The sequence below is a fragment of the Sphingomonas sp. PP-CE-1G-424 genome (assembly GCF_004341085.1).
Classification (GTDB): domain Bacteria; phylum Pseudomonadota; class Alphaproteobacteria; order Sphingomonadales; family Sphingomonadaceae; genus Sphingomonas.
The window spans coordinates 969,139-1,081,813 of record NZ_SLXW01000002.1 but is presented as its reverse complement, the minus strand read 5'-3'; the positions used below and the strand labels follow the sequence as shown (position 1 = coordinate 1,081,813).

Annotated in this window: 114 protein-coding genes and 1 tRNA gene (1 of these 115 cut by a window edge); 72 read left to right on the top strand and 43 right to left on the bottom strand. The window is 64.6% G+C overall.

Going from position 1 to position 112,675, the window contains the following annotated elements:
* Positions 1 to 25: 25 nt before the first annotated feature.
* The 6 genes from C8J43_RS10160 to C8J43_RS10135 form a co-directional block, all read right to left on the bottom strand.
* The gene (locus C8J43_RS10160) at positions 26 to 1,510 is read right to left on the bottom strand and encodes an NAD(P)/FAD-dependent oxidoreductase (protein WP_133030735.1); all 1,485 of its coding nucleotides are present in this window, start codon (positions 1,508 to 1,510) and stop codon (positions 26 to 28) included.
* A 69-nt stretch (positions 1,511 to 1,579) separates the two neighbouring features.
* Positions 1,580 to 5,821, bottom strand: coding sequence for a translocation/assembly module TamB domain-containing protein (locus C8J43_RS10155; RefSeq protein ID WP_133030734.1), 4,242 nt, complete (start codon positions 5,819 to 5,821; stop codon positions 1,580 to 1,582).
* Entirely contained in the window at positions 5,821 to 8,055 is a 2,235-nt protein-coding gene (locus C8J43_RS10150) for a BamA/TamA family outer membrane protein (protein ID WP_133030733.1), read from the bottom strand. Before C8J43_RS10150 ends, C8J43_RS10155 begins: the two co-directional genes overlap by 1 nt.
* Before the next feature lie 94 nt (positions 8,056 to 8,149).
* Positions 8,150 to 8,596 carry a hypothetical protein gene (locus tag C8J43_RS10145; RefSeq protein ID WP_133030732.1) on the bottom strand — a complete coding sequence of 149 codons (447 nt, stop codon included), beginning with the start codon at positions 8,594 to 8,596 and terminating at the stop codon, positions 8,150 to 8,152.
* Positions 8,593 to 9,348 (bottom strand): A24 family peptidase, encoded by a 756-nt coding sequence (locus C8J43_RS10140; RefSeq protein WP_133030731.1) that lies wholly within the window; start codon positions 9,346 to 9,348, stop codon positions 8,593 to 8,595. The genes C8J43_RS10145 and C8J43_RS10140 overlap by 4 nt, the downstream gene beginning before the upstream one ends.
* Positions 9,341 to 9,592 (bottom strand): hypothetical protein, encoded by a 252-nt coding sequence (locus C8J43_RS10135; RefSeq protein ID WP_056050651.1) that lies wholly within the window; start codon positions 9,590 to 9,592, stop codon positions 9,341 to 9,343. The genes C8J43_RS10140 and C8J43_RS10135 overlap by 8 nt, the downstream gene beginning before the upstream one ends.
* Before the next feature lie 75 nt (positions 9,593 to 9,667).
* Between C8J43_RS10135 and C8J43_RS10130 the strand changes: the two genes are divergently transcribed.
* Entirely contained in the window at positions 9,668 to 10,873 is a 1,206-nt protein-coding gene (locus tag C8J43_RS10130) for an acetyl-CoA C-acyltransferase (RefSeq protein WP_133030730.1), read from the top strand.
* An 80-nt stretch (positions 10,874 to 10,953) separates the two neighbouring features.
* Complete coding sequence (locus tag C8J43_RS10125; RefSeq protein ID WP_133030729.1) at positions 10,954 to 11,337, top strand: DUF559 domain-containing protein; 384 nt, start codon at positions 10,954 to 10,956, stop codon at positions 11,335 to 11,337.
* 112 nt (positions 11,338 to 11,449) lie between these two features.
* On the opposite strand, the gene C8J43_RS10120 is transcribed toward C8J43_RS10125, so the two are convergent.
* Complete coding sequence (locus tag C8J43_RS10120) at positions 11,450 to 11,950, bottom strand: SH3 domain-containing protein (RefSeq protein WP_133030728.1); 501 nt, start codon at positions 11,948 to 11,950, stop codon at positions 11,450 to 11,452.
* Positions 11,951 to 12,076: 126 nt separating this feature from the next.
* Here C8J43_RS10120 and C8J43_RS10115 point away from each other — a divergent pair, with 126 nt between their 5' ends.
* Complete coding sequence (locus C8J43_RS10115) at positions 12,077 to 13,075, top strand: D-glycerate dehydrogenase (RefSeq protein WP_133030727.1); 999 nt, start codon at positions 12,077 to 12,079, stop codon at positions 13,073 to 13,075.
* A 139-nt stretch (positions 13,076 to 13,214) separates the two neighbouring features.
* Here C8J43_RS10115 and C8J43_RS10110 read toward each other — a convergent pair whose 3' ends face one another.
* From C8J43_RS10110 to C8J43_RS10095, 4 genes are all read right to left on the bottom strand, one after another.
* Entirely contained in the window at positions 13,215 to 13,460 is a 246-nt protein-coding gene (locus C8J43_RS10110; protein WP_243645494.1) for a hypothetical protein, read from the bottom strand.
* 167 nt (positions 13,461 to 13,627) lie between these two features.
* Complete coding sequence (locus C8J43_RS10105) at positions 13,628 to 14,266, bottom strand: LysE family translocator (protein WP_133030726.1); 639 nt, start codon at positions 14,264 to 14,266, stop codon at positions 13,628 to 13,630.
* 246 nt (positions 14,267 to 14,512) lie between these two features.
* Positions 14,513 to 15,916, bottom strand: a complete 1,404-nt coding sequence (locus C8J43_RS10100) for a nitronate monooxygenase (protein ID WP_056050660.1) — start codon at positions 15,914 to 15,916, stop codon at positions 14,513 to 14,515.
* 69 nt (positions 15,917 to 15,985) lie between these two features.
* Positions 15,986 to 17,134, bottom strand: a complete 1,149-nt coding sequence (locus C8J43_RS10095) for a glycosyltransferase (RefSeq protein WP_133030725.1) — start codon at positions 17,132 to 17,134, stop codon at positions 15,986 to 15,988.
* A gap of 337 nt (positions 17,135 to 17,471) precedes the next feature.
* Between C8J43_RS10095 and mqo the strand changes: the two genes are divergently transcribed.
* Positions 17,472 to 19,181, top strand: coding sequence for a malate dehydrogenase (quinone) (gene mqo, locus C8J43_RS10090; RefSeq protein WP_133030840.1), 1,710 nt, complete (start codon positions 17,472 to 17,474; stop codon positions 19,179 to 19,181).
* A gap of 175 nt (positions 19,182 to 19,356) precedes the next feature.
* Here mqo and C8J43_RS10085 read toward each other — a convergent pair whose 3' ends face one another.
* The 3 genes from C8J43_RS10085 to C8J43_RS10075 all read right to left on the bottom strand — a co-directional run bounded on the left by C8J43_RS10085 (position 19,357) and on the right by C8J43_RS10075 (position 22,347).
* Entirely contained in the window at positions 19,357 to 20,466 is a 1,110-nt protein-coding gene (locus C8J43_RS10085) for a glycosidase (protein ID WP_133030724.1), read from the bottom strand.
* 173 nt (positions 20,467 to 20,639) lie between these two features.
* Positions 20,640 to 21,398 (bottom strand): SDR family oxidoreductase, encoded by a 759-nt coding sequence (locus tag C8J43_RS10080; protein ID WP_056050664.1) that lies wholly within the window; start codon positions 21,396 to 21,398, stop codon positions 20,640 to 20,642.
* 67 nt (positions 21,399 to 21,465) lie between these two features.
* Positions 21,466 to 22,347 carry an alpha/beta hydrolase gene (locus C8J43_RS10075; RefSeq protein ID WP_133030723.1) on the bottom strand — a complete coding sequence of 294 codons (882 nt, stop codon included), beginning with the start codon at positions 22,345 to 22,347 and terminating at the stop codon, positions 21,466 to 21,468.
* 37 nt (positions 22,348 to 22,384) lie between these two features.
* Between C8J43_RS10075 and C8J43_RS10070 the strand changes: the two genes are divergently transcribed.
* The 7 genes from C8J43_RS10070 to C8J43_RS10040 all read left to right on the top strand — a co-directional run bounded on the left by C8J43_RS10070 (position 22,385) and on the right by C8J43_RS10040 (position 29,518).
* Complete coding sequence (locus C8J43_RS10070) at positions 22,385 to 23,746, top strand: protein adenylyltransferase SelO family protein (RefSeq protein ID WP_133030722.1); 1,362 nt, start codon at positions 22,385 to 22,387, stop codon at positions 23,744 to 23,746.
* Positions 23,747 to 23,829: 83 nt separating this feature from the next.
* A complete protein-coding gene (gene astD / locus C8J43_RS10065; RefSeq protein WP_133030721.1) occupies positions 23,830 to 25,242 on the top strand; it encodes a succinylglutamate-semialdehyde dehydrogenase in 1,413 nt (470 codons plus the stop codon).
* Positions 25,243 to 25,332: 90 nt separating this feature from the next.
* Positions 25,333 to 26,124, top strand: coding sequence for a uroporphyrinogen-III C-methyltransferase (gene cobA, locus C8J43_RS10060; protein ID WP_133030720.1), 792 nt, complete (start codon positions 25,333 to 25,335; stop codon positions 26,122 to 26,124).
* Positions 26,121 to 26,417, top strand: coding sequence for a DUF2849 domain-containing protein (locus C8J43_RS10055; protein WP_133030719.1), 297 nt, complete (start codon positions 26,121 to 26,123; stop codon positions 26,415 to 26,417). Before cobA ends, C8J43_RS10055 begins: the two co-directional genes overlap by 4 nt.
* Positions 26,418 to 26,708: 291 nt before the next feature.
* Positions 26,709 to 28,340 (top strand): nitrite/sulfite reductase, encoded by a 1,632-nt coding sequence (locus C8J43_RS10050; RefSeq protein ID WP_133030718.1) that lies wholly within the window; start codon positions 26,709 to 26,711, stop codon positions 28,338 to 28,340.
* Positions 28,333 to 28,773, top strand: a complete 441-nt coding sequence (locus C8J43_RS10045; protein WP_056050673.1) for a DUF934 domain-containing protein — start codon at positions 28,333 to 28,335, stop codon at positions 28,771 to 28,773. The genes C8J43_RS10050 and C8J43_RS10045 overlap by 8 nt, the downstream gene beginning before the upstream one ends.
* Positions 28,766 to 29,518, top strand: coding sequence for a phosphoadenylyl-sulfate reductase (locus C8J43_RS10040; protein WP_060527031.1), 753 nt, complete (start codon positions 28,766 to 28,768; stop codon positions 29,516 to 29,518). Before C8J43_RS10045 ends, C8J43_RS10040 begins: the two co-directional genes overlap by 8 nt.
* A gap of 163 nt (positions 29,519 to 29,681) precedes the next feature.
* Here C8J43_RS10040 and C8J43_RS10035 read toward each other — a convergent pair whose 3' ends face one another.
* Positions 29,682 to 31,172 carry a replicative DNA helicase gene (locus tag C8J43_RS10035; protein WP_056063049.1) on the bottom strand — a complete coding sequence of 497 codons (1,491 nt, stop codon included), beginning with the start codon at positions 31,170 to 31,172 and terminating at the stop codon, positions 29,682 to 29,684.
* A gap of 272 nt (positions 31,173 to 31,444) precedes the next feature.
* Here C8J43_RS10035 and C8J43_RS10030 point away from each other — a divergent pair, with 272 nt between their 5' ends.
* Genes C8J43_RS10030 through cdd form a run of 3 tightly spaced genes read left to right on the top strand, consistent with a single transcriptional unit; the run spans position 31,445 to position 33,058 of the window.
* Complete coding sequence (locus C8J43_RS10030; protein ID WP_133030717.1) at positions 31,445 to 31,927, top strand: UPF0262 family protein; 483 nt, start codon at positions 31,445 to 31,447, stop codon at positions 31,925 to 31,927.
* A gap of 7 nt (positions 31,928 to 31,934) precedes the next feature.
* The gene (locus tag C8J43_RS10025) at positions 31,935 to 32,612 is read left to right on the top strand and encodes a GH25 family lysozyme (protein WP_133030716.1); all 678 of its coding nucleotides are present in this window, start codon (positions 31,935 to 31,937) and stop codon (positions 32,610 to 32,612) included.
* Positions 32,609 to 33,058: a cytidine deaminase gene (gene cdd / locus C8J43_RS10020; protein ID WP_133030715.1), complete on the top strand. Its 450-nt coding sequence runs from the start codon at positions 32,609 to 32,611 to the stop codon at positions 33,056 to 33,058. Before C8J43_RS10025 ends, cdd begins: the two co-directional genes overlap by 4 nt.
* A 4-nt stretch (positions 33,059 to 33,062) precedes the next feature.
* Here the strand turns inward: cdd and C8J43_RS10015 are convergent, their stop codons facing one another.
* A complete protein-coding gene (locus tag C8J43_RS10015; RefSeq protein ID WP_133030714.1) occupies positions 33,063 to 33,761 on the bottom strand; it encodes an HPP family protein in 699 nt (232 codons plus the stop codon).
* Positions 33,762 to 33,923: 162 nt separating this feature from the next.
* Between C8J43_RS10015 and dcd the strand changes: the two genes are divergently transcribed.
* Positions 33,924 to 34,478, top strand: a complete 555-nt coding sequence (dcd, locus tag C8J43_RS10010) for a dCTP deaminase (RefSeq protein ID WP_060527027.1) — start codon at positions 33,924 to 33,926, stop codon at positions 34,476 to 34,478.
* Positions 34,479 to 34,984: 506 nt separating this feature from the next.
* Here the strand turns inward: dcd and C8J43_RS10005 are convergent.
* From C8J43_RS10005 to C8J43_RS09985, 5 genes are all read right to left on the bottom strand, one after another.
* Positions 34,985 to 35,344: a tetratricopeptide repeat protein gene (locus tag C8J43_RS10005; RefSeq protein ID WP_121886793.1), complete on the bottom strand. Its 360-nt coding sequence runs from the start codon at positions 35,342 to 35,344 to the stop codon at positions 34,985 to 34,987.
* Positions 35,345 to 35,538: 194 nt separating this feature from the next.
* Positions 35,539 to 35,967, bottom strand: coding sequence for a biopolymer transporter ExbD (locus C8J43_RS10000; RefSeq protein WP_056050684.1), 429 nt, complete (start codon positions 35,965 to 35,967; stop codon positions 35,539 to 35,541).
* A gap of 59 nt (positions 35,968 to 36,026) precedes the next feature.
* On the bottom strand, positions 36,027 to 36,503 hold the full coding sequence (locus C8J43_RS09995) for a biopolymer transporter ExbD (RefSeq protein ID WP_056050686.1): 477 nt from the start codon (positions 36,501 to 36,503) through the stop codon (positions 36,027 to 36,029).
* A gap of 97 nt (positions 36,504 to 36,600) precedes the next feature.
* Positions 36,601 to 37,386, bottom strand: a complete 786-nt coding sequence (locus tag C8J43_RS09990) for a MotA/TolQ/ExbB proton channel family protein (RefSeq protein WP_056050688.1) — start codon at positions 37,384 to 37,386, stop codon at positions 36,601 to 36,603.
* Positions 37,387 to 37,493: 107 nt separating this feature from the next.
* On the bottom strand, positions 37,494 to 38,171 hold the full coding sequence (locus C8J43_RS09985) for an energy transducer TonB (RefSeq protein WP_056050690.1): 678 nt from the start codon (positions 38,169 to 38,171) through the stop codon (positions 37,494 to 37,496).
* 224 nt (positions 38,172 to 38,395) lie between these two features.
* Here C8J43_RS09985 and C8J43_RS09980 point away from each other — a divergent pair, with 224 nt between their 5' ends.
* The gene (locus tag C8J43_RS09980) at positions 38,396 to 39,280 is read left to right on the top strand and encodes a hypothetical protein (RefSeq protein WP_165899587.1); all 885 of its coding nucleotides are present in this window, start codon (positions 38,396 to 38,398) and stop codon (positions 39,278 to 39,280) included.
* Here C8J43_RS09980 and C8J43_RS09975 read toward each other — a convergent pair.
* Positions 39,277 to 39,567 carry a Rossmann fold domain-containing protein gene (locus C8J43_RS09975; RefSeq protein ID WP_165899586.1) on the bottom strand — a complete coding sequence of 97 codons (291 nt, stop codon included), beginning with the start codon at positions 39,565 to 39,567 and terminating at the stop codon, positions 39,277 to 39,279. The two genes, C8J43_RS09980 and C8J43_RS09975, sit on opposite strands and share 4 nt — an antisense overlap.
* 16 nt (positions 39,568 to 39,583) lie before the next feature.
* Positions 39,584 to 39,955: a dihydroneopterin aldolase gene (locus tag C8J43_RS09970; protein WP_133030712.1), complete on the bottom strand. Its 372-nt coding sequence runs from the start codon at positions 39,953 to 39,955 to the stop codon at positions 39,584 to 39,586.
* A gap of 176 nt (positions 39,956 to 40,131) precedes the next feature.
* Between C8J43_RS09970 and C8J43_RS09965 the strand changes: the two genes are divergently transcribed.
* From C8J43_RS09965 to C8J43_RS09950, 4 genes are read left to right on the top strand one after another with little or no spacing between them, the layout of a single operon-like run.
* Entirely contained in the window at positions 40,132 to 40,647 is a 516-nt protein-coding gene (locus C8J43_RS09965) for an N-acetyltransferase (protein WP_133030711.1), read from the top strand.
* Between the two features lie 43 nt (positions 40,648 to 40,690).
* Entirely contained in the window at positions 40,691 to 41,257 is a 567-nt protein-coding gene (locus C8J43_RS09960) for a DUF1285 domain-containing protein (protein WP_060527022.1), read from the top strand.
* Positions 41,254 to 41,850: a CoA pyrophosphatase gene (locus tag C8J43_RS09955; RefSeq protein ID WP_133030710.1), complete on the top strand. Its 597-nt coding sequence runs from the start codon at positions 41,254 to 41,256 to the stop codon at positions 41,848 to 41,850. The genes C8J43_RS09960 and C8J43_RS09955 overlap by 4 nt, the downstream gene beginning before the upstream one ends.
* Positions 41,841 to 43,019 carry a CCA tRNA nucleotidyltransferase gene (locus tag C8J43_RS09950; RefSeq protein ID WP_243645493.1) on the top strand — a complete coding sequence of 393 codons (1,179 nt, stop codon included), beginning with the start codon at positions 41,841 to 41,843 and terminating at the stop codon, positions 43,017 to 43,019. Before C8J43_RS09955 ends, C8J43_RS09950 begins: the two co-directional genes overlap by 10 nt.
* Before the next feature lie 73 nt (positions 43,020 to 43,092).
* Here C8J43_RS09950 and C8J43_RS09945 read toward each other — a convergent pair whose 3' ends face one another.
* Positions 43,093 to 44,763, bottom strand: a complete 1,671-nt coding sequence (locus tag C8J43_RS09945) for a bifunctional diguanylate cyclase/phosphodiesterase (protein WP_133030708.1) — start codon at positions 44,761 to 44,763, stop codon at positions 43,093 to 43,095.
* 93 nt (positions 44,764 to 44,856) lie between these two features.
* On the bottom strand, positions 44,857 to 47,106 hold the full coding sequence (gene parC, locus C8J43_RS09940; protein ID WP_133030707.1) for a DNA topoisomerase IV subunit A: 2,250 nt from the start codon (positions 47,104 to 47,106) through the stop codon (positions 44,857 to 44,859).
* Between the two features lie 40 nt (positions 47,107 to 47,146).
* Between parC and C8J43_RS09935 the strand changes: the two genes are divergently transcribed.
* The 6 genes from C8J43_RS09935 to purQ all read left to right on the top strand — a co-directional run bounded on the left by C8J43_RS09935 (position 47,147) and on the right by purQ (position 52,113).
* Complete coding sequence (locus tag C8J43_RS09935) at positions 47,147 to 48,151, top strand: alpha/beta hydrolase (protein ID WP_347812504.1); 1,005 nt, start codon at positions 47,147 to 47,149, stop codon at positions 48,149 to 48,151.
* Positions 48,148 to 49,362, top strand: coding sequence for a kynureninase (gene kynU, locus C8J43_RS09930; RefSeq protein ID WP_133030706.1), 1,215 nt, complete (start codon positions 48,148 to 48,150; stop codon positions 49,360 to 49,362). The genes C8J43_RS09935 and kynU overlap by 4 nt, the downstream gene beginning before the upstream one ends.
* 62 nt (positions 49,363 to 49,424) lie before the next feature.
* Positions 49,425 to 50,282, top strand: a complete 858-nt coding sequence (locus C8J43_RS09925) for a hypothetical protein (RefSeq protein WP_133030705.1) — start codon at positions 49,425 to 49,427, stop codon at positions 50,280 to 50,282.
* Positions 50,283 to 50,437: 155 nt separating this feature from the next.
* Positions 50,438 to 51,217, top strand: a complete 780-nt coding sequence (gene purC / locus C8J43_RS09920) for a phosphoribosylaminoimidazolesuccinocarboxamide synthase (RefSeq protein WP_056050712.1) — start codon at positions 50,438 to 50,440, stop codon at positions 51,215 to 51,217.
* Positions 51,218 to 51,448 (top strand): phosphoribosylformylglycinamidine synthase subunit PurS, encoded by a 231-nt coding sequence (gene purS, locus C8J43_RS09915; protein ID WP_056050714.1) that lies wholly within the window; start codon positions 51,218 to 51,220, stop codon positions 51,446 to 51,448.
* Positions 51,445 to 52,113, top strand: a complete 669-nt coding sequence (purQ, locus tag C8J43_RS09910; RefSeq protein ID WP_133030704.1) for a phosphoribosylformylglycinamidine synthase subunit PurQ — start codon at positions 51,445 to 51,447, stop codon at positions 52,111 to 52,113. Before purS ends, purQ begins: the two co-directional genes overlap by 4 nt.
* A gap of 285 nt (positions 52,114 to 52,398) precedes the next feature.
* Here purQ and C8J43_RS09900 read toward each other — a convergent pair whose 3' ends face one another.
* A complete protein-coding gene (locus C8J43_RS09900; RefSeq protein ID WP_133030703.1) occupies positions 52,399 to 53,160 on the bottom strand; it encodes a queuosine precursor transporter in 762 nt (253 codons plus the stop codon).
* 60 nt (positions 53,161 to 53,220) lie between these two features.
* On the opposite strand from C8J43_RS09900, the gene C8J43_RS09895 reads away from it, so the two are divergent.
* A tRNA-Arg gene (locus C8J43_RS09895) sits at positions 53,221 to 53,297 on the top strand.
* Between the two features lie 24 nt (positions 53,298 to 53,321).
* On the opposite strand, the gene C8J43_RS09890 is transcribed toward C8J43_RS09895, so the two are convergent.
* Genes C8J43_RS09890 through C8J43_RS09875 form a run of 4 tightly spaced genes read right to left on the bottom strand, consistent with a single transcriptional unit; the run spans position 53,322 to position 55,405 of the window.
* Positions 53,322 to 54,461, bottom strand: coding sequence for a tyrosine-type recombinase/integrase (locus C8J43_RS09890; RefSeq protein ID WP_133030702.1), 1,140 nt, complete (start codon positions 54,459 to 54,461; stop codon positions 53,322 to 53,324).
* Positions 54,458 to 54,685, bottom strand: a complete 228-nt coding sequence (locus C8J43_RS09885; RefSeq protein ID WP_133030701.1) for a hypothetical protein — start codon at positions 54,683 to 54,685, stop codon at positions 54,458 to 54,460. Before C8J43_RS09885 ends, C8J43_RS09890 begins: the two co-directional genes overlap by 4 nt.
* A gap of 4 nt (positions 54,686 to 54,689) precedes the next feature.
* Entirely contained in the window at positions 54,690 to 54,872 is a 183-nt protein-coding gene (locus C8J43_RS09880; RefSeq protein WP_133030700.1) for a hypothetical protein, read from the bottom strand.
* Positions 54,869 to 55,405: a hypothetical protein gene (locus C8J43_RS09875; protein WP_133030699.1), complete on the bottom strand. Its 537-nt coding sequence runs from the start codon at positions 55,403 to 55,405 to the stop codon at positions 54,869 to 54,871. The genes C8J43_RS09880 and C8J43_RS09875 overlap by 4 nt, the downstream gene beginning before the upstream one ends.
* Before the next feature lie 101 nt (positions 55,406 to 55,506).
* Here C8J43_RS09875 and C8J43_RS09870 point away from each other — a divergent pair, with 101 nt between their 5' ends.
* A complete protein-coding gene (locus C8J43_RS09870) occupies positions 55,507 to 55,761 on the top strand; it encodes a hypothetical protein (protein WP_133030698.1) in 255 nt (84 codons plus the stop codon).
* Between the two features lie 5 nt (positions 55,762 to 55,766).
* Here C8J43_RS09870 and C8J43_RS09865 read toward each other — a convergent pair whose 3' ends face one another.
* The 4 genes from C8J43_RS09865 to C8J43_RS09850 form a co-directional block, all read right to left on the bottom strand.
* The gene (locus C8J43_RS09865; RefSeq protein WP_133030697.1) at positions 55,767 to 56,195 is read right to left on the bottom strand and encodes a hypothetical protein; all 429 of its coding nucleotides are present in this window, start codon (positions 56,193 to 56,195) and stop codon (positions 55,767 to 55,769) included.
* Positions 56,195 to 56,452 carry a hypothetical protein gene (locus C8J43_RS09860; RefSeq protein WP_133030696.1) on the bottom strand — a complete coding sequence of 86 codons (258 nt, stop codon included), beginning with the start codon at positions 56,450 to 56,452 and terminating at the stop codon, positions 56,195 to 56,197. Before C8J43_RS09860 ends, C8J43_RS09865 begins: the two co-directional genes overlap by 1 nt.
* A complete protein-coding gene (locus C8J43_RS09855; RefSeq protein WP_133030695.1) occupies positions 56,452 to 56,718 on the bottom strand; it encodes a hypothetical protein in 267 nt (88 codons plus the stop codon). The genes C8J43_RS09860 and C8J43_RS09855 overlap by 1 nt, the downstream gene beginning before the upstream one ends.
* Before the next feature lie 201 nt (positions 56,719 to 56,919).
* A complete protein-coding gene (locus C8J43_RS09850; RefSeq protein WP_165899585.1) occupies positions 56,920 to 57,627 on the bottom strand; it encodes a helix-turn-helix transcriptional regulator in 708 nt (235 codons plus the stop codon).
* A gap of 94 nt (positions 57,628 to 57,721) precedes the next feature.
* Between C8J43_RS09850 and C8J43_RS09845 the strand changes: the two genes are divergently transcribed.
* From C8J43_RS09845 to C8J43_RS09810, 8 genes are all read left to right on the top strand, one after another.
* Entirely contained in the window at positions 57,722 to 57,937 is a 216-nt protein-coding gene (locus C8J43_RS09845; protein ID WP_133030693.1) for a hypothetical protein, read from the top strand.
* A 114-nt stretch (positions 57,938 to 58,051) separates the two neighbouring features.
* Positions 58,052 to 58,477, top strand: coding sequence for a hypothetical protein (locus C8J43_RS09840; protein WP_133030692.1), 426 nt, complete (start codon positions 58,052 to 58,054; stop codon positions 58,475 to 58,477).
* Entirely contained in the window at positions 58,477 to 58,779 is a 303-nt protein-coding gene (locus C8J43_RS09835) for a hypothetical protein (protein ID WP_133030691.1), read from the top strand. The genes C8J43_RS09840 and C8J43_RS09835 overlap by 1 nt, the downstream gene beginning before the upstream one ends.
* Positions 58,776 to 59,300, top strand: a complete 525-nt coding sequence (locus C8J43_RS09830; protein WP_133030690.1) for a hypothetical protein — start codon at positions 58,776 to 58,778, stop codon at positions 59,298 to 59,300. Before C8J43_RS09835 ends, C8J43_RS09830 begins: the two co-directional genes overlap by 4 nt.
* Positions 59,300 to 59,902, top strand: coding sequence for a hypothetical protein (locus C8J43_RS09825; protein ID WP_133030689.1), 603 nt, complete (start codon positions 59,300 to 59,302; stop codon positions 59,900 to 59,902). The genes C8J43_RS09830 and C8J43_RS09825 overlap by 1 nt, the downstream gene beginning before the upstream one ends.
* A gap of 68 nt (positions 59,903 to 59,970) precedes the next feature.
* On the top strand, positions 59,971 to 62,736 hold the full coding sequence (locus C8J43_RS09820; protein ID WP_133030688.1) for a phage/plasmid primase, P4 family: 2,766 nt from the start codon (positions 59,971 to 59,973) through the stop codon (positions 62,734 to 62,736).
* A gap of 178 nt (positions 62,737 to 62,914) precedes the next feature.
* A complete protein-coding gene (locus C8J43_RS09815; protein ID WP_133030687.1) occupies positions 62,915 to 63,457 on the top strand; it encodes a hypothetical protein in 543 nt (180 codons plus the stop codon).
* A 225-nt stretch (positions 63,458 to 63,682) separates the two neighbouring features.
* The gene (locus C8J43_RS09810) at positions 63,683 to 63,988 is read left to right on the top strand and encodes an HNH endonuclease signature motif containing protein (protein WP_243645492.1); all 306 of its coding nucleotides are present in this window, start codon (positions 63,683 to 63,685) and stop codon (positions 63,986 to 63,988) included.
* On the opposite strand, the gene C8J43_RS22615 is transcribed toward C8J43_RS09810, so the two are convergent.
* On the bottom strand, positions 63,985 to 64,191 hold the full coding sequence (locus C8J43_RS22615) for a DUF2158 domain-containing protein (protein WP_133030685.1): 207 nt from the start codon (positions 64,189 to 64,191) through the stop codon (positions 63,985 to 63,987). The two genes, C8J43_RS09810 and C8J43_RS22615, sit on opposite strands and share 4 nt — an antisense overlap.
* Positions 64,192 to 64,501: 310 nt before the next feature.
* Between C8J43_RS22615 and C8J43_RS09800 the strand changes: the two genes are divergently transcribed.
* From C8J43_RS09800 to C8J43_RS09690, 23 genes are all read left to right on the top strand, one after another.
* Positions 64,502 to 64,978, top strand: coding sequence for a hypothetical protein (locus C8J43_RS09800; protein WP_243645491.1), 477 nt, complete (start codon positions 64,502 to 64,504; stop codon positions 64,976 to 64,978).
* On the top strand, positions 64,975 to 66,714 hold the full coding sequence (locus C8J43_RS09795) for a terminase TerL endonuclease subunit (protein WP_133030684.1): 1,740 nt from the start codon (positions 64,975 to 64,977) through the stop codon (positions 66,712 to 66,714). Before C8J43_RS09800 ends, C8J43_RS09795 begins: the two co-directional genes overlap by 4 nt.
* 65 nt (positions 66,715 to 66,779) lie before the next feature.
* Positions 66,780 to 67,976: a phage portal protein gene (locus C8J43_RS09790; RefSeq protein WP_207893352.1), complete on the top strand. Its 1,197-nt coding sequence runs from the start codon at positions 66,780 to 66,782 to the stop codon at positions 67,974 to 67,976.
* Between the two features lie 3 nt (positions 67,977 to 67,979).
* Positions 67,980 to 68,852 carry a S49 family peptidase gene (locus C8J43_RS09785; RefSeq protein ID WP_133030682.1) on the top strand — a complete coding sequence of 291 codons (873 nt, stop codon included), beginning with the start codon at positions 67,980 to 67,982 and terminating at the stop codon, positions 68,850 to 68,852.
* Between the two features lie 99 nt (positions 68,853 to 68,951).
* Positions 68,952 to 70,385: a phage major capsid protein gene (locus tag C8J43_RS09780; RefSeq protein WP_243645490.1), complete on the top strand. Its 1,434-nt coding sequence runs from the start codon at positions 68,952 to 68,954 to the stop codon at positions 70,383 to 70,385.
* 71 nt (positions 70,386 to 70,456) lie between these two features.
* On the top strand, positions 70,457 to 70,906 hold the full coding sequence (locus tag C8J43_RS09775; protein ID WP_133030681.1) for a hypothetical protein: 450 nt from the start codon (positions 70,457 to 70,459) through the stop codon (positions 70,904 to 70,906).
* A gap of 11 nt (positions 70,907 to 70,917) precedes the next feature.
* Complete coding sequence (locus C8J43_RS09770; protein WP_133030680.1) at positions 70,918 to 71,637, top strand: hypothetical protein; 720 nt, start codon at positions 70,918 to 70,920, stop codon at positions 71,635 to 71,637.
* A 12-nt stretch (positions 71,638 to 71,649) separates the two neighbouring features.
* Positions 71,650 to 72,192 carry a hypothetical protein gene (locus tag C8J43_RS09765; RefSeq protein ID WP_133030679.1) on the top strand — a complete coding sequence of 181 codons (543 nt, stop codon included), beginning with the start codon at positions 71,650 to 71,652 and terminating at the stop codon, positions 72,190 to 72,192.
* Entirely contained in the window at positions 72,192 to 72,539 is a 348-nt protein-coding gene (locus tag C8J43_RS09760; protein WP_133030678.1) for a head-tail adaptor protein, read from the top strand. The genes C8J43_RS09765 and C8J43_RS09760 overlap by 1 nt, the downstream gene beginning before the upstream one ends.
* Entirely contained in the window at positions 72,539 to 73,111 is a 573-nt protein-coding gene (locus C8J43_RS09755) for an HK97 gp10 family phage protein (protein WP_133030677.1), read from the top strand. The genes C8J43_RS09760 and C8J43_RS09755 overlap by 1 nt, the downstream gene beginning before the upstream one ends.
* The gene (locus tag C8J43_RS09750; protein ID WP_133030676.1) at positions 73,108 to 73,509 is read left to right on the top strand and encodes a hypothetical protein; all 402 of its coding nucleotides are present in this window, start codon (positions 73,108 to 73,110) and stop codon (positions 73,507 to 73,509) included. Before C8J43_RS09755 ends, C8J43_RS09750 begins: the two co-directional genes overlap by 4 nt.
* Positions 73,510 to 73,520: 11 nt before the next feature.
* Positions 73,521 to 73,709, top strand: a complete 189-nt coding sequence (locus tag C8J43_RS09745) for a hypothetical protein (protein ID WP_133030675.1) — start codon at positions 73,521 to 73,523, stop codon at positions 73,707 to 73,709.
* A gap of 73 nt (positions 73,710 to 73,782) precedes the next feature.
* A complete protein-coding gene (locus C8J43_RS09740) occupies positions 73,783 to 74,232 on the top strand; it encodes a hypothetical protein (protein ID WP_133030674.1) in 450 nt (149 codons plus the stop codon).
* A 108-nt stretch (positions 74,233 to 74,340) separates the two neighbouring features.
* Positions 74,341 to 74,787, top strand: coding sequence for a hypothetical protein (locus C8J43_RS09735; RefSeq protein ID WP_133030673.1), 447 nt, complete (start codon positions 74,341 to 74,343; stop codon positions 74,785 to 74,787).
* A 101-nt stretch (positions 74,788 to 74,888) separates the two neighbouring features.
* Positions 74,889 to 75,218: a hypothetical protein gene (locus C8J43_RS09730; protein WP_243645489.1), complete on the top strand. Its 330-nt coding sequence runs from the start codon at positions 74,889 to 74,891 to the stop codon at positions 75,216 to 75,218.
* Positions 75,219 to 75,236: 18 nt separating this feature from the next.
* Complete coding sequence (locus tag C8J43_RS09725; protein ID WP_133030671.1) at positions 75,237 to 80,711, top strand: hypothetical protein; 5,475 nt, start codon at positions 75,237 to 75,239, stop codon at positions 80,709 to 80,711.
* On the top strand, positions 80,708 to 82,399 hold the full coding sequence (locus C8J43_RS09720) for a hypothetical protein (RefSeq protein WP_133030670.1): 1,692 nt from the start codon (positions 80,708 to 80,710) through the stop codon (positions 82,397 to 82,399). Before C8J43_RS09725 ends, C8J43_RS09720 begins: the two co-directional genes overlap by 4 nt.
* Before the next feature lie 15 nt (positions 82,400 to 82,414).
* Positions 82,415 to 82,726 carry a hypothetical protein gene (locus tag C8J43_RS09715; RefSeq protein WP_133030669.1) on the top strand — a complete coding sequence of 104 codons (312 nt, stop codon included), beginning with the start codon at positions 82,415 to 82,417 and terminating at the stop codon, positions 82,724 to 82,726.
* Positions 82,727 to 82,769: 43 nt separating this feature from the next.
* Complete coding sequence (locus C8J43_RS09710) at positions 82,770 to 83,258, top strand: hypothetical protein (protein WP_121904948.1); 489 nt, start codon at positions 82,770 to 82,772, stop codon at positions 83,256 to 83,258.
* Positions 83,255 to 83,557, top strand: coding sequence for a hypothetical protein (locus C8J43_RS09705; RefSeq protein WP_133030668.1), 303 nt, complete (start codon positions 83,255 to 83,257; stop codon positions 83,555 to 83,557). The genes C8J43_RS09710 and C8J43_RS09705 overlap by 4 nt, the downstream gene beginning before the upstream one ends.
* A 429-nt stretch (positions 83,558 to 83,986) precedes the next feature.
* Positions 83,987 to 84,502 (top strand): TIGR02594 family protein, encoded by a 516-nt coding sequence (locus C8J43_RS09700; RefSeq protein WP_133030667.1) that lies wholly within the window; start codon positions 83,987 to 83,989, stop codon positions 84,500 to 84,502.
* Positions 84,499 to 84,942 carry a hypothetical protein gene (locus C8J43_RS09695; RefSeq protein ID WP_133030666.1) on the top strand — a complete coding sequence of 148 codons (444 nt, stop codon included), beginning with the start codon at positions 84,499 to 84,501 and terminating at the stop codon, positions 84,940 to 84,942. Before C8J43_RS09700 ends, C8J43_RS09695 begins: the two co-directional genes overlap by 4 nt.
* A 41-nt stretch (positions 84,943 to 84,983) precedes the next feature.
* On the top strand, positions 84,984 to 86,315 hold the full coding sequence (locus C8J43_RS09690; RefSeq protein WP_133030665.1) for an SGNH/GDSL hydrolase family protein: 1,332 nt from the start codon (positions 84,984 to 84,986) through the stop codon (positions 86,313 to 86,315).
* On the opposite strand, the gene C8J43_RS09685 is transcribed toward C8J43_RS09690, so the two are convergent.
* Genes C8J43_RS09685 through C8J43_RS09675 form a run of 3 tightly spaced genes read right to left on the bottom strand, consistent with a single transcriptional unit; the run spans position 86,312 to position 87,107 of the window.
* Entirely contained in the window at positions 86,312 to 86,647 is a 336-nt protein-coding gene (locus C8J43_RS09685) for a hypothetical protein (RefSeq protein ID WP_133030664.1), read from the bottom strand. The two genes, C8J43_RS09690 and C8J43_RS09685, sit on opposite strands and share 4 nt — an antisense overlap.
* Positions 86,640 to 86,885 carry a hypothetical protein gene (locus C8J43_RS09680; RefSeq protein ID WP_133030663.1) on the bottom strand — a complete coding sequence of 82 codons (246 nt, stop codon included), beginning with the start codon at positions 86,883 to 86,885 and terminating at the stop codon, positions 86,640 to 86,642. Before C8J43_RS09680 ends, C8J43_RS09685 begins: the two co-directional genes overlap by 8 nt.
* Before the next feature lie 39 nt (positions 86,886 to 86,924).
* Entirely contained in the window at positions 86,925 to 87,107 is a 183-nt protein-coding gene (locus tag C8J43_RS09675; RefSeq protein WP_133030662.1) for a hypothetical protein, read from the bottom strand.
* Positions 87,108 to 88,304: 1,197 nt separating this feature from the next.
* Here C8J43_RS09675 and C8J43_RS09670 point away from each other — a divergent pair.
* From C8J43_RS09670 to C8J43_RS09650, 5 genes are all read left to right on the top strand, one after another.
* Complete coding sequence (locus tag C8J43_RS09670; RefSeq protein ID WP_056052695.1) at positions 88,305 to 88,493, top strand: hypothetical protein; 189 nt, start codon at positions 88,305 to 88,307, stop codon at positions 88,491 to 88,493.
* A gap of 74 nt (positions 88,494 to 88,567) precedes the next feature.
* Positions 88,568 to 88,870 (top strand): hypothetical protein, encoded by a 303-nt coding sequence (locus C8J43_RS09665; protein WP_133030661.1) that lies wholly within the window; start codon positions 88,568 to 88,570, stop codon positions 88,868 to 88,870.
* Positions 88,871 to 89,285: 415 nt separating this feature from the next.
* A complete protein-coding gene (locus C8J43_RS09660) occupies positions 89,286 to 90,044 on the top strand; it encodes a hypothetical protein (RefSeq protein WP_133030660.1) in 759 nt (252 codons plus the stop codon).
* Positions 90,045 to 90,272: 228 nt separating this feature from the next.
* Positions 90,273 to 91,160 (top strand): hypothetical protein, encoded by an 888-nt coding sequence (locus C8J43_RS09655; protein WP_133030659.1) that lies wholly within the window; start codon positions 90,273 to 90,275, stop codon positions 91,158 to 91,160.
* 265 nt (positions 91,161 to 91,425) lie between these two features.
* Positions 91,426 to 92,433: a hypothetical protein gene (locus tag C8J43_RS09650; RefSeq protein WP_133030658.1), complete on the top strand. Its 1,008-nt coding sequence runs from the start codon at positions 91,426 to 91,428 to the stop codon at positions 92,431 to 92,433.
* Positions 92,434 to 94,907: 2,474 nt separating this feature from the next.
* Here the strand turns inward: C8J43_RS09650 and C8J43_RS09645 are convergent.
* Complete coding sequence (locus C8J43_RS09645) at positions 94,908 to 95,105, bottom strand: hypothetical protein (RefSeq protein WP_133030657.1); 198 nt, start codon at positions 95,103 to 95,105, stop codon at positions 94,908 to 94,910.
* 379 nt (positions 95,106 to 95,484) lie between these two features.
* Here C8J43_RS09645 and C8J43_RS09640 point away from each other — a divergent pair, with 379 nt between their 5' ends.
* The 4 genes from C8J43_RS09640 to C8J43_RS09625 all read left to right on the top strand — a co-directional run bounded on the left by C8J43_RS09640 (position 95,485) and on the right by C8J43_RS09625 (position 99,681).
* A complete protein-coding gene (locus tag C8J43_RS09640) occupies positions 95,485 to 96,195 on the top strand; it encodes a Crp/Fnr family transcriptional regulator (protein ID WP_133030656.1) in 711 nt (236 codons plus the stop codon).
* Between the two features lie 646 nt (positions 96,196 to 96,841).
* A complete protein-coding gene (locus C8J43_RS09635; RefSeq protein ID WP_243645488.1) occupies positions 96,842 to 98,008 on the top strand; it encodes a fumarylacetoacetate hydrolase family protein in 1,167 nt (388 codons plus the stop codon).
* A gap of 4 nt (positions 98,009 to 98,012) precedes the next feature.
* Positions 98,013 to 98,798 (top strand): SDR family oxidoreductase, encoded by a 786-nt coding sequence (locus C8J43_RS09630; protein ID WP_060527012.1) that lies wholly within the window; start codon positions 98,013 to 98,015, stop codon positions 98,796 to 98,798.
* Positions 98,782 to 99,681, top strand: a complete 900-nt coding sequence (locus C8J43_RS09625) for an SMP-30/gluconolactonase/LRE family protein (RefSeq protein WP_133030654.1) — start codon at positions 98,782 to 98,784, stop codon at positions 99,679 to 99,681. The genes C8J43_RS09630 and C8J43_RS09625 overlap by 17 nt, the downstream gene beginning before the upstream one ends.
* Positions 99,682 to 99,725: 44 nt before the next feature.
* Here the strand turns inward: C8J43_RS09625 and C8J43_RS09620 are convergent, their stop codons facing one another.
* Positions 99,726 to 101,504: an IlvD/Edd family dehydratase gene (locus tag C8J43_RS09620; protein WP_133030653.1), complete on the bottom strand. Its 1,779-nt coding sequence runs from the start codon at positions 101,502 to 101,504 to the stop codon at positions 99,726 to 99,728.
* Between the two features lie 449 nt (positions 101,505 to 101,953).
* Between C8J43_RS09620 and C8J43_RS09615 the strand changes: the two genes are divergently transcribed.
* The 4 genes from C8J43_RS09615 (at position 101,954) to C8J43_RS09600 (ending at position 110,880) form a co-directional block, all read left to right on the top strand.
* Entirely contained in the window at positions 101,954 to 103,507 is a 1,554-nt protein-coding gene (locus C8J43_RS09615) for an aldehyde dehydrogenase (NADP(+)) (RefSeq protein ID WP_133030652.1), read from the top strand.
* A gap of 344 nt (positions 103,508 to 103,851) precedes the next feature.
* On the top strand, positions 103,852 to 107,019 hold the full coding sequence (locus C8J43_RS09610; RefSeq protein WP_133030651.1) for a response regulator: 3,168 nt from the start codon (positions 103,852 to 103,854) through the stop codon (positions 107,017 to 107,019).
* A 245-nt stretch (positions 107,020 to 107,264) separates the two neighbouring features.
* Positions 107,265 to 108,860, top strand: coding sequence for an isocitrate lyase (locus C8J43_RS09605; protein WP_133030650.1), 1,596 nt, complete (start codon positions 107,265 to 107,267; stop codon positions 108,858 to 108,860).
* Positions 108,861 to 109,209: 349 nt separating this feature from the next.
* On the top strand, positions 109,210 to 110,880 hold the full coding sequence (locus tag C8J43_RS09600; protein WP_133030649.1) for a formate--tetrahydrofolate ligase: 1,671 nt from the start codon (positions 109,210 to 109,212) through the stop codon (positions 110,878 to 110,880).
* 123 nt (positions 110,881 to 111,003) lie between these two features.
* Here C8J43_RS09600 and C8J43_RS09595 read toward each other — a convergent pair whose 3' ends face one another.
* The 3 genes from C8J43_RS09595 to thiS all read right to left on the bottom strand — a co-directional run.
* A complete protein-coding gene (locus tag C8J43_RS09595) occupies positions 111,004 to 111,657 on the bottom strand; it encodes an HAD-IA family hydrolase (RefSeq protein WP_121903960.1) in 654 nt (217 codons plus the stop codon).
* A 262-nt stretch (positions 111,658 to 111,919) separates the two neighbouring features.
* Entirely contained in the window at positions 111,920 to 112,102 is a 183-nt protein-coding gene (locus C8J43_RS09590; RefSeq protein WP_056050734.1) for a CsbD family protein, read from the bottom strand.
* A gap of 110 nt (positions 112,103 to 112,212) precedes the next feature.
* On the bottom strand, positions 112,213 to 112,675 hold the 3' end of the coding sequence (gene thiS, locus C8J43_RS09585; RefSeq protein ID WP_133030648.1) for a sulfur carrier protein ThiS. Its footprint extends 545 nt past the window's final position; only the last 463 of its 1,008 coding nucleotides appear in the window; its start codon lies off the right edge, out of view; the stop codon is at positions 112,213 to 112,215.

Genomic DNA, 112,675 nt, shown 5'->3' with positions numbered 1-112,675 from the left:
GCTCGTTCACCAGCCGAATCGACGGTTAGGCCGACGTCACTCCAGCATGTAGCGGATGAAGCGTCGCCGAGTTCGAGAACCTCATCGAATCGTCGACCGAGCCGAACTTCAACGCTAGCAGATCCAGCGCGTAATTCTGGTTCAGCTTCCACGGCTTGCGTTCGCCTTGAACCGGCAGAGCCGCAGCAGCCCGCTGCACATAGCCTGAGGTGAAATCCAGGAACGCCTCCTGCTTCATGCTCGGATCGTCGTTCTTCGGTGTCGCTTGCCGCAACCCACGTTTCTTCATCGTGTTGAGCAAGCGGCAGACGTACACCGCGGTCAGGTCCGCCTTCAGCGTCCACGACGCATTGGTGTAGCCGAAGGTCGAGGACAGGTTCGGCACGCCGTCGAACATCATCCCCTTATATTGCAGCCGCCTGGCGAGTTCGATCGGCTTGCCGTCGACGCTGAACGCGACCCCGCTCATCAGTTGCAGTTCGAGGCCTGTTGCGGTGACGATAACGTCGGCAGGCAGGTCTTTGCCCGAATCGAGATGGATGCCGTCGGGCGTGATTCGCGCGATCGTGTCGGTGACGATCGAGGCTGTACCGGTGTTGATCGCGGTGAACAGGTCGCCGTCGGGCACGAGGCACACGCGCTGATCCCACGGATTGTAGCGCGGGGTGAAATGCGTCGCAACGTCATAGTCGGGGCCGAGCTGATCGCGGACCATGCCGATCATCCGCTCCTTCACGACGGCAGGCTTCTTCCGCGCCATCCGGTAGAAGAACATTCCCATCAGCACGTTCTTCCACCGCGTGATGCCATACGCAGCCTTTGCCGGCAGTTTCCCGCGCAGCCAGTTCGCCACGCCGTCCTCGCCCGGCCGCGCGACGATATAGGTCGGCGAGCGCTGGAGCATCGTCACGTGCGCCGCGGTCTTCGCCATCGACGGAACCAGCGTCACGGCGGTTGCGCCGCTGCCGATCACGACGACGCGCTTGCCGCTATAGTCGAGGTCCTCAGGCCAGAATTGCGGATGGACGATCTGTCCGGCGAAACTGTCTGCCCCCTCGAACTCGGGCGAATAGGCCTTGGCGTAATTGTAATAGCCCGCGCACATCGAGAGGAAGTTGCAGGTCAGCGTTACCGGACCGTCGGGGCCGGTCGCTTCGACCGTCCAGCGCGCGTCCTCGGTCGACCACGCAGCGGACTTCACGTGATGGCCGTAGCGGATCTTGCGGTCGATGCCGTACGCTTGCGCCGTCTCCTCGACATAGGCGCGGATTGAGGGGCCGTCGGCGATCGACTTGGCCGCCGTCCAGGGGTGGAAGACGAATCCGAGCGTGTGCATATCCGAGTCGGAGCGGATGCCGGGATAGCGGAACAGGTCCCACGTCCCGCCCATCGATTGCCGGCCCTCGAGGATCATGTAGCTGCGGTCGGGGCAGCGCGTCTGCAGGTGATAGCCGGTGCCGATCCCGGAAATGCCGGCGCCCACCACGATCACGTCGACATGTTCGGTCATGCTGCATCCTCCCACCCCGGCGTTACGCCGTAGGTTTCAGAACCGAACCTATCCTGTTGTGATCTTTACTCAATAGTCCTTCGTATATTTGACGCTCGCACTTTGCCCGCCGCTCGATCCCGCGGCCGACAAGAGGCTCAGCGCCTTGGTCAGCGCAATCTCGAGCTGCGTCGAGGTGAAGCCCTTCGCGTCGGTCACGATCTCCACATAAATGTTCTTCGTGATGTACTTGCCCGCCGCGAGGCTGGTACCGCGGCCGGTCGCTTGGTCGGCGCCGAGGACGCGCAACCGGTCGAACCCGGTTGCCGAACGCAGCTTGCCGAGGGGGTTCAGACCACCGCCACCCGACCCGCGCAGCGAGTTCAGCGCGGATGCCAGCTGGATCGCCTCGGTCGCGGACAGATTGGCCGGGCTCGAGCCGAACAGCAGGCGGCTAAGCACTTCGTCCTGCGGCAGGACCGGCGTCGACGTGAACGCGATCTGCGGCTTCTGGCCAGTCCCGGTGACGTTGATGACGACGGTGATGTCGCTGGTGGTCGTGGTCGCCTGGATGTTGATATCCGGGTCGGTCAGCGCGCCGCCACGGAAGCGGATCTGCCCCTTGTTCACCTCGAACCGCTTGCCCGAGAACGAATAGGTGCCGCGGACCACGTCCATGCCGCCGGTGACGATCGGCGCGGCGGACGTGCCGCCGATGTGCATGTCCATCTCCCACTCGGATTCGAGGCCCATGCCCGAGACGAACAGCTGGTTCGGCGCACGGACACGAAGGTCGAGCTTGAACTTGCCGATCGCAGGCACGTCCGAGCGATCGGTCGAGACCGGCGTCCGGATGTCGCTCTTGCGGCGAACACCGGTCAGTTCGGGAACCTCGGCCTGACCCTGGCGGATGATCTGGTAGCGAGCCTCGGGGATCTGGAGATCGCCCTGGATCAGGCCGCCATCGCGCCCGTTGGTAAGGTGGACCGTGCCGGTCGTGGTGGCGCTGATCGCGTCGCTCTTGGCGAGCTGCGCATTGTTCAGCGTCGCGCGGATGTCGATAGGGAACCCGCTGTCCGCCGCAAACCCGATCGTGCCCTGCGCCTGCACGGTCCCGTCGCCGGCCTTCGCATTGAGCTGCGTCAGTTGCAGGTCGGTGTTCGAGAACCGCCCGGCGATCCGCATCTGCGACAGCCGCGTGCCATAGGTCTCGTTGTCATAGGTCAGGTTATCAGCGCGGACGACGCCGTTCAGCTGCGGCGCGGACAGCCGCCCGGAGAAGTCCGCGGCGACCGCGATCGGCCCCGACAGCTGCTGGTTCGGGATCGCGGCAAAGCTGAACAGCACTGCCGATGGGCCATTGTAGCGGATTCCGCCCGACAGCGGCGCGGCCATCAGGCGCGTGCTCCACGAGCCACTGCCCGCCGGCAGCGGCCGGAGGTTGGCGACCATGCGGCCGATGACCGACGGTCCGCGACGCACCAGCGCACGACCGGTCGCGCCGTCGCCGCCGAGCGTCCCGGCGAACACGATGTCGACGGGATCGGAGACGGCAGCGAGGCCCGAGCGCGTGAAGTTGACGACGGTCATGCGGGCGTCTGCAGTCGGCAATGCGGCCGAGTTCGCCTGCGCAAAGTCGAGGCTGCCGGTCGCCTTGCCGCCGATGCCGAGGTTCGGGACCAGAGCGGAGAGCGTCGACAGGTCGAGGCGATCGAGCCGGACCTGCGCGTTCGTGCCGCGACCGTAGCTGCCGGCCAGGCGCGCCGAGCCACCGCCTGCGCCACCGAAGTCGATCCGGGTCGGCGACAGGCGATATTCGCCCTTCACCGCTTGGATGCGCGCCGGGTTGACGGTGCGGAAGTCGATGCCGTTGGCCTGGCCCTGGGCAGCGACTAGGTAGGTGTTGGGGCTGAGTTTGGCGTTGACCGCTAGGCGGAAGGGGACGCCGTTCGAGCCGGTCAGCAGCGCCTGTGCCGTGCCGTTGCCGCCGACGTAGTTGACCTTCGCACGTGCTGCCGAGAGGACGATCGCGCCGTAGCGCATGTCAGCGATCTGCGCGTCGGCGACGATCTGTGGCGTCGGGGTCAGCACCGCAGTGGCGTTGACGATCGCGCGGCCGATGGTGAAGTCGACCATGCCGGGGATTTTGGCGCCGTTGGCACGAGCCGCGACGTCGGCGCGCTGGTAGCCACCCTGGTTGGCGAGGCGCACGTTGCCCGACAGGCCCTGTCCGGCGAACTGGAGCGCGCCCGCGAACGGGCCGGCCGCAGTCTGGACGATGCGGCCGCTGCCGACGATCCCGGCGAACACCACGCGGCGCACGTCGACTGCGAGTTGTGCGCCCGGCTTCACCAGCACGTCGGCGGTGAATGGGCCGTAGTTGGTACCGCCGCTCGCGGTGACGGCATACGCGCCGCCGCGGCCGACGATCCGCGCATTGAGATTTACGAGGCCGACGCCGACGCCCGGACGCGGTGCGCGCAGGACGACGACAGGAGCAGTCGCGCTGCCCGTGACGCGAGCGGACAACGGGCCGTAGGCGGTGGAATAGGCATCGGCGTTCACCAGCACCGCGCCGGTGGCTGGATCGAACCGGCCTTCGCCGCGCGTCACACGGAACTGTGGCGCGTTCATCCGGAGATTGCGGAAGGTGACGATGCCTTCGGGGCTGTAGCCGATGTCCGAGCGGACGATCGCGTTGCCGCCGAGGAAGCTGCGCGCGCCCTCGTTGAAGATCTGCGAGGTCTGCGCGACGACGCGGCCGGTGATCCCGAAGCCGCCCTTGGGGCCCGGTACCAGTTTCGCGTCGGTCGTCAGGTTGACGATGCCGATCCCGTCGACGCGGTAATTGTTGATCCGCCCCTTGAGCGCGCCGGTGTAGCGACCGGTCGCCATGTTCGCGACGACCACCGCGGTCGCGTCGATCTTGTCCGAGCGGATCTTGAGGTTGTCGGACAGGACGTTGACGCCCGAGATCGCGAAGTCGCCGTCGATCGCGACGTTGGTCGCGAGCCCGCCGACGGCGGCATTGAGCCCCGTCACGCGACGTGCGCGCGCCTTGACTGGCACGAGGATGCGGTCGGAGTTCACGCGCGCGAGACCCTCGGCGTAGAGGTTCTCGACGCCCATGTCGCCGAACGCGATCGTTGCGGCGCGGACCTTGTAATCGACCGTCGGCGTCGCGAACGCACCGTCGAGCACGACGCGCGCCGTGACGTCACGACCACGAAGGTTCGGCAGGATCGCGCCCGGGGTCAGCAGCTTCGCGTTGACTGCGAAATTGCCGAACCGGCTGTTGGCGAGATCGATCAGACCACCGGCGTCGACCGCGAGCGCGTCCGACTTCAGCGTCATCCGCGTGTCAGCCTTGCGGTCGTTGAGCGTGGTATCGATCGCCACGTCGAGCTGTGGCGACGTCAGACGCTCGACCGGACCTTCGAGATACAGGCCGGGACGCGTCGAACCGCGCACTTCGATATGACCGTTCTTGGCGGTCAGCCCGAGGTTCGCCAACTGTCCGCCGCCCAAAGTCGCGACCGCGCGACCCTGCCACGAGGCCCAGCTGCCGCGGCCATCGACGGTCGCGGTCAACGGTGCCTTGAACGACCCCATCGTCGAGACGACGCCGCCGACCGGCGCCGTCAGCTTCACGTTGACGTCGAGCTTGTTTCGCTCGGGCACCGCGTCGAGCTTGAGCACGAGGCGGTCGCCGCCAGCGATGCCAGGGCCGGTCAGCGCGGTCGCGTTGGTGGTCAACTGCGCGCGCTTGTCGGCGATGTGCACCGCGCCGTCGATCTTGACGATATGCGTCTGGCCGGTGACCGGCTTGGCGATCAGGAAGCGATCGATCACCAGTCGGTTCACGTCGATGTCGAGATCGGGCAGCAGCGGCGCGTTGGGATCGGTCGGCGTTGCGTTGAGCACCGGGCGGCGCTGCAGCGTGACCAGCGGCGTGGTCAGCGAGCGCACGTCGACATGGTTCTTGGCGAACGCGAACGGGCGCCAGTCGACGGCGAGCTTCGGGCTGGTCAGGAACACGCCCTTGGGATCCGACACGCGCACGTCGCTGAGCGTCATCGCGCCGTAGATCGAGCCATCGATCCGGCCGACTTTGATGTTCAGCCCGGATGCGGTGGTGTAGCCGCCGATCTGGTCGGCGACGAGGCGCCGACCCGGATCGGTGTTGATCCCGAACAGCACGATCAGGACGAGCGCGACGAGGCCGACGACCAGGATCGCCAGCCATTTCAGGATGCGCTGCCACAAGGGGCGACGTTCGACGATGATAGTTTCGTGCGTCGTCTCGACGTGCGGAGTGCCGTTTTCGGCCATCAGAATGCCTGCCCGATCGAGATATAGAGGGCGACCTTGCCGTCGCCCTTGCGGGGGTTCAGCGGAGTCGCGACGTCGAACCGCATCGGGCCGAAGCTGGTGTAGAAGCGCCCGCCGATGCCCGCGCCGTAGCGCAGGGACGACAGGTTCGGCGTGCTGCTCTCATAGCTGTTGCCCGCGTCGATGAACGGCACGATGCCGTAATCACCGAACCGGTAGCGAGCCTCCAGCGCGAATTCGTTGAGCGAGCGGCCGCCGACCGGGTTGCCGTTGGGATCGAACGGCCCGAGCCGCTGATAGCCGTAACCGCGCACCGAACCGCCGCCGCCGCCGTAATAGCGCCGCGAGGGGGCGAGATCGTCGCGGTCGACGCCCTGGATCGAGCCCGCCTTGGCGCGGCCCGCGATGACGATGCTGCTGGAGACGGGATAGTAGAACGTCCCCTCGATCATCGTGCGGACGTACGGCTTCACCGACCCCTGCACCGAGGTTTCGGGGCTAAGGTTGAGCGTCAGGCGATAGCCCTTGGTCGGGTTGAGCAGGCTGTCCGAGCGATCGAACTTCACCTGACCAGGCAGCGCGACGATGCCGTAGGTGCGGCGAACGTCCTTGCCCTGCGTAAAGTCGTAGACGCTTTCGTTCGTGCCCACGAGTTCGCCGCCGTAATAATAGGTCAGCGGCTTCTGCCAGATCGGCGTGGAATCATAGCTCCAGCGGACGCCGACGCTGGTCGTGAACGCGTCGTAGGCGTCGTAATTCGAATGGTTCGCGCCGGCGGTCAGGCTGAACGTCTTGTCGCGCTTGCCCGCGTTGGCGCGGCGGAACGTGCCCGCCAGACCCTGCTCCTGCGTACCGGCGATCACCGACGCGATCAGCGCGCCCTCGTACGGGAACAGGTTGCGGTGCTGCCACGTGCCCTCCGCGCGGAAGCCCTGCCCTGTCGAGAAACCGACATTGCCGCCGAGCGAACGCGGCTTGCCCTCGCTCTGGCGGACCAGCAGGTCGACCTGCTCGGTGCCGTCGGGATTGATCGTCCCGGTGCGGACCGGCTCGACCGACACCGTCGAGAACAGCGACGTCGCGACCAGCGCATCGCGCAGATCGTCGGTCATCCGGTTGTCGTAGAGTTCGCCCGACTTGAACCGCGGGAACAGGTTCAGATGCTCGAGATTGAAAACCGGATCGCCCTCGGTGCGAAGCTGCCCGAACGACGAACGCGGTCCGGTATCGACGGGCAGCGTGTACGCGCCGGTCGGGGTCTGGTCGTCGAGCAGGATGTCGCGCTCGCCGACCTTGACGAACGGATAGCCCTGCTGCGGCAGCGTCAGGCTGACATTCGCCTCCGCGCCCTGGATCCGCGCGGCCTCGATCGGATCGCCGACCTTGAGCGGCAATTGCGTACGGACGAGATCGGGGGGCGTCGTCGCGTCCGCCTTCACGGTGATCGACGACAGCGAATAGAGCCGGCCGGGTTGCGCGCTGACCGTCGCCTTCAGCCGCGCGGGCTTGGTCTTGTCGGCGTCGGGGATCGTCTCGATCGTCGAGATCGCCGTCGCATCGTAATAGCCGAGCGACTTCAGCAACCGCACCGCCAGCGCCTCGTCCTCACTCGCGCGCGCTGCGACCTGCGTGGCGTTCGCGGCCTTGCCCTTGCCCTCGGCGAGAGCGGACAGCGCCTTGTATTCACCTTCGAGCCCGTCACCCGCCTTGTCGAGACCCTTGGTGGCGGTCTCGTAGCGGATTTCCGGAGCGTCCTTGTCCTTGATATCCGCCGCGGTTTGAAGCGGGGTCGTGTCGAAGCTCGACAGCGGCGTCAGCGGTTGCGCGAGTTGCGGATCGCTGGGGCCGGTCGGGGGCAGGACGTCGCCGGCCAGCGTGGTCGCCGGGGTCGTCGCGGTGGCGGGTGTCGCCGGTTTCTGGGCGGGTGTCTGGCCGGCTGCCTGGGTCGTAGGAGCGGGCAGCGGCGCCATCGCTTCCAATGGCGCGTTGAGATCCCCGCTCAACGGCGGCAGGGCGCTGTCGAACTCGGCGTCGGGCACGATCGGCGCGTCGGAACGCGGATCGTTCGACTGCGGCTGATCGCTGGGCTTGGGCGCGTCGGGGCCTTTGGCCGGAGCGGTGCCCGGCTTGGCAAGCTGTGCGGAAGCGAGGCCCGCAAATCCCCCGGTAAAACCTGTAGTCGACGCTACCAACGCCAGAGCGAGCCAATGATGCCGGCGGTTAGAAGCTGTCACACGATCCCCTTTGCAGGCAGCGATCGTGCTCGATTCACCCCCATCTTCGTCCACGTAACGCACATAGGACGGCTTGGTTTCACAAAAATTAACCTCAGACACAGCCGATTAGGCCACCGACCGGCATGACGATCGTATCGCGTCCGGGACGGTCGATCCGTAGCGTCGCGGACGTCACGGTCGCGCCCGCCGAGATGTCGGCGCGGACGGCGACCGCCATGTCGAGCGTCGCGGTGACGTCGCCGCCGCGGTATTGCGTGACGCCGCCAAAGCCGAAGCCGATCGCGGGGGACTGCGTCGTCATCGCGTAGTCGTTGGTCTTGCCGTCGATCGCCAAGCGGACCTGCGCGGGGTCGGCGGTCGCCATCGCGACGAGCTGCCGGCCGGCGTCCATGCTCCAGAGATACGCGGCGCATCCCTTGGTCGGGAGTTTCTGCGTGCCGATCGCGCCGAGGGGGCCGGGACCTGGATTCGCCCCCGGATTGGCCGCGGCAGACGGGGCCGCGGCTTGCAGCGCGAGCATAAGAGCGAGCGAGATCATGGCGTCAGGCCTATCATGAACAGCCACGCGGGATAAGCCGCGATCGCCAGCAACGCGCCGAACGGGAGCGCGGTGTCCGCTGCCATACTACGCCCCTTGAGGTGCGCGGCGAGGACGACGCCGAGCCCGATCATGCTCGCGATCAGCAGGACGGCGGGCAACATCTGCCACCCGAGCCATAGGCCAATCGCGCCGAACAGCTTGGGATCGCCGCCGCCCATCCCGTCGCGGCCACGCAAATGCCTGTAGCCGAACGCGACCAGCCACAGCATGCCGAACCCGGCGAGTCCCCCGACCAATCGCCCGGGGAGCGGCGGGTCGATGCCGAGCGCGGCGCTGACGAGCCCGGTCGCGGCGAGGAGCATCGTCAGTCGATCAGGCAGCCAGAACACGACGAGGTCGAGGCTTGCCAGCGCGAGCAACAGCCATCCGAACACCGCGCCGGCGATGCCGACTACCCCCGGCGCGACGAACCCCGCAGCCAAGCCGATCACAAGCCCCGCCAGCTCGATCCGCCAATGCACCGGACTGATCGCGACGCCGCACCCTTTGCACCAGCCACGCAGGACGAGCGCACTCAGCAGCGGCACCAGCTCGACCGCGCGGAGCGTTCGCCCGCAGCCATCGCACGCCGATCGCCCCTGCATCACCGATCGCCCGTCGGGCCAGCGCGTCACCAGCGCCGCGACGAAGCTGCCGATGATCGCCCCGAGCACCCCCAGCAACACCGCCCAGAACGCAGCCTCAGACACCCGTCTTCCGCACCAGGTAGCGATACACGCCGAGGAGGTTGATCCCGAACAACACGATGTTCTGCGTGCCCAGCGCCCAGTCTCCGGTCAAGGCCGCACCGCTCAGCCACGCGATCGACGAGCCGACGAACAGCACGAACCCCCACCCCGTCACGCGCCGGCCGAAGTCGAGCGACACCATGAACGCGGCGATCACACCGGATGCTGCGGCGGACCATTTGAGCGTCGTGATGAGTGTTTCCATGACGAGAGGTCTAGGCGCATCCCGTGGTGCTTTGTATTGCCGCACATCAACCCCAGATACGGGGCACAAGAATACATGGAGAGTGAAGTGGCCGCCGATCGAGATCCCATCGTCATCCTGTCCTACGCGCGCACGCCGATGGGATCGTTCCAGGGCGCGCTTGCCGGCGCCACCGCGACGCAGCTCGGCGCCGATGCGGTGCGTGGCGCGGTCGCGCGGTCGGGCGTGTCGGCCGCGGAGATCGAGCGGATCTACATGGGGTGCGTCCTTCCAGCCGGGCTTGGCCAGGCGCCGGCGCGACAGGCGGCAATCAACGCCGGGCTGGGCGATCACGTCGAGGCGACGACGGTCAACAAGATGTGCGGATCGGGCATGCAGGCGGCGATCCTTGCGGCCGATGCACTGGCGGCGGGCTCGGTCGACCTGCTCGTCGCGGGCGGCATGGAGAGCATGACCAACGCGCCGTACCTCTCGAAAAGCCACCGCGGCGGCGCGCGGATCGGGCATGACCGGATGTACGACCACATGTATCTCGACGGGCTCGAGGATGCGTACGAACCCGGCAAGCTGATGGGCAATTTCGCCGAGGACACCGCGCACGAATACCAGTTCACGCGCAAGCAGATGGACGACTACGCGATCGAGTCGCTCCACCGGGCGCAAGCCGCGCAGAAGTCCGGCGCGTTCGACCGCGAGATCGTGTCGGTCGATATTGCCGGCCGCAAGGGCACGACCACCGTCTCGCTCGACGAGCAGCCGGCCAAGGGCGACGTCGCCAAGATCCCGACACTGAAGCCCGCCTTCTCGAAGGACGGCACGATCACCGCCGCCAACGCCTCGTCGATCTCCGACGGCGCGGCGGCCTTGGTGATGACGCGGGCTAGCGTTGCGGACCGACTCGGCATCACCCCGATCGCGCGCGTCGTAGCGCATGCCGCGCATGCCCATGCGCCGGCGCTGTTCACGACCGCGCCGGTGTTCGCGATGCGCAAGGCGATGGAGAAGGCCGGCTGGTCGGCGTCGGACATCGACCTGTTCGAGGTCAACGAAGCCTTCGCCGTCGTCGCGATGATCGCAATGCGCGACCTCGGCCTGCCGCATGAGAAGGTCAATATCCATGGCGGCGCATGCGCGCTCGGTCATCCGATCGGGGCTAGCGGTGCGCGGATACTTGCGACGTTGCTGTCGGCGCTGGAGACGACGGGCCAGAAGCGCGGGCTTGCCTCGCTGTGCATCGGCGGCGGCGAGGCGACGGCGATGGCGGTGGAATTGATGAACTGATCCGCTGACTTCTCCCCTCCCTTGAAGGGAGGGGTCGGGGGTGGGTTGCTCTCCACTAGTCCCGAGCGCAGTTTGGAACGATGGCCCGTATCCCTCCCGAGATGACGCGGCGTGCTCGAGAGTTGCGCAATCATCCGACGGATGCGGAGATCGCGATCTGGCACAAGATCGCGCATTTTCGGCCGCGGTTTACGCGGCAGTTGGTGGTGGAGCGGTTTATCGTCGACTTGGCGTGCCGGGAGGTGCGGTTGGCGGTGGAGTTCGACGGCAGCCAACATATCGGTTCGGTTCGGGACCGTTCGAGGACGCGGCGGTTGGAAGCGCTCGGGTGGACGGTAATCCGGTTCTGGAACTCGGACGTTGCCCGCAACCCAGACGGCGTCGCGGAAACAATTCTGGCAAGCGTCCTCCGTCTTCAGCAGCCAACCCACCCCCAACCCCTCCCTTCCAGGGAGGGGAGCTAGAAGGAAGCCGCCCGACTGGTAACTTCTTACCCCCTCCCTGGAAGGGAGGGGCTGGGGGTGGGTCGGCTTCCGCATCACGCACCGCCGGCCCAAACGCCGACGCTCGCCACCCTCAAGGCAAGACCTCGCCAGCCTCGACACCCCAGAGCCCACCAACGGCAACAAACCCCGCCTGCCCCTTCACATCCAGCCGGCACCAGCCATTGCCGCAACGGCTCAGCCGCCCGACCACGCCCGGTGCCGCGCGCCACAGCACCCGGCTTCCTGCATCGGGCTTCTCGCGCAGGTCCACCGGCCCCGCGCCATGCACGATCGCGGTGCGCGTGCCGCTCAGCAGGTTCGCCTGCATCCAGCCCTCGGTCCCATCGGGATCGGCGATCTTGCGCCATTCCTTGAAGATCGCGACCACCTTGATCGGCAGATCCTGCCGCTGATACAGCCAGCTCGCGGGATACGTCCGTGCCGGCCCGGTCCGCATCCGCGCGCGCGACGCCGAGATCGAGGCATAATAGGGCACGCTCTTCTTCGTCGCGTCGGCCGCGGTCGCCGGGTCGGGCACCAGCGCGGCGACAACAAGAGCGGAAAGCGCGGCGGCGAGAATGCGCATGGTCATGTCCTAACTGGCGAACCGAACTCCTATCGCGACGAACCGCTTTCCTCAACCGAAGTTGCGGTGTCGACGTTGACGGGACGTTGACGGGACGTTGACGGGCACGAGCGGCTTCGCCAAGCCGGTCGCATGATCGACACACGCCGCTGTCCGAACCCGAAGGTCGTCGTCACCCGCGAGCTGGCCGATACGCTGATGGACCGGATGGAGGCGCTGTTCGATACGCAGAACAACCGCGCCGACACCAAGCTCGGCCGCGACCAGCTTGCCGCGGCGATGGCCGATTGCGACGTGTTCGTGCCGACGGTGACCGACGACATCGACGCCGACCTGATCGCGGGCGCGGGCGACCGGCTGAAGCTGATCGCCAACTACGGTGCGGGCGTGAACCATATCGACCTGAAGGCTGCGCGCGCGCGTGGGATCATCGTCACCAATACGCCGGGGGTGCTCACCGAGGACACCGCCGACATGACGATGGCGCTGATCCTGTCGGTGCCGCGACGCTTGGCCGAGGGCGAGAAGCTGGTGCGATCGGGTCAGTGGAAGGGCTGGAGCCCGGGCGGGATGCTCGGCCACCGGATCGGCGGCAAGGCACTCGGGATCGTCGGGATGGGGCGGATCGGCCAGGCGGTCGCGCTCAGGGCGCGCGCGTTCGGGCTGACGATCCATTATCACAATCGCACCCGCCTGCCCACGGTGCGCGAGGCGCAGCTGGCCGCCACCTTCCATGCGTCGCTCGACGACATGCTCGCCGCAGTCGACATCGTCACGATCCATACGCCCTTGAACGCCGACAGCCGCGACCTGATCGATGCGCGCCGGATCGCGCTGATGCGACCGCATGTGTACCTGATCAACGCGGCGCGCGGCGGGATCGTCGACGAGGGTGCGCTGGTCGATGCGCTGGAGGCCGGACGTTTGGCGGGCGCCGGTCTCGACGTCTGGGCGCACGAGCCGATGATCGATCCGCGGCTGCTCGCGCTGCCCAACGTCGTAATGCTGCCGCACATGGGCTCGGCGACGCTGGAAGGGCGTATGGCGTCAGGCGAGCGCGTCATCCAGAATATCCGGATGTGGGCGGATGGCCATCGCCCGCCGGATCAGGTGCTCGACGGCTGGATCTGACGCTTCAGCCGTCGATCCTCCCCCGCAAGGGTGAGGTGACGCCGAGGGTGACGGGGGGACACGCGACGTTTCGCCTTCCTCCCCCTCCGACTGGCAAGGGCCAGCCACCTCCCCCTGGCGGGGGAGGATCGCAACGGTCTCAGACCGCGCGCATCCAGTGGGTTCGCGCTACCGTTCCGGTCAGCACCTTCGACCCGAACGCCTTGATGATTTTCGCCGCATCCGCACTGTTCATCAGCACGACGCGGGTGCCGCCCGACGGCAGCGTTTCGATGGCGCTGATGGTCGCGTCGTGCTTCTTGCACATCGCAACGACCTGAGGCTGTTCGACGCTAACGTTGACCGCGCGCGAGATCGGCACGACCGTGTCGGTGCCCACCGTCACAATGCGATCCCTGTAGATGCGATGGCTGAAGTGATCGTCATGCGGCATTCCCGGCTCGGAGCGGGAGCGCAAAGCATCTCTCAGTCGCAGCCTGCCCGTACGAAGCGCCGCGATACGTCGGCTATGCGCGCTATCGCCCCGAACGGCAATGGCGGGGCATGCTTTGGCTATGCTCGCACCCGCAGCAAAGCGAGGCCGAACCCGACGAAGATCGCCCCCGTCACACGGTCGAACGCGCGCCGCAACGCGGGGCGCGTCAGATAGCGCGCGAGCGTCCGCCCACCGGCAGCGTACACGCCGTACCAGAAGCTCTCGACCACCGCGAAGGTCGCCACCAGAATGGCGAACTGCGGCGCCTGCGGGGAGGCGCGGTCGACGAACTGCGGCAGGAACGCCGCGGCGAACAGCAGCAGCTTGGGATTGCTGATCCCGATCACGAACCCGCCGCGATACAGGCGCCACGCCGACACGGTCGGAGGGAGCACCACCGGCGTCGTATCGTCGCCGACGTCGATCGGCGACCCCGCCCCGCGCCACGCCTTGATCCCGAGGAAGATCAAATACGCGACACCGGCATAACGCAGCGCGTCGAACACCCGCGGCCATGCCGTGAGCAACGCGGATACGCCCGCCGCGGACGCCGCCAGCACGAGCACCAGCGCCGTGAGGCACCCCGCCATCGCCGCGACGCTGCGCCGCGCGCCGAAGGCGATGCTGCGCGTCATCACGTGCAGCATGTTGGGTCCGGGCGTTCCGCATAGGAGGAAGACGGCGACCACGAACAGCCACCAGGCGTGTAGCGTCATGTTTACTCCCCTGCCCTTCATGCTGATGAAGAAGACCTGGCTGCCTACTGGCGCCCGCAGCCTGCTCAGAGCCCTGCCAAAAACAGTCCGTCACCCCGGACCTGTTCCGGGGTCCACGGTGCGGCAAACTCACACTCGAGAGAGCGCGGCACCGTGGATGCCGGAACAAGCCCGGCATGACGAAGAACGTGGCGTGTTGGCACAGCAGCACCGCCGCCAAACTGCGGTTCCCTACTGCCTCCAGCCTCAATCCCCCGTCAAAATCCGATCGACCAGCTGTCCCACACTCGGCACGAACCCGTTCGAATAGAACGGGTCCTTCTTGAAGTTATACGCGGCATGCCCTGCGAACATCAAATTCTGGTCGATGTCGCCGCCATGCGCGATGTCCTGCAGCGTCTTCTGGATGCAGAAGCTGCGCGGGTCCGCGAGGCGTCCGGTCGAGTTGGTCTCCGTATCCGCCCAGCTCGAGAACGAGCATTGCGACAGGCAGCCCATGCAGTCCGACTGGTCCTTGCGGATCATGCCCTTCTCGGTCGGGCTGACGAACACCAGCGTGTTGTCCGGCGTCTTGAGCGCGTCGGTATAACCCTCGCCGAACCACTGCCGCGCACGCAGCAGGTCGTTGCGTGTGACCCAGAAGTTCTTGCCCTTCACGCCGACGTCGAGCTGGAAGACGTGGTCGCCTGCCTCCTGCGTCGAGAAGGCGATCTGGCGCTCGGAGCGTGCTTCCAAAGAGCGCAGGAACGGATTGCGCACCGCGGACGAGTAGAAGCCGGTTGGCGAGAATTTGTGCAGCAGCACGTCGCCGGGCTCGATCTGCGTCAGCGCGTTCTTCCAGCCCTCGGGGATCGGGCTCTCGCGCGTGAGAAGCGGCCGGGTGCCGAACTGGAACGCGATCGTGCCCAGCTCGGGATTGTCGATCCAGTCGTTCCAGTCGCGCAGATACCAGACGCCGCCGGCCATCACGATCGGCACGTCGTCCGAGATGCCGCCTTCGCGCATCACGTCGCGCAGCTCCTTCACGCGCGGATACGGGTCCTGCGGCTTCAACGGATCCTCGGCATTCGACAGGCCGTTGTGCCCGCCCGCGAGCCACGGATCCTCGTAGACTACCGCGGCGAGCCACTCGGCTGCCTTCGAGTACGCGCGCTTCCACAATGCGCGGAAGGCACGACCGGAGCTGACGATCGGCAGATAGCTGACGCCGTAGGACGCGGTGATCTCGGACAGCTTGTACGGCATGCCAGCGCCGCAGGTGACACCGGCGACCTTGCCGCGGGTGCGTTCGAGAACGCCATGTAGGATTCGCTGCGCGCCGCCCATTTCCCACAGCACGTTGATGTTGATCGCGCCCTTGCCGTCGGCGATCTCGTACGCGCGCTCGACCTGCTGGACCGCACCTTCGATCGCGTATTCGACGAGTTCCTCGTGCCGGTCGCGCCGCGTCAGCGCCGCATAGACCTGCGGGATGATCTTGCCGTCGGGATCGTAGCTGTCGGCGTTGACCGCCGACACCGTGCCGATACCCCCGGCCGCAGCCCAGGCGCCGGCCGACGCGTGGTTGGTCGCGGCGACACCCTTGCCGCCCTCAACCAGAGGCCAGACTTCCCGACCGTTATAGACGATAGGCTTCAGGCCCTTGAACACGACGTCACCTCTCCCGGAAAATACGGCCCCCTATATCGCAAGGACGCAGCGTGCGAGCAATATTAAGACCTAGGTTAGTAGATCGCCCAGTGCGCCCGGCCGCCCGAGCGCGTCCTCGTACAGCGCGCGATAGCGAGCGATCATAACCGCTTCGTCGAATTGCGCCCGCGCCTTGGCCTGGTTCGCGGCGCCGACCGAGGCGCGCAACGCCGGATCGCCGACCAGTGCCTGCAACGCGTCGCGCAGCCGGACTTCATTGGCGATGTCGGTCACGAACGGCAGGTTTTCCGTCGAGACCATCCGCGTGATGTCGCCGACCGGATAGCTCGCGATCGGCAGGCCCGCGGCCATCGCCTCGACCACCGCAATCGGAAACTGCTCGCTGCGCGACGACACGGCGAGCATGTCGAAATGGCCGATATACCGGTAGGGCCGATCGAGAAATCCGGGCAGCACCAGCTTGTCCGCCATCCCCATCGCGGCGGCGGCTTGCAGGATGTTCGCGCGCTCGGGGCCCTCCCCGATGATCACCAGCCGCACCCGGCCCGAGACGCCGCCGACCGCACGGACCAGCGCGGTGAGATCCTTCACCTCGCGCAAGCCCGCGAGCGCGCCGATCACGGTTTCCTTGGCGTTGCGGGTGAACCCGGGGATCGCCTTGGGTTCGGGCTTCTGCGCGTAATAGGCGGTGCCGATTCCGTTGACGATCCGGTGGACGCGCTCGCGCGGCTGTTTCCAGGTCTTCAGCGCGATGCCTTCGAGCACCTCCGACGGCACCGCGAGCGCATGCGCCGCGCCCAGCGCGAGCCGCCGGTATATGTTGCGCTCGATCTTGAGCCCGCTTGCCTCGTCCGCGTTGAACCCGTCTTCGTGATGGACGAGCGGCGGCGCGCCCTTGGCGAACGCGCGGCGCCCCATCGCCCCGTCGATCGCGCCCCAGTTGTAGCTCAGCACCAGGTCGAACCGCCGCATGTACTGCGCGATCGCCTCGTAGCGTTTCACCGAAGGCTTGCCGGTCAGCGGCGGCGGGTTCTGCGCGATCTCGTAGCGGATGCCCTTCGCGATCGAGTCCCGCGCGCTGAGCGCATCCGGCATCCCCGATACGATGGTGTGTTTCGCGCGATCGCCAAACGCATTCATCAGCCGAACCGCGCGTGCTTCCTTGCCGCCGAGGTCGAACGACGAATGGAGATGAAGGATGTTGACGGGTGCAGCCATCCGCGACCGATGCCGATTTTCGCGGCAGCTTTCAAGGTGGCGCAAAGCCGCTTTGGCCGGTGCGGTCTTGCACGATCGGTACCGCGATGCCATTATATGACAACTACGTCATGCGCAGCAAGCAGCGTGACGACACCCGAAGACTGACAGAGAGTTGGACGAGGATTTCGAGCAGCGGTCGCGCTCGATCGATGGTTTTGCCTATATGCGGCAAGGTCTTCGCGCGGCCCGAACGACAATCCGGTCCTTCGGTCCCGCCCCCGCTGTCGAAGCGCTGGAGGCCGGACCAGACCGCCAACGACGAGGCACGACGATGCGGCTCCCTTCCAACGACGACATGACCACGCCCCAGCTGAATGGCGACTCCAACCGCGCGGCGACGATCGACACGCGCGTGACCCGGCGCGGGCTGCTGGGGTCGGCGATCACCGCGGGCGGCGCGGCGATGCTGCCGCTGGCCTCCGCCGAGGCCGCCCCGACCGAACGCAACGTCGACGTGCTGCTGGTCGGCGGCGGCATCATGAGCGCGACGCTCGCGGTGCTGCTCCACCAGCTCGAACCGAGCTGGACGATCGAACTGGTCGAGCGGCTCGACAAGGTCGCGGAGGAAAGCTCGAACGGCTGGAACAACGCGGGCACCGGCCACTCGGCGCTGTGCGAGCTGAACTACACGCCGGTCAACGCGGCCGACGGGCTGGTCGAGATCAAGAAGGCGATCGAGATCAACGAGCAGTTCCAGGTGACGCGCCAGTTCCTCAGCCATCAGGTCGATGCCGGGATGCTCGCCAACCCGCGCTCGTTCATCAATTCCACGCCGCATATGAACCTGGTCTGGGGCGATGCGAACGTCGCGTTCCTCCGCAAGCGCCATGCCGCGTTGCAGGCGAGCCCGCTGTTCTCTGGCATGGAATTCTCGACCGACCCCAAGCAGATCGCGCAGTGGGTGCCGGTGATGATGCAGGGTCGCGACCCCACCATGAAGCTCGCCGCGACGCGCTCGCCGCTCGGCACCGACTGCAACTGGGGCGAGGTCACGCGGCAATATGTCGATGCGATGCGCAAGCAGCCGGGCTTCACGCTGACCACCGGCCACGAGGTGCGGTCGCTGGAGCGCAGCGCGGACAAACGCTGGCGGGTGACCGCGCGCGACATGAAGAGCGATGAGAAGCGGATCATCAACGCGCGCTTCGTGTTCGCCGGTGCGGGCGGTGGCGCGCTGCCGATCCTGCAGAAGTCGGGAATTCCCGAAGCCGACGATTATGCCGGCTTCCCGGTCGGTGGCTCGTTCCTCGTCACCGACAAGCCCGAGGTGGCGCAGCGTCACCTTGCCAAGGTCTACGGCAAGGCCGCGGTCGGATCGCCGCCGATGTCGGTGCCGCATCTCGACACGCGCTATCTCGACGGCAAGCAGGCGCTGCTGTTCGGGCCGTTCGCGACCTTCTCGACCAAGTTCCTGAAGGAAGGCTCGTATTTCGATCTGCCGGCGTCGGTGACGCTCGACAATTTTCGGCCGATGATGGCGGTCGGCTGGGACGATTTCGACTTGGTCGAATATCTCGCCGGGCAGCTGATCATGTCGGACGCCGACCGGATGACGGCGCTGCGCGAGTATTTCCCGGGCGCGAAGGATGGCGACTGGCGGCTGTGGCAGGCGGGTCAGCGCGTCCAGATCATCAAGCGCGATCCGAACAAGGGCGGCGTGCTGAAGCTCGGTACCGAGATCGTCGCGTCGAAGGACGGCTCGATCGCCGCGTTGCTGGGGGCGTCGCCGGGCGCGTCGACCGCGCCGTCGATCATGCTCGATTTGCTCAAGAAGGTGTTCCCCAACCATCTCGCGACGGCCGCGTGGCAGGGCAAGATCCGCGAGATCGTCCCGAGCTACGGCGTCACGCTCAACGACAAGCCCGAGCTGATCGCCAAGACCTGGGCGGCGACCGCGCAGACCCTGCAACTGACGGTGCCGTCGCCGGCGGTGTTCGTGTCGACCCAGCCCAAGCCGGCGGCAACGCGCGTCAAGGTCGACCGCAGCCCCGACCTGGCGCTGTAAGAGCGGGGATCAGGTTAAGCCCTTGCAGATGCCAAAACCGCCCCGTCACCCCGGACTTGTTCCGGGGTCCACCGTGCCGCAAACCAAATCTCGATGAGTTTGCGGAACAGTGGATGCCGGAACAAGCCCGGCATGACGAAGGAAAAGCCGTAATTATCTAGCTGCAGAATCGCGATCAGGCGGCGAACACATCCTTCGGGATATGCGTGATCCGGCACGCCAGGTCGGCCTCGCCGCTTGCCACGACGTAGAAGTCCCCCGCATCGGCGATGCCGGTCGTGAAGACGACGTTGTCGAGGTACATCTGGTCCTTCAGCGGCTCGGTCAGTTCGGGCTTGGGCTCGAGCAGCGCGGTATGTTCGGTCGCCACGGTGATCGAGGGATCGTCCTTGTCGAGGATCGACCAATAGGTGCGATAGATGCCTACCACGCCCGACGGCTCGACACCGTGCCACAAGGTCAGCCATCCGCGATCGGTCAGGATCGGGGGCGCGCCGCCGCCCATCCGCGCGGTCGAAACGGTGGCCGAATGCGGGCGGATGCCGGGCTTGTCGTGCGGCTTCCAATGGAGCGCATCGGGCGAGTGCGACAGGTTTATCGACGGCCCGCTGCGCCATTCGCTGCCCGGTGGATACGCGAAATACAGATCGCCGAGCGGCCGGGTCTGCGCCCAATACTGCCCGTCGATCAGCCCTTCGAAGATCAGCATGTCCTTGTTCTGGTGATCGAGAACGATCCCCTCGAGCTGCCAGTCGAGCGCGTCGGCGGACGAATACAACGTCGTCGAATGCCGCTCGGGGCTGACCGAGCAGGTCGTCATCAGATAGCGGTCGCCGACCTTGGAGATCCGCGCATCCTCGACGCCGTAGCATTGGTACGAGGTGCGCGGCGCGATCGCCTTGTCGTAATGCACCGTGACGACCGAGCGCCCCTCGGCATCGAGTTCGACCGGCAGCAGCCATGACAGCGACGTCAGCGCCATCACCTTCCACCCGCCGCCGGGGATCAGGAATTTGCGCGGGTCCTTGGTATCCACCATCTGCAGCGGCCACGCATCGAGCAGGTATGCGCCGTCCTGCCAGCGGATCGCGTGGACGTTGCCATTCTTGACCGGCTGCTTGAGCGCCTCGGCGACGCGTACCATGAGCAGCAGATTGCCGTTCGCCAGCCGCGTCATCCCCGGATTGAACGCGCCGAGCACATAGGTCTCGGCACCGACCTTCCCCGCCAGCGGCGAGCGCGACAGGTCGATGTCGGCGGGGGTGAAGACGAGCTGGTCGAACATGCTATTCTCCTTGGTGATACGCGGCGACGCGACCATTCATCACTACCGCCATCCTGACGAAAGTCAGGATCCAGAGCCGTGAAGGACGCCTCTCCGTTACTCTGGATCCTGACTTTCGTCAGGATGACGGGAAGGGCTTGGCGCTCGACGACATACCGCCAAGCCGTCGGCGCTTACTCCCCCTCGAGCGCCCGCGGGACGATGACGATCTGCTGGATCACGGTCCGCGTCGGCTGCGTCAGCACGAACTCCACCCCGACCGCGATGTCCTCCGCGCGCAGCATCTGCTCCGCCTCGATCATCTGGCGCTGCTTGTCGTCGGGCACGTCCGGATACTGCATGTTCGAGCCGACCTTGCCGGGCTCGACCAGCGAGACCTTGATCCCCTTCGGCCCGAGCTCACGCCGCAACGCTTCCGAGAAGCCGGCGATCCCCGACTTGACCCCGGCATACACCGTCGAGCTCGGCCCGAGGATATGCGCGCTCAGCGAGCCGATGATGACGATGTCGCTGATCGGCTTCATCCGGTGCGCGGCGTGGTGCGCGCTGAGCAGGTACGCGGTGAAGTCGACCGCGATCGCATAACGAAGCTCGTCCTCGCTCATCTGCGTCAGGCCACCGGCCGCGACCGCCGCATTGACGACGGTGATGTCGAAGCCCCCCAGATACGCTTCGCCTGCATCGAAGAACGCGCGGACCTTGTCGGGATCGGCGAGCTCGGTGATCATCCCGTCGCCCTCGCCGACTTCGCGAATGCGCGCGAGCGCGTCCTGCAGATAGCGTTCGTCGCGGCCGCAGATATAGACCTTGGCGCCCTCCGAGGCGAGCAGCACCGCGATCGCCCGGCCGATCCCGGTGGTCCCCCCGGTGATGATCGCGCGGCGGCCCTTCAGCGGGCGGACGGTGGTGTGGGCGTCGGAGAGTTCGGTCATCAAGTATCCCGGCTTGTCAGCAGATTGGCGGCGAAATGCACGGTGAAACACTGCGCGCCGCCCTCCCCTAAGCGCGGATCGCCGCCCCCTCAAGCGCGCGCGCCAGCAACCGGTCGATCGGCTCCTGCAGCATCGTCTCGCTCAGCGTCGGGGCGTGGCCGACGCCCGGCACCGTCACCACTTCGGCCAAGTCGAGCGACGCCGCCATCCGCTCCGCCGTCGCCGCCGAAAGCAGGTCCGAGCGCCCACCGCGGACGATCAGCGTCGGCACGTCGCGCAGCGAGCCCAGCGCCTGCCACATGTCCGGCCCGGCTTCGTTACCCGGCACGCGGAACGGCTCGGCGATCTTCAGATCGTAATCGAGCACGATCCGCCCCGAACTGTTGAGCCGGTACAGGCGCTTGGCCATCGCCAGCCAATCCTCGATCTGCCAGTCGGGATAGACGTCGCCGTTATTCTCGGCGACGCAGCGCGCGGCGTGCATCCAGGTCGGGAAGACGCTGGACTTGCCAACATAGCCGCGGATCCGCGCCAGCCCCTGCGCGTCGATCTCCGGCCCGACATCGTTGAGCAACGCCGCCGCCATCCGCCCCCGCGACGGCCCCGCCATCAGCATCGTGACGATTCCGCCCAGCGACGTGCCGAACGCGATGTACCGATTGATCCCCTGCTCCGTCAGCAGCGCTTCGACGTCGTGCACGTAAGTCAGCGGGACATACGACATCGGGTCCTTCGCGTATGCGCTCTCGCCGCGCCCGCGAAAGTCCACTGCGATCAGGCGCCAGCGCCCGGCCAGCCTTGCCGCGAGCGCATCGAAATCGCGCGCATTGCGCGTCAGCCCGGCCATGCACAGGATCGGCGGCTGGCCCTCCGCGCCGCCCGGATAGTCGCGTGCGTGGAGTCTCAGCCCGTCGTTGGACCACCAATAGAGGTTTTCGTATGCGGCCATGGTTGCGTCCTTCGGGTAGCGGCCACCATATCGCCGCATGGCCATCGACCCGCAAGTGTATCGCCCCGAAGCTGAACTTCTAACGCTGGGGGACGGCTTCTTCGATCCCGTCGCGCCCGCCGACTTCCCCGAGACGCGGCTTCGTTTCCGCAACGACCGCGCCGCCGCGCAGATCGGTCTCGACACGCTGACGGATGACGAATGGACGCGCCATTTCGGCCGGTTCTCACCGCTCCCCGACACGCTCTCCAAGCCCTTAGCCCTCCGCTATCACGGCCACCAGTTCCGCAATTACAACCCCGATCTCGGCGACGGCCGCGGTTTCACCTTTGCGCAAATGCGGGACGAGGGCGGTCGCCTGATGGACCTCGGCACCAAGGGATCGGGCCAGACCCCGTGGAGCCGCGCGGGCGATGGCCGCCTGACACTCAAGGGCGGGATGCGCGAGATCCTCGCAACCGAAATGCTCGAGGCGCTCAACGTGCCCACCTCGCGCACGCTGTCGCTGATCGAGACCGGCGAAGAACTCCAGCGCGGCGACGAGCCTAGCCCGACGCGCTCGGCCGTCCTCGTCCGCCTCAATCACAGCCACGTGCGAATCGGCAGCTTCCAGCGCCTCGCCTACGAACGCGACGAAGCGGGTTTGCGCACACTCGTCGGTTACACGCTCCGCAACCTCTACGACGAGAACAGCGACGATCCGGTCCGCCTGCTCGACCTCGTCGTCAGCCGCACCGCGCGTCTCGCGGCGCGCTACATGGCGGCGGGGTTCGTCCATGGCGTGCTCAATTCCGACAACATCAACGTCACCGGCGAGAGCTTCGACTACGGCCCGTGGCGGTTCGCCCCGACCTGGGACCCGGCCTTCACCGCTGCCTATTTCGACCATCAGGGGCTCTACGCGTTCGGCCGCCAGCCCGAGGCGATTCACTGGGACGTGATGCAGATGGCCGTCGCGCTCCGCCAGATCGCCGAAAGCGACCCGCTGGTGGCCGCGCTAGACCAGTTCGGTCCGCGCTATCAGCCGGAAGTCACGGAGGCGATCCTCTGGCGCCTCGGCGTCCGCCCGCGCGATCCGGATACCGACCGCGACCTCGTCCAGGCCACCGAACGCGCGCTCCGCACCTCCAGCGTGGGCATCGACCGGTTCTTCTTCGACGCGTTCGGTGGGGAGTTGCCCGGCACCTACGACGAACCCTGGGCCGAAGTCCGCGCCGCACTTGCCGCCTACGAACCGCGGAAGGACCGCTCGCACCCGTACTGGGCGGGCGAGCCGTGCAGCATGCTGATCGACGAGGTGGAGGCGATCTGGGCGCCGATCGCCGAGCATGACGACTGGCGTGCGCTGAACGCCAAGGTCGCCGCGATCCGCGAAATGGGCGAAGCACTCGCCGAGTAACTACTCCCTCCCTTCCAGGGAGGGGAGAAGAAGAGTGCGATCCGCCAGTGGAAACTCGCCGCGAATCAAGGCAAGAGCGGCGCATGTCCGACGAGATCATCTCCTACGAGCCGGCCACCGGCGCGATTCTCTGGCGTCAACCGATCGGCGACGTCGATGCCGAAGTCGCCTGCGCGCGCGCCGGCTGGTCGAGCTGGGCGTCGAAGCCGCTGGCCTTCCGGATCGAGACGATGCGGCGCTTTGCCAACATCGTCCGGCAGCGCAACGACGCCTTCACCGACCTGATCTCCCGCGAAACCGGCAAGCCGATCTGGGAAGCGCGCGGCGAGGTCGAGACGGTGATCGCCAAGGTCGACATCTCGGTCAGCGCCTATGCCGACCGTACCGCGCAGCGTCGTCTGGAAGCGACGATGGGGTCGCGGATCGCCGTCCGCCACAAGCCGCATGGCGTGCTGGCCGTGCTCGGGCCGTACAACTTCCCCGCGCATCTGCCCAACGGCCACATCGTCCCCGCGCTGATCGCTGGCAACGCGGTCGTCTTCAAACCGTCGGAAAAAACCCCCGCGGTCGGCGCGTTCCTCGTCGAATGCTTCCGCGCCGCGGGCGTGCCGCCCGAGTGCATCCGCCTCGTGATCGGCGGCCCGAACGAAGGCAAGGCGCTCGCCGCGCATCCGGATATCGACGGACTGTTGTTCACTGGCTCGGCGCGCACCGGCCTGGCGCTCAACCGCGCGTTCGCCGACAAACCCGAAAAGATCCTCGCGCTCGAGATGGGCGGCAACAACCCGATCGTCGTGTGGGACACGCCCGACCTGCACACCGCAGCGATCCTGATCATCCAGTCGGCCTTCACCACCGCCGGGCAGCGCTGCACCGCGGCGCGCCGGCTGATCGTCGACACCAAGCTCTACGACCCGCTGATCGCCACCGTCGACAAGATGGTCGGGCGGATCATCGTCGGCGAACCGCACGCCAACCCCGCCCCGTTCATGGGCCCGGTGATCGACAACGAGGCCGCCGAGCAGCTGACCGAGAGCTTCCTCGAACTGCTCACGCGCGGTGGCCGCGCGATCCGCCATCTCGAACGTCCGGTCGCGGACCTGCCGTTCCTGAAACCCGCGCTGATCGACGTCACCGACATCCCCGACCGCCCCGATATCGAGCTGTTCGGCCCAATCCTGCAGGTCGTCCGCGTCGACGATTTCGACGCCGCGATCGCCGAGGCGAACAACACGCGCTACGGCCTGTCCGCCTCGCTGATCAGCCAGACACCAGCGCTGTACGACCGGTTCTGGGCGAACATCCGCGCCGGCATCGTCAACTGGAACAAGCCGACCAATGGCGCCTCGTCGAGCGCGCCGTTCGGCGGCATCGGCTGGTCGGGCAACCACCGCCCGAGCGCCTATTACGCCGCCGATTACTGCGCCTACCCGGTCGTCAGCAGCGAATCCGAGAGCGCGCGTGCGTCGATCGGCATCGGCCTCGCCGACGGCTGACTGCGTTTCGGCGCGTTCGAAAGCAATCCTACCTCCCGCCAAAGCATCATTCGGTTGCGGTGCAGCGGGTTGCCGTCCATCTCATATCCTATGCCAAGCCTCCTAGATCCCACCGCCCGCGGGCGCGTCATCCTCGTCGGGGCGGGACCGGGCGATCCCGGCCTCCTCACCGTCCGCGCGGTCGAGGCGCTGAAGACCGCCGACGTCGTCGTCCATGACGGGCTGATCGACCCACGCGTGCTCGACATCGCGCCGCCGGAAGCGCAGCGCATTTCGGTCGCCAAACAGCGCGCGCGCCATACGCTGCCGCAGGAGGCGATCAACGCGCTGATCATCGCGCATGTGAAGACCGGTGCGATCGTCATCCGCCTGAAGGGTGGCGATCCGTTCGTGTTCGGCCGTGGCGGGGAGGAAGTCGAGGCGGTCCGCGCCGCGGGCCTGCCCGTCGAGGTAATCCCCGGCGTCTCGGCCGCGCTTGGTTGCGCCGCCGAAGCGATGTTGCCGCTCACCCATCGCGATCACTCGAGTGCGGTCAGCTTCGTCGCGGGCCAGTGCAAGGGGCTGAGCGAGCAGAACTGGGCGGGGCTGGCTGGTCAGGGCCGGACGCTGGTGATCTACATGGGCATCGCGAGCGCGACCGACATCGCCGACAAGCTGATGACCGATGGCGTCGCCCCCGACATGCCCGTCGCGGTGCTCGAACGCGGCACGCTCGAGGGTTCGCGGGCGATCCGGACGTTGCTTGCCGATCTCGGCGCGATGGTGACCCGCGAGGCGGTGAAAAGCCCCGCGATCATCGTCGTCGGCGAGGTCGTCGAGCTGTCGGACGCCGAAGACAAACTCGCCCGCTGGGCCCGCGTAGCAGAGGACGCCGCCGCATGAAGCTGTTGACCGGAAACGACCTCCCCACCGGCGACGTCGTCTGGTGGACCGGCAACGGCTGGTCGCGCCACATCGAGGACGCGGTCGATGTCGGCGTGGCTGGCGAAGCTATCCTCCAGGCGGAGGAAGGCGCCCGCCGCGTCAACGTGCCCTATCTGATCGAGGCGACACTGACCGACGAAGGCCCCCGCCCAGCCCACATCAAGGATCGCATCCGCGCGCTAGGCCCGACGATGCGGCCCGACCTAACTCTCAAACCCGCCGATCCGAACGCGGGCAGTTGGGTCATATGATTCACGCGAAGCCTGTCCTGAGCGAAGCCGAGAGGGCGCAAAGGCGCGACGAGTTTGAGAAGGACGAGTTTGAGAAGAAGGTGTTTCGCGCAGAGGCGCAGAGGCGCGGAGATGGTGCGCTTGCTGCGCAGCGGCTTTCACGCTCGCCAGCCGAGAAAGATTTGATGGCCGCTTACGCGGAAACTGTCCCCAAACACTTCTCCTCCGCGTCTCTGCGCCTCTGCGCGAAACACCTTATTCTCTTCGCGCCATCGCGCCTTCGCGTGAACCAATCCTTCTCCGGGACCTCGCATGTATAAATACGACGAATACGACCAGGCGATCGTCGACCAGCGCGTCGATGAGTTCCGCGATCAGGTCCGCCGCCGCCTATCGGGCGAGCTCACCGAAGACCAGTTCAAACCGCTCCGGCTGATGAACGGGCTGTACCTCCAGCTGCACGCGTACATGCTGCGCGTCGCGGTGCCGTATGGGACGCTCGACGGCCGCCAGATGCGGATGCTCGGGCATATCGCGCGGAAGTATGATCGCGGCTACGGCCACTTCACCACGCGGCAGAATATCCAGTTCAACTGGATCCAGCTCGACCAGACCCCGGACATCCTCCAGGAACTGGCGACGGTCGAGATGCATGCCATCCAGACCAGCGGCAACTGCATCCGCAACATCAGCTCCGACCAGTTCGCCGGCGCCGCTGCGGACGAGGTCGCCGACCCGCGCCCCTGGGCCGAGCTGATCCGGCAGTGGTCGACGTTCCACCCGGAATTCACGTACCTGCCGCGCAAATTCAAGATCTGCGTGATCGCGGCGGACGAGGATCGCGCGGCGATGCGGCTGCACGACATCGGCATTGGGCTGCACATCCGCGACGGCGAACTCGGCGCGAAGATTTTCGTCGGCGGCGGCATGGGCCGCACGCCGATGATCAGCCACGAAATCCGCGACTTCGTCCCCGCCGACGACCTGATGAGCTATCTCGAGGCGTGCCTGCGCGTCTACAATCGCTACGGCCGGCGCGACAACATCTACAAGGCGCGGATCAAGATCTTGCTCCACGAGATCGGCCCCGACGAATATCGCCGCCAGGTCGAGGAGGAGTTCGCCGCGGTGAAGGGCCTCGGTCTAGATCCGCCGCGCGCGGAACTGGAGCGCATCACGAGCCACTTCGGCGCGCCGGAGTTCGACACGAACCCCTCGACCGATATCGACCGTAGCGATCCCGACTTCGCGGTCTGGCTCGACCAGAACGTGAAGGCGCACAAGCAGCCGGGCTATGCGATCGTCAACATCAGCCTGAAGCCGATCGGCGGCATCCCCGGCGACGCGTCGGCGGACCAGATCGACGTGATGGCCGATCTCGGCACGCGCTACAGCTTCGACGAACTGCGCGTCACGCATGCGCAGAATATCGTCCTGCCGCATGTCCGGATTGCCGACCTGCATGCGGTGTGGTCGGCGCTGAACGAGGCGGGTCTCGCCGAGGCCAATCTCGACCTGATCAGCGACATCATCGCCTGCCCCGGTCTCGATTACTGCAGCCTCGCCAATGCGCGCTCGATCCCGCTCGCGCAGAAGATAGCGACTCGCTTCGGCAGTCTCGATCGGCAGCGCGACTTGGGTGAGTTGAAGCTGAAGATCAGCGGCTGCATCAACGCGTGCGGGCATCATCACGCGGGCCACATCGGCATTCTCGGCGTCGACAAGAAGGGCACCGAGAATTACCAGCTCTCGCTCGGCGGCTCTGGCGCGGAGGACGTGAGCCTCGCGAAAATCACCGGGCCCGGCTTCTCGGAGGACGGCGTGGTCGACGCGATCGAGCGTGTCACCGACCGCTATCTGCAGGTCCGCGATCCCGGCGAACGCTTCCTCGACACCTACCGCCGCGTCGGCTTCGAGACGTTCAAGGAGGCGATCTATGGTTGAGTATCCGGACCAGACATTGCTCCGCTTCCGCGACGACGAGCCGCATGACGAGCCCGCGGTGACGCTCGATTCGTTCATCGGCCAGAGCAATGCCGCGGCGGTGCGCCTGGAGGCGGGCGACGACGCGCGCGCGCTGTTGCCGCAGATCGACCAGCTCGCGCTGATCGAGGTGAGCTTCCCCGGCTACCGCGACGGGCGTGGCTATTCGTCCGCGCGGATCCTGCGCGAGGCGGGGTATACCGGCGAACTGCGCGCGCAGGGCGACGTGTTGGTCGATCAGATTCCGCTGATGCGGCGCTGCGGGTTCGACAGCTTCGCACCGCAGGCGCCGATCGATATCGACGTGCTACGCGCGAGCCTGGAGCGCTACGACACGCCGTACCAGAAGGCGGCCGATGGCGCGGTGCCGGTGTGGAAGCTGCGCCATGGGTGAGCCCGCGCGCCAACTCGACATGATCGACGTCACGCCGGCGTTCACGCGCGCCGATGCGATGGCGATGCAGGAGCGGTTCGAGGGCGTCTCCGCACAGGAGATGCTGTTCGAGCTGCTGGTCGGCGAGTTGCGCGGGCGGATCGCGGCGGTGTCGTCGTTTGGCGCGGAGTCGGCGGTGCTGCTGCACATGGTCGCGCAGGTCGATGTCGATGTGCCGGTGGTGTTCACGAATACGCAGAAGATGTTCGGCGAGACCTTGGCGTACCGTGACGAGCTGGCGGAGAAACTGGGGTTCACCGACCTGCGCGTGTTCCGGCCCGATCCGCGGTTGCTCGCGATCAAGGACAAGACGGGCTTGCGCTGGTCCTACGATCCGGATGGGTGCTGCGATCTGCGGAAAGTCGAGCCGTTGCGGCGGGCGCTCGCCCCGTTCGATGCGTGGATTTCGGGGCGGAAGGGGTTTCAGTCGGGGACTCGTACCGCCTTGCCGCGGTTCGAGGAGGACGAGGGGCGGTTGAAGATCAACCCGCTGGCGGATTGGGACAAGGCTAAGCTCGACGCGTATTTTGCGGAGCATGAATTGCCGCGGCATCCGTTGGAGGCTCAGGGGTATCTTTCGATCGGGTGTGCGCCGTGCACGACCAAAGTCGCCCCCGGCGAAGACCCCCGGGCAGGCCGGTGGCGCAGTTTCGACAAGGTCGAATGCGGCATCCACGCGCCTACCGATTACGACCCGATGATCTGACCACTTTCCCTCGCCCCTTCGGGGAGAGGGAGGGAGGAGCCACTTGGCGACGGAAGGGAGAGGGGCGTTGGGATCCAGGTCCCTAGCCTCACTCCCCTCTCCCTTCCCACGGCAAGGGCCGCGGGCCCCTTCCCTCTCCCCGAAGGGGCGAGGGAGAAGCGGATCAATACTCTGCCAAATCCGAGAACTTGGTGATGGTCGGATCGAACTTCATCCGGACCTTCCCCGTCGCACCGTGTCGCTGTTTCGCGATGATCAGTTCCGCCAAACCATACACCCGCTCCATCTCCGCCGCCCACGACGCGTGGTCCTCGAAGATCTTCGAGCTATCCCCTTCCGCCGGCCGCTTGGGCTCCTTCGACGCGACGTAATAATCCTCGCGGTAGACGAACCAGACCATGTCGGCGTCCTGCTCGATCGACCCCGACTCGCGCAAATCCGACAGCATCGGCGTCTTGTCCTCGCGCGATTCCACCGCACGCGACAGCTGCGACAGCGCGAGCACTGGCACGTTGAGGTCCTTCGCCAAGGTCTTCAGGCCGCGCGAGATCTCGGAGATTTCCTGGACGCGGTTGCCGTCCTTGCTCTTGCCCGAGCCCGACAGCAGCTGAAGGTAGTCGACCACCACCAGCCCAATCTCGTTGTTATGCCGGCGCTGCAACCGGCGGACGCGCGTATGCAGCGCGCCGATCGAGAGGCCGCCGGTGTCGTCGATGAACAGCGGCAGATTCTCCAGCTCGGCAGCGGCAGCAGCGAGCTGCGCGAACTCGGTACGGCTGATCTTACCCATGCGGAGCGATTCAGACGAGATCTGCGACTGCTCGGCGAGAATACGCGTCGCAAGCTGATCCGCAGACATCTCCAGCGAGAAGAACGCGACCTTCGCGCCGACCGAATCCTTCGGCGCGATCCCGTCGGCCATGTCGCGCATCCAGCGCCGCGCGGCGTTGAACGCGATGTTGGTGGCGAGCGATGTCTTGCCCATGCCCGGACGGCCGGCAAGGATCATCAGATCGCTGTGATGCATGCCGCCGATCTTGGCGTTGATCGAATCGATGCCGGTGGTGACGCCCGACAGGTTGCCGCCCGAGTTCAGCGCGCGCTCGGCCATCTTGACCGCCGCGGTCGTCGCCTGCGCGAACGACTTCACCGTGTTCTCGGAGCCGCCATCCGCCGCGACCTTGAACAGCTCCTCTTCGGCCAGTTCGATCTGCGCGCGCGGATTGACCTCCTCGGAGGTGTCCATCGCGCGATCGACCAGCGTGCGGCCGACCGACACGAGCGCACGCAACATCGCGAGGTCGTAGATCTGCTGCGCGAACTGGCGCGCGCCGATCAGGCCCGCACCGCTGCCCGTCAGCCCAGCCAGATACGCCGGCCCGCCCAACTCGCGCATACCCTCGTCCGCATCGAACATCGGCCGCAGCGTCACCGGCGTCACCAGCATGTCATTGCCACGCAGCGTCTTGATCGCCGCAAAGATACGCCCGTGCACAGGTTCGAAGAAATGCCCCGGTTCGAGCTTGTCGACGAGATCGTCCGCGAGCCGGTTGTCGATCATCATCGCGCCGAGCATCGCGGCCTCGGCCTCGACGTTGCGGGGAAGCTGCTGCGGCTCGGCCACGGCGGGGACGGGGAATGCGAGAGTTGCCATCCCCTGCACCTACGCGATGGACGCGTGCGCGTCCAAGCGACGTGCGGTGGAATGATGGGGATAAGTCGTTCGTTCTTCTCTTCTCTGCTTCCCCCCTCCCTGGAAGGGAGGGGTCGGGGGTGGGTCGGTCTCCGGATCGTCGAACGGTTGCGGCCAGAGCTGGCCTACCCACCCCCTGCCCCTCTCTTCCAGGGAGGGGAGTCCGTTGTGCTCTTGGCTTCCGCACGCTCAGACCAAGTGACAGGCGATACGACCCCCGCTATCGAACCGTGATGCCCGACCCGCGGATCATCGACGTGCAACTCGACGAGACCAGTCTCGGCTGGCGCTCGCCCGACGTCGAGCAGGAGCGGCGGATCGCGATCTTCGACCTGATCGAGGGCAATCACTTCGCTCCGCAGCGCGCCTATGCCGACGGCTATGCGGGGCCGTACAAGATCAAGCTCCAGTCGGAGGAAGGACGCCTCGGCATCCATATCCACCGCGAAGACGACACGCATCTCGAGACTTTGGTGCTCGCGCTCGGGCGCTTCCGCCGCCCGATCCGCGATTACTTCGCGATCTGCGACAGTTATTACCAGGCGATCCGGCAATCCTCCCCCGCCCAGATCGAGACAGTCGACATGGCGCGCCGGGGCGTCCACAACGAAGCTGCCGAGCTGCTGAAAGAGCGTCTCGACGGCAAGATCGAGGTCGATTTCGACACTGCGCGACGGCTGTTCACGCTGATCTGCGTCCTCCACATCCGCAACTAGAAGACCCATGGCTCACGCACTTTTGAAATTCGCGGCCGCGCTCGCCGCGACCGGCTTCGTCGGTATCTGCGGCTGGACCGCGGCGACCGGCTGGCACCCCGACGTCAAGAAATACCCGTTGCAGGGCATCGACCTTGCCGAGAACCCCGGCTCGGTCGAATGGGGCACGGTGCGCGCGAGCGGTGCCGACTTCGCCTACATCGTCGCGACGTCGGGTACCGACCGCCGCGATCCGACGTTCGAGGCGAACTGGGCCGCGCTGCCCGACGCGGGCCTGCGACGCGGTGCGGTTCATGTCTATTCGTTGTGCCAACGCGCGGACGAGCAGGCGAACGCGTTCAACACCTTCGTGCCGCGGACGTCGGACGCGTTGCCGACCGCGGTCGACATCGCGTTCCACGACGACTGCACGGCACGGCCGGATCGCGCGACGCTGATCGCCGATATCGCGCAGTTCGTGACAATGGTCGAAACGCATACTCGCCAGCCGGTCATGCTACGGATCAGCAAGGCGGTGGACTCGCAATACACGCTGTCGGACGCCGTGCCGCGGCCGCTATGGGCGGTAGAGAATATCTTCAAGCCCGACTACACCGCGCGACCGTGGCGAATGTGGCGGGCAAGCGATTTCCGCCGCATCGACGGAATCGAGGGACCGGTGAACTGGGACGTGGTGGCATCATGAACGAACAAGCAACGCAACTCGTCGCCGCGGCACGTGACGCCTCGCGCAATGCGCACGCGCCCTATTCGCGGTTCGCGGTGGGGGCTGCGGTGCTGCTCGACGACGGGACGGTGATCACCGGCGCAAACTTCGAGAACGCCAGCTACGGCTTGTCGCTGTGCGCGGAGACGGTCGCGATCGCTACCGCCAGCGCCGCAGGCCGGCTCCGCGATATCGTCGCGATCGGCGTGATCGGGGGCGCGATGGATGCCGAGGGCCGTGCCACTGGCTCCTCCCCCGTCAGCCCCTGTGGGCGCTGCCGTCAGGTCATCAACGAGGCCGCGCAGATGGGCGGCCGCGACCTGCCGGTGTACTGCGGCGCGGCGGAAGGCGACGCGATCCGCACCTATACCGTCTCGGAACTGCTGCCCGACGCGTTCGGGCCAGCGGATCTCGGGATCGGCTGACCGATCAGCGTCGCGTGATTGGGCCGGCCAGTGCGCAGCGGCGGATCGCGTGATGCTCGACACGACGGAGCAGTTCGTCGAGGTCCTCCCGACCGACGTCGAGCGTCTCTCCCAGGTCGATCAGCGCAAGATCGAGATCTTCAGCGGTCAGCATCGTCGCCTCGGGCTCGTGCGCGCGGTCGCTGGTCGGCACCGGCTGGTGCGGATAGCGCTGCCCGGTGATCCGATGAAACGCCATACCCAATCCGACCAACGCGACCGAGTTGACGGCGATCGGCACCAGCGCGAACCCGAACCCCGCGTCCCACACCGCCGGCCCGCCGAGCACCGCTGTCAGCGCCACCGCGCCCGCCGGCGGATGCAACGACCGCGTCAGCGACATTGCGAGGATCGCGCCGCCCACCGCGAGTCCGGCTGCAAGGACCGGGATCGGCACGAGCTTCAGGGCCGCGACACCGACCAGCGCCGAGATCACGTTGCCGCCGATCACCGACCAGGGTTGCGAGAGCGGGCTGGCGGGCACCACGAAGACCAGCACCGCCGCCGCGCCCATCGGCGCGACCAGCAGCAGCAACGATCCATGCGGGTGGATGATCGTCGCGCTGATGACGCTCGTCAGCGCTATGCCGAGGCACGCACCCAGGCATGCCAACAGCCGACTGCGTAAAGTGACACCGGCGAGTATCGGAACGAACGCGCGCATCTTGACCCCTGCGATTGATCCGCGTGCGTAGGGCCTCGCGGACGGCAAGTCATCCGCGCGACGCGACTCCGTGCGCGTTTGCGGTCGTTCGTGATGTCGCGAGCGTGCCCCCTTGCCGTGACGCCGCATCCGGGCGAAAGCGCATCCCGAAGAGGAGCTACCATGTCCGTGATGTCCGACCGCTGGATCCGCGAGCGCGCGCTCGGCGACGCGATGATCGAACCGTTCCACGAGGCGCAGCGCCGCGATGGCTGCATCTCGTACGGACTGTCGTCCTATGGCTATGACGCGCGCGTTGCCGACGAGTTCAAGATCTTCACCAACGTCGACAGCGCGATCGTCGACCCGAAGGACTTCGCGGCCAACAGCTTCGTCGACCGCAAGACCGACGTGTGCATTATCCCGCCCAACAGCTTCGCACTCGCCCGGACGGTCGAGTATTTTCGCGTGCCGCGCGACGTGCTGGTGATCTGCCTCGGCAAGTCGACCTATGCGCGGTGCGGGATCATCGTCAACGTGACCCCGCTCGAGCCCGAATGGGAGGGGCATGTGACGCTCGAATTCTCGAACACCACGCCGCTACCGGCCAAGATCTACGCCAACGAAGGCGCGTGCCAGTTCCTGTTCCTCAAGGGGAACGAGCCTTGCGAAGTCAGCTATGCCGACCGCGCGGGCAAATACATGCGCCAGCGCGGTGTGACGTTGCCGCGGCTCTAGGGCTAAGGGCAAACCGAGTGGGGCCTGCGGAGGGTTTGGGACCCGATCTACCTTCGCTCCAGGTCTGCGGATTGCCCGCTTCCGCCGCAGATTGGTTGCCCGCGGCACGCTATCGCTAGGGGATAGCGGTTGACCTGTAGCTCCCCGCACCCTCCCGGCGAAGGTCGGGGTCGAAATGGCAAGAAACGACCCTCACCTAGCGGTCGGCAAGATCGGACACGGATCGTCCCAGCTCTAGGGATGCCGTCCAATCGCGGACGATCCCCCCGCCAGGCTACACGTTCGAGCACCCTCGTGCTCGGCTGCTCCTTGCTCGCTCAATACCCTCTCAACTGCCGCCCAACTTGTTTCCCCACGAAGGCGGGGACCCAGACTGGGCTCCCGCCTTCGCGGGAGAACAGGAAGGGCGCGCACCTTTAACCAGCGTGGTCCCCGCCATCGGGGCCGCGCTGGAAACATTCGCGCTCGCGCACCAACGGCCTCCACTCACGGCCGCAAGGTCCCGCTCAGCGAGTCGCGATCTGCTGGGTTTGGCGGGCAAGCGCCCGGCTCGCGAGATCGTGCGACGACGCCACTGCGCCCGACGGCAGGTCCATCGCGACCGCCGGCCGTTCCAGCACCGCCGCATACAGCGCGCGGGCTTCCGAGTCGCGACCGGTCCGGTGATACACCGACGCCAGATTGATCATCAGCTCGGGACGCTGCGGGAAGATCTTCCGCTCGGCGACGATGCGCTGTTCCGCCGTCGAGAGGTCGCCCGCCGCGATCGCCGTATAGCCGGTACGATCCACGGTTGCGGACGATCCCGCCAGCGCCGGCGTTGCCGTGCCAAGGATTGCGAGAGCGAACAGGACTGTCTTGCGCATCATCCATCTCCACTGACCTCCGCCGATCCGAAGGTTTCATTTTTGTGACAACGGTGTGTCACTTTGAAGACGGTCATACAAGTACATCGATCAACTTCTCGTGAGGCCCCTGCGCCCGCCCGTCCGGTGGCAAACAACAAAAAAAGGGCGGTCCCGGAGGACCGCCCTTTGGACGTTCGATGCTGTACGCTGACTTAGAAGTCGTTGCGGTACTGCTCGTTGCCGATGAAACCGAGCTTCGTGATCGCGGACCGCTTGATCACCGCAAGCGTGCGATCGACCACTTCATACTTCGCCTGCGGATCAGGCTGGAAGTGAAGTTCGGGCTCCGGCGTCATGCCAGCGCTCTGATCCAGATACTGGCGCAGCGTGACTTCATCGACCGGCGCACCGTTCCACGCCACGACACCCGCCGGATCGATCGAGATCTTGTTCTTCTCGGGATTGACCGGGTTCTGCGGCTGGTTCGGGCTGTTGACCGGAAGGTCGACCTTGACCGCATGCGTCTGGATCGGGATCGTGATGATGAACATGATGAGGAGAACGAGCAGGACGTCGATCAACGGCGTCATGTTCATTTCCATCATCGGCGCGCCGTCTTCTTTGCCGCCGCTCATTGCCATTTTATACTACTCCTAAATACGTCCGAGCCACCGTCAGCGGTTGGCATCAGCGTTCCGCATCAACGTTCGGTGGTGACGCCGGGAGGCGGTTCGGAGATGAAGCCGACACGGGCGAACCCGGCCTGCTGCATCGTGTAGATCGTGGCGCCGATGCAGCGATACGGTGCGTTCACGTCGCCGCGGATATGCGCCTCGGGCAATTCGAGGCCAGCGGCATTGGCACCGCCCTGACGCGCGATCTCCGCCTTCAGCTTATCGACGCCCCGCTGCAGCAACTCTTCGTGAGTCACCGGGGAAAGACCCCAATAGACCTGGCACTGTCCGTTGGCCGACGTCACCGAGAGCGAGACGTTCTCGGGCTTGGTCATCGTCGGATCGAAGCGAACATCCGGCAGCTTCAGCTGCACCGCCTGGACCGCGACCGTGGTCGTCACCAGGAAGATGATCAGGAGCACGAGCATGACGTCGACCAGCGGCGTCGTATTGATGTCCGATATCGAACTCTCGGTGGAATCGCCACCAACACTCATCGCCATGTGCGAACTATCCTATCCATTTGATCGCCACCGGAACTGCCGGCGGCAATGAAGCGGAGCCGCTGCGGACAGCAGCCCCGCCTTTTGCGCATCTTGATTAGCGCGGTACGCCACCGGTCTGGCCGGCAGTCGTGGTCGTCGTGGCAGGCTTCGTGACCGGCTTAGCAGGACCGGCGATCGCCGGGCGAACCGCACCGTTCGACGCCAGGAAGCCGAGCACGTCGTTCGAGAAGGCCGACAGGTCCTCTGCGATCGACTTGTTGCGGCGCTGCAGCCAGTTGTACGACAGAACGGCAGGAACCGCGACGACCAGACCGAGGGCGGTCATGATCAGTGCTTCACCGACCGGCCCTGCGACCTTGTCGATCGATGCCTGACCCGATGCGCCGATCTTAACCAGTGCGCGGTAGATGCCGATAACGGTACCGAACAGACCGATGAACGGCGAAACCGAACCGACCGTTGCGAGGAAGGCGAGACCGCCACCCAGCTTCGAGTTGATCGCGGCTTCCGAACGCGCCAGCGAGCCGTGCAGCCAGTCATGCGCCTCGACCGGATCGGTCAGCTTCGAATGCTGCTCCTGAGCGGCCAGACCGTCGTCGACGATCTGCTTGTAGGCCGAGTTCTTCTCGAGCTTGGCCGAACCCTCGCGGAGGCTGTTGGACGACCAGAAAGCCTGACGGACGCGCTTGCCCTGGCCGATGATCTTCTGCTGCTCGAACAGCTTCGAGAACAGGATGTAGAACGACACGACCGACATCAGCACGAGGATGCCGAACACGGTCTGCGAAATCAGGCCGCCCTCGCGGAGTGCGGCTTGCAGGCCGTACGGGTTGGCGTCGGCTGCGGCGGGCGCTGCCGCTGCAAGAATGGTGGTGATCATGTTCGGTTAGTCCTCTGACTATAGTCTATGTCTGAAACGAAAGGTGCAGCGTAAACTGACCAGAGTATCAGGCCCAAATCATCAGGCCCGATAATCCCTGGCCCAAATCACTGAGGCGGGATCTTCCACGTCACGCGACGCGAAGAGCTCGACCGGATCGGATTGCCCGCCGTGTCCACTGCCGGCGAATACCGACCACGCCGTGTGATCGCGGCGCAAGCGGCCCGATCCAGCGCGGACGATCCGCTCGACGATGTGACGCGGCAGTTCTCGACGCGACCCTGGGTGTTGATGTCCCAGGCGATCCCGACGGTGCCTTCTTCCTCGGCACGCAGCGAACTCGGCGGATAATCGTCCGTCGAAACCCACTGCGCAGGATCACCCTTCGCACCGGCCGCCTTGCTGACCACCGGAGCGGGCGGCGCTGGCGCCACCGCCGGCGACGGCGGAGCCGGCGGAGCCGTCGGCTGGAACTTCGGGATGATGCTCGACGTCGTCAGCGCGGGCGCTGGCTGCGGCGTTACAACGACCGGCGGCGGCGTCACGACCGTAGTCGGTGGCGGCGGCAGGTTGGGCTGGTCAGGCGGCGGCGGCGGGGGCTCGTCGGGCGGAGGCGGCGGCGGTGGCGGCTCCACGTCGAACGTCGTCATCTTTTCTTGGGCCTTTTTCACGTACTGATACGCGAGGCCCGTGACGAAAGCGTAGCCCAAGGCCGCATGAATCAGCGCGACGATCACGATCGCGACGATTTTGCCTCCGGACATCTTCTGGTCAGTATAGGCCATTCAGAAACGACACTCCCTTAATCTGCCTGCTCCGTACGCACGTGTTCGCACCAAGTGCGCGACGCATACGTCTGCCGTTGGCCGGAATAACCACGGGGCAGTACCCGAGTCCTATCGCCACGTTCCGCGACACGCAAACGCTTTGTCGGACGCAACAAACGTACAACCTCGGGATGGCAGAATTATTTCTGTATCGTTCAGCTCCGATGGCGTAGCGCAAAGCGATGAAAATCTCCTTTCACGTTACGGCTTGCGTCAGCATCATCGCTTTGGCGGCGGGACCGATTTCTGCGTCCCAGACCGCCGTTTCCCCCGGTTATCCGACAAATGCGCCGTCATCCGGCCCGTCGTCCGCGGCATCGTCCTTCCAATATTCGGACCTTGCCGATCTCGTCCTGTCGGCGCCCGTGATCGCCGATGCGACCGTCCGATCGACCGCCCGGATCAAGCCGTCGGAGGCACCTGGTCTCACTTCGGGACAGGTTAGACTTTATGTCGAGGTCGATGTCGGGACGCTGATCCGGGGCGCAAACGGCCTGCCGCCCCGAATCGGCTACCTGCTCGACGTCGGCCCCGACACGCGCGGCCGCATCCCCAAATTCAAGAAGGCGCGGGTGTTGCTGTTCGCACGGCCGGTCGCCGGCTCGGTCAACCAGGTGCAGCTCGTCGCGCCGGATGCGCAGATCGACTGGACACCCGCCGCGCAGGCCACCGTCCGCCAGATCGCGGAAGCGGCCCTGGCGACCGATGCGCCGCCGGTCATCACCGGTGTCGGCAACGCCTTCCATGTGGCCGGCGCGCTGCCCGGCGAGGGCGAAACGCAGATCTTCCTGACAACGGCCGATCAACGCCCCGTGTCGCTCTCGATCCTCCGTCGCCCCGGCGAGCAGCCGCGCTGGGCGGTGGCGCTGAGCGAGATCGTCGACGAATCGGCCGCACCGCCCAAGCCCGACACATTGCTGTGGTATCGCCTGACGTGCGCACTGCCGTCGACGCTGCCGGACCACAGCACCAAGTCGCTCGAAGCCGCCGACGCAGTCGTCGCGCGCGAGGACTATGCCTTCGTGCTGAAGGCGCTCGGCCCCTGCGGTCGAACGCGCAAACTCTAGCCGAGCGCAGGCGGGCGAACGTCTATGATCTGACCGGTGGTCGATCGAGCGTGGTCGAGGAAGTCCGCGGCGGCATCGACATCGGCGTCGCGCGCGCCCTCCTCGGCGAATACCGCGTTGACCCGGCAGCCCGGTGCGCGCTCGATCGCCAGCGGTGGAATCGCAGCGCGTGCCAATGCCGTCCACAGCGCGTTCGCGGGCGGTCGCACGATGACGACGATCGACTCGGCCTCGGCACTCCGGATCAGCGAGACGATGTCGCCGTCCGATTCGAGTATCAGCCGCACCATTCGGCTCCGCGGATCAGCGGCGATGGCGGACGAGAGTCGCGCCGATCGCTTCGTCCGCCTCGGCGATCGCCAGTTTCACGATCTTCACCTGCACGCGCAGCACGCGCGCATCCTGCAGGAACAGCGTCTCGCAGATGTGATCCGCGACGCCTTCGATCAGCGTGAAATGCACACCGGGCGGCAGCGCGGTGGTCGCCGCGTTCTTCAGGTCGAGGTAATTCTTCGACGCCGACAGCGGCGTATCCGGCGCGAAGCGCTTCGGGCAGACCATGTCGACGGTCAGCGAGATCCGCAGCGGCTGCGGCAGGTGCGTCTCCTCCGAATAGATGCCGGTCAGGACCTGCACTTCGAGATCGTGGACTTCGAGTTGAAGACTGTCTTCCATCGCCGCGCCTCTAGCAGACGCACGCCGAGATGAAAGTCGGCTGTTCGACGGGGCGATGCGATGCCGATCCCCTACGCGCGTCTCACCCCCGGTTATTCTTGCGTTCAGCCTCGCCAAGGCTAAAGCGCGCTGCCCTCGCCGTTCATGCTCGGACGCCTTCGGGGCAGGAGATGCCGGTGATTACGCTCGTCCCCCTCGACACGATCAATCCGACCGCGGTCGAGATGCTGCTCGATGCCGCGTTTGGCCCGGACCGGTTCACCCGAACCGCCTACAAGATCCGGGGTCCCGGCAGGCCAATCGCCGCGCTGAGCTTCGCAGCAGTCGAGGACGGCGCGCTGGTCGGCTCGATCCAGTGCTGGCCGATCGCGCTGATCGGCGACGACCGCGAGAGCCCGCTGGTGATGGTCGGTCCGGTCGCCGTCGCCCCGACCCGGCAGGGCGACGGCATCGGCCGCGGCCTCGTCGCGCAGGTCCTCGATGCCGCCGCAGCGAACGGCCTCGGCGAGGCGCTCATGCTGATCGGCGATCCCGACTATTACGGCCGGTTCTTCGGCTTCACCGCAGACCGCACCGCCCGCTGGAACGCGCCCGGCCCTGTCGAGCGCCACCGCCTGCTCGCACGCGGCGAAGCGGTCCCGGACGGCACCGGAATGCTGGGTCCGCGCATGCCAGTCACCGCATCCGCATAAGCCGCCGCTTTACCTAGCCCCCCCGCCCGCCTAGTCCGCCGCCATGCCCATGGACCCCATCCCCGATATCGCCTCGCTCAGCCTCGCGGAAATCGCGCGGTTGGTCGAGGAAGCCAAGCTCCCGCCCGTCGAGAAATGGAACCCGACGCATTGCGGCGACAGCGAGATGCGGATCGCGCGCGACGGGACTTGGTATCATCAGGGCTCGCCGATCGGCCGCCCGGCGATGGTCCGGCTGTTCTCGACGATCCTGCGGCGCGAACCCGACGGCAGCCACGTCCTCGTCACGCCGGTCGAGAAGCTCGATATCGAGGTCGAGGACGCCGCCTTCATCGCGGTCGAGATGAAGGCGGAGGGCAGCGGTCGCGACTCGAAGCTCGCCTTCCGGCTCAACACCGGCGACCTCGTCACCGCAGGCCCGGAGCATCCGCTGCGCTTCGTCGAGGATACCGACGGCCCTCGCCCCTACCTCGCGGTGCGTGGCGGGATGGAGGCGCTGGTCGTCCGCTCGGTCTATTACGAACTCGCCGAGCGCGCGATCGCCGACGATGCGACCCCCGCCGGGCTGTGGAGCGACGGCGCGTTCTTCCCGCTGGAGCCCGCTGCATGAATCTGACGGAACGGCTGACCGCGGCGCTGGCGAAGGGCGCCGGGTCGCACATGATCCTGCTCACCGGCGACCAGCATGACGGCGACCTCACCGCGGCCGATACGCTGCTCCCCGCCGCGGTGCTGATCGCGGTGACCGACCGCGCCGATCCGGGCGTGATCCTGACGCAGCGCACCGACACGATGAGCCGCCACCCCGGCCAGATCGCGTTCCCCGGCGGTCGGATCGATCCCGGCGAGGACGTCGTGACCGCGGCCCTGCGCGAATCCGAGGAGGAGATCGCCCTCCCCCGCGACAAGGTCCGCGTGATCGGCGAGGCCGACAGCTACCGCACCGTCACCGGGTTCCAGGTGACGCCGGTGATCGGGATCATCCCGCCCGACCTGATCTTCACGCCGAGCGAAGCGGAAGTCGCCAGCGTCTTCGAAGTCCCGCTCGCGTTCCTGCTTGATCAAGCCAACCATGTCGAGGCGACGCTCGAATGGCACGGCCACGATCGGCATTATTACGAGATCATGTGGAACGAGCGCCGCATCTGGGGCGCGACCGCGGCGATGATCGTCAACCTCGCCCGCCGCCTGAGGTGGTCTTGATACTCCCGGCTGCGCCGTGGCGCGAGCGGGACGGCCTCGCAGCACTGACCAGGGTTCTCGGCGCGGCGGAGGGCGAGTCGCGCTTCGTCGGTGGCGCGGTGCGCGATACCCTGCTCGGGATCGACGTCGCCGATGTTGATATCGCCACCCGCCTGCCCCCGCAGGAGGTGATCGAGCGACTTCAGGATGCGCGGATCAAGGCGGTCCCGACCGGGCTCGCACACGGCACGATCACCGCGGTCACCGCCGCAGGGCCGGTCGAAGTGACGACACTGCGCCGCGACGTCTCGACCGACGGTCGCCACGCGATCATCGCCTATACCGACGACTGGCGCGAGGATGCGGCGCGCCGCGACTTCACGATGAACGCGCTCTACGCGGATCCCGCGACCGGCGAAATCTTCGATTATTTCGGCGGCCTGGACGATCTCGCGGCACGGCGCGTGCGCTTCATTGGCGACCCGTTGCAGCGGATTGCCGAGGATCATCTGCGCATCCTCCGCTTCTTCCGCTTCCACGCGCGGTTCGGCACCGCGATCGACGAAGCCGGGCTCGACGCCTGCACCGCACGTGCCAACGACCTGATGGCGCTTTCCCGCGAACGCGTCGCGAGCGAAGTTCTGAAGCTGCTGGTCGCGGCCAACGCCGTGCCCGTCGTCGCGCTGATGGTCGAGCGCGGCATCTTTCGTGCGGTGTTGCCGGAGATCGATGCGGCCGGTGCCGAGCGCCTTGCCCTCCTCGCCGACCGCGAAACGACGGCGGGCATCGCCCCGGACCCGATCCGCCGGCTCGCGATGACGATCGCCCCCGCTGCGGCCGAAGCCGTCGGCGCGCGTCTGAAGCTCTCTAACACCGACCGCAAGCGCCTGATCGCCGCCACCGCCGGCCCCGGCGAGGAAGGCCCGCAGGCACTCGCCTACCGCGTTGGCACGACCGTCGCGATCGACCGCCTGCTGGTTGCCGGCGAAGACGTCTCGGCCATCAAGGACTGGACGCCGCCCGCGTTCCCGTTCTCCGGCGGGGCGCTCGTGGAACGCGGCCTGCGCAGGGGGCCGGAGGTCGCCGCGATGCTTCGTCAGGTCGAGACGCGCTGGATCGCCGAGGGCTTTCCCGATGCAGCGAGGGTCGCGGTCATCGCCGACGAGATGGTCGCAGCAGCGGTACTTTAGTCGCCGCTTCCCCCGCCCCGGCTCCAGCCTTCACTTCGGTGAGGCTGAGGCGACGGCCATGCGTTCGCCTGGCCTAGCCTACCTCGGCAGGAACGATCATCGCATACGCCGCATCCGCTTCGAGCGGCCGCGCGTAGAAATATCCTTGCCCATAGGTGCACCCGAGCGCGGTCAGCGTCTGCGCTAGGTCGAACGTCTCGACGCCTTCGGCGGTCGTCTTCATGCCCAGCGCCTGCGCGAGGCTCAGGATCGCGCGGACGATCGAGACCTTGTCGCGGTCCGCGAGCATGCCGGTGACGAAGCTGCGGTCGATCTTGAGCACGTCGATCGGCAGCTTCTGGAGGTAGGCGAGGTTCGAATAGCCGGTTCCAAAATCGTCCATCGCGAGCGTCGTGCCGAGCGCCTTCAGCGCGTGCATCGTCTTGGCGATACGATCCGGATCGGTGACGATCGCACTCTCGGTCAATTCGAGCGTGAACCGGTCGCCCGCGAGCCCGGTCGATGCGAGCGCGGCCTCCACCACCGGTGCGATCGCGTCGCGCTGGAGCTGGATCGCCGACAGGTTCACCGCCAGCCGGACGCCGCAATCGCCGCCAAACCGCGCATCCCAGGCTGCCAGCGTTCGGGCCGCCTCGTCGATCGCCCAGCGCCCCAGCGGCACGATCAGCCCGGATTCCTCGGCCACCGGGATGAAGGTGGTCGGGCAATGCCGCTGACCGCTCGCATCGGTCCACCGCGCCAGCGCCTCGAACGAGACGATCCGGCCGCTGGAAAGATCGCAGATCGGCTGATACGCAAGCCGCAGCTCGCGATTCTCGATCGCCCGGCGCAGCGCGGTTTCCATGCTGAACTGCGCGCGCGCGATCGCGAAATCCTGCGGCAGATAACTCTCGGCGAGGCCGCTGGCCTTGGCGCGCTTCACCGCGAACTGGGCGTGGCGGATCAGCTCGGCGACATCGCTCGCGTCGTCCCCACCATAGGCGATACCCACCGAACACTCGACGCTGATCTCATAGTCGGTCAGCCGGAACGGCGTGGTCAGCGTCCGCTGGATCCGTTCGGCGAGCGCGTGGGCCTCCTCGCGATCGTCGTCGATGGTCATCAGTATCCCGAACTGATCGCCGCCGATCCGTGCCAGCATGTCGCGTCCGCGCAACGCACCCTTGATCCGCCGCGCCACGGTGATCAGCAGTTCGTCGCCCGCCAGCGATCCCAGGCACGAGTTCAGCCGACCGAACCGATCGATATCGACCGCGAGCACCGCGCTGATGCTACGGTCGGGCACGGTCTCGATCAGTTCCTCGAATCCCTCGCGATTCGGCAACCCCGTCAGGCTGTCGGTCGTCATTTCGCGTCGGAGGCTGCGCTCGGTCTGGATCTGCGACGTCTGGTCGATGAAGCTCACGGTGCACCGGTCGTGCATCCAGGCGAACGTCCGCGCCATCGTCACGCGGTAATAGCGGCAATCGACCGCATCGCCCAGCGTCCAGTCGGTATCGATCCGCAGCTGCTGGCTCTCGAGAAACGCCCGAATTCGCGGCCCGAGGTCGACGATCATCGGCGATCGCTCCGCAACCACGCCGAGTCCCGCGAGACGGTAGGCCCGGTTCATCGCAAAGAGCTCGAACGCCCCGTCGATGAGATGGATATGCACGGCCGGAATCGGAATGAGTTCCAGCGCGCGCGAAACCAGATCGGTCGCGGTCGTCAGGTGCGTCGTCGCATCCGGGGCTGTCGATGCCATACCGATTGCATACACGTCCTTCGTTAAGACGAACTGAAGGAACCGCATCGGTTCATTTCGTCATATCGCGTTAAGTCGTTGGTTTACGGTACGCTAGCCAAAGCGATTATCGCGCGGGAACCCGGTCGGTGGCATTCTTCCGGCCGCGCCGCGCGCCGCCCGCCAGGGTCCAAGGTCCGATTCGGTTCTGGTCCGACCGGTTCCGCCGCCCATCGCCCAGCTCAGTCCATCGGCGAACGTGAACGTGATCGCATCCGCCAGCCCTCCGTCGCGATACCGCTGCAACTGAAGCCCCTGTCCGCGCGTCATCTCGACGAGTTCGGCGAGCGGGAACACCAGCATCTTCCGGTTGTCGCCGATCGCCGCAACGTAATCGTCGTTGGGCCCGATCGGCCGAACGATCTTCAACTGCGCACCCGGCCGCGGCGTCATCACCGTCTTGCCTTTGCGGGTTTCGGCAATCACTTCGGCGCTGCTCACGGAGAACCCACGTCCATCGGTGGCAACGACAAGGAGCTTGGGATGCTTGCTCGCGGGCAGCAGCGCGACGATCCCGACGCTGCCGTCGAGATCGATCATCGCGCGCACCGGCTCGCCGAACCCGCGCCCGCCCGGCAGCTTGTCCGCCGCCAACGTGTAGAACCGCCCGTTCTCCGCCGCGAGCAACAGCTTGTCGGTGGTCTGCGCATGGAATGCATAGGCCGGGCCGTCACCCTCCTTGAACTTCAGCGCCTCCGGGCTCGCCAGATCGTTGTGCCCCTTCATAGCGCGGATCCAGCCGCGCTGCGACAGGATCACGGTAATTGGCTCGCGCTCGATCATCGCCTCGAGCGGGATGTCGCGGGTCGGCGCGTGCTCCTCGATCGTCGTGCGCCGCTTGCCGAGCGGAGTCTCCAACCCATAACGATCGCGGATCTTCGCCATGTCGCGCTTCATCCGCGCGCGCTGCTTCTTCGGATCGGCGAGCAACGCGGCGAGCGTCGCCTGCTCCTTGTCAAGCTTGTCGCGCTCGGTCTTGATCTCGAACTCTTCCAGCCGCCGCAAGCTACGCAGCCGCATGTTGAGGATTGCTTCGGCCTGACGATCGGTCAGCGCGAACTCGGCGATCATCACCTTTTTGGGCTCATCCTCGGTCCGGATGATCTCGATCACGCGGTCGAGATTGAGATATGCGATCAGATACCCGTCGAGCAGTTCGACCCGGTCGGCGATCTTCGCCAGCCGGTGTTCGGTACGCCTGCGCAGCACGACGAACTGGTGATCGACCCACGCCGCCAGCGCCTCGCGCAAGCTCATCACGCGCGGCGTGCGATCCTTGTCGAGGACGTTGAGGTTGAGGCTGATCCGCGTCTCGAGGTCGGTCAGCCGGAACAGCCCGTCCATCAGGATCTGCGGATCGACCGTGCGGCTGCGCGGTTCGAGCACGATGCGGATCTCGGTATCCGATTCGTCGCGCACGTCGGCGAGGATCGGCAGCCGCTTGGCGTTGATCAGATCGGCGATCTGCTCGATCAGCTTGCCCTTCTGCACGCCATACGGGATCTCGGTGACGATCAGCTGCCAGCCGCCGCCCTTCTCACGTTCGGTCTCCCAGCGCGCACGGACGCGAAAGCCACCCCGCCCGGTCGCGTAGGATTCGCGGATGACCGCGGGCGGATCGACGACCAGCCCGCCGGTCGGGAAATCGGGGCCCTTCACATGCTCCAGGATCGCCGCATCGTCCGCTTCGGGCGTATCGATCAGCACGATCGCCGCCTCAAGCAGTTCGGCCGCATTGTGCGGCGGGATGCTCGTCGCCATGCCGACCGCGATCCCGCTAGCGCCGTTCGCCAACAGGTTGGGGAACAGTCCGGGGAACAACTCGGGTTCGTGATCCTCGCCGTTGTACGTCGGGCGATACGCGACCGCGTCCTCGTCGAGCCCGTCCATCAGGTCGATCGCGACCTGGGTCAGTCGCGCCTCGGTGTAGCGGTAGGCAGCCGCGTTATCGCCGTCGATATTGCCGAAATTGCCCTGCCCGTCGACCAGCGGATAGCGCATCGCGAACGACTGCGCCAAGCGGACCATCGCGTCGTAGACCGACTGGTCGCCGTGCGGATGATACTTACCGATGACGTCGCCGACGACACGTGCGCACTTCTTGTACCCCTGCGCGGGATCGAGCTTCAGCAGCCGCATCGCCCAGAGCAGGCGCCGATGCACCGGCTTCATCCCGTCGCGCACGTCGGGCAGCGACCGCGCGGTGATCGTCGACAACGCATAGACGAGGTACCGCTCGGACAGCGCGCTGTCGAAGGGGGCGTCGACGATGGAGTCGAACGGATCTTTGAAATCGGTGGCCATTGCGCGCATCGATAGCAGCCGCGAACGAAACGATCAAAGCATGAACGCAACGAACCTTGCGGCATGCCGCGACGCGACGACATGCCCGCATGACGCGGTCGATCGAGGCCGCTACACCAACCCGATGATCCGCCTTGCCTTTCTCGCGCTCGCCGCGATGTCCACGCCCGTAATGGCGCAAACGCCCGTCCCCCCGCCGCCCAAGTTGCTGACCTGGCCCGACCTGACGAAGCGGCCGAAGCCGATGCCCGACGCGACCGTCGCCTATGGCACCGACCAGATGCAGAAGGTCGACGTCTGGCTCCCCAAGGGCAACACCAAGGGGCCGTTCCCGGTGGTCTTGATGGTGCATGGCGGGTGCTGGACGACGAGCATCGCCGATCGCAGCCTGATGAACTGGATCGCCGACGACCTGCGGAACACCGGCGTCGCGGTCTGGAACATCGACTATCGCGGTGTCGACCGCGCTGGCGGCGGCTATCCGGGGACGTTCGCGGACGCTGCGAAGGCTGCGGACCAACTCAAGGTCAGCGCCAAGAGGTTCAACCTGGATACGCGCCGCGTGCTCGCGATCGGCCACTCGGCCGGTGGTCACCTCGCGCTCTGGCTCGCCGCCCGCCCCAAGATCCCTGCGTCGAGCCCGCTCCATACCGCGCAGCCGCTCCGTATCCGCCACGTCATCAGCCTCGGCGGTCTGCCCGATCTCGAAGCCACCGCGACCAACGCCGACAATGGCTGCGGCACCGAAGTCGTCGCGAAACTGGTCGGCACGCCCACGCCGCAGCATCCGGACGTCTACGCCGACACCTCGGTCCCGCGCCTCCTGTCGCTCGGAGTGAAGCAGGACCTGATCAACGGCCGCGAAGACCGGATCATCCCCTTCGTCATGGCGACCGACTATATCGCCAAGGCCAACGCTGCCGGCGACACCGCCACGCTCCACACCATCCCCGCGACCGGCCATGTCGAACTGATTGCGCCGGAAACGCCTGCCTGGGCCGAGGCCAAACGCCTGATCCTGACCAATTTCGGAACGACCCAGTGACTCTCGAAGACGCCCGCGCGCTCGACGCGACCGATCCGCTCGCCGCCTACCGCGAGAAGTTCGCGCTCCCCGAGGGCGTGATCTACCTCGACGGCAACTCGCTCGGTGCGCTGCCCAAGGCCACGCCCGCAGCGCTGGCCGACATCGCCACCCGCCAATGGGGCGACCGCCTCATCCGAAGCTGGAACGAGGGCTGGATCGACGCCCCACAGCGGATCGGCGCGAAGATCGCTCCCCTGATCGGCGCGGGCGAGGACGAGGTCATTATCGGCGACACCACCTCGACACATCTCTTCAAGGCCTTGGTCGCCGGTCTTCGCAGCAACCCCGACCGCCACACCATCATCAGCGAGGCCGGCAACTTCCCGACCGACCTGCACATTGCGGAAGGTGCCGTCTCCTGCGTCCCCGGCGCGCGGTTGAAGGTCGTCGCTCGCGAAGACCTCGCCACAGCGCTCGACGACGATACCGCGGTGCTGCTGCTCACCCACGTCCACTACAAGACAAGCGACCGCTTCGACATGGCCGCCTGGACTGCCCGCGCGCACGATGCCGGCGCGCTCATGCTCTGGGACCTGAGCCACAGCGTCGGCGCAGTCCCGATCGACCTCAACGCCGCGAACGCCGACCTAGCCGTCGGGTGCACCTATAAATACCTCAATGGCGGCCCCGGCGCGCCCGCGTTCCTCTACGTCACCAAGCGCTGGCAAGGCGCCCTCGCCAGCCCGCTCTCGGGCTGGATGGGCCACGCCGCCCCCTTCGCATTCGAGGACGCCTACCGCCCCGCCCCCGGCATGAAACGCTGGCTTGCCGGCACGCCTGCGATGCTCTCGACTGCGGCACTGGAAACCGCACTCGACCTCTGGGCCGACATCGACCAACACGCAGTCGCAACGAAGAGCGCGCAGCTGTTCGACATCCTCGCCGCAGCCGGCGACGCACTAGGCCTCGACTGCGTCAGCCCCCGAGACCCCGCCAAACGCGGCAGCCACATCAGCTTCCGCCACCCGCAGGCCTATGAACTCACGCAAGCGCTCGTCGCCCGCGGCGTCATCGGCGACTTCCGGGACCCCGACATCCTGCGCCTTGGGCTCACACCCTTGTACCTCAGCCATGAAGACGTCTGGCGCGCGGGCGAGATATTGCGGGATACGGTGGAGACCGAAAGCTGGCGCGATCCGGCATATTCGCAACGGCTCGTCGTGACCTGAGCACGCTTGACGGCATATCCCAGTTAATTGATAGTGTTTGGATAGATCACGGGAGACTGTCCATGAAGTGGGTTGTTAGTAGCGCTATCGCGTTGTCCCTGGCCGGGTGCAGCAAGGCTCCCGAAAGTAGCGCCGGAGAACCCGATATTGCCGGTAATTCGGTTGCCGGGGTGGCCTTCGACTACAGCTATAACCTGACGCTTCCCTCGTCGCGGATCTCGGATCTTCAGGAAGAGCATGCGCGTGCGTGCGAACGGCTTGGTGCAACACGCTGCCGGATAACGGGATTGCGCTACACGGTCGGCCAGCAAGGCGACGTCAGCGCGAACCTGTCGGTCAAGATCGCCGCCCCCCTGGCGCGTGCCTTTGGCCGGGCCGGGGTGAAGCAGGCGCAGAGTGTCGGCGCGACGCTGACGGGGGCCGATATCAGCGGAACCGATGTCGCCACTGCCGCCACAGCGACCGCAACCGAACGGACCGATGTCGCGGCCGAACGCGCCCGGATCGACCGCGAACTGGCCCGCGTCGATCTATCCCCACGCGAACGTACCGAACTCCGCCAGCAACAGGCCGTCGCGCAGGGCCAAGCCACGGCCGCCGCCGCGACGGCATCCGAACAGCGCGAAAGTCTCGCCAATACGCCGATGTCGTTCGACTACACGACCGGCCGCGGGACTGGCTTGGTCGACCGTCTGCAAGACGCTGGCGACACCGCGCTCGGCTCGATCGGATTGACCGTCACGGCGCTGCTATGGGTATTGGCGGCACTCGGCCCGCCGCTGCTGGTGATCTTGCTGGTCTTCCTGGTCTGGCGACGCTGGATCCAGCGTTGGTGGACCGAGTTGATGGCCCGCATCGATCGTCGAACCGGCCGACCGCTCGCGACTGCCCACGACACGTCGTCCCCGGCATTGCGATGACGTCGGGCAGTATTCCGAGGGCAGTCATGCGCCGCGATTGCACCCCCCGTACCCTTCGCCTATAGGCGCGGCCTATTCCGGCCTCGGCTTCGCGGTACATATCGCGTAGGCTGGGGCCGCTCGATTTTCATCGCTCGATTTCCAGGGGACCGCGCATGGCTCGCCGCCGCCAGATCTACGAAGGCAAGGCCAAGATCCTCTACGAGGGTCCCGAGCCAGGCACGCTGATCCAGTATTTTAAGGACGACGCGACCGCGTTCAATGCCCAGAAAAAGGGCACGATCAACGGCAAGGGCGTGCTCAACAACCGGATTTCCGAGCACATCTTCACGCTGCTCGATCATATCGGCGTGCCGACGCACTTCATCCGCCGCCTCAACATGCGCGAGCAGCTGATCCGCCAGGTCGAGATCGTCCCGATCGAAGTCGTCGTGCGCAACGTCGCCGCAGGTTCGATCTCGACGCGCCTCGGGATCGAGGAGGGCACCAAGCTGCCCCGCACGATCATCGAATATTACTACAAGGACGATGCGCTCGGCGATCCGATGATCTCCGACGAACACATCGCCGCGTTCGGCTGGGCGAGCCAGGAGGAGATGCACGACATCGCCGACCTCGCGATCCGCGTGAACGATTTCCTGTGCGGGCTGTTCGCCGGCGTCGGCATCCGCCTGGTCGACTTCAAGCTCGAATTCGGCCGCATTTTCGACAACGACTTCGGTCGGATCATCCTCGCCGACGAGATCAGCCCCGATGGCTGCCGCCTGTGGGACATGGAAACCAACGAGAAGATGGACAAGGATCGCTTCCGTCGCGATCTCGGTGGCGAAGTCGAAGCATATCAAGAGGTTGCACGCCGTCTCGGCCTGCTGCCCGAGGGGGCCGACAACGCCGTCCTCGACCTCGAAAAGCATCGCAAGAACCGGGGCAAGTAAATGAAACTCAAGGTTTTCGTGACATTGAAGCCCGGCGTGCTCGATCCGCAGGGCCGGGCGATCCACCACGCACTCGGCAGCCTCGGCTTCGACGGCGTGCAGGACGTACGCCAGGGCAAGTTGATCGAACTGGAAGTCGCCGACGATACCGACGACGCCACCATCGACGGCATGTGCCGCAAGCTGCTCGCCAACACGGTGATCGAGAATTACCGGGTCGAGCGCGCATGAAGACCGCCGTCATCGTCTTTCCGGGCTCCAACTGCGACCGCGACATTGCCGTCGCGCTGGAGGCGGTGACCGGCGTCAAGCCGCTCATGGTCTGGCACGGTGACGCGGACTTGCCGGCGGATGTCGGCTTGGTCGCGGTGCCCGGTGGGTTCTCGTACGGCGACTACCTGCGCTCGGGTGCGATCGCGGCACGGTCGCCGATCATGCGTGCGGTCGTCGAGCAGGCGGGCAAGGGTCTGCCCGTGCTCGGCATCTGCAACGGCTTCCAGGTGTTGACCGAAGCGGGTCTCCTCCCCGGCGCTTTGATGCGCAACGAGGGGCTGAATTTCGTCTGCCGCGACGTCGCGCTGACGGTTGAGACGGCGAATTCGACCTTCACGTCGGGCTATACGGCCGGTGAGCGCGTCTCGTTCCCGGTCGCGCATCATGACGGCAATTACTTCGCCGATACCGAGACACTCGACCGCCTCGAAGGTGAAGGCCGCGTAGCGTTCCGTTATGCCGAGAGCGTCAACGGTTCCGCGCGGAATATCGCCGGGTTGCTCAACGACAAGGGCAACGTGCTTGGCATGATGCCACACCCGGAGCGTCGTATTGAAGCGGCGCATGGCGGCACCGACGGACGGCGCTTGTTCGAGGGTCTGCTCGAAGCGGTCAGCGCCTAACCACTCCGTCACCACCCCCATCCATTCGCCCTGAGCGAAGTCGAAGAGCCTGAGACTCAGGTGCTTTGACTTCGCTCAGCACGAACGGATGGATGGATGGAGGAACGGAAGCGTCGTATCGACGCAGCTCACGGCGGCACGGATGGCCGTCGTTTGTTCGAGGGCCTGCTCGACGCGGTCAGCGCCTAACCCTACGTCATCCTGGGCTCGACCCAGGATCCAGAGCCACGAACGCATCCGCCTTTGGCTCTGGATCCCAGCTTTCGCTGGGATGACGAACGACGCTCAAACGCGCGTGCGGAACGGCGAGAAGTCCGTCCCGCGGTCGTACACATCGACACCCTCGCGGCGCTTGAGCCACCCCACGGCCACATACGTCAGCGGCGTCAGCAGCACCTCCCACGACACCTTCAGCAAAAACTGGCTGACCATCACCATCAGCATCGCCTCCACGGGCCAGTCAGGTGCGCCGTAGAACGCGAGCGGGTAGAAGATCAGGCTGTCGAACGCCTGCCCCACGATCGTACTCCCGATCGTCCGCGTCCACAGCATCCGCCCCTGCGTCCAAATCTTCATCCGCGCGAGCACGAAGCTGTTGGCGAACTCGCCGACCCAGAACGCGCAGATCGACGCGAACACGATCCGCGGCACCTGTCCGAACACCGATTCGTATGCCGCCTGCCCCGTCCACCCTTTGTCAGGCGGCAGCGCGACAACGACCGCCGACATGAACACCATGAACAGCATCGCGCCGAACCCCGCCCAGATGCAGCGCCGCGCCCGCGCGTACCCGTACACCTCGGTCAGCACGTCGCCGATCACATAGCTGACCGGAAAGAACAGGATTCCCGCGCCGAATGGCCATGCGCCGATGAACGGCAGGTCGATCACCGCGCGCTTGCCCGCCCCGATGACGTTCGACAGCAGCAGGATCGTGACGAACGCGGCCATCACGAAATCATAATAGCGGAACTGCCCGCCCGACACGTCGCTCGCGGCGACTCCGATGGCGTCCGACGCCGCGCCCCTGCCCTGATCGATATCCATGCGGCGCGTTATGATGACGGTTCCAAGCGCGCGCAATCCACGCTAATCGGTCTTCAGCGCGCGCCCGTAGCTCAGTTGGATAGAGCAAGGAGCTTCTACCTCCTCGGTCGGGGGTTCGACTCCCTCCGGGCGCGCCATCCCCTCACGGAGAATGGCAGTTTTCAGCCGTTTTTGGCTGTGTCGGTGTCTAACCTTTCTGCCCGGTTAGACATTTCCCAGCGCGCGAGGACGCCAATTGCGTCGTCTGCCATGCTTCGCTGGTTCGCCGCCTCGGTGTAGCGCGCGACCTCTTCGTCCTTCCGATGGCCCGACACGGCCTTCATTGTCTGGTTGCCCTGGTTGAGCTCGGCCATGCGCCGCATGATTGCCTTGCGCAGTCCGTGCGCCGTGCATTGCGGGAGGCCGGCGGCGTCGCACTTATCGCGGAACCAGTTGCCGAAGCCCGCGCGCGAGAACGGGCGCCCCTGTTCGTTGATAAGGAAGCACAGGTGATTTTTGGCGGCGGGCATTGCGACGATCGCCTCGAGCAGCTGAGGTGCGACGGCGATCCATAGGACCTTCCCTGTCTTTTCCTGCACGACCTTGATGCGGCCGTCCACGATGTGCTGGCGGCCCATGCGAATCGCGTCGCTGCGGCGCTGGCCGGTCCATAGCAGGAGCTCAAGTGCTAGACGGGCATTGGTTCCTAGCTGGTGGCGTGCGCGGTACTGATCAATCTCGTCTTCGGTCCACGTATGATAGCCGGCGGATCGCTGCTCGACCGATAGCTTCACCTGATCCGCCAGCAGAACGGGGTTACTTGGGATCATGCGCAGCTTCACGGCGAAATTGAATAGGCGCACCAGTTCCTTGCGCAGCTTGCCAGCCGCCACGGGCCCGCCGATCGGGCGCAGCCCGCGCGGGGTCTGCACCATCTTGCGCTGCATCTTCGCCGTCACGATCGCATCGATATGCTCGAACCCGACACGCGCGACCGGCAGCTTGCCGTACTCCTCGCCGAACCGGCCGACGATGCTGCGGACCTTGCCCTGGGTTACGGTCGTTGGCCCCAGCCGCGTCGGCGTGGCGAAGTAGCGCGCGACTAGATCCGCGATCGTCCCCGGTGTGGCACGGTCGACCGCGACCGCGACCGTCTCGCTCGCATCCATGAACGCCCGGTATTCGGTCCGGAAATCCTCGGTCCCGACCGCCGCTTTGAAGTAGCCGCCGGCGAAGCCCTTGCGCCGGAACCGCAGACGCTCCTTGCCGTGCCGATCCTTGAAGCTGCTAACGTACTCGGGGAGGAACCGGCGACGTTTCATATCGGGGTCGCCTCTCCACGATCGTTGATAATCCTGCTCGGCTGACCGCCCATCGTCTCCGAGACTGGCAAGCCGCGATATAATTTTATCGTTTTCGACGTCAGCTGGACTTTGCCCACCTGATCGAACAGCGCATTGAAGTCGTGCGTGGTCAGGTAAATGCGAACGGCGTTGCCATCCTCAAGTCGTAATGCTTCGACTGCTAAATCTAAGCGGTCGGTCATTCGGTCAGACTTTGCCAATGACGATATCCCAAGGGTTCGGATCGGCGGGAGGAGCGACCGATTCGCTGAGGATGACGATCTTTCCGTTAGGATCAATCTCAATGCGACCGACCATCATCCCGGCCTTCGTTGCGCCGCGCACCGCGCGGGTCACGTCGGCTTCCTTGAAGCGTGCTGCGGCGCTCATGCTGCTGCCCTTTCCTGCTCGACGTAACCCATGCCGCGCAGCTGCTGGTTCACCATCGTTATGAAGCGTCGGCTCTCGTACCGCGGGCGCTGCTGCCACCAGAGGATCGCCTCGATCGCGGCCGCGTAGCTCTCCCACCGAAGGTACGGCAGTATCCGCAGCGATCGGGTGTCATGTGAATCATGGATCGCCCAGAGTTCGCCCAGTGACAGGCCGCCAATCGCCGCGCCGTATTCGTGCATCATAGCCGTGCGCGCATGATCGCGCCGCTTCTCGGCACCGGCTAGCACGGCTTGCAGGTCGGCGACCTTCTCGGCGTCGGTGGTGCGATCGAGCGGCGGTAGCTCCATGCGCGCGTACGCCTTCCAGTCGACGGCGATGGCAGCCGAGATGCGCAAGCGCATATCGGCATCTTCGATCGACAGCTTGCCTGCGTCGACCAGCGCGAGGTCGCCTTCCGCTCGGTTTCTGCGGACGTCCTCGGCGACCTCCGCCATCTCTGCGTAGGCGTAGATGAAGCGGGGCCGCGTCATGATCCGAATGCTTCACCGTGGACCGTGTGCTCGCCCTGTGCGATTAGATTATTGGTCGCCATCAAAGGACTGGCGATTTCTTGCGCAACGAGGGTGAGAGCATGTCGTCTTGGAGTGACCACAATTCGTCGACTTTGGAAAACGACCTTGCTGAAGTGCTCGATGACTTTGATCCGGCAAGCCCGGAGGCCGGTATCGCCCGCCAGTTGATTCACGATTCGAATGCTTCTGCTTTGAGCGTAGCTCAGGCTGCCCTGTACCTGCGCGTCATCGTGCCGGCGGTACGCAGGTTGTACGATCGTAGGGACCGCCAGCATCGTGCTGAGATGCTCGCCAGGGAGGAAAAGAACGGCTGAACGGTTCATGCGAACTTGCTGACAGCGAAGCCGAGCCAGAACGGTCCGACCATGAACGCGATCCCGCGGGTTTCGCCAGTGATCAGCTCAGCCCCAAGCGCGAAGAACGTTGGCGCGAATCCGAGCACGATGCCGCCAGCGTGGTTCCGGGTCGCGCGGAAGAACGTGCGCACCGACCACTTGACCTGTGCGTCCATGGTTACGGTGACATGCCGAGGCGATTTGCCACCAGCGTTGCGGGCAGCCTCGCGGACGATCGCGGCCAGCCATACTTGGCCATCCTCGTGCATCTCGTCCCATTCGCAGGCGGCGTAGGTGTGAATGACCGGAGGGCTGTCAACGACCTGTCGAGCAGTCTCCATCTCTGCGATCGTTGGGTGGATGAAAGGCGAGATCGTCGACCCTACGGCCGTCTTGATACGAGTGTCGGACATTATGCCTCTCCCTGGTAAGCGGTAGCGGCAGCGCGCCAGACGGACGCGCGTGCGGGCGGCATGTCGACGAGGCGATCATCAGGGCACGCGGTAGCGATTGCGTGCGTGCCGGCGTGCGCGAACGGCTTTAGCGCCGCGTGCGTTTTCTCCAGCTGGTCGACCGTTGCGAGCAGCGTGAGGCGTTCGGTCGCCTGATACGGCAGCGTTGCAAGCAACGTCCGCGCGTCGGCGATCAGCTGGGGGATGTCCTGAGCCATTACAGCTTCCCCGCGAATGCGGCGATCAGGACGCCGAAGACGATCCAGCCGATGATAACTATGGCGGTGCACGCGGTGGCGAACTGGAACCGGCGATCGTCCGCGGTCTGATCGGGATGCGCACGGAGCGGGATATCTTCGCGCCTGGTGGCGTCGATCGCGCGCAAGCGCCGCACCCGGTCCGACAGATCTGTCGGCGCGGGCTTCTCGGCCAGCAAAATCGTGCCGAAATTGTCGAACGAACGGCAGCCTACATTGTCGCGCAATGTGCGTGGAATGCCAGCGAACGCTGAGGTCGGGTTATCGCGAACCTCGAGAAAGTGATCGAATGAGCATGGTTGACCGGCGGATCGGAACCGGGTTTCGCTGAGGGACAAGCCAGCCTCCATCGCCGCGGAATGCGGCTAACGGGGCCATATGTGCATAATCTGCACACCTGCGTCAATGCACAATGTGCATTTAATGCACTACATCAGCATCTCACGGCGGGTAAGGATGCGATCAATCCGCAACACGGATGACATAGGAATGCGGAAATCCATCTTAGGCTCGTACTGTCGCAGCTCAAGAAAGCTAGCACTTCTCCGAACCAGTTCTTTAATCAGCACGGCTCGTGCTACTGCACCATCGTCGTCATCGTTCGACATTCGTAAGTAAACCACGACATTGTCGCCGACCGCCAATGGCATGTCGCGGCATGCAGCTACCATTTCTCCATCCGGCAGTGCTGGATGCATTGATGATCCTTGAACGTGAAGCCCATACGCGCCTTGCTTTCCCTTCAGTATCGAAGGCCGTTTCACATATTCCAGAACCTCTCCCGTGTTCAGATCAGTCTGCTCTATTGCTTCGCCGTCTATTTCCCTAGCGGCCCCCAGCCCCGTCCCCCAGACAGGTAAATTACCCGCAGGGTTTTCAAGAGATGCGCCCTCGAATGCTACCGCGCGGGCGTTGGACGGTGGAACAACATCTATTGGAGCGCCGGCGCGAAGCAGAATTTCAGCCGCGTCGACGCCGAGAACGCGGGCGAATGGATCCGCATAATCGAGATCGAAGCGGACTTCCCCTTTAAGGATCCTTGAAACAATCGACCGATCGCGGCCGATCGCGTCTGCAAGCTCCTTGTTGCCAACGCCTGCCGTCTTTTTCTGAACGTCGAACCAGCTCTTATCCATGTGCACCTTGTGCACACCCGCGCACAGATTGTCGTGCGCATATGCTGCACTATTTAATGTTGACGAATGTGCATTAAATGCACATTGTGCATGCATGACCACGCCTTTAGCCGACTATATGCAGCGCGAAGGGATTAGCGATGCTGATCTCGCTACGCTGATCGAGCGCGATCGCTCCTTCGTCAACAAACTTCGCCGCGGCGTCGTTCGTCCCACGTTGGACCTCGCGGCCGCAATCGAGACCCACACGCGCGGTGGTGTTCCGATGCAGGCTTGGGCGCGCCGAACGACGGAAGAGGAGGTGGCATGAAGCTCATCGGCGTCTGTGGCGAGCACGAAGGGGGCGCGGAAGCGGTCGTTGTTCCGGTCGTGCTGCGGTCTGTTGTCCATGCCCACCCTACTACTGAGGAAGGATCACGCCATCATGGCTGACGTTCGCCATCTCGCGCAGGATGTCGCCGAACGGCAGATGAGCATGTTCGTCATGTTCGTCGGTCAGACGCGCGCGGTAAACTACCCGGCGCTCGCCGAAGCGACCAAGATTCCACTCTCGACGCTTCGCACCTATGCAGCGGGCGCTGCCATGCCAATCCATGCGCTGCTCGCGCTCTCACAGCACCTGCCTGCGGCGGCGATCGACATGCTCACGGAGCCGGCCGGTAAACGTTTGATCGATACCGAGCGCAGCGACACCAACTGGGATGCCCTTGCCGCGAAGACTTCCGGGCTGACTTTTGAGATCTGCGATGCTCGGAGCGACGGGCACATCGATCATGTCGAAGAGGCGCGTCTCCGCGCCACGGCCCGCGCACTCGCGGCCGAGCTCACCAGCGCAGCAGAGGGAAAGTGATGAAGACGAAGCGGCTACTTCGCCTGGGCGTGCGTGTGCCGAACGAAGGTGCGCGGCGCCTGGCGCATTACATTATGCATCAGCCGGTCGGTACGCTGGACAAGCTGATGCGTCGCGCCGGACTGGGTCAGGTCGCGATGGACCGGATGATGTCGGAGGGTGTGACCCCCGCCGATGCCATCGGCTATCAGATCTATGCCTTTACGGGTTGCATGGTCTCTGCCAGCGACTGGGACAGCAAGCCCGAAGGTGGTTGGTTCGATGCGGTCGCTGTGCTCGAGCCGACGCGGAGGGCTGCATGACGGCCGTCCGCAAGCCTGCCGAGCCGCCTTTCGCGATAAGCGTCGAAGAGTTCGACGCTTGGGTCGCGCAGGCCGAACCACGCGATGCGCTGATCTATGCGCGTGGTGCCGACATCCCACGAGCAGCGCCCGCATGGAAGCACGCGATGCACCTTGTCGAAGAGGGTATGATCACCCTCACCTATCGGCGTGCCGGTGGTGGGATCACGGAATATCTGGCCATTCGCTTGACCACCGCCGACGCGCCTAGCGTGCAGGCCGCACCAGTTGCCGATGTCGACGAGACGAACCCGACGCAACTCGTATTGCGCGAGATCCGTCGAGCCGCGAGCTTCAAGCTGCCCTGTCCGACCAACGCGGTGATTGCGCAGCGCTGCGGCCTGAGCGATGCGGCAGCTGCCAGCTACCGCATTCGCCAGCTGGTCGCCGCCAAGACAATCACTATCGAGTCGCAGGGGCCGGGCGAGCCACGGGTCGCGACGATCGTCGGTACTGACAAGACCACGGCGAAGGCGGGCTGATGGGCCAGAAGCTTTCCGAGCGTCCCGCCGGCGCGTGCCTCTATCGCGAGATCCGCGGCTATTGCGTGTCGGTCGATTGCACGATCGAAGATTTCTCGCGTGCCAGCGGCATCGCCAACACGACGATCTCGTCAATTCGCGGCGCTCTGTATCCTTCACCCCGGACGGTCGCTCGGGTTCGGGATTTCATCGTTGCGAACCCCGGCGGTATATCGGCGCGCACCCTCCCTGCGCGTGGCCCGAAGACGACGGCAAGGGACGGTGCCCGCGCTCTCGCGGTCGCGCGGGAAGCGAGTGTTGCTCCAGCCCGTCCAGACCCCGCCGCTGTCGCAGCAGCAGCACGCGAGTCTGCGTTCAGTCGAAGCGCTCGCCCGATCGCGGAGAAAGCGCCGGCCTATATCCGCTCGCTTCGCCGCGATCTGACGCCTGCCGAGCAGATCTCGACGATGTGCGTCGCAACGCCGGGCGATACGGTCGAGGTCGTCAAGCGCCGTTGGCCGGATGTCTGGATCCGCGTTGTCGATGCGGCCCGCGACGTCGGGCAAGCACCTGGAGCGATGCTGATCGCACTGATTGAGCGCGGCCTCGGCGAGCCGGGATGACGTCCCGACAGGCGCCGCCGTCTTGCGGCGGTCCACATTACGTCTCGTCTCCGGGTGAAAGTTAAGCCGTGTCCGTTCACAACCTGCCGTCCGCCATGTGCTCGGCGGCGCTGCAATTCGCACGTCGTGGGTGGGCCGTGTTTCCCTGCCGCGAACGCGATTTCACGACCGAGCCGAACAGCGCAGGCAAATCCCGCACTTTTAAGGCGAAGGCTCCGTACACCGGGCAAGGCCTGAAGGATGCGACCACCGACGAGGCACGAATCATCGCGTGGTGGCGTGATCATCCCGATGCGCTGATCGGCCTCCCGACCGGCGTGAACGGTTGCTTCGTGCTCGACTTTGATCCCCGCGAGGATACGGCGACCGGCGAGATCTGGACGCTCGAAACGCTCAAGGCGGATCTGGAGGAGCAGATGGGCTGCGCGTTGCCGCGTTCGGTGACGGCCGTCACGCAATCCGACGGCGTGCACGTCTACTTCCGTCAGCCTGCCGGCGAACCGATCCGCAACCGCGGCAACCTCCCGGCGCACGTCGACGTGCGCGGCCTGGGTGGATACGTCATTGCTCCGCCCAGCATCATGACGGAAACCGGGGCTCGCTATCGCTGGCTCGATCGCGGCGACTGGCGTGATGACGCGGCGATCGCCGACGCGCCGGCCGCGCTGATCGATATCCTGCGCGGTCCGAAGGCCAAAAAAGCCACGCCAGTCGTCACAGCTGCGGATGCCACCGATCGTAGCGCACCGTCGCCTGCCAAGCGCGAGGCCGACGTCGACGAGGACATTCGCCGGTACGGGATGCGGGCGCTCGACGGCGAGTGCCGCGAGATCCGCCAGGCGGCATCGGGCAAGCGCAACGACCAGTTGAACGTCAGCGCTCTGAAGATCGCGAGCCTCGTGGCTGCGGGCGCGCTCGACGAGCGGTTCGCGCGGTCGACGATCGAAGCGGCCGCGCGGGACAATGCCGGCGACGATGACGAAGCGCAGCTGCTCGCCACGGTCAACAGCGGCTGGACCGCCGGGATGAACAGTCCTCGTGATCTCGCAGAGATCACGGCCGCATCACGTTCCCGGCGGGAGAGACCTCCGCGCGCCGCCTCCCGCCCTTCGCCCCCCGCCCCCGGTTTTACTGATGATGGCCAGCCAAGCTCCCACGAGGGAGGGCAGCGCTTCGATATCGGAAGAAAGGGGCCGGGGGGCGACGACGCTGACGCGCTGATGCGGGCGTGCGCGTTCCTGCCACATACCGACCTCGGCAACCTCGAGCGCTTCCTGAAGCGGCACGGTCGGGATTTCCTGTTCGTGGAGCAATGGGGCTGGCTCGCATGGGATGGTCGACGCTGGAACCGGGACATGGCGATCTCGCTGCTCGGCCGCGCGGTGCAGGACACGATGCGGACGATCCAGGAGGAGGCTGACCTTATTCGCGTATCGGGCATCAAAGAGGACCCGATGCCGCTTTGGGACGCCGAACAGGTGCGCGCGCACGAGGTGCAGCAGCGCAGCCGGTTCGATCGCATCGTGTCGAACAAGCGCGGTGTGATCACGCTGTTCTCCGACACGATCGCCAAATGGGGGCGGACGTCGGAAGGTGCAGGTCATATCGCCTGTATCGCGAAAATGGCGGAGGCGCGGCTGTCATCGCGTCCCGACGATTTCGACGCGGATCCGCTGTTGCTCAATATAGAAAACGGGACGTTGCAGTTTCGGCGTCCTGGCGAAGGTCACGGTGCTGGCGTGCGCCTCTGCCCGTCGAACCGCGATCACCGGATCACCAAGATTGCCAACGTATCGTTCGACGCGGATGCCCGGTCACCGCTGTACGACGCGTTCCTCGAACAGGTGCAGCCCGATCCCGAAATGCGGACGTTCCTCGACTGCTGGGCTGGGTACAACGCGTTGGGCCTCGCCGACGCTCAGAAAATGGCGCTGTTCTATGGACAGGGATCGAACGGCAAGGGTGTCTGGATCAACACGCATGCCGGCATCCTTGGCGACTATGCGTGGGCCGCGGGAATCGAGACGTTCATCGACCAAGGCAAATATCGCAAGGGCAGCGACGCGTCGCCGGATCTGGCGGCGCTTGCCGGCCGACGCATGGTCTATGCAAACGAACCCGAGGATGGCTCGAAGTTCTCCGATGGTCTGATCAAGGCCATGACGAGCGACGAGCCGATCGGCGGTGTGCGGGAATTGATGAAGCCGCCGTTCCAGTTGCTCGTCACGTTCACCAACACCGTGTCGGCGAACAACATGCCGAAGATCGGGACCGATCACGGAATTCAGCGGCGTGTGCAGGTCATCCCGTGGGCCGTGATCATCCCCGACGCTCAGCAGGATATTCAGCTGAAGGCGAAGCTCCAGGCGGAGCGGAGCGGCATCCTGAACCGAATGATACGTGGCGCCATCGCTTACCTCGGAAGCGGCCTGCCTACGCCTGAAGCCGTCCGGGCGGCAACGCGCGAGTATCAGGAAGAGAACGACATCCTCGGACAGTTCCTGACGCTCTGCATCGAGCGTGCACAGGGTCAGACGATGGGCGCCACGCCGCTGCATCAGCTGTTCGCCGCGTGGCAGACATGGGCGCAGCTGCTCGCCGGCACTGGCAAGCCGTGGTCGGCCAAGTACCTGAACGCGCAGATGCAGCGGAAGGGCTTCAAGATCCGCAAGTCCAGTTCGATGGTCTGGGACGACATCGCCGGTCGCTATGATCCGCATGACTTCGTCGATGGCGACGGCAAGGCGGTGACGCGCGACCTGCCGCCTCCGCGCAACGCGTCGTCCCCGGCCCCCTCACCCGATGATGGAAGCGACTTTGACGGGCCGCTGTAATCCTCCCTCGCTCCCACGCATGGGAGGATTGGCAACACTCGGGAAGCGCGGTTTTCTGCGGTTCCGGGAGGGTGCGGGAGCTTGGGAGCCAAATCCCGACCCGTCCACCTAGTGTGCGCACAGGCGCGCGTGCGGGATTACCCGTGATTTCACTCCCACCTTCCCGGAGCAAAGTTATATGACTGATAATACTACATTCTATCCTCCCAATAAGCCTCCCATTCATGGGAGTGACAACGGTGCTGTTACCTTCGACCTCGTCGAAGAGCGTCTGGTCGAGGCTTGGGGCTTCCTGCGTCGCATGCCGGACCGCGAGGCTGGCTGGCTGATGGATGTCCGGGCGTCATCGATCTACGAGCGCGGGCAGCTGTCGCGGCAGGAACTGTGGGAGATGTATCAGCTCGACAGCGACGACTACGACCGCGACGCCTTGCCGCGTATGCCGGGCCTGCGATCAGTGGAGGTCGACCGGATGGAACAGGCGCTCGGCTGGATGGGCTGGGTCGATGCGCGTGACCGCAAGCTGGTCGGTATCATCCTCGGCCAGCTAGAGCGCGGTTCGTCGCGGCCTGCTTGGTCATCGGCAGCGAAGGCGCTGGGCTCGACGGTCGAGCCTGACACCCTACGCAAGCGCTACTCGCGCGCCGTCACGCGAATAGCGATGAAGCTCGATAAGGTCGGGAATGGCTGTTTTGCGCGCCTAGAGCATGTGAAGCCCTAGAATGCATTTAGGGGCGAAATAAACAATTCCGCGTCTAGGGGTCTGTGCGTCTATTCACCAATACGTTCGGCGAGACGTGCAAGCGGATCAATGAATGTCCCCTCCCCCTGTTACCCCCTTCGACGGGCGGCGTGGCTTCGGTCACGCCGCCCGTCGCCGTTTAGGCATATGCGAATGGGCCGACTGAAGAGCCTACCCCCTCGCCTATCCGCGCCTGCATCTCGGATGACCTATCTGCCCGGTGATCGTCAGGCGTTCGATCGGAACCGTGATCAGCAGGGCTGGCGCAAGTGGTACAAGACGGCACGGTGGCAGAAGCTGCGCATGTCCGTGCTCGTCCGAGATCTATTCACGTGCCAGATGTCAGGATGCGGCAGGATCGAAGGCGACACGTCGCAGTTGGTCGCCGACCACCGTCGTCCGCATCGCGGTGACGAACTGCTGTTCTGGGACGAGCGCAACCTTCAGTGCCTCTGCAAGCCCTGTCACGACGGGGCGAAGCAGAGGGCTGAACGGCGTAGCGATATTTAGAATGAAGATATGCGGGCGCTACGATCTGGCTTCGAATACTTCTCAAGCGCTTCGGGTGGAAAGTCGCCTTCTAGCTTCTTCTGACCATCGAACCAAGTGGTCCAGACTGTAGGCGTTCCGTAGTTTTCCCCAACGTTAGTAACCGTCATGACCGGTCCGCTCGACTTCAGTTTAACGGTGTCACCTTTAACAAATTCGCTCACTCATTCTCTCCCGAGGTTAACATGCCGCGTCGTGCAGCGTTCGAAGCCGGCCGACTTCGCCTTGTCTCAAAGGCGACTCATGAGCCGGTCATCCTGGGTGATTTTGTGCGGCTGGCCAGCGGAAGTCCATTGGGGCTGATCACCGATTGTGAAGATGGGACGGCAACGGTTTCGTGGCTGACTGGTGAAGGTCTTCGGTCCTGCCTGCCTTCGATCTGCCTCCGCCCAGCCTGACCGGGGGGGGGCGAAACCTTACAAGGGTGTCGGCCTCTAGACCGCTAACGTTCTCACGCGGAGATTTTATTTCGTCATGGCTGAAATTTCGGGGGTCGATCTCTTCGGTGACCCGATCCAGCCGGACCGGGAGACCCGTGGAAGGCCGGAGCATTCGTGGTCGCTCGCGAACTCCAACAAGGTTCTGATCGCGTTCGCACGCGGCCTGACGGTTAAAGAGGCGGCAGTGGCGATCGGGGTTTCGGTCCCGACGCTGCGCAAACATTATTTTGCCGAGGTCGGGAAGCGGCAGGCGGCGCGGGTCCGCATGGAGATCGCGCAGCTTGCCCGCCTCAACGACGCGGCATCGGGCGGCAACGTCGCTGCCGAGAAGGAATTGTTCAAGCGGATGGACAAGGCGGCGCTTGCCGAACTGGCCGAACGCGTGGCGGATCGCGGCAACGCGAAGCCGTCAGCGCAACCTAAGCTTGGCAAAAAGGCGTCGGCTAAGGCCGCGGCAGGGCAAGTCACGGGCAAATTCGCTCCGCCGCCCCAGCCGAAGCTGCTCAATTGACCCCGGTATGGTCGACCGCCTGCCCTGATTGGGAAGAGCGGATCGTCCAGCGCCGATCGCTGATACCGTTTGATCCGCTGTTTCCCGACGAGGCCGCTGCCGCCCTGGCGGTGTTCAAGTCGCTCCACATCGTCGACCTTCCCGGCGCGCCGACGTTCGGCGAGGCGTGCGACCAGTGGGTGTTCGACTTCGTGTCGGCCATCTTCGGTGCGTACGACCATCAATCGGCGCGCCGGCTGATCCGCAAGTTCCTCTTGCTCATAAGCAAAAAGAACTCAAAATCGACGATCGCGGCCGGGATCATGGTGACGGCGCTGATCCGCAACTGGCGGTTCAACGCCGAACTGCTGATCCTCGCGCCGACGATCGAGGTCGCGGGCAACAGCTTCGATCCCGCTGCCGGCATGGTCCGCCATGATCCGGAACTCGACGCGCTGCTCGACGTCATCGATCACCAGCGACTGATCAAGCATAGGACCACCGGCGCCGAGTTGAAGGTCGTGGCGGCGAACAAGGACGTCGTCAGCGGCACCAAGGCGGCGTTCGTGCTGGTCGACGAGCTCTGGCTGTTCGGCAAGCGTGCGAACGCCAAGGCGATGCTGCGCGAGGCGACGGGCGGACTGTCGTCGGCTCGCGAAGGCTTCGTCGTCTACCTGACGACGCATAGCGACGAAGAGCCTCGGGGCGTCTTCAAGGACGAACTCGACCATTTTCGCGGCGTCCGCGATGGCACGATCAACGATCCGGCCAGCCTGGGCGTCCTGTACGAATTCCCCCCGGCGATGCTGGAACGGGATGACTTCCTCAAACCGGCGAACTTCTACGTCACGAACCCGAACATGGGCCGGTCGGTTCATGAGGATTGGATCGAGAACGAGCTTGCGCAGGAGCAGCGTGGCGCGGGCGAAGGGTTGCAGATCTTCCTAGCGAAGCATCTCAACGTGGAGATCGGCACCCGGCTTAGCCGGGACCGCTGGACAGGCGCCGAGTTCTGGGATGGTGCTATCGATCGCACGCTGACCGTCGCCGAACTCATACGTCGCTGCGAAGTGATCGTAGCCGGTGTCGATGGCGGTGGCCTGGACGATCTGCTCGGGCTTTGTCTGATCGGGCGCGAGAAAGGCTCCAAGCGCTGGCTCGTGTGGTGTCACGCTTGGGCGTGGTCGATTGTTTGGGATCGTCGCAAGGACATCGCGACGAAGCTCGATGAATTGGCCGCCGAGGGTTCGCTGACCAAGTGCAAGATGATCGGGCACAACGGCGGTCCATCTATCGAGGACGATGACGAAGCCGAGGAACTGACTGAGGATATCCGCGGTGTCGTGGATATCCTCGTGCAGGTCCGTGACGCAGGTCTCTTCCCAGAGAAAGAGGCGATCGGCCTCGATCCTGTTGGCGTCACCGCGATCGTCGACGAGTTGGCGACCAAGGATTTCACGGACGGGCAATTCTCAGCGATCGGACAAGGCTTCAAGCTGTCCAGCGCCGTGAAGGGGTCCGCCCGCAAGCTCGCGGCGCGCACCATGCGGCATGACGGCTCTGAGCTCATGAAGTGGTGCGTCGGCAACGCCAAGATGGAGCCCCGCGGCACCAGCGCGGTCGCCATCGTCAAAGCTTCCGCCAGTGCAAAAATCGATCCGCTCGCCGCGATGTTCAACGCGGTGATGCTGATGACTAGAAACCCAGAGGCCGCAGGCGGCTTCGTCTACGAAGAAAGGGGCATGTTGATACTATGATACCCCTCTTGGACGAGCATGCCTCCGGGCTTGTGGGCTCTGATCCTGCCCCAAGCTACATGGCTATGGGCTCAGCAACCGGGCGCCCTGCCCCGTCCAACGTGACGGACGGCCGCTTCTTCGGTGACGACACGTGGACGTCGCTGGTCGCGGCTATGCCGATGGAGGCAAACACCGCCGAGACGGCCGCACGCGTTGCTGCCGTGTTTTTCTGCGTGTCGATCATCGCCGAAGCGGTCGGAAGCCTCGCCCTGGAGTTCAAGGACGACGATGGCATCCGCGACGACTTCCCGCTGGCGAACGTCCTAGCCTACGAACCGAACCATCTCCAGACCGGTGCCGAGTTCTGGGCGGCAATGGCCTTCACCTGCGTCCTGCGCGGCGAGGCCTTCGCCGAACCAACCGTCGGCGTTGACGGGCTGGAGATCTGGCCGCTGTCGCCGCTGCGCACGACGGCGAACTGGGGCGAGCGCAGCATGTCGGTCGACTATGCGTCCGAGACCGGCATGCGCCGGCTGCTGCCGCAGGAACTGTTCTGGTTCACCGGACTAGCGGACGGTGGTTTGCGGCCGCTCGTGCCGTGGAAGCAGGCCAAGGGCGCGATCGATTTCCAGCTTGCGCTGGAAGTCGGCTCGCGTGCGTTCTTCCGTAACGACCGCCGCCCCTCGGGTATCGTCACAACCGAGCAAAAGCTTACCGACGAGTCCGCCGGACGATTGGCAACGGGCGTCGCAGCCTGGAAAAAGGGCGGCACGCCCGTATTCGAGCAGGGTGTCAAGTATACGGCGGTCGGCAGCAACAATACCGACGCGCAGCTGCACGAGCTGTTCGCGCAACGCACGCTTGAGATGGGTCGGTACTGGCGCATCCCGCGATCGATGATCGGCGATGAGGGCGGGAACGCCGGCAACAACGAGCAGGACACGCGATCGTTCGTGAACTGGGCGCTTCGCCCGCTCACTCGCCGTATGGAGCAGGCGATCACGGTGAGGATGATCCCGCCGGAACTTCGGCTTCAAAAGGTTCGGGCCAAGTTCAACCTCGACAGCATGCTGCGCGGCGACTCCGCGACGCAGTGGAAAAACGCGGTGCTGGCACGAACCGCCGGCATCCTCAGCGTCAACACGATCGGCACGCAGTGGTTCGGCCAGCCCAAGATCAAAGAGGCCTGGGCAGACGATCCGCGCGCCGCACTCAACAGCAACCGGGCGGCCGATACCGCAACGGGCGGCGAGACCTCGCCGCAAGACAAGGTGGAATAGACGATGGATCATCTCATGGCGTCGTCGGCCCTTTGGGCGATGCACCCGACCTTTCTCGCTGCGGCGCTCAAGCAGAGCGGCGTCGAGGCCCTGCTGCCTGACGCGCTGCGAGCGTTCGCCGGATCGCTCAGCGGGCAGCAGGCTGCGAAGCCCGCCGACCCGATCCGCGAGGGCTCGACGTTCATCATGCCGGTCACCGGCATGCTCGCGCCGCGTGGTCTCGGCGGGTCGACCTATTACGACACGATCGCCGACCGCGTGCGCGAGGCTGCCGCAGACAGCAAGATCGGCGCGATCGTCCTCGCGTTCCGATCGCCGGGCGGTTACGTCTGGGGCTGCTCGGAAGCTGGCGACGCGATTTTCGAAGCACGCGATGCCAAGCCCGTCATCGCCGTTGCCGATCCGTATTGCTTCTCCGCTGCCTACTGGCTCGCAACACAGTGCAGCGCGTTCCACTGCACGCCTTCAGGCGAGGTCGGCTCTGTCGGCGTGCGGTCGGGCCACACCGACATGTCCGGGTTCGAAGACAAGATCGGCATGAAGACCACGCTGATCGGCTCGCATCCCGACAAGATCGCAGGCCATAGCCATGCGCCGCTCGACGATGACCACCGCGCAGATCTTGAGGCGGCGGTCGAAGAGTCGAACGTTGCCTTCGCTGCGGCCATCGCACGCGGCCGCGGCATGAAGCCAAGCGACGTCGCTGCAGTCCACGGCACCGGCAAGACGTTCTCGGCGCCGCGCGCGCTGGCGAACGGCGCGATCGACGGGATCAGCACGCTTCGCGATGTCGTCGCCAAATACAACACCGGCCGCGCCCGGCTGTCGCTCATGCGACGGCAGGCAGCGGCCATGGATCTCGCGCGAGCGATTTGAAGATCCCCTTTTGGGGTTGAGCGGGGCGGCGCCAATCGGCGTCGCCTGTCGTGGGCGTGCGCGCCCGACACAGGGCCTGCGGGCCAGAGGATGACAGATATGCGGAAGTTCATGCTTCTGGCGGCCGGTTCCACGGTCGCCTCCCTTGGTGCCATGACGGCTACGGAACGCCGTCACGGCCGCTATATGCGAGATCCGAACGGGCATCCGACGGGCGGTGGTGCGGTTAACATCGCGGTCCTGCGGACCGAGGCGCAGCGCATCTCGGCCGGCATCCAAACCCGTCTGGCCACCGCCGAAGGCGAGAACCGCGATCTTAACGCTGAAGAGCAGACCGCACACGACGCGGAGATGACTCAGCTGGTCGGGCTGACGAAGCGCATCGAGCGTGCCCAGACCGCGATTAGCGCGGCCTCAGGGATCGGCACCGGCCCTACCGGGGATAATACCCCGACTGGCAGCGGGGGTCAGCAGCAGCGCCAGTCGCGGGTAGCCGTCGTCCCCACTGAGGCGAATGGTGGCTTCGCGAACCTTGCCGAGTTCGCTCACGCCGTCCGCTGCGCCAATCCGGCAGCAGGCCAGAGCTTCCGCATGGACGATCGCCTGGCTGCGCCGGGCAACGTTCACATGGAACAGGGCGATGCGGCGGGCAGCTACCTCGTGCCTGCGGAGTTCCGTCAGCAGATCGTCAACCTCGTGTTCGACACGGGCAACGATCCGATCATGGATCTCATCGATCCCGATCCGACGGCATCGAACCGCGTCGTCGGCCTCGGCGACGAGACGACCCCATGGGGCAACTCCGGTATCACTGCGTCGTGGCGCTCGGAAGGCGACCAGATGCAGCCGAGCCGCATGTCGCTCGTCCCGCGCGAGACGAAGCTCAACGAGCTTTACGCCTTCGTCCTGGCAACCGAAGAGTTGCTTGAGGATGCGCCTCGCATCGCAACGCTGCTGACCAACCACGCAGCGGCTGCAATCCGGTGGAAGGCTGCCGACGCCTTCATGTTCGGCGACGGCATCGAAAAGCCGCTCGGCTGGATGAACTCGCCCGCTACGATCGCGGTTGCGAAGGATCAGGGCCAGACCGCGGCCACGATCAGCGCATCGAACGTCGCGCGTATGTGGGCGCGCATGATCATGCCCAGTCAGGCAAGCTGGCTCGTGAACAGCGACGTCATGCCGACGTTGATGGACATGAAGAACAGCGCCGGTTTGCCGCTGTGGTTCGGCAACTATCAGGAAAGCCCCGGCGGTGTCCTGCTCGGCCGTCCCGTCGTGTTCAACGAGCATAGCCGCTCGGTCGGGCAGTATGGCGATATCCAGTTCGTCAATCCGAACGGGTACGAGGCCTTCCGCAAGCAGAACGGCGTCAGCTTCGCGGACTCGATCCACCTCTACTTCGATTACAACATCCGCGCATTCCGCTGGGTGTTCCGCATCGGCGGTCAGCCGGTGCTGTCGAAGCCCGTGCAGCCCGCGAACGGCGGCAACAGCAAGTCGCACTTTGTGGCGCTCGCCGAGCGCGCCTGATCCTCGACACCGGACCCGCGCCCGGCGCGGGACCGGTCGGATCGTCCGGCCGGTAGCTTTGGAGACTGAAAATGCAGGGCAACCTGGACCCATCCGCCCGCGTCGCTATCGCGGGCGTCATCCCCGCGCAGCAGGCCGCGCCGGGCGTTGTCACGTCGAACTTCGTTGACATGCGTAGCTTCTACGCGCTGCTCGCCTCGCTCAACATCGGTGTCATCGGCGCGGCCGGCACGGTCGATGCGAAGATCGAGCAGGCAACCGACGCCACTGGCGCGAACGTCAAAGCCGTTACCGGCCTTGCCATCGTGCAGATCGCCAAGGCGGGCGGCGACAACCGACAGGCGGGCATCAACGTCCGGCAGGAGGATCTCGACAAGAACGGGGGCTTCCGGTTCGTCCGCGTGTCCGTGACGGTCGGCGGTGCCGCGACCTTCCTGTCCGCCTCGCTGACTGGCTTTGACGCGCGCTACGGCGCCGGCAACGCCAACCAGCTCGGCACCACCGCAACCGCGATCAGCTGAGGAGCTAGAACATGATCGAGTTCATTCAGGACTATGTGACGAAGGCGCTCCCGCCAGAGTCGTTCAAGGACGGCGACAAGGTCGAGCGTTCTACCGAAAGCGAACTGTATTTCGTCCGCCTCGGCGTCGCCGGCTACGTCCATGACGGCAATATCGTCGATCAGGACTATCAGCCGATCGAGCGCAAGACGGTTGTCATCGTGACGACGGATCGTCGCTTTACCGACGCGGCAGGCCGCGGCGGTGAAACCATCGGCCTGGAAGCGCCACAGCGCGCGACGAGCGGCCCCGGCAATGACGTCGTGTTCTCGGGTCAACCTGACAGCACGACCCTCGGCGGGGTCGAGTTCGAGCAGCTGCGCGGCGATCTCGCCTCGTCGCGTGGCGAGTTCGAAACGTATCGTACGACGAGCGAAGGCGAAATCGAGCGGCTGAAGGGTCTGATCGAGGCCGGTAACGATGCGTTCCGCGATATGAACAATTCGCACGTCGTCGATAAGGACGATCTTCGTGTGAAGATCGAGCAGATCACCGGCGAGCTTGACCAGGCGCTGTCGGATCTGAAGGAAGCGCGCAGCCAGCACGACGGGCTCGTCCTCGAATATCAGGCGACCCGCGAGCAGCTGGACACCGGCGCCGCGCGGATCGTCGAACTGGAGGGCCTGCTCGCGGCAGCGAGCAAGCCGGCCGGAGACGACGCGCCGACGGCCAAGACCCCGAAGGCCAAGTAAGGAGACGGGGCGGTGGTCACGATCAAGCCTGCCGCCCCTCTCAATGGGCCGGTTCTTCTTCCTGACGCGCTGGTCGACCAGTACGTCAAGCCGGGTGCCGATCAGTTGTTGCTGCTCGCGGCGTTTCGTCTGACGGCGCTGGGTTGGGTCGAAAGCCACACCGCCCAGTCGCTTATGCGGCGTCGATGGGTAGCGACCTTCGATGGGTTCGACGACGTCATGCGGCTGCCCCGCGATCCCGTGCGCAGCGTCGTATCGCTGGCCTATTTCGATCATGCCGACGCTCTCACCAGCGGCGATGGCCTGTGGCGTGTCGTCGGCTCGCGGCTGTTGCCCGCGGTCGGGGCGACGTGGCCGGTAACGGCCGATCGCGGCAGCGCGGTGCAGGTGACGTTTGAGGCGGGATACGACGACGTCGCTACGGAAGCCCCTGCCCTTCAGATTGCGGCTCTGCTGCTAATGAAGCACCTGTTCGACGGCGGGTCGATCGAGGACGTGCCGGCCACCGTCACGCTACTGCTCGACGCGCAGTATCGCACACCGGTGATCGGCTGATGAAGCTCGACGCACGCAAGCTCGATCGCCGCGTCGCGATCGAGCGGCCTGTCACCAAACCCGGCTTTCTCAGCGCCGGTTCGGGCACCTGGGAACCGGTCGCGACGGTATGGGCGAGCGTCGAGGATGCGCTGCCGAGCCGCGCGGAACGCCTTGCCGATGGCATCAATGTCGCATCCCGGCCCGCGCGTGTCCGGATGCGGTACCGTGATGATGTGACGCCTGCGATGCGGTTTGTCATCGGTAGCCGCGTCATGCAGATCATCGCCGGGCCTGCCGAGCTAGGCCGGCGTGATGGCCTCGAGTTCATGGTCGAGGATTACAGCGTCGCGGGGAACTCCGCCTGATGGCGAAGCGCAGGAGCAACGCCAATGCGCTTCGCAAGCTCGAAGAACTACCCGCCCTGCTCGTCGAACGGGTGCTGCCCGGCGCGGCGCGTGCAGGTGCGCGGGTCATTGCGCAGGATGCCAAAGCCCGCCTTGGCGGCAAGCGTGCGGACGGTAGCGGGGGCAGCAAGGTGCTGATCGCCGATGCGGTCAAGGTGCGCAGCCGCAAGCGTAACGGACTGATCGTGGCGCGCGTCCTGCTCGATGGGCCCGGCGCCTATGTCGGGCGCTGGATCGAATACGGGACGCGTCCCCACTTTATCAGCGTCGATCCCGCGTACCGGGCGGGCATGACAACCCGCCGGATCAACAAGCAGATCAAGGGTGGCGACGCCGCCCTGCACGGAACGCTCATGATCAACGGCAAGCCGGTCGGCACGACGGTGCATCACCCTGGCGCCACGGCTCACCCGTTCCTGCGCCCTGCCCTCGATACCAAAGAGGCCGAGGCGAAGGCCGCGGCACAGGCATACATCAAATCGCGCATCACTCGCGCCGGCATCGTCGGCAGCGACGAGGGGGACGATCAATGACCGGTGTGGAGATCGTCGGCGACGTGCTGTCGAAGTACGCCGAACTGCTCAAGCTCGTGCCGGCCGACAACATCAAGGCCGGGGTACTGCCTGACGGCATCACCCTGCCCGCGCTGCTCGTCCGCACCGTCAGCGTCGTCGATCGCCAACCGCTGAAGCGGGGCAACCTCGTGCGCTCGACGGAACGCGTATCGGTCGCAGTGCGCGCGGCCAGCTACATCGATCAGAAGGCCGTGATCCGCCTCGTCCGCGCATGCTGTGCCGGACAGACCGGCGATATCGCGGGCGCCTTCAACGTCTCGATCCTGACCGCGGGCACCGGCCCCGATGTGGGCGGCCCCGCCAACAGTTTCGAGCAGACCCAAGATTTCCGCGTCTCGTTTGACGCACCACCCTGAGGAGACCGACCATGTCGACTGCCAAGACCGAAGCCACGACCAAGAAGATGTTCGCGACGCGCGATTTCAATGATGCCGGTGCGGAGAAGTCGTTCCTCGCCGGCAAGCCCGTCGATGCCGACGACGCGACGCTGGCCAATTACGCCGCGGCCGGACTGGTCAGTGCCGAACAGCCGAAGGCCGACCAGCCCGCCGCCTAACCCCTTTCCCCCGGCGCCCGCCGGGTGAAGCACTCGCCGGCCCGCGCCGGCATAACCGACCAGGAGAATGACTATGGGTCTTCAGACCGGAGCGGGCTCGTCGATCGCGATCAGCATCGCCGCCCCCGCCACGCAGGATATCGCCGGCTACGCCGCCTTGACGTACACCGAAGCCGGCAACTGCGAAAAGATCGGCACGATCGGCGCGACGTTCGCAAAGACCGAGTTCCAGCCGCTCAAAGGCCCCAAGCAGAAGCTGAAGGGCAGCGCGGACTATGGTTCGCTCCAGCCGCAATTCGCGCTCGACGACACGGACGCGGGGCAGACGCTGTTCCGTACCGCGGCCGACGACGAGACCAACGCGCTCTACTCGACCCGCGTCACCTACCAGTCGGGCGCCAGGCGGTATTTCCAGGGCCGCGTGTTCGGCTGGCCGGAAACCGTCGACGGTGCCGATCCCGTCATGATGGCGACGCCGACCGTCGAGATCTGCACCAAGGTTGTCCGCGCTCCGGCTGCCTAACCCCCTCCCGGCGCCCGCGACGCCGGCTCTCCCCTATGTGTCGACCTGCCCCGCTATCGCGGGTTGCGGGGCGGGTCGGCGCACCATCTTCCCGCGAAGGATGATCAAATGACCAAGGTTTTCAACATTGCCGCTCTGGCTGTCGCAGCGACCGCCCCCCTTCACGTCAAGAGCCCGTCCGGCGAGCCGCTGTACGCCGATGCCGAGCGCAAGCTCCCGATCCTGATCCATCTTTACGGTCCCGGCAGCGAGATCGCCGGTGTGATCGAGTCCCGCCAGACGTCGCGCACGTACAAGCGCATGCAGGACAATGATGGCAAGGTCACCGCGGCAACGCGCGAAGAGCGCATCACCGAAACGTCGCAGGATCTGGCGTCGCTCACCGCGCGCTTCGAGAACTTCGAATATCAGCCCGACGGCGCGACAGAGCCGCTGACCGGCGAGGCGCTCTTCCGCGCTGTCTACGCCGACCAGTCGCTCGGCTTCATCACCAAGCAGGTCGTGAAGTTCTTCGGTGACTGGGGAAACTTCAGCGCCGCATCGAAGGCGGCCTGACCCTCTACGTCCGGCAACTGGCGTGGCTCAGTGCCACGCCAAAGCCACCCCCCGGCTCGAAGCGGGCAAAGATCGACGACGATCAGCCCCGCCTCAGCCGGATGGAAGATCTGAAGCGCCGTAAAATCGCGCTTCAGATGCCCCCCAAACCCGCACCTCATATCTTCGACTGGCTGATCGAGATCGGCCTGACTGAGGCTGCGGGAATGGGAGCGGTGCCGATCAGTTCGCGCGAACTAGCGGCATGGCAGAGCAATACCTGCGTACGCCTCGCGCCATGGGAGGCCCGGCTGATCCGGGAATTGTCCAAGGCCTATCTCGCCGAAGGCCGACGCGCCGAAGACGAGACCTGTCCGCCGCCCTGGGGCGCGCCGGTCACCGCGCATGATCGTGAAATCGAAGAAGCTCAGCTGCGCAGTCTGCTGGGCTAAAAACCGGAAAGGGTTGCCATGAACGACGACGACTCTGCTGGCTTCGGCGTAGATTTCACCATCAATCCGTCCGAATCGTTTGAGATGATGGCGCAGCTGCTCGCGGTCATGTCGTCGGCCGAGGGTAAGATCCTCGCCAGTGCGACCAAGGTCGAAGGTAGCACGTCGTACATGGTGAAGCTGGACGGTCCGGCCGCCAGCCTAAAGCAGTTCGCCACCACCGCGACGCGCGAGATGACCACGGTGCGGTCCGCGCTCGATGGTGCCGGTCTGTCCGTTGAGGCACTGGCGCGCGCCGCTAGCCAGACGGCGGGTATGTCGATCGTCGGCCCTGCGGAAACTGGCAAGGCGGCAGCGCTGACCAGCGCGATCAACGCGACCGAAAAGGCGATCGAGCGCCGGATCTTCGCCATCACCAAAGAGGCGGCTGCCGTCGGGCGCACCAAGGCGGAGCTTCGCGCGAAAGCCGACGCCGATCTGATCGCTACTGCTGCGACCCAAGGAAACACGGCCGCTGTGGAGGATCTGCATGCTGCTCTCCGCAATCTCGAAGCCGTTCGTCAGAGCCACGCCGAAGACAAGGGCGCGGCCGAGGACGCGGAAGCGGCTGCCGTGGCGAAGGAAGCTCAAGCTCTACGCGAGGCGGCGTTGGCGTTCGATATGTTCGAAGCGGCCGCCCGTAAGGGTGCGGCTGCCCAGCGTGAATTTGAGGCGGCGCAGGCCCAGGCCGCGCGCGACGACGAGGCTCAGCGCCTTCGCGAGGCCGCGTTCGCGTACGGCAAGTTCGAGGCAGCCGCTCGGAAGGGCGCCGCTGCGCAGCGTGAATTCGAAGCAGCGCAAGCCATGGCCGCGCGCGACGATGAGGCGCAGCGCCTTCGTTCGGCAGCGTTCGCGCATGATCAATTCGAAGCGACCGTTCGGCGCGGTGCGCAGGCGATGCGTGAAGAAGAGGCCGCTGCGGCGAGCGACGCCGCGGCGTTGGCGCGCTTGCGCGCCATGCTCGATCCTGCAGCAACCGCTCATGCACGATTGAACGCCGAACTGGCGGAAGCGCGGCGTGTCATGACCGCGGCCGGTGCGTCCGCAGAAGAGCTTGCGCGGGCCGAAAGCATGCTCGTCGATCGTGCCAATCTCTCGGCGCAAACGCACGGCGCTATGGCCGGCGCGGCGCGCAAGAACGGGACCGCGTTGCAGACGATCGCCGTCCAGCTGCCCGATATCACGCAAGGGCTTCTGACCGGTCAGAAGCCGATGCAGGTATTCATCCAGCAGGGCGCGCAGATCTTTCAGGTGGCGCAAATGGGTCAGGGTGGCCTGCGCGGGTTTGGCAAGGAAGTCGCCGGCCTCGCGCTACGCTTCGCGCCCGTGCTGATCGGCATGGCGGCGGTCGGTGCCGGTTTCGCGCTATTCAACCGGTGGGTGAACGAGGGCGTCAAGAGCGACCAGCTGACGCGCGATCTCGGCAAGATCACGGGCGGCGCCAATGCCACCAAGGCCGAGCTCTACAAGCTGAAGGACGAAACCGTCACTTGGGCGGACACGTCCAAGGCGCTGTTCAGCGTCGTCGGCAAGGACATCTCCAACTATTTCGTCGGTGACATGAAGGGCATGTCGAAAGGCGTGAAGGGCGTGCTGGACGATCTTACGTCGTACATGCGTCAAACGCTCGCCGGCATCTATGCCGGGGTAGCTGGCACCAAGGCATATCTCGGCGAAATCGAGAAGGGCGGCGTGCTCGGCATCGGCAAGATGCTGATCGGGCAAGGCGACCCAAAGCTGCTCGATAAGACCTATGGGGCCGCTTACGATGCAGCGGATAAATACCTGACGAAACTCGGTACGCGCGTGAAGTCCGCCGCGATCGACAACGCACGCGAACGTATCGCCAAGTCGATCGGCTATAACGACATCCCGAAGCCGAAGACCGACAAACACGCCGAGGCGCTCGCGCGCGATGCCGAGGCGACCGAAGCGCAGATCCGCAACCTGTATAAGCTGGCGGACGCCTACGGCGTGTCCGGCGCCGCTGCGCTGATCGCCGAGGCCCGCGTGAAGGCCGAAAGCAAGGCCATCAAGCAACAGGCTGATATCGAGGCGGCGGTGAACCGTCAGATCCGGCTCGAGATCGCGCAGCGCGTTTCGGATTCGGCGAAGGCTGCCGCCTCGATGCTCGATCAGGCACGTGTTCAGACCGAGGTCAACGCACTGGTCGCTGCGGGCAACGTGCCGGCCGAGCGCGCGGCTGAACTGGTTCAGGAGCGTATCGCCGATCTGCCTCTTCTGGCGGCGATCGAGGTTGCGCAGCAGCGTGGCCTGAAAGCCGAGGTAGATAAGGCGACCGCCGCGCTGAAGGCGCAGCAGGACGCCCGCGGTACCGCCAAGGCGGCGGAGGTCGGCGCGTTCTATGCCGGTGCCGATCAGCAGGCGGACCGCCAGCTGGCCATGCAGCGCGAGGAGCTTCGGCTGGTCGGTGCCACGGACATGGCCAGAGTGCAGGCCATGGCGAAGCTGCAAGCGGAGCAAACTCTGCAGGCCAAGGGCTACGAACTCGGTACCGCTTACGCGAACAACTATATCGGCAAGCAAGTCGACATTGCGGTCGGTGCCGAGACCAACCGGCAGGCGCAGGACGCATGGAACGCCTCACTGACCGCGACGGCCGATCTGTTCGACACGATCGACCAGACGGCACAGCGTGCGGCACAGGGCATGGCGGACGCGTTCGGTAGCGTCGGCTCCGCGATCGGCGATGCCCTCACCGTGATGACCGGCTATTACGCCGACCAGGCCAAGCTTCAGGAGTCGCACGAGGCGGCGATACGCGCGGCTGGCAAGGATCAGGTGCGGATCGACCGCGAGAACCGTCTGTTCTCGCTTCGGTCATCGTCGCAGCAGATCGCGGCGTTCGGCGACATGGCGTCTGCCGCGAAGGGTTTCTTCAAGGAAGGCAGCAGCGGTTACAAGGCCATGGCGGCTGCCGAGAAGGTCTACCGGTTCGCGCAACTCGCCATGTCCATCCAGGCGATGGTGCAGAACGCCCTGGAGACGACGACGCATGTCGCCAGCGCGGCCGCACGGGCGACGGCTGACGGGACCGCGGGCATCGCGGCTCAGTCAAAGCTCCCCTTCCCGGCAAACATCGCCGCCATGGCCGCAACCGGTGCGGCGCTGGTCGCGGCTGGCATTGCAGTCTTTGCCGGCGGTGGCGGGGCGAAATCGGCACCGGTGACGAACACCGGCACCGGTACCGTGCTCGGCGATCCGTCGGCGAAGAGCGACAGCATCAAGAACGCGATCGATGCGCTGAAGGAAGTCGACACGCTGACCAACACCTTCGCGCGCGAGATGGCGGCTTCGCTGAAGTCGATCGACAGCCAGATCGGTGGCGTCGCCAGCCTGGTCGCACGCGCTGGCAACATCGATGCGTCGACTGGCGTGAACGAGGGCTTCAAGGCGAACGCCATCGGTTCGGTGCTGAGCAAGATCCCGGTGATCGGTGGCATCCTCGGCGGGCTGTTCGGGACGAAGACCAGCGTCATCGGCACCGGCCTGTCCGGCGGTCCGCAGTCGGTCGGCAACATCCTCGGCAACGGCTTCGACGCGTCCTACTATTCGGACATCGAGAAGAAGAAGAAGCTGTTCGGCATCACGACCAGCACGAAAACCTCGACGCAATACAGCGCTGCTGATCCCGGTCTGTCGAACCAGCTCACGCTGATCCTGAAGTCCTTCAACGACGCGATTGCCGCAGCGGCCGGTCCGCTCGGCGTTGCCACCGGCGACGTGCAGGCGCGCCTCAACGGGTTCGTCGTGAACATCGGCAAGATCGATCTGAAGGGCCTCACCGGTCAGGAGATCCAGGAGAAGCTGTCCGCCGTGTTCGGCGCCGCGGCCGATGGCATGGCAGCGGCAGCATTCCCGGGCCTCGAGCAGTTCCAGAAGGTCGGCGAAGGCGTGTTCGAGACGCTGGTGCGCGTCGCGTCGACCGTTGAGGCGGTTGGCGCATCGCTCGACATGCTCGGCACCAACGCGCAGACGATGGGGATCGGCGTGAAGCTCGCGCTGGCCGATCAGTTCGAAAGCGTCTCGGCGCTGACCGATGCGGCCAGCGCGTATTTCCAGACCTATTATTCCAAGGAAGAGCAGGCGGCCGCCAAGACCGCGCAGATGTCCGGCGTGTTCGCCAGCCTCGGCGTGGCGATGCCGGCGACGCTGTCGGCGTTCCGCGCACTGGTCGAGGCGCAGGATCTGACGACGTCGGCGGGGCAATCCACCTATGCGACGCTGCTCAAACTCGCGCCGGCGTTCGCCGAGCTGCAAACGTCGATGGCCGGCGCGAAGAGCGCGGCCGACATCCTCAGCGAGCGGCAGGACCTCGAGCGCCAGCTGCTCGAGCAGCAGGGCAACACCGCGGCGCTTCGTGCGCTGGATCTCGCCAAGCTCGACGAGACCAATCGCGCGCTCCAGCTGAATATCTGGGCGCTTGCCGATCAGAAGGTTGCCCAGGACGCGGCGACCGCCGCAGCTAAGGCGGCAGCGGACGCCGAGTCCGCGATTGCCGCACAACGCGACGGGCTCAACCGGCAGCTGCTCCAGTTGCAGGGCGATACTGCGGCGATCCGCGCGCTCGATCTCGACAAGCTGGACGAGAGCAACCGCGCGCTTCAGATGAATATCTGGGCGATCACCGACCAGAATGCCGCGCTCGCCGCACAGAAAACCGCGCAGGACGAAGCGGCAGCCTCGGCGAAGGCGCTGGCGGATGCGACTGCGCAGCAGCGCGACGGGCTCAACCGGCAGTTGCTCCAGCTGCAGGGCGATACCGCGGCGATCCGCGCGCTCGATCTGGCTGGCCTCGATGCCAGCAACCGGGCGCTCCAGGAGCAGATCTACGCGCTTCAGGATGCGCAAACGGCCGCGGAGGCAGCGGCGCAGGCGGCGCAGGCCCTCGCGGACGCATGGGGCGCCGTCGGCACGAGCATCAGCGACGAGATCAAGCGGATCCGCGGCCTGGCCGACACCGGCACCGCCAACAGCTTCGCGACCTTGCAGGGGCAGTTCAACGCGGCGACCAATGCCGCGCGGGGCGGCGATATCGAGGCCGCCAAGCTGCTGCCCGGTCTGTCGCAGTCGCTGCTGACCGCCGCGGCCGACGCCGCGACAAGCCGACAGGAACTGGCTCGCGTGCAGGCCATGACCGCGGCGAGCCTCGAAGCGACCAACGAGAAGCTCGGACAGGCGCCGAGCGAGAAGATCAGCACGGCTGCGCTCCTCGCCGTGGCTGCGACGAACCAGTCCGCCAGCACGTCGGCCGCCAACAACGCCGAAATGATCAACGAGCTCGCGATGCTCCGGGAAGAGGTACGGCAGATGCGTAGCGAGAATAATACGGGCAACGCGGCGATTGCGGGCGAGGGCAAAAGGACCAACCGCATCCTCGACAACGTCACGCAGGAAAACGGTGGCAACGCGGTTACGGTGCTGGCGGCATGAAGGTGATCGCACCCCGCGCCATCACGAACGCGATGCTGTTCGCCTCGAGCCTGGCCGAGACGGACAGCACGCCGTGGAAGCCCGGCACGAGCTTCGCGAAAGGTGCCCGCGCCCGCGGGTTGATCTCGTTCGACTTCACGATCGGCACGCTCGTCGACGCGACGCTCACCCGTGCCTCGTCGGGCACCTACACCGCGTTCAATGGCCTGCTGACGACGGTCGGGGTCGACCAGCCGCGGTTCGAGTGCGTCAACGGGGTGTGCGTCGGCCTCTGGGTCGAGCCGCAGGCCACCAACTATCTGAAGTCGTCGGGTGACGTCAGCACGGGATGGAACAGCGACGGTGCCACCTCGGTCGCCGGGAGTCTCGCGCCGGACGGTACGACGTCGACCAGGGTGACCGTCTCCACCGGGTTCGGCCGCTGGCAACCGCACAACGTTGCGACCTTGGCCGGTGAGATGTGGGTCTTCTCGGTCTACCGCAAGGCGATCGGTGCCCCGGCCGATCTCGGCCTGGCTGTTCGCGGACTGACCAACGGCGCCAACAACGCCGGCACCGTCGTGACGACGCCCGCTACCTGGACCCGGCAGCAGATCGTCCGCATCATGGCGGCCGACAATTCCGGCAACTGCTCGGTTCTCGCGGTGTCGGGCGTTCCCGGCCTCGACGGCGTTCCGAACAAGACGGCCGACATCTTCGGTGCGCAGATGGAGCGCGGATCCTCCGCCAGTTCGTACATCCCGACGACGGGGGCCGCGACGACCCGCGCGGCCGACGTCCTCACGCTCAATTGGGCCGCCAAGGGCGTCGGCGACGGTGCGTACACCGCGCGCTATACCTTCGCCGACGGCACGACGCAGGATCTGCCGACCAAGGTCGAGGGTGGCAAAGCGGTGGTGCCGACCGCATCGCTCAACCGCAACGTCATCGCGCAGGTTCGGCTCATCGAGGTTCCCGATGGGACGCGGATCTACGAAAGCCTGCAAGCCGACAATCTGGCGCACTCGCTGACCGATGGCACATGGTGGCTGGATATCGCGCCCACGAACCGCTGGGCGCTGTTCGACGGGGCGATCGGATCGCTGGCGAAAGCCAATGGCCAGATAAGCCTCACCCTGCGTCCAGATATTCCGGTCGACTCCCTCGCCGTGCTCGAACTGACCGCGGCGAGTGTCCGCGTGCAGATCACTTCGAACGGTGCGAGTGTGTATGACCAGACGCAGGCGACCAACGGGATCGATCCGGCATCGCTCATCTTCCTTGGCCTGCCCAACCCCGCGAACGCATCGATCACCGTCACGATCGCAGGAGCGACGCTGTCGACGCTGGTGACGGCCGGCGCGCTCGTGATCGGCAACATGGTCGACCTCGGCCTGACCGAGGCGGGCGCATCGATCGGGATTACCGATTTCAGCAAGCGGTCGACCGATGATTTCGGCGTCACCACGGTCGTCGAGCGCGGCTGGGCCAAGCGAATGACCGCCAAGACCAAGGTCGACACGGCAGTGGTCGACGCCATCCAGCTGCGCGTCGCGAGCATCCGGGCGGTACCGGCGGTGTGGATCGGTGAGGACGGGTACAACAGCCTCATCGTCTACGGGTTCTTCAAGGAATTCTCGGTCGATCTGGCGCTCGAGACGATCAGCTACTGCTCGCTGACCGTCGAAGGCATGACGGCCGCCAGATAAATGACAGGAACGGATATGCGAGACCTCAACCTGCGGTTCGAGGGCGAGGCCGCGTGGGCGGCGCTCGGGATCAATCGCGAACCCGGTCTGCTCGAAATCGACGTCGTCGGCATGATCGCGCCCAAGCGCGGTACCGGCGAAGCCACACAGCTGGTGGGCTATCTCGTCAACGTCCGGTGTCTCGACGATCGCGATCTGAGCGCGCTCGAGCGGTTTCAGGTTTTCCCGGCGAAGCCGGTGCAGACCTGGCTTTCTGGTGGCGTGACGATCGCGCCAACCACCACCAGCGTCGCGACCGAAATGGTCGCAAGAAAGGATGACGCATGACTGCGACCGCAAATAGCAGCTTCGCGGCCCAGGCCGTCGCGAGATGACCCCGCTCGGCCATATTGTCAGCGTCGTCGCTATCTGGGCGATGATGTTGTTCGGCCTTCGCTTTGCGATAGCTGCCGCGGAATGGATGTTGCCAGTGGCGGCCTCGTTCGGGAAGCTGCTGCGATGCGGCAAGGCGGCGCGCGTTGCCAGTGCGCGGCATTTCGTACGGTCCGTGGTGCGGCTCCACATCGATTTTAAGCGTGCAATTGTGACCCCGTGGTCAGCGCCGCTCTTGTTCGTCGGATCTGCGCTGATCGGACTCGGCTATGCCTTTGGCTCGTGCGGAGACGCTGCACAGTTGGTGTCGCGCAATCCATCGGCATGGGCCGCCTTCGATGTCGCAACCGACGCCGTCGCGGCGGTTCTCTCGATCACCGGCATGTCCTTCGTTCTGGCGGCAACGGCTCAGCGCCGCACCGCCAGCTTTCTTGTTTCTGCCGCCCTGATCGGGACGGGCATCGGTATCGGGGTGGTAACGCTATGAAGGAATGGCAGGCATACGCACTCGCGGCGTTCGCGGTCTTTGCCGGTCAGATCCTAAGGGTCGGGCAGAAGATCGAGGCTGGCAAGCCGATCAGTTGGCGGGACATCTTCGTCATGTGCTCGCTGATGCCCGCATTCGAGTCGATGGCGGGCGCGGCTGCGGTCCACTTCGGGTGGCCTGCGTGGTCGATACTCGTCGCAGGCACCAGCGCCGGCTGGGTTGGCTTCGGCACCATGCGATTTGTTCTCGTGCTGGCGAAGTCGATCGCCGGGCAGTTGTCGGCCGCAAAGGTCGACTGACTAGGTAACGGCCCGCCCTAAGGTCTACCGAGGGCGGGCCGACCAGTCACTTTCCGGAGCTACCTGGTCCCGCTTTAACGCGGCATTGCCCGCTCGGTTTCATGATAACGGCCCGCCTCAAGCGCCGGGTGAGAACGAGAAGCGGGCCGGCCGGGCGAATGATGAGGCACACCCGACATCACTCCAAACTACCGACGCAATAAATCGGCTCAATCGAACAAATCTAGCCGGGCCAAAGCAGTGGTTCATTCGCGTCTGGTGACGCAGCAGCCAGCCTATCCGCAAAACTGCTGAGAAAAACGGATAGGCCGACTGCCTCGATAGCTTGCGCGTCAAGCCTCGCGACGGATCAGCGTGGGAGCAAACCGCGCCGCGGACTCACAGGAACGGCTCCGCACCCTCAAAGACTCAAAATTGGAAGGAATTACCATGACGACGGCTTCAGAGCCGGCGTGGCTTCGCCGCGCCCGGTCCCTTATTGGCACGCGCGAAGCACCCGGCGCGGCCAACAGTCCGACCATACTCGGCTGGGCGAAGAAGCTCGGCACGAAGGTGCTCGGCATGGTCTACAACGCGGACAGCGTGCCGTGGTGCGGCCTGTTCGTCGCATCGTGCGTCGCGGAGGATAGCATCCCCCCCGCCCCGATCGCCGTTCGCGCAAAGGCGTGGGCCACTTGGGGCGCTAACCTCGCTACAGAACGCCTCGCGCCGGGTGCGGTCCTGGTGTTCGAGCGCACCGGCGGCGGACACGTCGGCTTCTATGTCGGCGAGGACAAGACCCACTATCACGTCCTCGGCGGCAACCAGGGCGACCGGGTCAGCATCATGCGCCTCGAAAAGTCGCGCTGCGTCGCGCGGCGCTGGCCGGTAGGGCGAGCGGTCGTCGGCAAGCCGGTACTGATGACCGCGACCGCCGGCATCGCCGTATCGAGCAACGAAGCGTGACGTGGGCGGCAGCCGGCGCGCTGCTGCGCCGCTTCTGGTGGACGGTGCCGATGATTGGCCTGCTCGCCGCGCTTCACTTCACGCGTACGACGGTCGCCGATCGCACCGCCACACTGCGCACGGAACGCGCGGCGTGGACGGCCGAGATTGCGAAAGCCGAGCAGCTGCGCCTCGATGCCGAGAAGCGGTTCGCGAGCCAACAGGCGGCAGCGCTGACCACCTACGCCGATCGCCTCGCCGCGCGCGAGCCGATCATCCTTCGATCAACCGAAACCGTGAGGACCTATGCGCAAACTGACGCTGGCCGTGCTGCCTGCCTTCCTGCTGACCGCGTGCGCGGGATCGACGCACTCGACGCTGAGCTATTCACCGGTGATCCCGCCCGTTCCCGCGGAGGCGACCAAGCCATGTCTGCCAACGGCAGTCCGCCGGCAAGCTGACGGGGCGGCCAACAGCGCGGACGCCGAATGGTCGCTCCGCGATGCCCGCGCAGACCTCGCGCGGTGCGATGCGCGCCGCGCTCTGGCCGTCGATGGCTGGCCTCGCTGACGCAGGTGTTCTGATCCAATTTTCTGAAGGAAGTGCTATGAGTTCCATTCCCATGATTGGCGGCGTGCCTTCGGGGCCGGCTCTCGCGATACCGCTTGGCGTTGCTCGCGCGGTGACTGCGAGCGCGTCGACCAGCGGGCGCAGTTCTCTGACATCTCCAAATATCTATAACTTGAAGGCGTCAAACACCGTCAGGCTTCGCACCGGCATCGCGGCAGCGGCGGCGGGGGTGCGGAACTGTCTGATCGGCATATGGACGCCATCCACCGGCGCGGGGCAGTCGACGGGCGGCGGGACGTCTCAGGCGGTCAACGCGTGGCCGATGCAGCTTGCCAGCCGATTGCAGGCCGCAGGCATCAACGCTGGCGCCAACGGGTTCTTCGGCGACAAGGGCAATTGGGGGGGCGTACAGTCAATCACTTCGGTGTTGGCTGGTGATTACCGTCTGTCGATCACCGATGGGACGACCGTAGGGGGCACGCAAGCGTTTGGCGGCAACGCGTTCTTATTTCCTGCTGTCCCTGCTCGGCTGTCATTCACGCCTCAAAACCCGGTAACGCGTTTTGAGGTAGCGTGGCGCGACAACGCCAGCGTCCGCAGCTTCAACGCCACGATCGACGCCGGCCCCGCCGCTTTGGTCACTACCACTGGCGTTGCCGCGCTTCGCCGTACGCTTTTGCCGGCCGTGCCGATTGGCATGCACACGATCAATTTTGATTGGGTCGCTGGCAACGTCACGATCGTCGGGTGCCACTCTTACAACGACGCGAACGGGCGTAAGGAAATCAGCTTCCTCAATGGCGGCATCGCGGGTGCCATGTCAGCGAGGTTCAACGATGAGACCGATGCCGCAGTCGGATTGACCGCGACCCTCGCTGCTTACCAGTTCGACGCGGCCTTCTACGACGACGCTCCGATCAACGACTGGCGTAACGGCGTTTCTGTTGCAGCGTCCAAGGCCAATGCCACCGCTTGGGTGCAGAAGGTCAAAGCCGCGAACGTGGATCCCGTGCTGATCACGCCGCTTTGGGATAACGGGACGTTGGGCCTGTCTGCTCAGCAGGACAGTTACGCTGCGATGCTGTTCGAAGTCGCGATCGAGCAGGATGTCCCGCTGATAGATATCCGGGGAGCGTGGGGGTCTTACGCGTTGGCAAGCGCAAAGGGCTGGTACAGTGACAGCATCCACCCGGCCTTCACAGGCTCCGGCGCTAAGGCGGCAATGATGCAGGGCGCGCTGATGCAAATCCAGCAAATAGGCTAACGGCGCGAAGCATGGTCGCTTGTCGCGTGTGCTAGCGCAGCACCGAGGTCGATGTCCTGAGCCACGCCGACTTCGCGACAGATGCCTGCGAACTGCGTGCCGGCCCATGTTGATCGGAAGCTCTCTTTATTCGCCTGACCTTGCCCCATTAGCGTTCGCCATAGCTCGTCGAATGAATCGCGGTTCTTGGTCAGCGTGATCGAGTAGAGATAGGCGAGCGCTAGGCGGACGCCGTGCTCCGGAGGTTTGAGTGGTCCACCATACCGAAGCCTCTGGATCGCTTCGTCCAGCACGACCAAGGCGATGAACGTCGTCCGGTTTGGCTTAGACACGATCGGCGCCAACGGGTGACCAAGGATCGCGTGCGCCAAGCTCGCGCTCGTCGACGTTGAGCACGATTGCAAGATGCCGGCGTTCCTCCTCTGGCAGGCGCCGCGGAGATCCCCGCGTGACGAACTGTCGAAGGTATGCCGGGTTGCGGCCGATCGTCGCAGATAGACTGGCAAGGCTCCTGCCCTGCTCGTTCGCCAGCTGGGGAAGCCGCACGCGCGGGTTCTGCAATATTGCCATCGGTACGCATCCTCACGTCGACTCGAGATGCGCCCGACGCTACATTGTTCCGCGTTTGTTCTCAATCGGTTTGCCTGGTTTGGGCTCGTCGTCGATCGCCGCGATTACCGCGATGGCTTCGTCGACGTAGCTCTCCCACATCGGCCGCCCCTCAAACTTCGTATTCTCGGGCAGCTTATGAAATCTGCATAGGGCGCGCGCGGCGCGTTCGATCCGTGTCATGCGGAAAGCCTCCGATCAATGCCGCCGTCAGTATAAGCGATGTCCGGAATGAGAGGAAAGCGGTCAGTCCGCTATTGTGCCTTGGGACCGAATAGCGGACATTGTTTATCTTTTGGATGGATCTCATGGGCGCCACCAGGCCAAGTTCGCACGGCGATGTCGACGGCGTGGTAGAATGGATCGGATGAAACAATGAGATACCATCCAGCGCAATATAAGTCAGATCCACTTCAGAACTTCATGCTTTTGCTCGCAGCAATATCAGGTATATGCATGCTGTGTGCTAAAGCGGCGCTAGCTGAAAGCTCGACCACGTCTGCTTTCATAAGCTTGAAATACTTTTTCAGGCATATCAGCAATGCGGGGTGGTGGTCATACGGATATTGGATAGGCACAGCCTTGTTTGTCGCCTCAATACTGGTTGCGATGATTTTGCAGTATCGCATCGCGAGCAAAGGGCCTTAGCGCCGATAGCGCCAAGTTTTCTGTCGAGGCCGCTTTTAGAAACTTAAAAGAGCTGATGAACGGCGGACGTTGGCGAAATTCGCCGATCAATCGAATGGCAGGCCGACCCCGCAGAATATCAGCAGGAGTACGAGGGTAGCGAAAGCTCCAATAAAGATGGTGAGCCATGCACTTGCTGCACGAAGACGGCGTACTAGCGGATTGTTTCGCTCCCACTCCCAATGCGGCCTGAAAAACTCTCGCCCAATGGGAGGCGGCTGCTCGGCTCGAGTCGATCGGAAAACGCCAATCGTTATAGCGACGCCGGTGAGAACGAAAGGTAGCATCCCCCAATTTATCTGCACCCAGCCAATCCTCCGCCACCTGCGCTGACGCTATCCAGGCCCGCAGTTGAAGGGAAGCCGCCGCCATCGATCAGGCGAAACGCGGCTCAACGTCAGCTATTGGGCGAAAGCGGACTAAGGCCATCGGCAACCGCTCGGCACACAAGCTCCACTCACGGTCAGCCAGCGCCCATAGATTACACCCGCAGAGAACAGGCATATTGCGGCAGCGAACGCTATGGCGACCCAAATCCACCTGCGGCGCTTCGTTGTCGTTTTGGAGTCCATCCCGCCACCATCGGGTACCGCGTCAATGTCCGCAACTGGGCGTTTTCACCCGCCTGTCACATCTCTGATAGGGAAGCGCTGCTAGCCGATCGCGCTGCTGGCCGATCATCAGGACAGCGTCTTGGATGACCAGATGACCGAAGCCCAAGGCGATCTCCTAGGCAGCGTTATCGTGCTTCTCAGCACGGCCCTGCTGCTCGGGGCGGTGCACTTCGCCAGCACCGCCGTGGACAAGCGAAAAGTTCGATGGCTCACAACGCTGAGCGTCATCCTGTCGATCGCAGGCGTGGCCATCGTTATCGTTACCTGACGACCACTTGGGAGGATAGCGGACGGGCGGGTTTGCGGCTGGATCATAGTCAAAGCTGCCGCTAACTCTACCCGATGGACTTTTCCGGCCTCATCGTGCTTCCGCTCGCTGCGCTAATCACTGCCTGCTGGATCGTTGGCGCGGCAGTCCTGTCAAAGAATGGTCCGGGCTTTCGAGCGCCATTTCTCCTATCCTACGGCTTTGGCGTGATCTTCATGGAGCCATGGAAGATCGCGGTATGGCAAGAACTCGGCACGTTCGCGATTATGCTCGTAATGCTCGCGCTTTGGGTTGCGGCCGGTTGCGTCGTTGGCGGCATTCCTGCTGAGCTGATCGTCTCGCTCGCGACGAAGTTGTGGAAACGCTTCCGGCATTAAGGAACGGCAGCTTACTGGCACACTCATCCCGGCATGTTACGTCCGACGTTGGGCGATAGCGGACAACTTTTCCTACATCGCTTCCTGCATCACCGCGATCCATCCGGCGGTCCCGATGCCCCCGACCGTACAAGTCATTGATATCCCTCACGCCGTAATCGAGCGGCTATCGGGCAAACGGTATTGATAACAAAAGACTTTACGGCTCCACGGCTAAAGCGTCCTGTCCGTTACCGAAATCATTGAATTCGAACACGTCCGCTGGCTGACCCTTCTCTCATTGAGGGACCGGCCAAGCGGGGGTGCCGTGCTGTAACACGGCAACCGGCGGACCTAAGATCCGTCACGCGCGACTGGCCAGTCGCAACGCCCCGCACCTGCGCAACAGGCTGGGCTCTTGTGAGCATCATTCCCTATGGAGTCGTTACCAACCAATAATTCGTCGCTCGCGTTCGTTGGCGGCGCTGCCGGCGAAGCGTCCGGCTATCTTTTCGAGCCGAACGCGGATCTGTTCGGCCGACGCGAGGCGATCGGCTTCGGTGAAGCTGAATTCCACGTTCGTCTGATCGACCGCGAAATCGCTAACGCGGTCATTGTCGCGAACCACTACAGCGGCCGGGTCTACGGTGCTTCGACGCTGCACCTGGGCGTCTTCATCGCTGGTGAGATGGTCGGGGTTCTACAGTACGGTTTCGCAATGAACCCCGCATCTGCCGGCAGCGTCGTCACCGGCACGCTTATGAGCGAATACCTCGAGCTAAATCGAATGTGGCTTGCCGACGTTGCTCCGCGCAACAGTGAAAGCCGAGCGCTGGCGTTCTCGATCCGTCTGATCCGCAGGGTTCGTCCGGCGGTAAAGTGGATTCAAAGCTTCGCGGATGAGCGGTGCGGGCTGTTCGGCACCGTCTATCAAGCGGCCGGGTTCACCTATCATGGTGAGCATCGCGGGATCTTTTGGGAGTTGGACGGCGAGTTCTACCATAACTCGCTGATGACGAACGGCCGCACGGCGATGTCACCCCGAGCGTCGAAACTGCGTGCGAACCGCGATCGAGCGGTTCGTCACGATCTTCGCCAGTTCCGCTATCTGAAGTTCCTCCAGCGACGGTTTGCCAAAGCGTGCTGCCATACAGTGCGGCCTTTTCCGAAGCCGGATTACAGCGAAATATCCTAAACAATAATCGTGGCTGCTGCTGTTGATTTCGCGGTCGATAGCAGCAACTGCGTCTTATGCGGCCCGTCCAGCGGACGAGCCCCCGACCAGGGGGTGCGAGGATGGTGCAACCCCGTCGGGCCGCTCCACCTTTCGATACCAAATAGAATCGAATCGAGAGGCATCACCCATTCAGCTATTCAATCCAGTCGACTTGCAATTCGTCGCACATTGCGTTCCTTAGCCGGGATGGAACAGACAAAAGCCCTTTCCGAGCATTTTCACCGATCGCGCCTTACTTCAATGGTCATGTCCTCTCTCGCTTTCGTCGTGAGTGTGATTGATCGACGTAAGCTTGCAGACCTTAAAATCTTTGAGGTGGCGGTTGGAGCACTCAATAGAAACTTTTTGCTTGCGGCACTGACTCTTGCGGCATTTATAAGTTTAGTTTCACTTTGGCTGGCCTTCTGGAACGAAGGATTATCGTATCTCAGAAACGCAAAGGAAAGACTTGACGATAATAAGAGTCCGCTTCCATCAATAGAAGCTATTCAGACTTCGTTAGATCATATAAATTTAGCCGCGATTCAGATCGAAAGCCTACTAAAAAGTGATGAACTTCGCTCATCTATCGCGGCCGGCCCCGTACAGCTTAACGAAAAATACATAAACAGCCTCATGACCATTCATCCCCAGGATTTGGTCGATAGCGCCTTCAATAGGATTCTCAACCGGGAAACATTTCTTCTTTCGGGTCCACCAACCTCTTCAGATTCTATCAAATGGATAAAGTTTGAATTGGAAGAAGCTATCGGTGCTAACATCGGCGGTTATCTTGGAGGTGTATCGAACCAGCTGATCACGTCGACGAACCCCTCATGGGATGGGCCTTCAATTTCGCGGCTGGGATATGAAGCTAAAGATAACTTGAATGCAGCATCTTCTAATGTGAAGAGGCTTTCACGCCAAATTGAACGGTATAGGCGCAGTCTGCGATTTTCGCGTTTTACTCACCAAGCGGAAACTGGCTGGATTGGCGTAGGCGTGCCTACTGTCATGTTCGTTGTGGCCGGCTTACATTCGTTGGGTGCTGCGGTGTGGTCCTGCTGGCCGTCATTACCCAGCTTGTTCCAATGACGGCGCTGCCATGGCACGCCTCACGAGCGGGCCGTGGTGCTGGTATCGCGCTGGTATCGCAAACCACCCGTAGCGCCCCTCGCACCTAGCAGTATCGCTGCACCTTCCCCTCGTAAGCGGGAGAAAAGTGCAGCATTGGGAGCAATCGCACTGCAGAACTCCCCCGTCGAACCTCGTCTTCGCAGTTTGTCATGTTGCTTCTGCGCTGAAAGCCCGCGACACCGGTGCCAACGCGCGCAACGAGTGCCGCTATTCGGGGTTTAATATGCAGCAGATGACTGATGATGATCGCGGGGTAGGTGACCTCGTAATTCCAATCGAGATGGTCCCAGTTGAGGCGTTTCAAGCAATATATCACAAGCTGACGGAGCGCACAGAGAGCCTTCAAAAGCGGTACTCGGAGATAGTGGTACTTACCCCGCAAGCCGTTGAAGACCTGCATCACCATTTCACCCAGTCAGTCTCTCAGTACAACGTTAAAGCCAGTACGTCGGGCGTAACAATGTCATTAGAAAATGGTGAAAACCATTCGATCTCTTCCGTTGAAAAGTCTTCCACGATTAATTGGGCTAGCTTCGCTGCAAAAACCCAAGTAATTCGGATAGAATACGACTTTTTAATTATACTTCCTATGACGCGGGCTGAAGTTGGTGACATAGGCCAGAGGTTTAAATTTATCTTGGCTTTTTTACCCGTTCGCCATGAGTTTAGCTACGAACAGGAAGCCGGTATTATTTTCGGACCATTTTCTTCTTCACGTCGTAAAAGTATGATTTCGGCTGCCTTGTCCATTGAGTACTCTGACTTTGCAGTGGCCAGAACTTTGCAACTCATAGCAGATGAATGGATTGGCCGGATTACGAAGGCAGATGATGATACTTCTTCCCTGAAAGCATGTGGTCGCGTCAGTAAATACGCGGGTTACCTGATACCTGTTATGATGATTGCAGCTTTGCTAGGTGGCATATACTTTGAGATACCGAACTATCATAATTTAATTACTCCGATGAGATATCTTTTAGTAGTGGTCGCACTTGCCGTCGTGGCAGCCATAGGCGGTGGGCTAATTTCTGAGAAGATATCCGATACTTGTCGCCTTTTAGCGCCGGCATCACGCCTTGATTTCACCAAGGGCGACCGCGACGCGCATGCAGATCTGATCAAACGCCGTAAAGCGGCGCGCGGATCTTTAACCTTTGTAAGTGGAGCTGTGATCGTCGCGTTTATCGTCGGGTTGTTAGTAAACGCAGTGTCAGCCAGGCTCATTGCTTAATGCCTTATCGTACAAGTGAGTGGTTTTGAGGAATACAGCCCCGTCAATAACGCGTGGTCCTCGGTTAGTTATTATACGCGGGCCATCGCAGAACGCCGTAACCTCATAGATCGGGTGAGACGAAGTAGCGGTTTATTTTTGCTCAATTGTTTCAGGCCCGGTCGATCCCCGATCCGGTTGTCCGATAACGAACGATTCCTGTCCCCGGCACGAACCGGTATTAAAGTAGATAGTAGCGCGTTACTCATTAGAAATGAGTAACGCCGTTCCAAGCTGTTCGATCTGCGGCGGTAAGCCGACCGTCCGATCGCACCTTATGCCTCAGGCATTCATCCGAGATATTCGCGGTGATGATAAATACGTGCTTCTCACGGACCGCGACCGTTCGAGAAGCAGGTTCGTCCAAGGCGGAACCTATTCTGCTGACATATTTTGCGACCAGCACGAGGCTGTGACGGGGGTTCTCGACAGCGTCGCAGTAAACTTCTGTCGCGCGGTATATGCGGGTCCGCCACTGCGGGCCGGCACCGCTTTTGAAGTGACCGGATTCGAAACCAGTACCTTGATACGCTTCGCTTGCTCGATACTGCTCCGGTGCCACCTCTCCCGCCGAGACGAAGCTCGCCTGATTAACCTAGGGCCGGATGCGGAGATCCTCTCCCGAGTGGTGTTTGATAGCGATCTCAGCAAAGCCCCGGATGTCTACATATACTCGGCGGTGAGCGCAGCCCTCGACTTCCGCCATCTTGGCAGCATGCCGGCGAGTATGGTGGTGGACGGTTATAAACGGTGGTCGTTTCAAGGCGGCGGGATGGCGTTCGTTGTCGACCTAGGAAGGCCTTCTCCCGCTTTTCCTAACTCGCTGCTGAGACCTGGCGTCACCGTTACGGGGCCAGTTTTCGACTTTGAACAAACGACCCTCGCTGCCTCGTGGCGTTCCTTGATAGAAAGCTCGAGCTAAGGGGTGAGCGTTTTTTATTGGGCTAGCTGGCAAGGCGAACGCGCGTTCATGGCTTAGCGGATTTGGTTAGCCATTACCCGCAGGGCGCCGCAGGACGCCGTGACCCGACTAAACTGGGTTAGCCATTCCAATGCATTGAATTTGCTCGATCATTTAAGGCCCGGTCGAACGCGAACCCCACCCGGTGAGCGTGATGCCACCGCAACTCCGCGGTGACCTCAATGTCCGGTTTGGGGAGGAAAGCGGACGGGCGGCTTTCAGACGCCACAGAACAAAAGGGCGCCGTCGCGAGCGGCACGGCTGTGTCTTACTCAGTGACGTTTACCGTGATTGTATCTGATACCACTTGGGCATAGCGGACTGGTTTGGACGGGAAGTTGAAGAGGAATACCCGGGCTCTCACCTTGTATCGACCTGCCCCTGGGAAGATCGTTCTTGTGCTTTCGTGAGTGAGGACGCGGTAAGGCGCTGTTGTTGATATCGCAATCAGCTCTTCTACCTCTAGAGGCGGCGGGGGCGGTGAGCCTGCCATTGGCGCGGCAGGCGCGACTGGTTGCCCGTCTTCCGAGATGACTTCAAACGCAATGCCCCGTGTGGGTTGCAGAAACGGCGATACGGCAAAGGTATTGTCCTTTGCGGTAAGGTCGACTTCAATGGGCGCTTCCCCACGCATGGACACGGTAGCCGCATGCAAGCGAACCTCGATAGAGGGCTTTTCCCCTGCCCATGCTGCTTGAACGGGAGGACTCCAGGTTGCCGCAGCCTGAAGGCCTAAGAGCCAGAGCAGCGGCATACCGATATTCCTCTATCACTATCATCGCGCCTATGAACGAATGACTGGTCTTGGGTACGCTACACGGCCTTTCAAGCGGCAACAATTGGGCGTAAACAACCGTCGGCTATCCAGTTGTGGTAACGCCCATCCCGATGAATCGAACGCGACCCCCACTCGGTGGGCCTGGTGCCACCTCAACTCCTCAGTGCTCCCAATGTCCGGAATGGAGAGGAAGCGGACGTTCTCGCGACGTCAATATCAGGGAGAATTTTTGCCCTGGTCCAATACTTTTTCCGCGATATTCAGCGCTGCTGCGAGATGGGCTGCGATCAAACTCTCGTGAAGATCATCTGCAAGTTGCAGAGATCGAGCGATCGAAGTTCGAAGCGTCTCGTGGTTTTGCTCGTCAATCGTTGGCATACGATTGGGTCCGCCAAATGGCTTCGAGTTCTGGAATAGATATACTGCCGGTCGCCGTTATGAGCTGGTTCCGCGAACCGGAAGGACACATAGTTATCGGCAGCCCCAGAAAACTGTCTATTCTGTCGGCTTTGTATCCAAGTACTCGATACGTGTCTTGTTGTATGAGCTCCACGAATCCTACTCGAAGTGACCACGCGGTGGGATAATCGCCGCGCTCGACCGATCGCGAGAATGTTTCGCGCAACAAATTCCGGGCGCCCTTTGTTACATTAGCCTGAGAGAGGACGCCTACGGAATTTGACTGTTTATCCAACTTCACTTCGATTGACCTCGCCCCTCGTCAGGGGGAGACTGCGGTCCACTATCTTCTGGCGTGAGTTCCGCGAGCTCAAAATAGCTCTTGGCCATCCGTTGATGAATGCCTGCTATTTCTGTGTTTTTCGCTTTTTTCGCTAACTCAAGCGCCCGAGCGCCGCGAGCATTATAAAAAGCTCGCCCGATTACTTCTGACATGGTCTCGCTCCATGATGAGCAAAGACACCTTGATGCCTCTCTCGGCACCGTGCTCCAGGCTAAACGTGTCGATCACCTGTCATAAAACTTAATCTAAGTTGCAGCAATCCCCGAATTTATAAGAAGGCGGGTCGCAGCAGGGCGGCTAGCCAAGACCACGCAACCTTGGCCGGGCAAATTCCTAACCATCGAACAGCGTAACCCTTGGTTAAAAGGCCTTTAGCGAATCGCGTCTAATCGTGCTTTCAAACATCATGGAGTATAATAGAGTCTCCCTTTCCTAAGCCAACATAGATTAGTTTTCTTGATAAGGTCAAAGATGTCATATACGCAAAGCGGTATCGCCATATCTGTGGCATAGCTTCGTTAAGGACGCGTTGTGCCACATAATCTCGAAATATTTATTGATGAGCTATCGCTTTACGGTGCGCTGGACAACGAGGACCGTGAATCGATCCTTATGCTTCCGACAATGGTGCATCGAGTAAAAAAGGTTGTTCACCTAGCCCAACAGGGTGACGTGGGAGACTCTCTGCTGCTGCTAACGAGCGGATATGCCCTGCAGCAAAAAAATGCGGGCAATGGCAACCGACAGATTTCTGCGCTGAATGTGCGAGGCGACTTACTAAATCTTCCTTCGCTGTTTTTGGCAAAATTTGACTCAGATGTGGTGGCCTTAAAGAACTCTGAAATAACATTTATCCCAAAATTAGAATTTTTGACGTTATTCAGAAAACGGCCAGCGATTGCATACGCATTATTTCGAATGACGCTAGTGGACGCGTGCCTTGTTCGCGGGCAGCTTCTCAATCTGGCTCGCAGGGATGCACGAACCAGAATAGCGCACTTTTTATGCCATCACGCGGAACGTATGGGTGCCCGCGGGCTAATGAGCAACGACTCGTTTGATATGCCGCTCACACAAGCACAAATTGGCAACGCGACCGGCCTGACTGCAGTACACGTAAATCGTATGCTTAAGTCGTTAGTAGACGACGGACTGATATCTCATAATGGACGCTCTATCTATATAGCGAAAAGGGAACAATTCATGGCCGCCGGGGATTACTATCCACAGGACCTGCATTGAAAATCTTGACTTCAACGAGTCACATGCTGCCACTTCATCCCCATGAAGTCGCCTTTGGCGAGTTTGATGCGCGCATAAGGGCGAACCTGGGCGCCGCTGACTGCTGGTCGGACGAGCGGGCAGAATACGAGAACAGCTGAACGAATGACCGCTGTCGGGCAAGCGCGTCGCCACCCGGAACGTCCGTATTTGGGCGATAACGGCCGTGCATAACCACGAAGAACGGTTAGCCACCGTCCGCGGGACAGGAGGGATACTCGTCAGCGGTTTCGACAAAGTTAGACATACAAAGCCGTTGTAATCGTTGCATTATTAAAGGCCCTCCGGGCGCGCCAATTTCCGCCGCCGGTCCCGTATCTCGCACGGATGATATCGTTACCGTGCCTGTGCGACCGCGCTCTGAGGCGACCGCTATTATACCTCGCTGGTACGATATATCCCGAAGGTATGCGCTGCGGACGATCCTCGGCCACCTGCTGTGGCCCTTCGAACATCCATCACAATGTCTGTATACCGCAAAGATCGTATAATCGCGGTTGCGCGGGATGGCCCGGAGATAGCATAGCGTCCGCGACGGCCAACATGAGCTTGACGACTCCGCCAAGCAGCATACGGTAACGCTAACAATTTCGGAGAGGATGACATCGTGGACATCGCATTCGCATCGGCGCGGGCGTTGCCTGCCGATTGGGAACAGGCCGCCTTGCTCGGTCGGATCGACCTGGGCGACGGACCGACCCCGGTCATCGTCCGCGGGGGACGCGTGTACGACATGTCGTACGTGGCGCCGACCGTCGCGGCGCTGATCGAGACCGGCAGTTTCGATACGGCGGCCGGCACCGATCTCGGCCATCTCGACGATCTGGCACTCTCGGTCGATGCGGATGCGACGCCGCGCCTGCTGAGCCCGATCGACCTGCACTGCGTCAAGGCGTCCGGCGTGACGTTCGCGGTCTCCGCGCTCGAACGCGTCATCGAAGAACGCGCCCGCGGCGATGCCTCGGCGGCGGCAGCGGTCCGCACCCGTCTCGAGGAACGCGTCGGCGGCAGCATCCGCTCGGTCGTGCCCGGATCGCCTGAAGCGGCCGCGCTGAAAGCGGCGTTGATCGAGGACGGGATGTGGTCGCAATATCTCGAGGTCGCGATCGGTCCGGATGCGGAGATCTTCACCAAGAGCCCGACGCTGTCGACGATCGGCTGGGGCGGCGAGGTCGGCATCCGTTCCGACTCGACCTGGAACAACCCCGAGCCAGAGGTCGTGCTGGTCGTCGACCGCCATGGCAAGACGATCGGTGCGACGCTCGGCAACGACGTCAATCTGCGCGATTTCGAAGGCCGCAGCGCACTGCTGCTCGGCAAGGCGAAGGACAATAACGCGTCCTGCTCGCTCGGGCCGTTCATCCGCCTGTTCGACGAAAACTTCGGGATGGACGACGTCCGCGCGTCGGAGATCGCGCTGACGATCGACGGCGCCGACGGCTACCGGCTCGAAGGCAGCAGTTCGATGGACCAGATCAGCCGCGATCCCGAGGACCTCGTCCGCCAGGCGATGAGCGAGCATCAATATCCCGACGGCTTCGTGCTGTTCCTCGGCACGCTGTTCGCGCCGACGCAGGATCGCGACGAGCCCGGCCGTGGCTTCACGCATGCGGCCGGCGATGTCGTCACGATCTCGAACCCGAAGCTCGGCGCGCTGGTCAATCCGGTGACGACATCGAAGGACGCCGCTCCGTGGGATTACGGGATCGGCGATCTCATGCGCAATCTGGCAGGCCGTGGCCTGCTCGCGCAAACCAAGAACCAGGGAGCGTAACCCCGTGCTGCAGAAGACCCAAGCCGCCGACCAGACGGCGATCTATCCCAGCCTCAAGGGCAAACGCGTCCTGATCACCGGCGGCGCGTCGGGGATTGGCGCTGGCCTGGTCGAGGCGTTCGCGCGGCAGGGCGCGCACGTCGCGTTCGTCGACATGGCCGAGGATGCCGCGCACGATCTGATCGCCACGCTGACGCCTGCCGTCGCGACCGCGCCGATCTTCCTGCCGCTCGACCTGCGCGATATCGATGCGCTGAAGACGACGGTGGCGACGATCGAGAGCCAACTCGGCGGGATCGACATCCTGATCAACAACGCCGCCAACGACGATCGCCATACGATCGAGGAGATCACGCCCGAATATTGGGACGAGCGGATGGCGACCAATTTGCGCCATCTGTTCTTCGCAGGCCAGGCGGTGGTGCCGTCGATGAAGCGTGCGGGCGGCGGCGTGATCTTGAACTTCGGGTCGATCTCGTGGCATCTCGCGCTGCCTGAACTGATGCTCTATCAGACCGCAAAGGCCGGTATCGAGGGCATGACGCGGGCGATGGCGCGCGATCTGGGCGGCGACGGTATCCGGGTGAACACGATCGTCCCCGGCAATGTCGAGACGCCGCGCCAGCTGAAATGGTACACGCCCGAGGGCGAAGCCGAGATCATCGCCGCGCAGTGCCTGAAAACCCGCGTCCAGCCCGCCGACGTCGCGGCGCTGGTGCTGTTCCTCGCCTCCGACGATGCGCGCATGTGCACCGGTCACGACTATTTCGTCGATGCGGGGTGGCGCTGAGATGCCGAACGACACGGTCGTAGCGACCAGCATCTGCGACGTCGGCGCGACGCTCGGCGAAGGCCCGATCTGGGTCGCTCGCGACAGCGCGCTCTGGTTCGTCGATATCAAGGCGCCCTGCGTCTACCGGTTCGATCCCGACTCGGCATCGCTGGATTCTTGGGAAGCACCCGATCAGGTCGGCTGGGTGATCCCGGAAACCGGTGGTGGTTTTCTCGCCGGGGTCCGCGGCGGGCTGCACCGGTTCGACCCAGCAACGGGGTCGTTCGATCTGCTCGCACCCGTTCACGTCGAGACGCCCGGCAACCGCCTGAACGACGCGGCACGCGCGCCCGATGGCCGGGTCTGGTTCGGCACGATGGACAATGCCGAGACCGCGATGTCCGGGCATGTCTACCACTGGCATAACGGCGCGGTGACGCAGACCGACGTGCCGCCCGTCGCGATCACCAACGGTCCGGCGATCTCGCCCGACGGCCGCACGCTCTACACCGTCGATACGCTCGGCAAGCAGATCGACGCGTGGACGGTTGGTGCCGATGGCACGCTCGACGATCGCCGTCCGTTCATCGTCGTGGGCCCCGACGATGGCCATCCCGACGGTGCGATCTGCGATTCCGAAGGCGGCGTCTGGGTCGGCTTCTTCGGCGGCTGGGCGGCGCGCCGCTATGCGCCGGACGGCACCTGCACCGACGTGGTGCGCTTCCCGGTCGCCAACATCACCAAGATCGCGCTCGGTGGCGCGGACGGCCGGACCGCCTATGCGACGACCGCGGCGAAGGGCCTAGACGCCGCAGCGCTTGCGGAACAGCCGCTCGCCGGCAACCTGTTCACTTTCCGCGTCGACGTCCCCGGCGTTCCGGTCGAGCCGGTCACGCTCTAGAACCCAGTCTGGCCATCCCGGCGAACGGGATGGCCATACTGCCTTCAGTGGTTATGCCGCGGCGTTTTGGCGGAAATCCCACGATACTTCACCGCGAAGTCGAGCACGCCGCCCTCGGCGAGCTGCCCCGTCTTTTCGCGGTACAATTCCTCCCACGGCGTATTGCTCTCGGGCACCGGTGGCAGCCCCTCGCCCTTGCGTCGCGCGATCTCGTCCGGCTCGACCAGCGCGTTGCACGTCCCCGCGACCAGATCGATCCGCACCACGTCGCCCGTCCGGATCCACGACAGTCCGCCGCCGACAGCACTCTCGGGCGAGACGTTCAGGATCGACGGACTGTCCGACGTTCCCGACTGCCGCCCGTCGCCGAGCGTCGGCAGCGCCAGCACGCCGCGCTGGATCAGCGCGTCGGGCGGCTGCATGTTGACGACTTCCGCCGAGCCCGGCCAGCCGATCGGCCCCGCGCCGCGGATCACCAGGATACAGCCCTCGTCGATGTCGAGCGCAGGATCGTTGATCCGGTGGTGATAATCGTCCGAACCCTCGAACACGATCGCCCGCGCCTCGAACCGATCCTCGGTCCCCGGTGTCGAGAGGTACCGCTCGCGGAACGCCGGCGAGATCACCGAGGTCTTCATGATCCCGAAGTCGAACAGATTGCCCTTCAGCACCAGGAAGCCCGCGCGCTCCATCATCGGCGCATCGAACGGCTTGATCATCTCGCGGTCGCGCGTCTCGCGGCCCGCGATGTTCTCGCCGATCGACCGGCCGGTGACGGTCAGGCACGACGTGTCGAGCTTTCCGCCGGCGATCAGTTCGTGCAGCACAGCGGGCACGCCGCCGGCGCGGTGGAAGCGCTCGCCGAGATACTTGCCCGCCGGCTGCATGTTGACCAGCAACGGCAGGTCGTAGCCGTGATCCGACCAGTCCTCCGGATACAGCGTCACGCCGGCATGCTGCGCCATCGCCATGATGTGCGGCTGCGCGTTGCTCGATCCGCCGATCGCGCTGACCACGCGGATCGCGTTGAGGAAACTGTCGCGCGTGAGAATCTTCGACGGGCGCAGATCCTCATACGCCATCTCGACGATCCGCCGTCCGGTCTCGTAGGCCATCTGCCCGCGCTCGCGGTAGGGCGCAGGAATCGCCGCGCATCCGGTGAGCGACAGTCCGAGCGCCTCGGCGACCGCGTTCATCGTCGACGCGGTGCCCATCGTGTTGCAATGCCCCGCCGACGGCGCGCTGTCGGTGGCGCGGTTGAGGAACTCCTCCTCGTCGATCTCGCCTGCCGCGAGCTTGCGCCGGCTGCGCCAGATCACGGTGCCCGACCCGACCAGTTCGCCGTCATGCCAGCCATCGAGCATCGGCCCGCCCGACAGCACGATCGCGGGGATATCGACGGTCGACGCCGCCATGATGCCGCTTGGCGTGGTCTTGTCGCAGCCGGTGGTCAGAACGACCGCATCGATCGGATAACCGTACAGCGTCTCGACCAACCCCAGATACGCCAGGTTGCGATCGAGCGCCGCGGTCGGACGCCGGCAATTCTCGAAGATGGGGTGAACCGGAAACTCCATCGCGATACCGCCCGCATCACGGATGCCGTCACGCGTGCGCTTGGCGAGTTCGAGATGGATCCGGTTGCACGGGCTCAGGTCGCTACCCGACTGAGCGATGCCGATGATCGGCCGACCCGACCGGAGTTCCGCCGGGGTCAGCCCGTAATTCATGAACCGTTCGAGATAGAGCGCGGTCATGTCGGAGCGGGCGGGATCGGCGAACCAGTCGCGCGATCGGAACGGCCTTACCGGTACACGGTCCACTGCAAACTCTCCTGAACGCCATTCTTAGATGGGAGCGCTACCGCGGCGGCCGCCTTGCGGTCAAGCGTGGACGCACCCGCGCAAACGCCGCCCCGGTGCGGCATCCGATTGATCGCATACCAGATATTTGTCGGGCAGCACACAGCGTCCGCCCCGCTCCTCCGCGCGCACCGCACGCGCCCGATGCCCATTGCAGGCATGTTGGCAACGATCTGCGAAACGCCATTCGCCGTGAGCCGATACGACGACTAACTGTTATGCAGGAGTAACCGGGATACGTCGGATCTTAGGTTTGCCCCGCGTATCGTGCCGCAATCGCGTACCCCGCCGGCAGTCCTTGGCTTGCGTGTTATCGGTCACACCCTTATTTCGCCTGCGACACCAAGCGATCCGCTACCAAAATGTCGCGACGCGGCCGATGCGCGTCACGACCGACCTGGAGAATTGAAATGGACGGCACCTTCCCGATCGGCGCGCGCGCCGTAAGCAGCGACGTCACCTTCCTAGCGATCGACCCGTCGACCGACGCGAAGATCGAGCCCGCCTTCGCCGTGTCGAGCGAGGCGGACGTCGCCGAAGCCTGCAAGCTCGCCGAGGCCGCCTTCGACATTTTCCGCGAGATCGACCCCGAAGCTCGCGCGACATTTCTCGAGACGATCGCCGACGAGATCGAGGCGATCCACGAGCCGCTCGTCGCGCGCGCGATCCAGGAGAGCGGCCTGCCCCGGCCTCGCCTAGAGGGTGAGCGCGGTCGCACCACCGGCCAGCTCCGCCTGTTCGCCAAGCATCTCCGCGCCGGCACCTGGGCCTCGGTCGTGATCGACCAGGCGCAGCCCGACCGCAAGCCGATGCCGCGCTCCGATCTGCGCCAGCGCCGCATCGCGGTCGGCCCGGTCGCGGTGTTCGGCGCGTCGAACTTCCCGCTCGCCTTCTCGGTCGCAGGCGGCGACACTGCTTCGGCACTCGCTGCCGGTTGCCCAGTCGTCGTCAAGGGCCACCCCGCGCATCCCGGCACGTCGGTGATGGTCGGCAAGGCGATCCAGGCCGCGGTCGCCAAGTGCGGCCTGCCCGAAGGCGTGTTCTCGCTGGTCCAGGGTCCGGCGAACGAACTCGGCGCCGCGCTGGTCAAGGACGCGCGGATCAAGGCGGTCGGCTTCACCGGTTCGCGTGGCGGTGGCCTCGCATTGGTCGCGCTCGCCGCGACGCGTCCCGAGCCGATCCCGGTCTATGCCGAGATGAGCAGCATCAACCCGGTCATCCTGTTCCCGGCGGCGCTCGCCGCGCGCGGCGAAGCGCTCGGCAAGGCCTATGTCGGATCGCTGACGATGGGCTCGGGCCAGTTCTGCACCAACCCCGGCATCGTCGTCGCGGTCGATGGTCCTGACCTCGACACCTTCGTCGAAGCCGCCGCCGCTGCGCTTGGCGAAGCTGCGCCACAGGTCATGCTGACTCCCGGCATCCACGCCAGCTACGACAAGGGCGTCGCCGCGCTTGCCGGTCACGACGCGGTCGAGACGCTCGCGCGCGGCACCGAGGCCGAGGGTGCGAACCGCGGTCGTGCGGCGTTGTTCTCGACCACCGGCAAGGCGTTCGTCGCCGATCCGGCGCTGTCGCACGAAGTGTTCGGGGCGGCTTCGATCATCGTCCGCTGCACCGACCTCGCCGAGGTCCACAGCGTGCTCGAAAAGATCGAGGGCCAGCTGACGATCACGCTCCAGATCGATGAAGGCGATTATGCCGACGCCGCTGCGCTCGTGCCGACGCTCGAACGCAAGGCCGGGCGTATCCTCGCCAACGGCTGGCCGACGGGTGTCGAGGTCGCGCCGGCGATGGTCCATGGCGGGCCGTTCCCGGCAACGTCGGACCCGCGCACGACCTCGGTCGGCACCGCGGCGATCGAGCGCTTCCTGCGCCCGGTCTGCTATCAGGACCTGCCGGATGCACTGCTGCCCAAGGCGGTCAAGCACGGCAACCCGCTCGGCCTGCCGCGCACCGAGGGCTGACCCAGACGTGAAAGATGGCGGGGGTATCGGCTGACAGCCCCCGCCCCCTTGTTCTCCCGCGAAGGCGGGAGCCCAGACTGGGTCCCCGCCTTCGCGGGGAAACATGTGTAGCTCCGTTAAGTGTGAGCCGCTAAGCGCCGCGCACCTTGAATCGCGCACCACCCCGGCGAAGGCCGGGGCCCAATTGGGGGACGTCGCTGAACGGAAAGCCGTCCTTCGTTATTCCCACCTTTCCAATTGGGCCCCGGCCTACGCCGGGGTGGCGTCAGGGGGATGCATCCTCTCCGTCACGCTAACCATCCGTATTTATTGACACGCGTGCGCCACAAACCCACTAGTCCGGCATGACAACTCCAGACTCGTCGCAAGTCTCGTCGCGCACCGTTATCCTGCCCTCCGACCTCGGCAGCTACATCGACGACCTCGCCGCCGCAAGGCATGGCGATGCCACCGCGATCGTCCGTACCGCGCTCGAACGGATGCGTGAGCGCGACGCCCCGCCAAGTCCTGCCGAAATCCTGATCGGCGGCGGCGAATGCGGCATGCTGGTGCGCCAGCGCGATTGGAGCGCGACGTCGCTCGGCCCGATCGACTCGTGGCCCGCCGAGTTGCGCGTCACGCTCGCCAACATCCTCAACTCGCCGGTCGCCAAGGTCGTGATGTGGGGGCCTGAGCACATCATGCTCTACAACGACAGCTATCGTGCCGTCGCGGGCGACCGCCACCCCGCCGCGCTCGGCAGCCCGGTCGCGACCGCGTTCCCCGAAGTCTGGGACTGGAACCGCGCCGTCCTCGATGCAGGCCTGCGCGGCGAGATCGTGGCGTACCGCGATCAGCCGATCCTGTTCCAGCGCGCCGACGGCCCCGAGACGCTGACGCTCGATCTGTTCTACACGCCCGTCTACTGCGCCGACGGCCCCACTGGTGGCACCGCTGCGACCACCGTCGGCGGCGTGCTGTGCACGATGGTCGACAACACCGGCCGGGCCGAGGCCGAACACCGCCTCGCCGCCAGCGAGGCCGAACTGCGCCGCGTCACCGACGCCGTGCCGATGCTCATCTCGTACGTCGACCGCGACCATGTCTATCGTCTCGCCAACGCGCAATATGACGAATGGCTCGGGATCGATCCCGAGGCGATGATCGGCAAACCGGTTCGTGAGGTCCTCGGCGAAGCGGCCTACGAGGATCGCCGCCCATCGTTCGATCGCGCGTTTGCCGGCGAGAGCTTCACCACCGAAGCGATCTTCCCCCATCTCGACGGCCGCCCGCGCCGGTCCGAATTCCGCTACGTGCCGCATGTCGCAGCAGATGGCTCGATCCCCGGCATCTACATTCTCGGCATCGACGTCGAGGAGCGCGCCGAACGCGAGGCCGCGGTCGGCATCAGCAACGGCCGCTTCCGCACCGCGATGGACGCGGTCCACGGCGTGCTCTGGACCAACAGCCCGGACGGCCGGATGATCGGCGAACAGCCCGGTTGGGCCGCGCTCACCGGCCAGTCGATCGACGAATACCAGAATTTCGGCTGGGCCGACGCGATCCACCCCGACGACGTCGCCTCGACGATCAAGGCCTGGACCGCCGCTGTCCTCAGCAAGTCGATGTTCGTGTTCGAACACCGCGTCCGCCGCCACTGCGGCACATGGCGCACGTTTGCCGTCCGTGGCTTGCCGATCCTCGACGAGGCCGGCGAGGTCCGCGAATGGGTCGGCGTCCATACCGACATCACGCACCAGCGCGCCGCCGAAGCCGCGTTGCGCGAACAGGCCGAGGCGCTCGCGCGGCAAGTCCGTCACCGCGAACGCGCCGAGGACCAGCTCCGGCAGCTCAACGAGACGCTCGAAGCACGCGTCATCCGCGAAATCGACGAACGCCGCCAGGCGGAAGCCAAGCTGGCCCAGTCGCAGAAGATGGAAACCGTCGGCAAGCTCACCGGCGGCGTCGCGCATGACTTCAACAATTTGCTCCAGGTCGTCTCGGGCAATCTCCAGCTGCTCGGCAAGAACCTTGCGGGCAATGCGCGCGCCGAGCGCTGGGTCGAAAACGCGATGGCCGGCGTCTCGCGCGGGTCGAAGCTCGCAGCCCAACTGCTAGCCTTCGGCCGCCGCCAGGCGCTCGAGCCGAAGGTCGTCAACGTCACGCGGTTCGTGCGCGGGATGGACGACATGCTGCGCCGCGCGATAGGCGAAGGCATCGAGATCGAGACCGTTGTCGGTGGTGGCCTGTGGAACACCTTCATCGACCCCGCGCAGATCGAGAACGCGCTGCTCAACCTCGCGATCAACGCGCGCGACGCGATGGAGGGCCAGGGCAAGCTCACCATCGAACTCGGCAATGCGCACCTCGACGACGCCTATGCACAGGGTCATGACGAGGTCGAGGCCGGACAATATGTGATGCTCGCCGTGTCCGACACCGGCACCGGCATGACTCCCGAGATCATCGAGAAGGTCTTCGAACCGTTCTTCTCGACCAAGAGCGAAGGCAAGGGATCGGGCCTTGGCCTGTCGATGGTCTACGGCTTCGTCAAACAGTCCGGCGGCCATGTGAAGATCTATTCCGAGGTCGGCGAAGGCACGACGATCAAGCTCTATCTGCCGCGCGCGATGGAAAGCGAGGACGTCGAAGTCGTCGCGGATGCGAGCCCGATCTGTGGCGGCACCGAGACCGTGCTTGTGGTCGAGGACGACGACGAGGTTCGGGGTACCGTCGTCGAATTGCTCACCGATCTCGGCTACAGCGTCTTGAAGGCCGTCGACGCGGCCAGCGCGCTCAATGTGGTCGAGAGCGGCGTGCCGATCGACATCCTGTTCACGGACGTCGTGATGCCCGGTACGCTGAAGAGTCCCGAACTCGCACGGAAAGCGAAGGAACGCCTGCCCGATCTCGCGGTACTGTTCACCTCAGGCTATACCGAGAACTCGATCGTCCATGGCGGCAAGCTCGATGCGGGTGTCGACCTGCTATCGAAGCCGTACACGCGCGAGGCGCTCGCGCGGAAATTCCGCCAGGTGCTCGCCAACCGCCAGCGTTCGGGTAGCCCGGCGGCCAAGGCCGCGCGCGACTCCCGGATCGACGCGGACCGCCGCCTCGACACGCCCGCCCGCCGCACCGTACTGCTGGTCGAGGACGATGCGCTGATCCGCGCCAACACCGCCGAGATGTTGCAGGGCAGCGGTTTCGTCGTCGTCGATGCGGCAAGCGCGGAGGACGCGATGACCGCACTCCAGACCGTGCCGATCGACGCGCTGGTGACCGACGTGAATCTGCCCGGCGTGTCCGGGCCGGACTTTGCGCGGACGGCGCGGACGTTGCGGCCCGGCGTGGGCATCGTCTTCGCGACCGGAGATACGGCTTCGGTTGCAGACGAGACCGATGCGATCATGCTGGAGAAGCCGTACGGGCTCGACGCACTGGCCGCGGCTGTGCTGGCATCGCTCGGCGAAACGGCATTGGCCGATCCTCTCACGTCGCCAGCCAACTCCGACCGGGTTACCAAAGCCGACTGACGCATCCTTCGTCACCCCGGACCTGTTCCGGCATCCACCGTTCCGCGCGCTTATCATTGGCGAGCGTGGGGAACGGTGGATGCCGGACGAGCCCGGCATGACGGGCGGCCCTGTAACGTTCTTCACAACCCTACAGAGGGCGAACGAGCGCAACCGACACCAACACCCGTCGCCGCGCCGTATTGCCCGGTCAAATCCTGTCAACAACCGTACACGACGATCAACGCAGCAGCGAAGGATCGCCCGTGACCTACCAGACTCACATCGCCCAGTTGACCAACCTCATCGCCGACCAGAACGGCACGTGGGACGCGATCTCGCCCGAGTCCGTCGCGCGGATGCGGCTCCAGAACCGGTTCACCACCGGCCTCGACATCGCGCGCTACACTGCGGCGATCATGCGCAAGGACATGGCCGCCTACGACGCGGACCCGGCGCACTACACGCAGTCGCTCGGCTGCTGGCACGGGTTCATCGCGCAGCAGAAGATGATCAGCATCAAGAAGCATTTCGGCACGACCGATCGCCGGTATCTGTACCTCTCGGGCTGGATGGTCGCAGCGATGCGGAGCGAATTCGGTCCGCTGCCCGACCAGTCGATGCACGAGAAGACCAGCGTCCCCGCGCTGATCGAGGAACTCTACACCTTCCTCCGCCAGGCCGATGCGCGCGAGCTCGGCATGATGTTCCGCGAGGTCGATGCCGCGCGCGCCGCGGGCAACGCGATCGAGGAACAGCGCCTGCTCAACGCGATGGAAAACCACCAGACGCACGTCGTGCCGATCATCGCCGACATCGACGCGGGCTTCGGCAACGCGGAAGCGACCTATTTGCTCGCGCGGAAGATGATCGAGGCGGGGGCGTGCGCGCTCCAGATCGAGAACCAGGTCAGCGACGAGAAGCAGTGCGGACACCAGGACGGCAAGGTCACCGTGCCGCACGAGGACTTCCTCGCGAAGGTCCGCGCGTGCCGCTACGCGTTCCTCGAACTCGGCGTCGAGGACGGCATCATCGTCACGCGCACCGACTCGCTCGGCGCCGGCCTGACCAAGCAGATCGCCGTCAGCAAGGAAGCGGGCGACCTCGGCGACCAGTATAACTCGTACCTGGATTGCGAGGAGATCGACCCGGCGACCGCGCAGAACGGCGACGTCATCCTCAACCGCGACGGCAAGCTGCTCCGCCCGAAGCGCCTGCCCTCGAACCTGTTCCAGTTCCGCGCCGGCTCGGGCGAAGATCGCTGCGTGATGGACTGCATCGCGTCGCTACAGAACGGCGCCGACCTGCTCTGGATCGAGACGGAGAAGCCGCATATCGAACAGATCGCCGGCATGGTCGACCGCATCCGCGCAGTCGTGCCGAACGCCAAGCTCGTCTACAACAACTCGCCGAGCTTCAACTGGACGCTGAACTTCCGCCAGCAGGTGTTCGATGCCTGGACTGAAGCCGGTCAGGACGTCTCCGCCTACGACCGCGCGCGCCTGATGAGTGTCGATTACGACGGCACCACGCTCGCCGACGAAGCAGACGAACGCATCCGTACTTTCCAGGCGGATTCGGCCAAGCGGGCGGGCATCTTCCACCACCTGATCACGCTGCCGACCTATCACACGGCCGCGCTCTCGACGGATAATCTCGCCAAGGAGTATTTCGGCGACGCCGGCATGCTCGGCTATGTGAAGGGCGTCCAGCGTAAGGAAATCCGCGAGGGCATCGCCTGCGTCAAGCACCAGAACATGTCCGGCTCTGATCTTGGCGACGATCACAAGGAGTATTTCGCGGGCGAGGCTGCGCTGAAGGCTGGGGGAGCGCACAATACGATGAACCAGTTCGCGGCGTGATGCCCAAGCCGGAGCGCAAGCTCCGGCGCGGACCCGGCATCACGCCCGGCCGGCGGGGCCAAAAGCCCCGTCCGACGACGCGGCTTAGCCGCGGCTTGCCTGCCTTCGCAGGCAGTCGAAGGGCGGCTTTGCCGCGGCGCGCTGAACATTTGGTTTAATGAACACCATCAGCACCTCCCCGGCGAAGGCCGGGGCCCAATTGGAAAGTTCAGAGTAACGAGGTGCGGCGCTTTGCCCCATCAGCCTTGCCAATTGGACCCCGGCCTTCGCCGGGGAGGTGCAGGTGTTTCACGACGTACTCTACACCCAAGTCTGGCAACCCACCCGATCCCCCGCTAGGCGTCCCCGCATGGACACCGATATCGCCATCGCCCGCAGCGTCGCGCTGCGCCCCATCGCCGCCATCGCGGACGGCCTCGGCATCCCCGATGCGGCGATCGAGCCCTACGGCCGCTACAAGGCGAAGATCGCGCTCGACTGGCTCGAGACGCGTAAAAACGGCGCAAAAGGCCGGCTGATCCTCGTCACCGCGATCAACCCGACTCCGGCGGGCGAAGGCAAGACCACCACCTCGATCGGCCTTGCCGACGCACTCCGCCATACCGGCCGCAAGGCCGTGCTGGCGCTCCGCGAACCCTCGCTCGGGCCGTGTTTCGGCACCAAGGGCGGAGCGACCGGTGGCGGCCGTTCACAGGTCGCGCCGATGGAGGACATCAACCTCCATTTCACCGGCGATTTCCACGCCATCACCGCCGCGCACAACCTGCTCGCGGCGATGATCGACAACCACATCCACTGGGGCAACGCGCTCCAGATCGACGTCCGCCGCGTGGTCTGGCGCCGCGTGCTCGACATGAACGACCGCGCGCTCCGCGATATCGTCCAGTCGATCGGTGGCGTCGCTAACGGTTATCCGCGCGAATCGGGCTTCGACATCACCGTCGCCTCCGAAGTGATGGCCATTCTGTGCTTGGCCAACGACCTTGCGGACATGGAACGCCGGCTCGGCGATATCGTCGTTGCCTACACGCGCGACCGCACGCCCGTTACCGCGCGCGACCTCAAGGCCGACGGCGCGATGGCGGTGCTGCTGGCGGAGGCAATCAAGCCCAACCTCGTCCAGTCGCTCGAAGGCACGCCCGCGTTCCTCCACGGCGGGCCGTTCGCCAACATCGCGCATGGTTGCAACTCGGTGATTGCGACGCGAGCCGCCCTATCGCTCGGCGATTACGTCGTCACCGAAGCCGGCTTCGGCGCGGACCTGGGCGCAGAGAAGTTCTTCGACATCAAGTGCCGCCAAGCGGGTCTCGCGCCCGACGCGGTCGTGATCGTCGCCACCGCGCGCGCGTTAAAGATGAACGGCGGCGTGGCCAAGGCCGACCTCGCGCACGAGAATGTCGAGGCGGTCCGCAAGGGCGCGGTCAACCTCGTCCGTCACATCGAGAACATCCGCCAGTTCGGCGTCCCCGCGATCGTCGCGATCAACCATTTCTACACCGACGGCGACGCGGAGATCACCGCGATCGTCGAGGCTGCGGCACAACACGGTTCGCGCGCGATCCTGTGCCGGCATTGGGCTGAGGGCGGCGCGGGCGCGGTCGAACTGGCCGACGCGGTCGCCGAGATCTGCGAGACGCATGGCGGCGGATTCGCACCGATCTATGGCGACGAACTGTCGCTGTTCGACAAGATCGATACCGTCGCGCGGCGGATCTACCGCGCGGAGCATGCCGTCGCCGAGCCGAGCGTGTTGGCGCAACTCAAGCGCTGGGAGGACGCGGGGTATGGGCATCTCCCCGTTTGCCTCGCCAAGACGCAGTATAGCTTCTCGACCGATCCCGCTCTGTTGGGCGCGCCGACCGGCCACATCGTGCCGGTCCGCGAAGTCCGCCTTGCGGCGGGTGCGGGGTTCGTCGTCGCGATCTGCGGCGAGATCATGACGATGCCGGGCCTGCCGCGCGTGCCCGCCGCAGAGGCGATCCACCTGAACGACGAAGGGCTGATCGAGGGACTGTTCTGAGGCGTTCTGTCCGCGCTCCTGACCCACGCCCGTCATCCTGACGAAAGTCAGGATCCAGAGCCACGAACGATGCGGACTGTTACTCTGGATTTTGACTTTCGTCAGGATGACGGATGGGGCGTATCAAACGTGGGTTAAGGTAAGCCCGTCCGCTCCGGTCACCACCACCACGCGGCGATAATCGACGATCGTAGGATGCGACGTCGCGACACCATGCGAGTGTGTGGCCGTAATCACGAGAACATCCGCCCCCGCCGCTTCGCCCGCGGCAATCCCGGCGGCGGCATCCTCGAACACCAGGCAATCAGCCGCCGCGACGCCCAGCCGCTCGGCCGCGACCAGGAAGCAGTCCGGCGCAGGTTTGCCGTTCGGAATGTCGTCGGCGGCGATCATGGTGGCAGGCATCGGCAGCCCGGCAGCCTTCAACCGCACCTCGGCGAGCGCGCGCGGGGCGGACGTCACGATCGTCCAGCGTTCAGGCGGCAGGCTGGCCAGGAACGCGGCCGCACCGGGGATTGGTTCGATGTCGCCGACGTCCAGCATCTCGGCCGCGGTGATCGCTGCGGCTTCGGCGACCGGGTCGACGCCGGGGAGGTTCAGCCGTCGGACCGTCTCTACGGATTGCACGCCGTGGATCGTCGGCACGAACGTCGCGGCGTCGAGGCCGTGTGCGATCGCCCATTTGGTCCAGGTGCGCTCGGCCGACGCAATCGAGGTGAGGATCGTGCCGTCCATATCGAACAGGAAGGCGGCGTAGCTGCGGGTGGGGAGAGTCATGCGAGTGCTCGTGAGGGGGTTTGGCGGGTTGGGCAAGGCGGTTTGGTTCGGCTCTCTGCACCACCCCGGCGAAGGCCGGGGCCCAATTGGCATGTCCGAGGTAACGGCGCGGCGCCCTTAATCAGAATCGTCCCCCACTTGGGCCCCGGCCTTTGCCGGAGTGGTCGTGGTTGTGGGTAGCGGTGCAGCCTCAATCGACCACCCAAAGAAAAGGCCGCTCCGGTTTCCCGAAGCGGCCTGTATTCCTGCACCAAGCCGAAGCTTAGATGTCGTCGCCGAGTGCGCCTTTGACGCTGCCCTTGACGTTCTGCGCAGTGCCCTTGGCCTGCTGCGCCTCGCCTTCGGCTACCAGCTTCTCGTTGTCGGTCGCCTTGCCGACGGCTTCCTTGACGTTGCCTGCAACCTTGTTGCCTGCTGCTGCGACCTTGTCGGTGAACTCGCCCATCAGAGCCTCCACTTGCTGTGCGAACCCGCCAACCGGGCCGCTTGAACTTGCGAAGGTATAACGGCCGTCTTTACCGTGGGTTCCGTGACGTTTGCGTCATGACCTATGTTTCAGATCAGTCCCGCTAGCGGGCTCGACGGATCGGCATAGCGACGCTGGCCCATCCGTCCGGCGCGGTAGGCGAGCCGGCCCGATTCGACCGCCGCCTTCATCGCCGCGGCCATCATCAACGGGTCCTTCGCCTCAGCGATCGCGGTATTCATCAGCACGCCGTCGCAGCCGAGCTCCATCGCCACCGCCGCATCGGACGCGGTGCCGACGCCGGCGTCGACCAGCACGGGCACCCCTGCCCCCTCGACGATCAGCCGGATCGTCACGCGGTTCTGGATACCGAGCCCCGAGCCGATCGGTGCGCCCAGCGGCATGATCGCGACCGCGCCGGCGTTCTCCAGGCGCTTGGTGGCGATCGGATCGTCGACGCAATACACCATCGGCTTGAAGCCCTCGTTGGCGAGTATCTCGGTCGCGCGGAGCGTCTCGACCATGTCGGGATAGAGCGTCTTCGCCTCGCCG

Bases quoted from the DNA above. Each gene is read 5' to 3' on its own strand.
- C8J43_RS10160 (WP_133030735.1), bottom strand. From the start codon at position 1,510: ATGACCGAACATGTCGACGTGATCGTGGTGGGCGCCGGCATTTCCGGG.
- C8J43_RS10155 (WP_133030734.1), bottom strand. From the start codon at position 5,821: ATGGCCGAAAACGGCACTCCGCACGTCGAGACGACGCACGAAACTATC.
- C8J43_RS10145 (WP_133030732.1), bottom strand. From the start codon at position 8,596: ATGATCTCGCTCGCTCTTATGCTCGCGCTGCAAGCCGCGGCCCCGTCT.
- C8J43_RS10135 (WP_056050651.1), bottom strand. From the start codon at position 9,592: ATGGAAACACTCATCACGACGCTCAAATGGTCCGCCGCAGCATCCGGT.
- C8J43_RS10130 (WP_133030730.1), top strand. From the start codon at position 9,668: ATGGAGAGTGAAGTGGCCGCCGATCGAGATCCCATCGTCATCCTGTCC.
- C8J43_RS10125 (WP_133030729.1), top strand. From the start codon at position 10,954: ATGGCCCGTATCCCTCCCGAGATGACGCGGCGTGCTCGAGAGTTGCGC.
- C8J43_RS10120 (WP_133030728.1), bottom strand. From the start codon at position 11,950: ATGACCATGCGCATTCTCGCCGCCGCGCTTTCCGCTCTTGTTGTCGCC.
- C8J43_RS10115 (WP_133030727.1), top strand. From the start codon at position 12,077: ATGATCGACACACGCCGCTGTCCGAACCCGAAGGTCGTCGTCACCCGC.
- C8J43_RS10105 (WP_133030726.1), bottom strand. From the start codon at position 14,266: ATGACGCTACACGCCTGGTGGCTGTTCGTGGTCGCCGTCTTCCTCCTA.
- C8J43_RS10095 (WP_133030725.1), bottom strand. From the start codon at position 17,134: ATGGCTGCACCCGTCAACATCCTTCATCTCCATTCGTCGTTCGACCTC.
- mqo (WP_133030840.1), top strand. From the start codon at position 17,472: ATGACCACGCCCCAGCTGAATGGCGACTCCAACCGCGCGGCGACGATC.
- C8J43_RS10085 (WP_133030724.1), bottom strand. From the start codon at position 20,466: ATGTTCGACCAGCTCGTCTTCACCCCCGCCGACATCGACCTGTCGCGC.
- C8J43_RS10080 (WP_056050664.1), bottom strand. From the start codon at position 21,398: ATGACCGAACTCTCCGACGCCCACACCACCGTCCGCCCGCTGAAGGGC.
- C8J43_RS10075 (WP_133030723.1), bottom strand. From the start codon at position 22,347: ATGGCCGCATACGAAAACCTCTATTGGTGGTCCAACGACGGGCTGAGA.
- C8J43_RS10070 (WP_133030722.1), top strand. From the start codon at position 22,385: ATGGCCATCGACCCGCAAGTGTATCGCCCCGAAGCTGAACTTCTAACG.
- astD (WP_133030721.1), top strand. From the start codon at position 23,830: ATGTCCGACGAGATCATCTCCTACGAGCCGGCCACCGGCGCGATTCTC.
- cobA (WP_133030720.1), top strand. From the start codon at position 25,333: ATGCCAAGCCTCCTAGATCCCACCGCCCGCGGGCGCGTCATCCTCGTC.
- C8J43_RS10055 (WP_133030719.1), top strand. From the start codon at position 26,121: ATGAAGCTGTTGACCGGAAACGACCTCCCCACCGGCGACGTCGTCTGG.
- C8J43_RS10050 (WP_133030718.1), top strand. From the start codon at position 26,709: ATGTATAAATACGACGAATACGACCAGGCGATCGTCGACCAGCGCGTC.
- C8J43_RS10045 (WP_056050673.1), top strand. From the start codon at position 28,333: ATGGTTGAGTATCCGGACCAGACATTGCTCCGCTTCCGCGACGACGAG.
- C8J43_RS10040 (WP_060527031.1), top strand. From the start codon at position 28,766: ATGGGTGAGCCCGCGCGCCAACTCGACATGATCGACGTCACGCCGGCG.
- C8J43_RS10035 (WP_056063049.1), bottom strand. From the start codon at position 31,172: ATGGCAACTCTCGCATTCCCCGTCCCCGCCGTGGCCGAGCCGCAGCAG.
- C8J43_RS10030 (WP_133030717.1), top strand. From the start codon at position 31,445: ATGCCCGACCCGCGGATCATCGACGTGCAACTCGACGAGACCAGTCTC.
- C8J43_RS10025 (WP_133030716.1), top strand. From the start codon at position 31,935: ATGGCTCACGCACTTTTGAAATTCGCGGCCGCGCTCGCCGCGACCGGC.
- cdd (WP_133030715.1), top strand. From the start codon at position 32,609: ATGAACGAACAAGCAACGCAACTCGTCGCCGCGGCACGTGACGCCTCG.
- C8J43_RS10015 (WP_133030714.1), bottom strand. From the start codon at position 33,761: ATGCGCGCGTTCGTTCCGATACTCGCCGGTGTCACTTTACGCAGTCGG.
- dcd (WP_060527027.1), top strand. From the start codon at position 33,924: ATGTCCGTGATGTCCGACCGCTGGATCCGCGAGCGCGCGCTCGGCGAC.
- C8J43_RS10005 (WP_121886793.1), bottom strand. From the start codon at position 35,344: ATGCGCAAGACAGTCCTGTTCGCTCTCGCAATCCTTGGCACGGCAACG.
- C8J43_RS10000 (WP_056050684.1), bottom strand. From the start codon at position 35,967: ATGGCAATGAGCGGCGGCAAAGAAGACGGCGCGCCGATGATGGAAATG.
- C8J43_RS09995 (WP_056050686.1), bottom strand. From the start codon at position 36,503: ATGGCGATGAGTGTTGGTGGCGATTCCACCGAGAGTTCGATATCGGAC.
- C8J43_RS09990 (WP_056050688.1), bottom strand. From the start codon at position 37,386: ATGATCACCACCATTCTTGCAGCGGCAGCGCCCGCCGCAGCCGACGCC.
- C8J43_RS09985 (WP_056050690.1), bottom strand. From the start codon at position 38,171: ATGGCCTATACTGACCAGAAGATGTCCGGAGGCAAAATCGTCGCGATC.
- C8J43_RS09980 (WP_165899587.1), top strand. From the start codon at position 38,396: ATGAAAATCTCCTTTCACGTTACGGCTTGCGTCAGCATCATCGCTTTG.
- C8J43_RS09970 (WP_133030712.1), bottom strand. From the start codon at position 39,955: ATGGAAGACAGTCTTCAACTCGAAGTCCACGATCTCGAAGTGCAGGTC.
- C8J43_RS09960 (WP_060527022.1), top strand. From the start codon at position 40,691: ATGCCCATGGACCCCATCCCCGATATCGCCTCGCTCAGCCTCGCGGAA.
- C8J43_RS09955 (WP_133030710.1), top strand. From the start codon at position 41,254: ATGAATCTGACGGAACGGCTGACCGCGGCGCTGGCGAAGGGCGCCGGG.
- C8J43_RS09945 (WP_133030708.1), bottom strand. From the start codon at position 44,763: ATGGCATCGACAGCCCCGGATGCGACGACGCACCTGACGACCGCGACC.
- parC (WP_133030707.1), bottom strand. From the start codon at position 47,106: ATGGCCACCGATTTCAAAGATCCGTTCGACTCCATCGTCGACGCCCCC.
- C8J43_RS09935 (WP_347812504.1), top strand. From the start codon at position 47,147: ATGAACGCAACGAACCTTGCGGCATGCCGCGACGCGACGACATGCCCG.
- C8J43_RS09925 (WP_133030705.1), top strand. From the start codon at position 49,425: ATGAAGTGGGTTGTTAGTAGCGCTATCGCGTTGTCCCTGGCCGGGTGC.
- purC (WP_056050712.1), top strand. From the start codon at position 50,438: ATGGCTCGCCGCCGCCAGATCTACGAAGGCAAGGCCAAGATCCTCTAC.
- purS (WP_056050714.1), top strand. From the start codon at position 51,218: ATGAAACTCAAGGTTTTCGTGACATTGAAGCCCGGCGTGCTCGATCCG.
- purQ (WP_133030704.1), top strand. From the start codon at position 51,445: ATGAAGACCGCCGTCATCGTCTTTCCGGGCTCCAACTGCGACCGCGAC.
- C8J43_RS09900 (WP_133030703.1), bottom strand. From the start codon at position 53,160: ATGGATATCGATCAGGGCAGGGGCGCGGCGTCGGACGCCATCGGAGTC.
- C8J43_RS09890 (WP_133030702.1), bottom strand. From the start codon at position 54,461: ATGAAACGTCGCCGGTTCCTCCCCGAGTACGTTAGCAGCTTCAAGGAT.
- C8J43_RS09885 (WP_133030701.1), bottom strand. From the start codon at position 54,685: ATGACCGACCGCTTAGATTTAGCAGTCGAAGCATTACGACTTGAGGAT.
- C8J43_RS09880 (WP_133030700.1), bottom strand. From the start codon at position 54,872: ATGAGCGCCGCAGCACGCTTCAAGGAAGCCGACGTGACCCGCGCGGTG.
- C8J43_RS09875 (WP_133030699.1), bottom strand. From the start codon at position 55,405: ATGACGCGGCCCCGCTTCATCTACGCCTACGCAGAGATGGCGGAGGTC.
- C8J43_RS09870 (WP_133030698.1), top strand. From the start codon at position 55,507: ATGTCGTCTTGGAGTGACCACAATTCGTCGACTTTGGAAAACGACCTT.
- C8J43_RS09865 (WP_133030697.1), bottom strand. From the start codon at position 56,195: ATGTCCGACACTCGTATCAAGACGGCCGTAGGGTCGACGATCTCGCCT.
- C8J43_RS09860 (WP_133030696.1), bottom strand. From the start codon at position 56,452: ATGGCTCAGGACATCCCCCAGCTGATCGCCGACGCGCGGACGTTGCTT.
- C8J43_RS09850 (WP_165899585.1), bottom strand. From the start codon at position 57,627: ATGGATAAGAGCTGGTTCGACGTTCAGAAAAAGACGGCAGGCGTTGGC.
- C8J43_RS09845 (WP_133030693.1), top strand. From the start codon at position 57,722: ATGACCACGCCTTTAGCCGACTATATGCAGCGCGAAGGGATTAGCGAT.
- C8J43_RS09840 (WP_133030692.1), top strand. From the start codon at position 58,052: ATGGCTGACGTTCGCCATCTCGCGCAGGATGTCGCCGAACGGCAGATG.
- C8J43_RS09835 (WP_133030691.1), top strand. From the start codon at position 58,477: ATGAAGACGAAGCGGCTACTTCGCCTGGGCGTGCGTGTGCCGAACGAA.
- C8J43_RS09830 (WP_133030690.1), top strand. From the start codon at position 58,776: ATGACGGCCGTCCGCAAGCCTGCCGAGCCGCCTTTCGCGATAAGCGTC.
- C8J43_RS09825 (WP_133030689.1), top strand. From the start codon at position 59,300: ATGGGCCAGAAGCTTTCCGAGCGTCCCGCCGGCGCGTGCCTCTATCGC.
- C8J43_RS09815 (WP_133030687.1), top strand. From the start codon at position 62,915: ATGACTGATAATACTACATTCTATCCTCCCAATAAGCCTCCCATTCAT.
- C8J43_RS09810 (WP_243645492.1), top strand. From the start codon at position 63,683: ATGACCTATCTGCCCGGTGATCGTCAGGCGTTCGATCGGAACCGTGAT.
- C8J43_RS09800 (WP_243645491.1), top strand. From the start codon at position 64,502: ATGGCTGAAATTTCGGGGGTCGATCTCTTCGGTGACCCGATCCAGCCG.
- C8J43_RS09790 (WP_207893352.1), top strand. From the start codon at position 66,780: ATGGGCTCAGCAACCGGGCGCCCTGCCCCGTCCAACGTGACGGACGGC.
- C8J43_RS09785 (WP_133030682.1), top strand. From the start codon at position 67,980: ATGGATCATCTCATGGCGTCGTCGGCCCTTTGGGCGATGCACCCGACC.
- C8J43_RS09780 (WP_243645490.1), top strand. From the start codon at position 68,952: ATGCGGAAGTTCATGCTTCTGGCGGCCGGTTCCACGGTCGCCTCCCTT.
- C8J43_RS09775 (WP_133030681.1), top strand. From the start codon at position 70,457: ATGCAGGGCAACCTGGACCCATCCGCCCGCGTCGCTATCGCGGGCGTC.
- C8J43_RS09770 (WP_133030680.1), top strand. From the start codon at position 70,918: ATGATCGAGTTCATTCAGGACTATGTGACGAAGGCGCTCCCGCCAGAG.
- C8J43_RS09760 (WP_133030678.1), top strand. From the start codon at position 72,192: ATGAAGCTCGACGCACGCAAGCTCGATCGCCGCGTCGCGATCGAGCGG.
- C8J43_RS09755 (WP_133030677.1), top strand. From the start codon at position 72,539: ATGGCGAAGCGCAGGAGCAACGCCAATGCGCTTCGCAAGCTCGAAGAA.
- C8J43_RS09750 (WP_133030676.1), top strand. From the start codon at position 73,108: ATGACCGGTGTGGAGATCGTCGGCGACGTGCTGTCGAAGTACGCCGAA.
- C8J43_RS09745 (WP_133030675.1), top strand. From the start codon at position 73,521: ATGTCGACTGCCAAGACCGAAGCCACGACCAAGAAGATGTTCGCGACG.
- C8J43_RS09740 (WP_133030674.1), top strand. From the start codon at position 73,783: ATGGGTCTTCAGACCGGAGCGGGCTCGTCGATCGCGATCAGCATCGCC.
- C8J43_RS09735 (WP_133030673.1), top strand. From the start codon at position 74,341: ATGACCAAGGTTTTCAACATTGCCGCTCTGGCTGTCGCAGCGACCGCC.
- C8J43_RS09730 (WP_243645489.1), top strand. From the start codon at position 74,889: ATGGAAGATCTGAAGCGCCGTAAAATCGCGCTTCAGATGCCCCCCAAA.
- C8J43_RS09725 (WP_133030671.1), top strand. From the start codon at position 75,237: ATGAACGACGACGACTCTGCTGGCTTCGGCGTAGATTTCACCATCAAT.
- C8J43_RS09720 (WP_133030670.1), top strand. From the start codon at position 80,708: ATGAAGGTGATCGCACCCCGCGCCATCACGAACGCGATGCTGTTCGCC.
- C8J43_RS09715 (WP_133030669.1), top strand. From the start codon at position 82,415: ATGCGAGACCTCAACCTGCGGTTCGAGGGCGAGGCCGCGTGGGCGGCG.
- C8J43_RS09710 (WP_121904948.1), top strand. From the start codon at position 82,770: ATGACCCCGCTCGGCCATATTGTCAGCGTCGTCGCTATCTGGGCGATG.
- C8J43_RS09705 (WP_133030668.1), top strand. From the start codon at position 83,255: ATGAAGGAATGGCAGGCATACGCACTCGCGGCGTTCGCGGTCTTTGCC.
- C8J43_RS09700 (WP_133030667.1), top strand. From the start codon at position 83,987: ATGACGACGGCTTCAGAGCCGGCGTGGCTTCGCCGCGCCCGGTCCCTT.
- C8J43_RS09690 (WP_133030665.1), top strand. From the start codon at position 84,984: ATGCCCGCGCAGACCTCGCGCGGTGCGATGCGCGCCGCGCTCTGGCCG.
- C8J43_RS09680 (WP_133030663.1), bottom strand. From the start codon at position 86,885: ATGGCAATATTGCAGAACCCGCGCGTGCGGCTTCCCCAGCTGGCGAAC.
- C8J43_RS09675 (WP_133030662.1), bottom strand. From the start codon at position 87,107: ATGACACGGATCGAACGCGCCGCGCGCGCCCTATGCAGATTTCATAAG.
- C8J43_RS09665 (WP_133030661.1), top strand. From the start codon at position 88,568: ATGGACTTTTCCGGCCTCATCGTGCTTCCGCTCGCTGCGCTAATCACT.
- C8J43_RS09660 (WP_133030660.1), top strand. From the start codon at position 89,286: ATGGAGTCGTTACCAACCAATAATTCGTCGCTCGCGTTCGTTGGCGGC.
- C8J43_RS09655 (WP_133030659.1), top strand. From the start codon at position 90,273: ATGGAACAGACAAAAGCCCTTTCCGAGCATTTTCACCGATCGCGCCTT.
- C8J43_RS09650 (WP_133030658.1), top strand. From the start codon at position 91,426: ATGCAGCAGATGACTGATGATGATCGCGGGGTAGGTGACCTCGTAATT.
- C8J43_RS09645 (WP_133030657.1), bottom strand. From the start codon at position 95,105: ATGTCAGAAGTAATCGGGCGAGCTTTTTATAATGCTCGCGGCGCTCGG.
- C8J43_RS09625 (WP_133030654.1), top strand. From the start codon at position 98,782: ATGCGGGGTGGCGCTGAGATGCCGAACGACACGGTCGTAGCGACCAGC.
- C8J43_RS09615 (WP_133030652.1), top strand. From the start codon at position 101,954: ATGGACGGCACCTTCCCGATCGGCGCGCGCGCCGTAAGCAGCGACGTC.
- C8J43_RS09610 (WP_133030651.1), top strand. From the start codon at position 103,852: ATGACAACTCCAGACTCGTCGCAAGTCTCGTCGCGCACCGTTATCCTG.
- C8J43_RS09600 (WP_133030649.1), top strand. From the start codon at position 109,210: ATGGACACCGATATCGCCATCGCCCGCAGCGTCGCGCTGCGCCCCATC.
- C8J43_RS09595 (WP_121903960.1), bottom strand. From the start codon at position 111,657: ATGACTCTCCCCACCCGCAGCTACGCCGCCTTCCTGTTCGATATGGAC.
- C8J43_RS09590 (WP_056050734.1), bottom strand. From the start codon at position 112,102: ATGGGCGAGTTCACCGACAAGGTCGCAGCAGCAGGCAACAAGGTTGCA.